This window comes from uncultured Psychrobacter sp. (assembly GCF_947488565.1).
GTDB classification, from domain to species: domain Bacteria; phylum Pseudomonadota; class Gammaproteobacteria; order Pseudomonadales; family Moraxellaceae; genus Psychrobacter; species Psychrobacter saeujeotis.
Genome location: NZ_CANKZC010000004.1, coordinates 173,015 through 288,357, shown reverse-complemented (window position 1 = coordinate 288,357; position 115,343 = coordinate 173,015). Strand labels below are relative to the sequence as shown.

General features: G+C 42.7%; 96 protein-coding genes and 1 other RNA gene (2 of these 97 running past the window's edge). 41 read left to right on the top strand and 56 right to left on the bottom strand.

Going from position 1 to position 115,343, the window contains the following annotated elements:
• The 4 genes from rarD to pheA form a co-directional block, all read right to left on the bottom strand.
• Positions 1-417, bottom strand: the start of a protein-coding gene (rarD, locus tag Q0890_RS10485) for an EamA family transporter RarD (RefSeq protein WP_299220505.1). The gene continues 546 nt to the left of window position 1, outside the view; 417 of the gene's 963 nt are visible here — the first part of the coding sequence; its start codon is at positions 415-417; its stop codon lies beyond the left edge, outside the window.
• Between the two features lie 254 nt (positions 418-671).
• On the bottom strand, positions 672-3,026 hold the full coding sequence (locus Q0890_RS10480) for a bifunctional prephenate dehydrogenase/3-phosphoshikimate 1-carboxyvinyltransferase (RefSeq protein WP_299220502.1): 2,355 nt from the start codon (positions 3,024-3,026) through the stop codon (positions 672-674).
• Positions 3,027-3,204: 178 nt separating this feature from the next.
• A complete protein-coding gene (gene hisC / locus Q0890_RS10475; protein WP_299220499.1) occupies positions 3,205-4,356 on the bottom strand; it encodes a histidinol-phosphate transaminase in 1,152 nt (383 codons plus the stop codon).
• 117 nt (positions 4,357-4,473) lie between these two features.
• A complete protein-coding gene (gene pheA, locus Q0890_RS10470) occupies positions 4,474-5,655 on the bottom strand; it encodes a prephenate dehydratase (RefSeq protein ID WP_299220496.1) in 1,182 nt (393 codons plus the stop codon).
• 431 nt (positions 5,656-6,086) lie between these two features.
• On the opposite strand from pheA, the gene Q0890_RS10465 reads away from it, so the two are divergent.
• Positions 6,087-7,025: a transaldolase gene (locus Q0890_RS10465; protein ID WP_299220493.1), complete on the top strand. Its 939-nt coding sequence runs from the start codon at positions 6,087-6,089 to the stop codon at positions 7,023-7,025.
• 94 nt (positions 7,026-7,119) lie between these two features.
• On the opposite strand, the gene Q0890_RS10460 is transcribed toward Q0890_RS10465, so the two are convergent.
• Complete coding sequence (locus tag Q0890_RS10460; RefSeq protein WP_299220490.1) at positions 7,120-7,689, bottom strand: adenine phosphoribosyltransferase; 570 nt, start codon at positions 7,687-7,689, stop codon at positions 7,120-7,122.
• Positions 7,690-7,970: 281 nt separating this feature from the next.
• On the opposite strand from Q0890_RS10460, the gene Q0890_RS10455 reads away from it, so the two are divergent.
• The gene (locus Q0890_RS10455; RefSeq protein WP_058368698.1) at positions 7,971-8,135 is read left to right on the top strand and encodes a rubredoxin; all 165 of its coding nucleotides are present in this window, start codon (positions 7,971-7,973) and stop codon (positions 8,133-8,135) included.
• Between the two features lie 151 nt (positions 8,136-8,286).
• Positions 8,287-9,279 (top strand): alpha/beta hydrolase, encoded by a 993-nt coding sequence (locus Q0890_RS10450; protein WP_299220877.1) that lies wholly within the window; start codon positions 8,287-8,289, stop codon positions 9,277-9,279.
• A gap of 117 nt (positions 9,280-9,396) precedes the next feature.
• Here the strand turns inward: Q0890_RS10450 and Q0890_RS10445 are convergent, their stop codons facing one another.
• Positions 9,397-10,536 carry a WG repeat-containing protein gene (locus tag Q0890_RS10445; RefSeq protein ID WP_299220486.1) on the bottom strand — a complete coding sequence of 380 codons (1,140 nt, stop codon included), beginning with the start codon at positions 10,534-10,536 and terminating at the stop codon, positions 9,397-9,399.
• A gap of 488 nt (positions 10,537-11,024) precedes the next feature.
• Between Q0890_RS10445 and Q0890_RS10440 the strand changes: the two genes are divergently transcribed.
• Positions 11,025-11,957: a DMT family transporter gene (locus Q0890_RS10440; RefSeq protein WP_299220485.1), complete on the top strand. Its 933-nt coding sequence runs from the start codon at positions 11,025-11,027 to the stop codon at positions 11,955-11,957.
• Positions 11,958-12,015: 58 nt separating this feature from the next.
• Here Q0890_RS10440 and Q0890_RS10435 read toward each other — a convergent pair whose 3' ends face one another.
• Complete coding sequence (locus tag Q0890_RS10435; protein WP_299220874.1) at positions 12,016-13,335, bottom strand: solute carrier family 23 protein; 1,320 nt, start codon at positions 13,333-13,335, stop codon at positions 12,016-12,018.
• Between the two features lie 659 nt (positions 13,336-13,994).
• Between Q0890_RS10435 and Q0890_RS10430 the strand changes: the two genes are divergently transcribed.
• Positions 13,995-15,428 carry an L-serine ammonia-lyase gene (locus tag Q0890_RS10430; RefSeq protein ID WP_299220480.1) on the top strand — a complete coding sequence of 478 codons (1,434 nt, stop codon included), beginning with the start codon at positions 13,995-13,997 and terminating at the stop codon, positions 15,426-15,428.
• A 111-nt stretch (positions 15,429-15,539) separates the two neighbouring features.
• On the opposite strand, the gene Q0890_RS10425 is transcribed toward Q0890_RS10430, so the two are convergent.
• From Q0890_RS10425 to xthA, 3 genes are all read right to left on the bottom strand, one after another.
• Positions 15,540-15,938: a DUF4377 domain-containing protein gene (locus Q0890_RS10425; protein ID WP_299220477.1), complete on the bottom strand. Its 399-nt coding sequence runs from the start codon at positions 15,936-15,938 to the stop codon at positions 15,540-15,542.
• Positions 15,939-16,297: 359 nt separating this feature from the next.
• On the bottom strand, positions 16,298-17,521 hold the full coding sequence (gene argJ, locus Q0890_RS10420; RefSeq protein WP_299220475.1) for a bifunctional glutamate N-acetyltransferase/amino-acid acetyltransferase ArgJ: 1,224 nt from the start codon (positions 17,519-17,521) through the stop codon (positions 16,298-16,300).
• Positions 17,522-17,611: 90 nt separating this feature from the next.
• Positions 17,612-18,436, bottom strand: a complete 825-nt coding sequence (xthA, locus tag Q0890_RS10415) for an exodeoxyribonuclease III (protein ID WP_299220472.1) — start codon at positions 18,434-18,436, stop codon at positions 17,612-17,614.
• 286 nt (positions 18,437-18,722) lie between these two features.
• Between xthA and Q0890_RS10410 the strand changes: the two genes are divergently transcribed.
• Together Q0890_RS10410 and Q0890_RS10405 are read left to right on the top strand one after the other, a co-directional pair.
• Positions 18,723-19,280, top strand: coding sequence for a thioesterase family protein (locus tag Q0890_RS10410; protein ID WP_299220469.1), 558 nt, complete (start codon positions 18,723-18,725; stop codon positions 19,278-19,280).
• A 522-nt stretch (positions 19,281-19,802) separates the two neighbouring features.
• Positions 19,803-21,497 (top strand): AMP-binding protein, encoded by a 1,695-nt coding sequence (locus Q0890_RS10405; RefSeq protein ID WP_299220466.1) that lies wholly within the window; start codon positions 19,803-19,805, stop codon positions 21,495-21,497.
• 297 nt (positions 21,498-21,794) lie between these two features.
• On the opposite strand, the gene Q0890_RS10400 is transcribed toward Q0890_RS10405, so the two are convergent.
• The 5 genes from Q0890_RS10400 to sohB form a co-directional block, all read right to left on the bottom strand.
• A complete protein-coding gene (locus Q0890_RS10400; RefSeq protein ID WP_299220463.1) occupies positions 21,795-22,664 on the bottom strand; it encodes an SDR family oxidoreductase in 870 nt (289 codons plus the stop codon).
• A gap of 127 nt (positions 22,665-22,791) precedes the next feature.
• The gene (locus tag Q0890_RS10395) at positions 22,792-23,544 is read right to left on the bottom strand and encodes a histidine phosphatase family protein (protein ID WP_299220460.1); all 753 of its coding nucleotides are present in this window, start codon (positions 23,542-23,544) and stop codon (positions 22,792-22,794) included.
• A 32-nt stretch (positions 23,545-23,576) separates the two neighbouring features.
• Positions 23,577-24,839, bottom strand: coding sequence for a phosphotransferase family protein (locus Q0890_RS10390; protein ID WP_299220457.1), 1,263 nt, complete (start codon positions 24,837-24,839; stop codon positions 23,577-23,579).
• Between the two features lie 190 nt (positions 24,840-25,029).
• Positions 25,030-26,265 (bottom strand): acyl-CoA dehydrogenase family protein, encoded by a 1,236-nt coding sequence (locus Q0890_RS10385; protein ID WP_299220871.1) that lies wholly within the window; start codon positions 26,263-26,265, stop codon positions 25,030-25,032.
• Positions 26,266-26,525: 260 nt separating this feature from the next.
• Positions 26,526-27,494 (bottom strand): protease SohB, encoded by a 969-nt coding sequence (gene sohB / locus Q0890_RS10380; protein WP_299220454.1) that lies wholly within the window; start codon positions 27,492-27,494, stop codon positions 26,526-26,528.
• A 507-nt stretch (positions 27,495-28,001) separates the two neighbouring features.
• Between sohB and aspS the strand changes: the two genes are divergently transcribed.
• The 6 genes from aspS (at position 28,002) to Q0890_RS10350 (ending at position 34,867) form a co-directional block, all read left to right on the top strand.
• Complete coding sequence (gene aspS / locus Q0890_RS10375; protein WP_299220451.1) at positions 28,002-29,861, top strand: aspartate--tRNA ligase; 1,860 nt, start codon at positions 28,002-28,004, stop codon at positions 29,859-29,861.
• Positions 29,862-29,928: 67 nt separating this feature from the next.
• Positions 29,929-30,867 carry a lysophospholipid acyltransferase family protein gene (locus Q0890_RS10370; protein ID WP_299220449.1) on the top strand — a complete coding sequence of 313 codons (939 nt, stop codon included), beginning with the start codon at positions 29,929-29,931 and terminating at the stop codon, positions 30,865-30,867.
• A gap of 179 nt (positions 30,868-31,046) precedes the next feature.
• Positions 31,047-31,763 (top strand): glycosyltransferase, encoded by a 717-nt coding sequence (locus Q0890_RS10365; RefSeq protein WP_299220868.1) that lies wholly within the window; start codon positions 31,047-31,049, stop codon positions 31,761-31,763.
• Between the two features lie 144 nt (positions 31,764-31,907).
• The gene (locus tag Q0890_RS10360; RefSeq protein ID WP_299220446.1) at positions 31,908-33,074 is read left to right on the top strand and encodes a nucleotide sugar dehydrogenase; all 1,167 of its coding nucleotides are present in this window, start codon (positions 31,908-31,910) and stop codon (positions 33,072-33,074) included.
• Positions 33,075-33,137: 63 nt separating this feature from the next.
• Entirely contained in the window at positions 33,138-34,016 is an 879-nt protein-coding gene (locus tag Q0890_RS10355) for a hypothetical protein (protein ID WP_299220444.1), read from the top strand.
• A 77-nt stretch (positions 34,017-34,093) separates the two neighbouring features.
• Positions 34,094-34,867, top strand: coding sequence for a hypothetical protein (locus Q0890_RS10350; protein ID WP_299220441.1), 774 nt, complete (start codon positions 34,094-34,096; stop codon positions 34,865-34,867).
• 115 nt (positions 34,868-34,982) lie between these two features.
• On the opposite strand, the gene Q0890_RS10345 is transcribed toward Q0890_RS10350, so the two are convergent.
• The 6 genes from Q0890_RS10345 to glnE all read right to left on the bottom strand — a co-directional run bounded on the left by Q0890_RS10345 (position 34,983) and on the right by glnE (position 43,595).
• Positions 34,983-36,074 (bottom strand): glycosyltransferase, encoded by a 1,092-nt coding sequence (locus tag Q0890_RS10345; protein WP_299220438.1) that lies wholly within the window; start codon positions 36,072-36,074, stop codon positions 34,983-34,985.
• A 200-nt stretch (positions 36,075-36,274) separates the two neighbouring features.
• A complete protein-coding gene (locus Q0890_RS10340; RefSeq protein ID WP_299220435.1) occupies positions 36,275-37,369 on the bottom strand; it encodes a glycosyltransferase in 1,095 nt (364 codons plus the stop codon).
• Between the two features lie 127 nt (positions 37,370-37,496).
• Entirely contained in the window at positions 37,497-38,363 is an 867-nt protein-coding gene (locus tag Q0890_RS10335) for a glycosyltransferase (RefSeq protein ID WP_299220433.1), read from the bottom strand.
• Between the two features lie 310 nt (positions 38,364-38,673).
• Entirely contained in the window at positions 38,674-39,510 is an 837-nt protein-coding gene (locus tag Q0890_RS10330; RefSeq protein ID WP_299220431.1) for a glycosyl transferase, read from the bottom strand.
• A 107-nt stretch (positions 39,511-39,617) separates the two neighbouring features.
• Positions 39,618-40,547 carry a branched-chain amino acid transaminase gene (locus Q0890_RS10325; RefSeq protein ID WP_299220428.1) on the bottom strand — a complete coding sequence of 310 codons (930 nt, stop codon included), beginning with the start codon at positions 40,545-40,547 and terminating at the stop codon, positions 39,618-39,620.
• A 192-nt stretch (positions 40,548-40,739) separates the two neighbouring features.
• Positions 40,740-43,595 carry a bifunctional [glutamate--ammonia ligase]-adenylyl-L-tyrosine phosphorylase/[glutamate--ammonia-ligase] adenylyltransferase gene (gene glnE, locus Q0890_RS10320; RefSeq protein WP_299220866.1) on the bottom strand — a complete coding sequence of 952 codons (2,856 nt, stop codon included), beginning with the start codon at positions 43,593-43,595 and terminating at the stop codon, positions 40,740-40,742.
• 295 nt (positions 43,596-43,890) lie between these two features.
• On the opposite strand from glnE, the gene Q0890_RS10315 reads away from it, so the two are divergent.
• The 6 genes from Q0890_RS10315 to Q0890_RS10290 are packed head-to-tail and all read left to right on the top strand — an operon-like array spanning position 43,891 to position 47,864.
• On the top strand, positions 43,891-45,171 hold the full coding sequence (locus tag Q0890_RS10315; protein ID WP_299220425.1) for an amidohydrolase: 1,281 nt from the start codon (positions 43,891-43,893) through the stop codon (positions 45,169-45,171).
• Positions 45,172-45,192: 21 nt separating this feature from the next.
• Positions 45,193-46,257: an NADP-dependent oxidoreductase gene (locus tag Q0890_RS10310; RefSeq protein ID WP_299220423.1), complete on the top strand. Its 1,065-nt coding sequence runs from the start codon at positions 45,193-45,195 to the stop codon at positions 46,255-46,257.
• 55 nt (positions 46,258-46,312) lie between these two features.
• On the top strand, positions 46,313-46,762 hold the full coding sequence (gene tusD, locus Q0890_RS10305; RefSeq protein WP_299220420.1) for a sulfurtransferase complex subunit TusD: 450 nt from the start codon (positions 46,313-46,315) through the stop codon (positions 46,760-46,762).
• 59 nt (positions 46,763-46,821) lie between these two features.
• Positions 46,822-47,145: a hypothetical protein gene (locus tag Q0890_RS10300; protein ID WP_299220417.1), complete on the top strand. Its 324-nt coding sequence runs from the start codon at positions 46,822-46,824 to the stop codon at positions 47,143-47,145.
• A 54-nt stretch (positions 47,146-47,199) separates the two neighbouring features.
• Positions 47,200-47,529: a hypothetical protein gene (locus Q0890_RS10295; RefSeq protein ID WP_299220415.1), complete on the top strand. Its 330-nt coding sequence runs from the start codon at positions 47,200-47,202 to the stop codon at positions 47,527-47,529.
• 17 nt (positions 47,530-47,546) lie between these two features.
• The gene (locus Q0890_RS10290) at positions 47,547-47,864 is read left to right on the top strand and encodes a TusE/DsrC/DsvC family sulfur relay protein (RefSeq protein ID WP_299220863.1); all 318 of its coding nucleotides are present in this window, start codon (positions 47,547-47,549) and stop codon (positions 47,862-47,864) included.
• A 21-nt stretch (positions 47,865-47,885) separates the two neighbouring features.
• Here Q0890_RS10290 and Q0890_RS10285 read toward each other — a convergent pair whose 3' ends face one another.
• Positions 47,886-48,449, bottom strand: a complete 564-nt coding sequence (locus Q0890_RS10285) for a tRNA (cytidine(34)-2'-O)-methyltransferase (RefSeq protein WP_299220412.1) — start codon at positions 48,447-48,449, stop codon at positions 47,886-47,888.
• Between the two features lie 351 nt (positions 48,450-48,800).
• On the opposite strand from Q0890_RS10285, the gene Q0890_RS10280 reads away from it, so the two are divergent.
• On the top strand, positions 48,801-48,941 hold the full coding sequence (locus Q0890_RS10280; RefSeq protein WP_075103144.1) for an entericidin A/B family lipoprotein: 141 nt from the start codon (positions 48,801-48,803) through the stop codon (positions 48,939-48,941).
• A gap of 128 nt (positions 48,942-49,069) precedes the next feature.
• Here Q0890_RS10280 and hemW read toward each other — a convergent pair whose 3' ends face one another.
• The gene (hemW, locus tag Q0890_RS10275; RefSeq protein ID WP_299220860.1) at positions 49,070-50,317 is read right to left on the bottom strand and encodes a radical SAM family heme chaperone HemW; all 1,248 of its coding nucleotides are present in this window, start codon (positions 50,315-50,317) and stop codon (positions 49,070-49,072) included.
• Positions 50,318-50,582: 265 nt separating this feature from the next.
• On the opposite strand from hemW, the gene Q0890_RS10270 reads away from it, so the two are divergent.
• The 5 genes from Q0890_RS10270 (at position 50,583) to accC (ending at position 56,023) form a co-directional block, all read left to right on the top strand.
• Complete coding sequence (locus Q0890_RS10270; protein WP_299220408.1) at positions 50,583-51,056, top strand: EVE domain-containing protein; 474 nt, start codon at positions 50,583-50,585, stop codon at positions 51,054-51,056.
• Positions 51,057-51,172: 116 nt separating this feature from the next.
• The gene (locus Q0890_RS10265; RefSeq protein WP_299220405.1) at positions 51,173-52,213 is read left to right on the top strand and encodes a hypothetical protein; all 1,041 of its coding nucleotides are present in this window, start codon (positions 51,173-51,175) and stop codon (positions 52,211-52,213) included.
• Positions 52,214-52,547: 334 nt separating this feature from the next.
• A complete protein-coding gene (locus tag Q0890_RS10260; protein ID WP_299220403.1) occupies positions 52,548-53,915 on the top strand; it encodes an MATE family efflux transporter in 1,368 nt (455 codons plus the stop codon).
• Between the two features lie 202 nt (positions 53,916-54,117).
• Positions 54,118-54,549 carry an acetyl-CoA carboxylase biotin carboxyl carrier protein gene (gene accB, locus Q0890_RS10255; protein WP_299220400.1) on the top strand — a complete coding sequence of 144 codons (432 nt, stop codon included), beginning with the start codon at positions 54,118-54,120 and terminating at the stop codon, positions 54,547-54,549.
• A 112-nt stretch (positions 54,550-54,661) separates the two neighbouring features.
• Complete coding sequence (gene accC / locus Q0890_RS10250) at positions 54,662-56,023, top strand: acetyl-CoA carboxylase biotin carboxylase subunit (RefSeq protein WP_299220398.1); 1,362 nt, start codon at positions 54,662-54,664, stop codon at positions 56,021-56,023.
• A gap of 88 nt (positions 56,024-56,111) precedes the next feature.
• Here the strand turns inward: accC and Q0890_RS10245 are convergent, their stop codons facing one another.
• Together Q0890_RS10245 and leuA are read right to left on the bottom strand one after the other, a co-directional pair.
• Positions 56,112-56,744 carry a hypothetical protein gene (locus Q0890_RS10245; protein ID WP_299220395.1) on the bottom strand — a complete coding sequence of 211 codons (633 nt, stop codon included), beginning with the start codon at positions 56,742-56,744 and terminating at the stop codon, positions 56,112-56,114.
• Between the two features lie 189 nt (positions 56,745-56,933).
• Complete coding sequence (gene leuA / locus Q0890_RS10240; RefSeq protein WP_299220393.1) at positions 56,934-58,718, bottom strand: 2-isopropylmalate synthase; 1,785 nt, start codon at positions 58,716-58,718, stop codon at positions 56,934-56,936.
• Positions 58,719-58,922: 204 nt separating this feature from the next.
• Between leuA and Q0890_RS10235 the strand changes: the two genes are divergently transcribed.
• The gene (locus tag Q0890_RS10235) at positions 58,923-59,411 is read left to right on the top strand and encodes an Lrp/AsnC family transcriptional regulator (protein WP_299220390.1); all 489 of its coding nucleotides are present in this window, start codon (positions 58,923-58,925) and stop codon (positions 59,409-59,411) included.
• Between the two features lie 15 nt (positions 59,412-59,426).
• Here the strand turns inward: Q0890_RS10235 and Q0890_RS10230 are convergent, their stop codons facing one another.
• The 5 genes from Q0890_RS10230 to Q0890_RS10210 form a co-directional block, all read right to left on the bottom strand.
• The gene (locus Q0890_RS10230; protein ID WP_299220385.1) at positions 59,427-60,713 is read right to left on the bottom strand and encodes a YbfB/YjiJ family MFS transporter; all 1,287 of its coding nucleotides are present in this window, start codon (positions 60,711-60,713) and stop codon (positions 59,427-59,429) included.
• Between the two features lie 87 nt (positions 60,714-60,800).
• Positions 60,801-62,153 carry an AarF/UbiB family protein gene (locus Q0890_RS10225; RefSeq protein ID WP_299220382.1) on the bottom strand — a complete coding sequence of 451 codons (1,353 nt, stop codon included), beginning with the start codon at positions 62,151-62,153 and terminating at the stop codon, positions 60,801-60,803.
• Positions 62,154-62,251: 98 nt separating this feature from the next.
• Positions 62,252-63,043, bottom strand: coding sequence for a HesA/MoeB/ThiF family protein (locus Q0890_RS10220; RefSeq protein ID WP_299220379.1), 792 nt, complete (start codon positions 63,041-63,043; stop codon positions 62,252-62,254).
• A gap of 49 nt (positions 63,044-63,092) precedes the next feature.
• A complete protein-coding gene (gene prmC / locus Q0890_RS10215; protein WP_299220377.1) occupies positions 63,093-63,986 on the bottom strand; it encodes a peptide chain release factor N(5)-glutamine methyltransferase in 894 nt (297 codons plus the stop codon).
• Between the two features lie 59 nt (positions 63,987-64,045).
• Positions 64,046-65,704, bottom strand: coding sequence for an MFS transporter (locus tag Q0890_RS10210; protein WP_299220374.1), 1,659 nt, complete (start codon positions 65,702-65,704; stop codon positions 64,046-64,048).
• A 587-nt stretch (positions 65,705-66,291) separates the two neighbouring features.
• On the opposite strand from Q0890_RS10210, the gene Q0890_RS10205 reads away from it, so the two are divergent.
• The 3 genes from Q0890_RS10205 to Q0890_RS10195 all read left to right on the top strand — a co-directional run bounded on the left by Q0890_RS10205 (position 66,292) and on the right by Q0890_RS10195 (position 71,308).
• Entirely contained in the window at positions 66,292-67,221 is a 930-nt protein-coding gene (locus Q0890_RS10205) for a LysR substrate-binding domain-containing protein (protein WP_299220373.1), read from the top strand.
• 193 nt (positions 67,222-67,414) lie between these two features.
• On the top strand, positions 67,415-69,934 hold the full coding sequence (locus Q0890_RS10200) for a membrane-bound PQQ-dependent dehydrogenase, glucose/quinate/shikimate family (protein WP_299220368.1): 2,520 nt from the start codon (positions 67,415-67,417) through the stop codon (positions 69,932-69,934).
• 354 nt (positions 69,935-70,288) lie between these two features.
• The gene (locus tag Q0890_RS10195; protein ID WP_299220367.1) at positions 70,289-71,308 is read left to right on the top strand and encodes an LLM class flavin-dependent oxidoreductase; all 1,020 of its coding nucleotides are present in this window, start codon (positions 70,289-70,291) and stop codon (positions 71,306-71,308) included.
• A 285-nt stretch (positions 71,309-71,593) separates the two neighbouring features.
• On the opposite strand, the gene Q0890_RS10190 is transcribed toward Q0890_RS10195, so the two are convergent.
• The 7 genes from Q0890_RS10190 to ispF all read right to left on the bottom strand — a co-directional run bounded on the left by Q0890_RS10190 (position 71,594) and on the right by ispF (position 78,213).
• Complete coding sequence (locus Q0890_RS10190; protein WP_299220364.1) at positions 71,594-72,622, bottom strand: ornithine cyclodeaminase family protein; 1,029 nt, start codon at positions 72,620-72,622, stop codon at positions 71,594-71,596.
• A gap of 166 nt (positions 72,623-72,788) precedes the next feature.
• Complete coding sequence (locus Q0890_RS10185; protein WP_299220361.1) at positions 72,789-73,748, bottom strand: AEC family transporter; 960 nt, start codon at positions 73,746-73,748, stop codon at positions 72,789-72,791.
• Between the two features lie 165 nt (positions 73,749-73,913).
• Positions 73,914-74,075 (bottom strand): ChaB family protein, encoded by a 162-nt coding sequence (locus Q0890_RS10180; protein WP_299220358.1) that lies wholly within the window; start codon positions 74,073-74,075, stop codon positions 73,914-73,916.
• A 198-nt stretch (positions 74,076-74,273) separates the two neighbouring features.
• The gene (mnmG, locus tag Q0890_RS10175; protein ID WP_299220355.1) at positions 74,274-76,169 is read right to left on the bottom strand and encodes a tRNA uridine-5-carboxymethylaminomethyl(34) synthesis enzyme MnmG; all 1,896 of its coding nucleotides are present in this window, start codon (positions 76,167-76,169) and stop codon (positions 74,274-74,276) included.
• A gap of 299 nt (positions 76,170-76,468) precedes the next feature.
• Positions 76,469-77,011 carry a hypothetical protein gene (locus Q0890_RS10170; RefSeq protein WP_299220352.1) on the bottom strand — a complete coding sequence of 181 codons (543 nt, stop codon included), beginning with the start codon at positions 77,009-77,011 and terminating at the stop codon, positions 76,469-76,471.
• Positions 77,012-77,213: 202 nt separating this feature from the next.
• Positions 77,214-77,564 (bottom strand): Grx4 family monothiol glutaredoxin, encoded by a 351-nt coding sequence (grxD, locus tag Q0890_RS10165; RefSeq protein ID WP_299220350.1) that lies wholly within the window; start codon positions 77,562-77,564, stop codon positions 77,214-77,216.
• A 145-nt stretch (positions 77,565-77,709) separates the two neighbouring features.
• Entirely contained in the window at positions 77,710-78,213 is a 504-nt protein-coding gene (gene ispF / locus Q0890_RS10160; RefSeq protein ID WP_299220348.1) for a 2-C-methyl-D-erythritol 2,4-cyclodiphosphate synthase, read from the bottom strand.
• Between the two features lie 218 nt (positions 78,214-78,431).
• Here ispF and mnmA point away from each other — a divergent pair, with 218 nt between their 5' ends.
• The 3 genes from mnmA (at position 78,432) to purB (ending at position 83,155) form a co-directional block, all read left to right on the top strand.
• Positions 78,432-79,658, top strand: a complete 1,227-nt coding sequence (gene mnmA / locus Q0890_RS10155) for a tRNA 2-thiouridine(34) synthase MnmA (protein ID WP_299220346.1) — start codon at positions 78,432-78,434, stop codon at positions 79,656-79,658.
• A gap of 67 nt (positions 79,659-79,725) precedes the next feature.
• Positions 79,726-81,600 (top strand): hypothetical protein, encoded by a 1,875-nt coding sequence (locus Q0890_RS10150; RefSeq protein ID WP_299220343.1) that lies wholly within the window; start codon positions 79,726-79,728, stop codon positions 81,598-81,600.
• Between the two features lie 163 nt (positions 81,601-81,763).
• Positions 81,764-83,155 carry an adenylosuccinate lyase gene (gene purB, locus Q0890_RS10145; protein ID WP_299220340.1) on the top strand — a complete coding sequence of 464 codons (1,392 nt, stop codon included), beginning with the start codon at positions 81,764-81,766 and terminating at the stop codon, positions 83,153-83,155.
• Between the two features lie 165 nt (positions 83,156-83,320).
• Here the strand turns inward: purB and Q0890_RS10140 are convergent, their stop codons facing one another.
• Positions 83,321-83,512, bottom strand: coding sequence for an NF038104 family lipoprotein (locus tag Q0890_RS10140; protein WP_299220338.1), 192 nt, complete (start codon positions 83,510-83,512; stop codon positions 83,321-83,323).
• A 182-nt stretch (positions 83,513-83,694) separates the two neighbouring features.
• On the opposite strand from Q0890_RS10140, the gene Q0890_RS10135 reads away from it, so the two are divergent.
• Positions 83,695-84,867, top strand: coding sequence for a cupin domain-containing protein (locus Q0890_RS10135; protein ID WP_299220335.1), 1,173 nt, complete (start codon positions 83,695-83,697; stop codon positions 84,865-84,867).
• Positions 84,868-84,973: 106 nt separating this feature from the next.
• Here Q0890_RS10135 and Q0890_RS10130 read toward each other — a convergent pair whose 3' ends face one another.
• Complete coding sequence (locus tag Q0890_RS10130; protein WP_299220332.1) at positions 84,974-86,395, bottom strand: DASS family sodium-coupled anion symporter; 1,422 nt, start codon at positions 86,393-86,395, stop codon at positions 84,974-84,976.
• A gap of 398 nt (positions 86,396-86,793) precedes the next feature.
• Here Q0890_RS10130 and Q0890_RS10125 point away from each other — a divergent pair, with 398 nt between their 5' ends.
• The gene (locus Q0890_RS10125) at positions 86,794-86,958 is read left to right on the top strand and encodes a hypothetical protein (protein WP_299220329.1); all 165 of its coding nucleotides are present in this window, start codon (positions 86,794-86,796) and stop codon (positions 86,956-86,958) included.
• Between the two features lie 81 nt (positions 86,959-87,039).
• On the opposite strand, the gene Q0890_RS10120 is transcribed toward Q0890_RS10125, so the two are convergent.
• Positions 87,040-87,720, bottom strand: a complete 681-nt coding sequence (locus tag Q0890_RS10120) for a YoaK family protein (RefSeq protein WP_299220326.1) — start codon at positions 87,718-87,720, stop codon at positions 87,040-87,042.
• A gap of 110 nt (positions 87,721-87,830) precedes the next feature.
• The gene (locus Q0890_RS10115) at positions 87,831-88,640 is read right to left on the bottom strand and encodes an enoyl-ACP reductase (RefSeq protein WP_299220323.1); all 810 of its coding nucleotides are present in this window, start codon (positions 88,638-88,640) and stop codon (positions 87,831-87,833) included.
• 343 nt (positions 88,641-88,983) lie between these two features.
• Here Q0890_RS10115 and folE point away from each other — a divergent pair, with 343 nt between their 5' ends.
• Positions 88,984-89,580, top strand: a complete 597-nt coding sequence (folE, locus tag Q0890_RS10110) for a GTP cyclohydrolase I FolE (RefSeq protein WP_299220321.1) — start codon at positions 88,984-88,986, stop codon at positions 89,578-89,580.
• 109 nt (positions 89,581-89,689) lie between these two features.
• Here the strand turns inward: folE and msrB are convergent, their stop codons facing one another.
• The 13 genes from msrB to ffs all read right to left on the bottom strand — a co-directional run bounded on the left by msrB (position 89,690) and on the right by ffs (position 107,091).
• On the bottom strand, positions 89,690-90,919 hold the full coding sequence (gene msrB, locus Q0890_RS10105) for a peptide-methionine (R)-S-oxide reductase MsrB (RefSeq protein WP_299220318.1): 1,230 nt from the start codon (positions 90,917-90,919) through the stop codon (positions 89,690-89,692).
• 176 nt (positions 90,920-91,095) lie between these two features.
• Positions 91,096-92,412: an iron-containing alcohol dehydrogenase gene (locus Q0890_RS10100; RefSeq protein ID WP_299220316.1), complete on the bottom strand. Its 1,317-nt coding sequence runs from the start codon at positions 92,410-92,412 to the stop codon at positions 91,096-91,098.
• Positions 92,413-92,570: 158 nt separating this feature from the next.
• Positions 92,571-93,785, bottom strand: coding sequence for a low temperature requirement protein A (locus Q0890_RS10095; RefSeq protein ID WP_299220310.1), 1,215 nt, complete (start codon positions 93,783-93,785; stop codon positions 92,571-92,573).
• A gap of 56 nt (positions 93,786-93,841) precedes the next feature.
• Entirely contained in the window at positions 93,842-95,512 is a 1,671-nt protein-coding gene (locus Q0890_RS10090; protein ID WP_299220307.1) for an ABC transporter ATP-binding protein, read from the bottom strand.
• A 31-nt stretch (positions 95,513-95,543) separates the two neighbouring features.
• Positions 95,544-96,626 (bottom strand): ABC transporter permease, encoded by a 1,083-nt coding sequence (locus Q0890_RS10085; protein ID WP_299220304.1) that lies wholly within the window; start codon positions 96,624-96,626, stop codon positions 95,544-95,546.
• A complete protein-coding gene (yejB, locus tag Q0890_RS10080) occupies positions 96,626-97,696 on the bottom strand; it encodes a microcin C ABC transporter permease YejB (RefSeq protein WP_299220301.1) in 1,071 nt (356 codons plus the stop codon). Before yejB ends, Q0890_RS10085 begins: the two co-directional genes overlap by 1 nt.
• 42 nt (positions 97,697-97,738) lie before the next feature.
• The gene (gene gloB / locus Q0890_RS10075) at positions 97,739-98,518 is read right to left on the bottom strand and encodes a hydroxyacylglutathione hydrolase (protein ID WP_299220298.1); all 780 of its coding nucleotides are present in this window, start codon (positions 98,516-98,518) and stop codon (positions 97,739-97,741) included.
• Positions 98,519-98,604: 86 nt separating this feature from the next.
• Positions 98,605-100,437, bottom strand: a complete 1,833-nt coding sequence (locus Q0890_RS10070; RefSeq protein WP_299220857.1) for an extracellular solute-binding protein — start codon at positions 100,435-100,437, stop codon at positions 98,605-98,607.
• Between the two features lie 458 nt (positions 100,438-100,895).
• A complete protein-coding gene (gene serC, locus Q0890_RS10065; RefSeq protein ID WP_299220296.1) occupies positions 100,896-102,005 on the bottom strand; it encodes a 3-phosphoserine/phosphohydroxythreonine transaminase in 1,110 nt (369 codons plus the stop codon).
• 138 nt (positions 102,006-102,143) lie between these two features.
• Positions 102,144-103,067, bottom strand: a complete 924-nt coding sequence (locus Q0890_RS10060) for a hypothetical protein (protein WP_299220293.1) — start codon at positions 103,065-103,067, stop codon at positions 102,144-102,146.
• Positions 103,068-103,190: 123 nt separating this feature from the next.
• Complete coding sequence (locus tag Q0890_RS10055) at positions 103,191-106,154, bottom strand: M48 family metalloprotease (protein WP_299220290.1); 2,964 nt, start codon at positions 106,152-106,154, stop codon at positions 103,191-103,193.
• Between the two features lie 35 nt (positions 106,155-106,189).
• A complete protein-coding gene (locus Q0890_RS10050) occupies positions 106,190-106,786 on the bottom strand; it encodes a LemA family protein (protein ID WP_299220288.1) in 597 nt (198 codons plus the stop codon).
• A gap of 208 nt (positions 106,787-106,994) precedes the next feature.
• Positions 106,995-107,091: signal recognition particle sRNA small type (gene ffs / locus Q0890_RS10045), an RNA gene on the bottom strand.
• A 266-nt stretch (positions 107,092-107,357) separates the two neighbouring features.
• On the opposite strand from ffs, the gene Q0890_RS10040 reads away from it, so the two are divergent.
• Positions 107,358-108,074, top strand: a complete 717-nt coding sequence (locus Q0890_RS10040; protein WP_299220285.1) for an SIMPL domain-containing protein — start codon at positions 107,358-107,360, stop codon at positions 108,072-108,074.
• Between the two features lie 97 nt (positions 108,075-108,171).
• Here Q0890_RS10040 and Q0890_RS10035 read toward each other — a convergent pair whose 3' ends face one another.
• Both Q0890_RS10035 and glnA read right to left on the bottom strand, forming a co-directional pair.
• The gene (locus Q0890_RS10035; RefSeq protein WP_299220282.1) at positions 108,172-108,978 is read right to left on the bottom strand and encodes a DUF4124 domain-containing protein; all 807 of its coding nucleotides are present in this window, start codon (positions 108,976-108,978) and stop codon (positions 108,172-108,174) included.
• Between the two features lie 217 nt (positions 108,979-109,195).
• The gene (gene glnA / locus Q0890_RS10030; protein WP_299220279.1) at positions 109,196-110,605 is read right to left on the bottom strand and encodes a type I glutamate--ammonia ligase; all 1,410 of its coding nucleotides are present in this window, start codon (positions 110,603-110,605) and stop codon (positions 109,196-109,198) included.
• Between the two features lie 737 nt (positions 110,606-111,342).
• On the opposite strand from glnA, the gene Q0890_RS10025 reads away from it, so the two are divergent.
• From Q0890_RS10025 to Q0890_RS10005, 5 genes are all read left to right on the top strand, one after another.
• Positions 111,343-111,966: an aminodeoxychorismate/anthranilate synthase component II gene (locus Q0890_RS10025; RefSeq protein ID WP_299220276.1), complete on the top strand. Its 624-nt coding sequence runs from the start codon at positions 111,343-111,345 to the stop codon at positions 111,964-111,966.
• A 101-nt stretch (positions 111,967-112,067) separates the two neighbouring features.
• Positions 112,068-113,204, top strand: coding sequence for an anthranilate phosphoribosyltransferase (gene trpD, locus Q0890_RS10020; protein WP_299220273.1), 1,137 nt, complete (start codon positions 112,068-112,070; stop codon positions 113,202-113,204).
• A gap of 78 nt (positions 113,205-113,282) precedes the next feature.
• Positions 113,283-114,149 (top strand): indole-3-glycerol phosphate synthase TrpC, encoded by an 867-nt coding sequence (gene trpC, locus Q0890_RS10015; RefSeq protein WP_299220270.1) that lies wholly within the window; start codon positions 113,283-113,285, stop codon positions 114,147-114,149.
• Between the two features lie 70 nt (positions 114,150-114,219).
• Positions 114,220-114,951 carry a Smr/MutS family protein gene (locus tag Q0890_RS10010; RefSeq protein WP_299220268.1) on the top strand — a complete coding sequence of 244 codons (732 nt, stop codon included), beginning with the start codon at positions 114,220-114,222 and terminating at the stop codon, positions 114,949-114,951.
• 118 nt (positions 114,952-115,069) lie between these two features.
• Positions 115,070-115,343: the beginning of a DNA-3-methyladenine glycosylase 2 family protein gene (locus Q0890_RS10005; RefSeq protein ID WP_299220266.1), read on the top strand. 359 nt of this gene lie beyond the right edge of the window; only the first 274 of its 633 coding nucleotides appear in the window; its start codon is at positions 115,070-115,072; its stop codon lies off the right edge, out of view.

Here is a 115,343-nt window from a genome sequence, read left to right as displayed (position 1 = left end):
TAAGGATCGCAGACGCTCTTTAAATAAAATCATCGACAAAGCAACGCCAACTAGCGGACCAATGAAATACCCTAAACTTGCTTCAAGGATACGATCATGATTGACTGCCCATACGTAGGTGAGCCAGTTGGTCGCAATAATAATACCTGATAAAAAAGTCAACGCTATCCATCTTGGATTTTGTTTTAAGGTATCTATCCACTGCCAACGCTTGGTCACAACTACGACGATTAACAAACAGGCAAACGTCCAAACGATGCGATGACCGATGATTTCTGTCGCATTATAAGCCGCTAGCTGTTTAAAATATAAAGGGAATGCGCCCCATATACAAAAAGCGATCAGTGCAGTGATGATGCCACTTCTCGTAGTTTTGATCGGGACTACTGGTTTTTTGACGACATTTTGGGTAGTCATAAGGCAAGACAACTTATCAGAGCAAAGCACGACCTTACCTATCTTTATAAACAATAAAAGTTTATTGGTAAGAGCGAAGGGTTACTACATATAGGATAAAAAGTAAAAAGCAATGCGTTATACCCATTTAGGTATCAACACATTGCTAACGATGACTGCATTTTCAAAATAAAATATAAGGGTTAGAAATCTCTCAAACTAACCCTTATTTTGGTTTACTCTTAACTCGTTTACTCTCTTGGTGTTTTTGATATCTATGCCTTGCTATGATCGACTTGGATAGACATACCGATTTGATTGGCAAGCTCTGCAAAACCTGGGAAACTGGTATTGACCGTTTCAACGCCTTCAATGATAATCTGTTCAGACGCACGTAAACTAGCAACAGAGAAACTCATAGCAATGCGATGATCATGATGCGAGGTGATATGTCCGCCACCAAATACAGGTTGGTTGTTATTCACTTCACCATTTTGACTTTGAATACCTTGCCCTTCAATGATTAAGCCATCGTCCGTAACTGTACAATCAACACCAAGGGTTTTTAGCCCATCGGCCATGACGGCGATACGATCGGACTCCTTAACACGCAACTCTTTCGCACCAGTTAATACCGTACGACCTTGCGCACAGCTAGCGGCAACGAATAATACAGGAAATTCGTCAATCGCTAATGGGACTAAATACTCTGGAATTTCAATACCGACTAGGCTTGAACTACGAATGGTGATATCAGCCACTGGTTCGCCACCAACGTGGGTCTCATTACTTAAGCTAATATCTGCCTGCATCAGCTTTAAAATATCGATGACACCAGTACGCGTAGGATTAATACCGACTTGTGTTAAGGTCAATTCACTATCTTGACTGATAGCAGCAGCTACCATAAAAAAGGCCGCAGAAGAGATGTCAGCAGGGACGGCGATATCACCACCTGTCAGCGTACCACCACCTTCAACGCTAATGCGATTGCCATCGACGGTCACAGGATAACCAAAGGCTGACAGCATACGCTCGGTATGGTCACGACTAACCTCGGGTTGAATAACGGTTGTTGTACCCTCGCTCCATAACCCCGCCAACAATAAGCAAGACTTGACCTGTGCTGATGCGACCGGCATATCATAATCAACACCTTGGAGCGGCTTACCGACGTTATCACGGCCAGTGATGCTGAGCGGCGCTGTGCCACTATGCCCAGTGCTTTGAATGACTGCGCCCATCTGGCGAAGTGGTGCTGCGACACGCTCCATTGGACGCTTATTTAAGCTAGTATCACCTGTCAATACGCTATCAAATGATTGTGCCGCCAAGATACCAGCTAGCAGACGCATACTGGTGCCAGAATTACCCATGTATAAAGGGGTTTTGCTAGGTTTTAGACCGTTCATTCCGACACCATGAATAGTCAGTTTACCATTGTCAGGGCCTTCTATCGTCACGCCCATATCACGGAATGCTTGCAGCGTCGCTAACGCATCCTCTCCTTCCAAAAAACCTGTGACGTTGGTCACTCCTGTTGCGAGGCTGCCAAGCATAATACTGCGATGGGAGATAGACTTATCACCAGGAATAGCAATAGTACCAGTGACAGTGTTACTAGGAGTAATGAGGTAAGAAGCTGACATAGCAGGGGTATCCGTATAAGGGGTGCTGGCTAACATATGACCAAAATGTCGCCGTGCGGCTTGCGCGCGGCCCAAAAGGCCCATCAGGGCGGTTGAATCTTTATCAATGATAAGTTGGCGTATGTCCTGTAGATAGACGCTGTACTCATCAAGAGCGCTCACAATCGCGCTTTGATTGGCAAAAAATATATCATGCCACATCTTGGGGTCGCTGGCAGCAATACGAGTAAAGTCCCGAAACCCGCCTGCTGCATAGCGAAACATATCTAAATTGTCATCATGGCTTGCCAGCTGCTCAACAAGGTTAAACGCAAGCAGATGCGGCAAATGACTGGTATGCGCCAATATGGCATCGTGATGCTCAGCCTCCATTGTCATGACCATGGCTCCTACTGCTTCCCATAGCTGACGTAGATTAGCAACTGCAGAAAGATTGGTCGTTGGTAGGTTGCAAATAATGACACTATGATTGACAAATAATGTGGCACGCCTAGCGTGATATCCTGAATTTTCAGCACCAGCAATCGGATGTGCTGGCACAAGCCCTATAGGTAGCGAGGTAAATACAGTTCTGGCAGCCTCAATGATATTGACTTTGGTACTGCAGACATCGGTAATGATGCAGTCTGTGGCCAGCTGTCCACTGTCCATTGCGTTTTTGATATCCACAAACACGGCTTGTACAGCTTGTACTGGTACCGCAAGGACTATCAAATCACTACCACTAACCACGTCATCAAATACAGAACTACCAGCATCAAGCAATCCATCTTGGATGGCTTCCTCTAAACTTGGCACATGCCTATCTACCGCTACCAAACGCTCGCTTACACCATTGTCTTTAATTGCTTGAGCAAGACTGGCGCCAATTAGCCCTAAGCCAATCACGCAAACCTGTTTAAATAGGGGTGGCTTAACGTTTAAAGGCGATCGTTTATTATTTTTCTGCTTGTTTTGCTGGCTACTCACGGCATTACTCATTGAACAAACCAATCCATACCGCTACGTAAGCTTAAGCATAGATTTAGATTGGCATTATAAAAATTAAATGACAAAAACAGTACTTTTTATTGATCGTCAAAGTATATTAAATATTTCATCCCGAAACTATAAACACTGCCTATTAAATTTCAAAACGTATTACGTAAACTGTATTTACCTAGTCATTGGTTAAGATGGAGCGCAGCGTATCAATGAGACGTAAATTGTCTTCTGCGATACCAACAGTAATACGCAACCAATTAGGTAAACCATAACCTACCAATGGACGCACTATAACACCCTGCTCTAGCAACGCCTGATAAATAGAAATAGCGGTTATATCTTCCATCTCAACTTGTATCTCAACTATAATGAAGTTGGCATGCGACTTGATAAATGCCAATCCCAACGCATCAAATTGCTTTTCCAACCAATGCATTTGCTCTTGGTTGGTATTGCGCGTCTTTTCAATAAAGTCTTGATCGCCAAGTGCCGCAACTGCTCCAGCGAGTCCGACGCGGCTGACATTAAACGGTTGGCGAATACGATTGAGCAGCTCTGCCACAGCAGTTGAGCTTAGTGCGTAACCAATGCGTAAACCTGCTAACCCATAAGCTTTAGAAAAAGTGCGGACAATAACCACATTATTAAACTCATCTAGCAGCGCACGATTATTACTTTCAGGGCTATATTCAATATAGGCTTCGTCTAATACCACCAATACCGAACTTGGAATACTGGCAACAAACTTGTGCAATTCTTTATGCTGAAGCTGAGTGCCTGTTGGATTGTTTGGGTTTGCTATAAAAACCATTTTGGTATTAGGATTATCGTCTACTGCTTGACGCATAGCATCCAAATTATGACCAAATCGATGCGCAGGCACTTCTACACCTGTCGCGCCTTGCATTCTAGTCACCATCGGGTAGACGATAAAACAATACTGACTGTATACTACCACATCATCAGCACTTACAAAGGCACGTGCTAGGATATCCAGCAGATCATTAGAGCCATTGCCTAAAGTAATACACTCTATATTGATGTCAGTAAAATCAGAAAGCGCTTGCTTTAAATAGTGTCCGTTCCCATCTGGATAACGTGCCAACCTTCCTAATTGCTCGGTAATCGCTAATGTTACTTGCGGCGAGCAGCCTATGGGGTTTTCGTTACTTGCAAGCTTCACTACATCGAAAACCCCATATTCTCGACTCAACTCTTCGACAGGCTTACCAGTCTGATACGGTGTTAGCTCCAAAATACTATCGTAGGCTGGTGTCAACGGTGACAACGCTAGCTTTGTCGATTCTGTCGATTTAGTAGGCTGCATAATTTATCCTAAGATGTTATAACCTATTTATTATGAATGACTTATTATTAGTGGTTACTGTTAAAACGCATACGATGACCGCTTTATTCATACAACATTCATTGCATAACAAGCGCTCTATAGCACAGCTTTCGGATATGAGCCTAGTACACGTACATCTTTCACCAACGGCCGAATATCATCGATAGCTGCACTCACATTTACATCTTGAATATGACCATTCATATCAATAAAGAAGACATAGGCCCATTTATTAGGACGTTCAGGTCGAGTCTCAATGCTGGTCATCGACACACCATGATATGACAATGGCTTGAGGATTTCGATTAGGGCACCTGCTTTGTCATGAGCTGAGACCACAATAGAAGTCTTGTCTTGTCCTGATGGCGCAATGGCCTCGTGACCAACAATTAAAAAACGCGTGGTATTACTAGGATTGTCTTCAATATTTGAATATAGCTTATGCAGATCATACTCTGCAGCGGCGACATCACCTGCGATAGCTGCTGAATGCCACTCGTTTTTAAGACGACGGGCCGCTTCACCATTACTTGATACTGCCACACGCTCAACATTAGGAAAATTAACATCGAGCCAATGACGACACTGGGCAAGCGACTGCTGGTGTGAATAAATACGGCTTAAGCTATCAACCTTGGTGTGTTCAGCAACAAGAAAGTTTTGATGAATGGGTAACTCAACTTCCCCAATAATCTTCAACGTTGAAGATAAGAATCCATCCAAAGTATGGTTGACCACCCCTTCTGAAGAATTTTCAACGGGCACCACACCATACATAGCAGTACCAGCTTCAACTTCACGGAATACATCAGTAATGGTCGTCATCGGTACGGTGTTAGCAGCTTTACCAAAATGCTTTAAAGCGGCAGCATGAGTAAAGGTACCAACTGGACCTAAAAATGCAATACGCTGCGGCGCTTCTAAATCCAAGCAAACCGACATGATCTCACGGAACAAACGTGCCATTTTTTCATCAGCGATTGGACCAGTATTACGCTCCATGACCGCTTTCAACACTTGTGCTTCGCGTTCTGGACGATAAAAGATAGGATTTTGCTCAGCAGCAACACCAATTTTTGCCACATGCTCCTTTTTGACAGTTGCCACTTGTTGAGCAAGCTTGGCCCGGTCGTTTATCAGCGTATGTATTTCAGTGTCGACCGCATCAATACTGTGGCGCAGTTGGTTCAAAAATTCTTGATCGGTCGCGGTATCGCTTGTACTTGCGGCAGTTGGATTTAGATGATTTGTGTTTTGTTTTGAAGACTGCTCACTCATTACCGCTTATCCTTTTTATTCCTGTTAGTGTCACTACAACCTTAAATACTAACGTATCTAGCATGTCATCAATATATTTAAGGTGTTTTATCTTTGTCTTATTTATGGCTCATTTTTTATAATTCGGTTCGTATCATTTAACCTTTACAACTTATTCTTTATAAGTTAACGGTTGGCAAATTTGACAGCCAATCAAACAACCGCCTCTACTATAGCAAAAACCTTGCACAGTGCCCATGCGTAAATAAACTAAATGACACAAAATCATGATAAAGGGCCATCTTTTTTATGATTGCCAAATATATACTTGAGAAAACAGTACCAGCCAAACTATCATGCAAATTTACATAGCAAATTGTGCTACAGTTTCATATGAGTCATACCGCTATTAGGCGAATGGCTACCGTTAACTGTTTTTATAAGGATATATGATGAGCGCATTACAACAACTTAGCACCATGACCACTATTGTTGCAGATACAGGCGACCTTGCCGCTATTGCGCGACTAAAACCTATCGATGCGACCACCAATCCAAGCTTAATCACCAAAGCACTTATGAACTCTGATAATCAAGCGCTGCTGCTAGAGACCATGAGCCAACATCAAGGCAATGTGGACGCAGTCATCGACGCGCTTACCATTCAAATTGGCTGCGATATTTTGGAGTTGATCGAAGGCCGCGTATCTACAGAGGTTGATGCTCGCTTATCTTATGACACACAAGCGACCATTGATAAAGCTTTAGAGTTTATGGACGCTTACCAAAAAGCAGGCGTCGACTCTGAGCGTATCTTGATTAAAATGGCGGCTACTTGGCAAGGGATTGAAGCGGCGCGCTACCTTGAGACTCAAGGTATCCATTGCAACTTAACGTTACTGTTTGGGCAACACCAAGCCGTCGCTTGTGCTGATGCAGGAGTCACCCTGATTTCACCTTTTGTCGGTCGTATTTTAGATTGGCAAAAACGCCAACAAAATCGTCAAAATGTCCCCGTCTCTGACGATATGGGCGTACAATCAGTAAAGCTTATTTATCAATACTATAAGCAGCATGGCTATGACACACAAGTGATGGGAGCAAGCTTTCGCTCAGTTGAGCAAATACTTGCATTGGCAGGTTGTGACCTGCTAACCATTGCGCCAAACCTTATTGATGAATTGGCTGCAATGGATACAAGCGTTACGCCTCAACTCTCATCTGCTATGGCTACAGATGCGGATGCTATGAAAAAGGTCAGCTTGACTCACGAGGCTTTTATTCATGAGTATCAACAAGATAAAATCACACAAGATTTGTTGCCTAAAGGCATTGATGGTTTTATTGGTGCACGCGACGAGCTGGCTCAGACGTTGGCAGCATTACGCTAATAATTCATACAAAACGATATAGCTACCCTTATTTAATAAAAAAGCGCCCTAACAATTAAGCTGGGGCGCTTTTTTCGTATTTTAACAGCGATATTTAAGCCTTCAAAACGGTGTAAACCGGTACTGCAAACTCACCATGTAAGTCGACTAGATCAAGCAATACTAAAGCCCCTACTACCGTATGTTCAGCTGATCTACATAGCTCATAAGCAGTCGTAAGCGTGCCACCGGTCGCCAAGATATCATCCACCAATAGGACACGCTCAGGCGGTAAGTTGTTTTGCATCTCAAGCGTATCTTTACCGTACTCTAGCGCATAAGCCTTGTTGGCAACTGGCGGAGGTAATTTGCCTGGTTTGCGTAGCAGTATCATCCCTTTACCCAATCGACCTGCCAGTAAGCTTGCAAATACAAAACCGCGTGCTTCAACCGCTCCCAAACAGTCCACTTCATCAATCAGTCCATCCGGTAGTGCTGCTAAAAGCGCATCGATAACCTCATCAATATGACTACGCAGTAACGGCGTAATATCATAAAAATCAATGCCGACTTTTGGAAAGTCAGGTACAGTACGTATAATTTGCCAAAATGGATGGTCAGTATTCAGCACATGAGATGGCTTGGATTTGTTATCAACTGGTATAGCGGCGGTAGTAACGCTCATAATCACCCTTTATTTAAAATCATGTACAGTAGTAAAAATGCATGTAATGCCTAAATTAGCGAGGCTCATCATAACACAGTGACTATTATTTTGATGGGCCAACACAAATAGATAAGGTCAATTACATCAAGTAAAATGTAATCTATAACTTGATAAATGCTTACTTATCTCAATATACAAGTGTAAACTTAACCACGTAAAGTGTCGTTATATGATAAACTACGGGCGCTTTTACAGGCTGCTAACAAAGATAGAACCAGTAACAATTGATAGGATTATTTATGAAACGTTATGAATGTATTGTGTGTGGTTGGATTTATGATGAGGAGCTTGGCTGCCCTGAAGAAGGTATCGCTCCTGGTACTAAATGGGATGATATCCCTGATGACTGGACGTGTCCTGAATGCGGTGTTGGTAAGTTAGATTTTGAGATGATGGAAGTCTAGATTTACAGAACGCTAACTAGGATATCCCATGACGAATTCGAATTATTCTGATGACACCACCCCTTATTTTGGCTCAAACAAGCCTATAGACACACAAATTAGGGACAAATCTGAGGTAACAGGCTTACCTGATGTTTCTGATAGTTTTCCAATGCCTGTTGATTTAGCATACAGCTACCCTACACCAGCTTGGGAAACGCTTGGTGAGCATAACTGGCGAGCGTCAGATCTGAGCGATCATCTTTATCAAGCCATGATTGATATCGGCGATGGTATCAATCTATGTGTCGAGGCTGGTGGGAATCCTACTCATCCGCCCCTACTTATGGTAATGGGTCTTGGCTCGCAAATGGTGTTTTGGCCAGATGACTTTATAAAACGTCTGATTGATGCTGGTTTTTTTGTGATTCGTTTTGACAATCGTGATATTGGTCTGTCTTCTAAAGTTCAGATTGAGGGTTTGCCACGTGTAAGCCAACTTAAGATGATGTTGCGTTTGCAAACGGGGCTATCCAACAAGAGCCAACAGGTTGCGTACAATCTAACCGATATGGCAGAAGATACTGTACGTCTGATCAAGGCGTTGAATCTTGGTAGTACACATCTGCTCGGCGCTTCTATGGGCGGTATGATTGCACAGATCGTTGCTGCGCGCTATCCAAGTTTAGTAGAGCGCCTAGCGCTGATGTTTACCACGACCAATCGCGCTTTTTTAAAGCCCCCCAAACCCAAGCAGTTATATACCTTGATCAATCGTCCTGAGAGTCATTCTGAGCGTGATATCGTACGCCATAGCGTTTGGTTTATGAAAACAGTAGGGACACCCGGTCATGTTAATGTACGAACGGTACGCGAAATTGCCAAACTTCGCTATCAACGTAACTTCCACCCGCTAGGTACGGTGCAGCAGTTAAATGCTATTTTGGCATCAGGCTCCATTAGTCGCTTTAGTAAACAAGTCAAAGCGCCGACCATCGTCATTCATGGTAGTGCAGATGGTTTACTGCCGGCTTCGCAAGGTCGCGTAGTGGCTAAGACCATTCCAAATGCGAAATTCCATTTGATTGAGGGCATGGCACATGATATTCCAGCGTACTATCAACCTTATCTTGTTGATTTAATACGCAATCATCTATTAAATTAAACAGCTTAGATTGAATGGTTTTTAACACGCTACTCTATCACTGCTAAAAAAAGGCTAGAAAGCATAAATAATATGTGTTTTCTAGCCTTTTTTTAACAGTGTTTCATCCATATTTGACTACTCACAGCTGACGTTATCACCTTTTTTATCAATACAAATCTTACTACCATCTTTTAGATTGCCTACCCACGCTTTGTTATCTTTAAATATAAACGTAGTCGGTTTTTTAGCACTTGTATCTTTGATGCTACTTTCATCTTCGAGATTGCTTTCATCCTTAACACTACCCTCATTCTCAACACTGCTTATATCTTTATTACTGTTATTATCAGTAACAGCAATCAAGCCACTATCTTCAAATCGAAATGGTATAACCAGCTCACCCCCTAGGTTTACAAACCCCCATTTATCATTCAGACGCACGGCAGCCAATCCTTCAGAAAATGGGCGTACTTCATCAAATGAGTAAGTAATCATAGTGACGTTTTTATCATCAACGAAACCCCAGCGACCATCTTGCTGATGAGGCTGCAAAGTCGTGAAAGGTGTGGATCTTGGTTGCTGCGTTTGAGCAGTAGCAGACATTGCTCCACTGTTACCCTCTTTAGCATTGGGGTCGCTAGTGGTTTTGCCATTTTTGTCTAGCCAGCTTGTAGACTGGTTTCTACGTATGCGAGCAACCCCGCCTCGGTAATCGTCAATATCAGTGATCGTTGATGAGAAAGGTACGATTGTCTGATTGCCTGTGCCGATAACGCCATAATCACCGTTTCTTTTGACAATGATACGGCCCTCAGATACTGGACGCGCCCAACCTCCATTGCCTTTGAACATCTCGTATATGGTAGGAACCACTTCACGACCTTGCATATTGATATAACCGACGCGGCCATGACGCAATACAGGCAATAATCCGCCTGCCATATTATTGGCATCCACCTTTTGGTAGCGCGACAGGTCAACGACTCTTTTGCCTTTACTATTAATCAATGCAACTGGTGCACCAAAATCTGTTATCGCTAAATAATAACCATTAGTGGACGTACAAGAGACGTTTTTATAGTAGCTTTTGGGTATCTTACAGCTGGCAGCGTTGGCTATCGGCATTGCAGATACGGTACTTAACAATATACCAGCCATCAAAGATAGTCGCACTCCTTGAAATAATGATAAAGTGGGCGCTGATAATGGTACAGATTGACGCTTTAATAATATTTGCGCAACTGTTGACCTTTTTAGTATGGAGCGTTGAGACATAGTCAAACCTAATTTAAAAATATCAATGCCTACCATACTCGCTGTCAAAGGCATTAATAACAATAAAAAGTATATAAGAGGTGCAAAAAAGGCGTGCAGAATTCACCAAAGTAGTAAGCGATTAAGACTTACAATTATAAGTGAATACAGTAGCAAATAGTAGTAATTTAACCAACACTAGTCTTGTAAGAATGTGACTCTGATATGGATAATGTGTCAAAAATTTGTCATATATCGATATAAACGATGCCGTTATAGATAAATATTGATGCTCCTTCTATCATAAAGTGAAGCGTTTATGACTATAAATTTTTAGCCATTTTTAGGCCATCAGAAACACGTAAGCAGCTTATAACATCACTATAAGCTCAATATTTTAACCTTGTTTTCTACCTTGTAGATTCAAAATTCTTTGCGACAGTCACTATAGTCTGAGCGTTATTTTTATTTGCCTATCTGATCACATGATTGTGGTATAAGGATAATTTATGGCGGTTGTCTCCTCATATTCTGCAACGGTTGGTTTAACCATTGGTTGTATTATTTTTGGCTTAGGAAGCCTAATTGTCGCCCATGTCGATATTGGTGGTTGGGCCATGGCATTTTGGCGCCTTGCTATTTCAGGCGTTATATTTGCAGTACTGGCAAAGTTGACTGGACAAAGGATGCCGCACTCGAGGCGTGCCATCATCTACGGTTTATTATCGGGCGTATTTCTAGGATTGGATTTAGCGCTTTGGCATGAGAGTATCTATGCCGTTGGCCCTGGCATCTCAACCTTGCTCAACAGTTTACAGATTTTCTTTTTGGCGGCTATTGGGTTTTTATATTTTAATGAGCGTCAGTCAGCTTTACAGCTACTCAGTCTGTGCCTAGCGATGTTGGGCGTGGCAATGATTGGTAGCCCTGAGTTTGCGCATAACACTAACGCGACTTGGGGGTTTATTGCTGGCATTGTGTCAGGAGGTATGTTGGCTGCATCTATGACTTTTATTCGTAAGACTCATGACACAGAACCGACCCCGATCTTTGTACTGATGCAACTGATTAGTATTGGTGGAGTACTCGCTATGATCGTGCCAATGCTCGTTTTAGATATGGGTAATATAATGCCTAATACGTTGTCTGAGGTTGGTTGGGTGCTGGTGTACGGTGCAGTGATGCAGTGCGTTGCATGGGGATTAATTGTCTACTCTATACCCAAATTATCATTGACACTAACAGGACTGCTTTTATTAACTGAGCCGGTTGCGGCATTGATCATCGATTATAGCTGGCTGGACAAACCTATCAATACTTTACAATGGAGCGGCGCGCTACTGACTATGTTTGCCATCTACTTAGGCTCAATCAAGCCTAAGCCAGGCGCGCTGCGTCGTTATCGATTTTTTTCAAGGTTTTATAGACGTAAATACAAGTAAAAACTGTTCATCATTACAATGACTACTGTTAGGTATAAGAATACCTAAATATAGTACTCTACTCTTTTTGACTATTAAACAAAGCATTTAGTATGATAGCGGTCAGAGTTGCTGTACCGATACCACCTAAGTCAAAACCTCCTAGATGTAAGCTAAAGTTCCCCGTACCCATAATTACCGTAACGGCAGCAATGATAAGATTGCTGTTTTTGCTAAAATCAATGTGACTGTCTATCCATATTTTCACCCCAGCAATAGCAATCAAGCCAAAAACGACAATAGAGGCACCGCCCAATAATGCTGGAGGAATCGTTTGAATAATAGCGCCAAACTTTGGCGATAATCCTAATAAAATAGCAACCAAACCTGCTATGACAAAGATAGTTGTGCTATAGACCTTAGTTACTGCCATCACACCGATGTTTTCAGCATAAGTCGTCACCCCAGTACCACCAAACCCCGCTGAAAACGTTGTGGCCACGCCATCAGCCAAAAATGCACGGCCCATATAAGGCGTAACGCGTGATTTGGTCATTCCTTCTACTGCTTTAAAGTGCCCAAGATTTTCGGCAACGAGAATAAAAGCCACCGGCGCTATTAAGATAATAGCACTCATCTCAAAACGCGGTGCATGTATACCCGGTAGGCCAAACCATGCGGCAGCAGCCACACTTGTAAAATCAATCGCCGTGCCAAAACCCAATATATTAGTCATAACATAGTAAGCAATGTAAGATAATATCAAACCCACTAACAACAGCAAACGTCTTAGCATACCGCGCGTAAATACTGCCACACTACTGATGAGTAGCACAGTTAATGCTGCCATCCATGCGTCAAACTGATTGGCCGACACCCCTTGAATAGTAACTGGTGCTAGATTAAGACCAATAATCATGACAATTGCGCCAGTTACGATAGGCGGCATTAAACGCTCAATCCAGCCTGTACCAGTCTTCATTACTAACAAGCCTATTAGCGCATAAATAATCCCGCAGGCCATAATGCCGCCTAAAGCAACATCTAAATTGGTATTAAAGCCTACGCCAGCATAAGCTGTCACAGCAATGACAGGGCCAATAAAGGCAAAGCTTGAGCCAAGATAGCTTGGCATACGACCGCCCGTAATCATAAAGAACATCACCGTGCAGATACCTGACATCAAAATAGCCAAGTTGGGATCAAAACCCATTAACAGCGGTGCAAGGACAGTTGCACCAAACATAGCAAAGGTATGTTGAATACCAAGTAAAATACTTTTAGAAGCGGGTAGATATTCATTGATACCGACAGGATTGTGATCAAGATCCCCACGATAAGGTCGCCATGTGGGGAACCAGCGTCCATTTTCAAAGTCTGGGTTATTGGCAAGTTGCATTGTAGCTGGACTGATACCTGCTGCTTCTAATGCCGTTGGAGGGGTTTGAGTTTTGGCGCTACTTTCTGAGTGAGATGAATGCTGTGTCTTGGCGGGGTCTTCTGGAGGAGTTACCATGCGCGTGTCCTATGTGGCCGAAAATAATAGCTAAAAAGGATAAATAAAGAGTTAATGACGCAAGCACCATCCTATTTAGTATATCTCACCGTATTGCTGACTTCATCTAACAATATTTATTTAGCTTAACCTGCAACACTGGTATACTTAACAAATGGTGGTTGTTTATACAAATTTGGTACATTTTACTAGATGTCTGATGCAATATATGTTCTACTAAATCCGTCGCTTTGGCGGATTTTGACCCAGTATGCCTCATAGCCGCAACAGCTTACAGGATGTTACATAGGTATTAACGCCAAGCATCATAACGGAAATCTATAATAAACAAAAGCTATTATTCTTCCATCATTCGTACTACCGAGTTTAAGCGCTTATATAAATGCTGCTTCAAATCCATTGTTTAGCAATGCCTGCTCTTTATTGTAATTAGGCACGCTTGTAATGCTTGTGATATTGATTAAGCGATAAAGTCGTTTTTATTAATAAGTTGGCTATGATAACAACCCTATTTACTCACTTTTATTTTTTGGTAATTTATTATGATTAGTGTATTTGATCTATTTAAAATTGGTATTGGTCCTTCAAGCTCACATACCGTAGGGCCTATGGTAGCCGCTAACTTATTTTTGACTTCTTTGAGTAAACAATTCAAGCTAACAGACATCACAAAATTAGAGATTGAACTATACGGCTCACTCGCTGCAACGGGTAAAGGGCATGCAACTGATACAGCTATTCTCTTAGGTTTACTTGGTCATACGCCAAGTACCATCGATACACGATTGACTAGCCAATACCTCACGCCTATCTTTTCAGATAAAAAAATGAATGTATCAGGTCATCATGTTATCGACTTTGATACAGAGCATGATATCTACTGGTATGATGATACTGTCCTCCCTTATCATCCTAATGCGCTGACCATTCGTGCCCTATTGGCAGACGACACTCAGTATCAGCAAACTTATTACTCAGTCGGTGGTGGCTTCGTTATTAATGACGATGATGCACATAATCCAGATGAAGATCATGGTACGCCAACGATCGATATAGTCCCTTATCCTTTCAATACTGCAGCTGAGCTACTTGAGCAGTGTCGTCAGCACAAATTAAGTGTGAGCGAGTTGGTATTGGCAAACGAATGCCACTATCGTGATAAAGAAGAGATTTTTGCCTATCTAGATTCTATTTGGGAGGTAATGCAAAGCTGTGTCGAACAAGGTTGTCAAAATAGTGGCATTTTACCAGGCGGTTTGGACGTCAAACGCCGCGCTCAAGCGTTGTATCTGCAGCTATGTGCTGAAAAAGACAAACCTATTGCAAAAACCGATAAGCTTGCTGCAATGGATTGGGTTGATTTATATGCCCTTGCCGTCAATGAAGAAAATGCAAATGGGGGTAATGTCGTCACTGCTCCAACCAATGGTGCTGCTGGTATCATTCCTGCAGTTATGTGCTATTATCGCGACTTTTTGTCAAACTACAGTCAAGTAGGTGCTCACAAATTCTTGTTAAATGCCACAGCAATCGGTAGCTTGATCAAACAAAATGCGTCAATCTCTGGTGCTGAAGTTGGCTGCCAAGGTGAAGTCGGCTCTGCTTGTGCGATGGCTGCATCTGCATTGGCAGAGATTATGGGCGGCGACCCTGCCAAATGTCTCAACGCCGCTGAGATTGGCATTGAGCATAATTTAGGTCTTACCTGTGATCCTGTTGGCGGTCTCGTACAAGTACCTTGTATTGAACGTAATGCCATGGGCGCAGTAAAAGCAATCAACGCCGCTCGTCTTGCCTGCCGAGGCAATGGTCAGCATTTTGTTTCATTAGATAAGGCAATTGAGACCATGAAACAAACTGGTGCCGATATGTCGGACAAATATAAAGAAACAGCACGAGGCGGTCTCGCTGTCTATGCAGATAACCGCATACCTACTGCTACCCATGGTGTTAGCGTCAACTATAGCCAGTGCTAAAACTATGATTTAAGAATTCAAAGTTAATAACTATCACAAAAAAAGCCTCTAAGTTATTAGAGGCTTTTTTGTGCGTTCTTACTAGCTACTTATTGATTGCAATAAAAAATATTATTCAGCAGTTTTTGAAATAACGTCGTTTAAGATCCAAACAGGCTTAACCACACCAGTTTCAGTATCAGCAATTGCTTCTTGACGCACATCTAACATGTAACGATAGTTTGGCTCATAGGTAAAACCCTGAATGTTGCCATTTAGTGTGTTGTAATTCTTTTGATAACCTTGACGGTACTGTAGGCACTGAGTTTCGACTGTATTACCACTAGTATCCATACGCTCACAAAGTGCTTTACGTGGTGCAATCTCTACTTCGAAACTTGGAATGTTCACTACTTTAACGTTTACTGCTTGACCCTCTACTACCATGGTACGCTCATCGTCTAGACCCATCGTAGAACAACCTGCTAGTGCAAAAGTGGCTGCAAATGTTGCAATTGCTAACTTTTTCATTCTTATATCCTCAATCAATGATTATTAAAATGTTCATATCTTGACTACTAAATATCGACATTTTATTTGGCACTTAAAGAACCTTATAAATAGCACGTCATCTCAAGATAGAAACGTTAATAGTGAGTACACTTCTATAAGAGCCAAATACAATGCCCAAATAAAAGCAGTACTACTTATTGTTGTACTGCGATTAGTATAGGTCCTGAATAAGCGTTGCCTCTATAACTGGTTTGTAACGTAACGTCAGTATTTGCAACTGGTGTTATTCAAACGTACTCATAGATTATCGACTTTTTATATTATAAACTTCAACTTATCGATACAAAGGGTTGAATAAAAATCAATACAACGTCTATCTAGCTACGATAATCTGCGTTAATTTTGACATAATCATAAGACAGATCACAGGTATAAACAGTGTCGCTGGCTTCACCTCGCGCCAAGTCAATATGAATAGTAATTTCAGAACGACTCATAACGGTCTTGCCAGCCTCTTCGGTATAATTTGGTGCCACACCGCCGTTTTGACAAATCATAACGTCATCTAGATATACATCAACTTGCTCGGTATCCAAATCCTCAATACCTGCATAACCAACGGCTGCTAAGATGCGGCCCCAATTAGCATCGCTTGCAAAAAACGCTGTCTTTACCAATGGTGAATGCGCAACTGCATAAGCAACATCGCAGCATTCTTGAGTAGTTTGACCACCAGTGACTTTCACAGTCATGAACTTTGTTGCACCCTCACCGTCGCGCACAATTAATTGGGCCAGACGCACGAACACGTCAGTTAGGGCAGTAAGTAGCAACTGATAATGTGGATGCTCAGGACTATCGATTACCTCGGTACTGGCAGCCCCTGTCGCTATCAATACGCAGCAGTCATTGGTTGAGGTGTCGCCATCGACGGTAATACGGTTAAAAGACTGCTCATTAATAGCAACCAGCATCTCTTGCAATAGGTCAGCTGCAATATTGGCATCAGTCGCTACATAACCCAGCATGGTCGCCATATTAGGGCGGATCATGCCTGAGCCTTTAGATATACCAGTGATATGATAGCTCTTATCGGCAATATTCACTTTTCGGCTCGCAAGCTTAGGAATAGTATCAGTCGTCCGAATCCCGTTAGCCGCTGCCAACCAGTTATCCGCTCCTAAGCTGTCTAACGCCTTATCTAGCCCTTTTATGACCGCTTCACTATTTAGCGGCTCACCTATCACACCAGTAGAGAACGGCAGCACCGCGCTAGTGTCTACGCCAGCCTTACCCGCCAAAGCTGCGCAAATCTCTTCTGCGCGGCGTTTGCCACCGGCACCTGTACCCGCATTGGCATTACCTGTATTGGTCACCAAGTAGCGCGGAGCCATTTTTGCAAAGTGCTCTCGCAGTACGCGTACCGGTGCAGCGCAAAACGTATTTTTGGTCGTCACAACTGCACTGGTTGCAGTCTCAGCTATTTCGATAACCACTAAATCGTCGCGATCTTTGTAGCGTACGCCTGCTGCGATAGCACTCAATCTGATACCGTCGATAGGATAAATAGTATTGGGTACTGCAACGTCTCCGACAGCCATAGCTCAATCCTTGTTAATTAATTTTTAGAGTTGTTTACTAAATATACATTTAGTTGAGATTCATTCATCAATATTACTTTTACGCACCCTCTAATCTTGACTCAAGTCAAACGCTGACCAAATAGGCGCATGGTCAGAGGGTTTTTCCATGGCACGTAGCTCATAGCTAATACCAGCACCCACACAATGATCAGTCAAATCAGCGGTACATAAAATATGATCGATACGTAGGCCGCGCTTGGGATCATCATTGAAGCCGCGACTGCGATAGTCAAACCAGCTATACAACTCAGTACTTTCTGGATAATGGAGACGATAGGTGTCAGTCAAATCCCGTGACATGAGTGCTGAATACCACTCACGCTCCTCTGGCAAAAACGAGGTCTTTCTATTTTTAAGCCAGCGTTTTGCATTAACCTCACCGATTCCGATGTCTATATCTTCTGGCGCAATGTTCATGTCACCCATGACAATAATCGAGCGCCCTTCTGCTTGTAAAGCATCAATATAAGCCATTAAATCAGCATAGTAAGCGCGCTTCATCGGAAACTTAGTTGGATGATCTTCACTCTCCCCTTGTGGAAAATAGCCATTAAGCACATCAATTTCACGGCCTTGCAGCTCATAACGTGCGTGAATAAAGCGTTTTTGCGCTTCCTCATCGTCACCCAGAAAGCCTTTTTGCACAAATATAGGCGCAACTTTAGACAATAATGCCACCCCGTAATGTCCCTTTTGTCCAAAATACTCAACATGATAGCCAAGACTTTCTACATTTTTTAGCGGAAATTGATCATCATGGACCTTGGTTTCTTGCAGCCCCATAACATCAGGATCTATGACTTCTCGTACAGCCTCAAGCTGATGCTGACGGGCGCGAATACCATTGATATTAAAACTCACAAAACGGGTCATGCTTTATCCTATATTGATTGATTCGAGTTTATTTATATTTTATAAATTATTATGCTAAATGTTGAAATGCAAAAGGGCGATGAACAGCTACAAACAGAGCTAAGTCGATCTGACTATTGCGTGTTTTTACATCTTAAGATACAGTAGAAAACTTGCTTTACTGACCGCTATGACACAACAAATAACGGCATACTTTCTTTCTAATCATGTTTATCTTATACGTATCTATAAACATTGCAGTATCTTCAATAAGCTACTTTTTTAGCCAAACGATGTGAGCCAAATTATGACGACAACGCCATCAAATCCTACAATATCACCTTTATTCTCTACCGATTACCGCGTATATATCAACCATACTGATGCTGGCGGTATAGTCTACCACGCCAACCATCTGGTGTTTTTTGAAAATTGTCGCCGCGACTGGTTTAGTCAGCTTGGTCTAAACGGCTATTTTATGCATGCTGATGATGGTCAAATCCAGCACTTTGTAGTGAGTCAAGCACAGCTACAGTACAAAAAGGCGATATTTTTGGATGAAGTTATTAAAGTACATATCGATCGAGTTGAACTAAAACCTGCTAGCATTGTATTCTATCAAAGTATTCATCGCCATGCGTCACAGGACGCAAATGAAAACCACTACCCTTCGGCAAAAACCTTATTAAGTAGCGCCAAGATTGTGATTGCTTGCGTGCAGAATCAGACAACACCAGAGCCAGCCGATAGTGCTGATACATCAGACATAGTGGCTAGTGCTGCACCAATACGGCCGATACGAGTGCCAAAAAATCTTCATGACAGTATTCAACAAGCCATAACACACCATACTACTGACCAATAACATTTGTACATGGTTATTGACAAAAACTCTTGCTGATTTTTAAGAATATTTAAGTATAGAGTAAGCGCTCTACAGTAGTAAATCCGAGCAGTGAAAAACTACCTAATAGAGTTAATAAGCCTGTAACGTCTCAAACATGACTTACGAAGGCCAAAACCAAACTCACAATAGACTCGGACCTTCCTTTATTCTGCACCATATATTAGTACATCTGTCTACAATTTTTGCATACTAACCAGTACTGTTACTTCAATACAAATAATAATTGCAGATATGTTACTCTATGGTTAAATTATACCTTATTATTATCTCATGATTGATTCTATTAATGATAAGAAATATGAGGTATATAAGGATCAAATTATCCTAAAAGTATCTTAGCAGCTGTTCAGTAAATAAGGATATTATCGTGGTCAATGCCTATTGGTCGCATCAGCGTTAGTCTTTATTGTTGGTAGATATACAACTGCTCTCCTCTACGCTTTTCTATATAGCAATCAATAATTTTTAAGGACGCTAACCATGACAGAGAACAAACCTTGGCTGGATCACTATCCTGGTACTGTACCCAAAACCATTGACCCTGATAAATATGACAGCTTGGTAGAGCTATATGAGGAGTGCTTTAATCGTTATCGTATGCACCCTATGAGTATCTGCATGGGTGTCACCCATACTTACGATGATGTCGATAAAGCATCATTGGCGGTCGCTGCATGGTTGCAAGCTCAAGGGTTACCAAAAGGTAGCCTTGTAGCGCTGATGATGCCAAACGTACCGCAGTATTTGCCAATCATGATTGGTATTTTGCGCGCAGGCTATGTTTGTACCCCTATCAATCCCTTATATACTGGACGCGAGTTACGTCATCAACTAAATGATTCAGGCGCTAAAATCATATTTATCGTTGATAACTTTGCTCAAGCGCTTGAACAAGTGGTTGATGAGACTTCTATCAATCGTATTGTCCTATCAAAAATGGGCGACATGATGGGTCTAAAAGGCATGTTGGTCAATACCATGATTCGACAAGTCAAACGCTTAGTCCCTAAATATAAGCTTAATGATCCTAAGCATGAAGTTACCAAATTCTCTGATGTCCTTAAAAAAGGTAAAGCGTTACCATTTCAAGCCCCAACAATGGCATCAGAGCAAAAAGCCATTTTACAATATACTGGTGGTACGACAGGGCTATCAAAAGGAGCAGTATTAACTCAACGCAACATCATAGCCGCTGCCCTGCAGTCAGAAGCTTGGTACCGACCTGTCACCTCAAATATGAATGAGGCATACATTAATATGGTTATGGCTCTACCGCTGTATCACATTTTTGCCTTTATGCTGAGCCTATTAGGTATGCGTTCGGGTTATACCTTTATATTGATACCCAATCCGCGCGATATGCCAGGGTTTATCAAAACCTTATCAAAGCAGCCTTTCCATATTTTCCCTGCGGTCAATACCTTATTTAAGGGACTGCTCGATCAGCCAAACTTTAAACAGTTAGATTTTAGCTCACTACGTATTACGCAAGCAGGCGGGATGGCAGCGACTGAGCAAACGGCAGCGCGCTGGCTGGAAACCACGGGCTGTGCGATGATAGAAGGTTGGGGCATGACAGAAGGCGTCGCTGTAGGTACAGCCAACGTCGTCACAGATCGTAAATTTAATGGGACGATTGGCGTTCCAGGCCCTGGTGTTGACATCATTGTGATCGACGACAAAGATGAGCGTGTTGGCGTGCATCAAGCAGGTGAGATGTGTATCAAAGGCCCTAATGTAACTTCTGGTTATTTTAACCATGATAATCATGAAACTTTTACTAAGGACGGCTACTTTCGTACTGGTGATATCGTCAGTATGGACGAAAAAGGTTATTTTACTTTGCTCGACCGCAAAAAAGATATGATTTTGGTCTCAGGCTTCAATGTATTCCCCAATGAGATTGAGTCAGTCATGCTTGATTGTGATGGTATTGTCGACTGTGCGGTAATTGGTATCGATGATGAACGCCAAGGCGAAGCTGTCAAGATTTATATCGTACCAGCAGACAGTAATGTCACCGCAGATGTGGTTAAAGATTTTGCGTTAGATAACTTGACTGGTTATAAATGCCCGCGCCATATTGAGTTTGTTAGTGAACTACCAAAAAGCAATGTTGGCAAAGTATTACGTCAGAAATTACGCGAAAAGCATTTATTAGACAATGCTCGCTAGCTCTAGCTATGCGTAAATGCTACATGTTTTTTTAGATTTAGGATAAGAGTTATAAAGCTTGATGAAGATTAAGAATTTCAAAAATTGCTAAAAAAACCCTCTATACGTTAATATAGAGGGTTTTTTGCTATATATAGTGAGTTCAGTATAAAAACGATACAGTGGGACTGAGATGAATTTTACGCAGCATCGAGCGGCGCAGGCACAGCACGCTCGAAAAATTTATACCAGTTCCGGGTTGACATATAATGTATCTGTTTTTTTAGAATCGACTATAGATAAGGGTTGGTTCATTGACTAGCTGATTTTATTGACTACATTAAGTGGCAAATGTTTCATCGCTTGTCCCACAATTGACCATGGCAGGCTTGGTACACACGCTTCTGCAACCCCTGATTCAATGGCAGCAACCATAGCTTTAGTACCAGTATCTGAATCGACTTCAAATGGTAAAGGCTTGGCATTGGTATTAATCTCAGTACGAATATAACCTGGATAAATAGTAGACACTTTAATTGGTAATTTCTCTAATAGCATATCGGCTCGAATACCTTCTGCTAAATAAGCTAAGCCGGCCTTACTCGCCCCATAAGTAGTCATATGCTTGGGTAAACCGCGCATCGCCGACATACTTGATATCACTACGAGGTGACCATTATTTTGCGCGCGAAAAACTTTCATCGCCGCTTCGCACTGGGCCAATGCAGAGACAAAGTTTATCTCAGCGGTACGGCGATTGGTCTCAAAACGACCTTTACCAATACGGCGACTCTCACCTACGCCAGCGTTGACCACAACCCGATCTATATGACCGAAATCTTCAGCGAAAGCATCAAACACTTTAAATATCGCATCATAGTCAGTGACATCTAAAACACGGTACGCCACGCTTATCTCAGGATATAACTCTGTTAACTCAGCTCTTAGTTGATCCAAACGATCGGTACGGCGCGCACAAATGGCTAAATTGTAGCCTAATTTTGCAAATAACCGTGCCATGCCTTCGCCAAGACCTGAGCTGGCCCCTGTAATCAAGACAGTTTTGCCTTTTCCAACTTGAGATTTGGTCAAACCTTTTAGGTAGCGTGCCGGTTGAATGGCACTTAATGCCTGATCCTTGCCTTGCTTAGCCGTTTGCGTTACTAGGCTCATTAATTTATTTTGCATAAGCAGTCCTTTCTCTATCAGTGCATTAATATAAATCTAAAAGCAGGTCTTCAAAAACCATTTATTATAGTAGATATGTCTGAGCAGATGGGTGTCGGTTGTGTATCAAAAACAATGATGAAGACTGCTAGCGCCAAGTGACGTAGCGCTTACTATCCGCAAATAAATGACTATATTCGTTTAAGGACAATAAACGCGGCACTTGCTCTTTTACAGTAATAGAGGTCACACCTGTATTGACAAGGCTTCTATTCAATTGATAGGCCGTCTGACTACCTTGCTGCAGTAAATGCGCAGTAATAGCAGCGATGACGCCACCTGAGGTAAACACTAATATCGTACTATCACGTCCTAAATGACTTAATTGTGCAGCTTGTGTGCGTACATGCTCAAGTGCTTGCTGCGCGCGTAAGTTAAACTGTGGCCAACTCTCTAGGTAGTCTGAATCATTATGACCAGCATGCCAACGCTGCATAGCAAGATTAAACAACTCGGCTAAACGAGCCTTTGGTGTGTCGGACTTGGCAAGCTCTGCGGCAATCGCTTCTTGAGTCGTAAAAGCGGGGTCAGACTTAATAAAAACGTCCTTATGGTTAAACTCGTTAAAGGCATCGATCACATAGCTATCAGGAGCAGACAGATCTAGTGCAGGTGTCACATCGCCAGCAGCTATAGAAGATTGGTAGGTCTCCCAAAAGTAGCGTGCAGAGTCTTGTTGTCTTGATAGGCTCCCTGTAAATATGGCATCGATACGGCGCTGTGTGGTCGCATAATGCTGACCAAGCAAGCGCGCCTGCTTACTACCTAATTCTGAAAGCTGGTCGTAATTTTCTTGTCCGAACGATGCTTGACCATGGCGTGCCAAGAGAATAGTTGTCATAACACTATTACCTTTTATTGTATTTTAAAGTTTTACTTGTCAGATGGCTTAGTATCTTGCTCAAAGTAGCCTTTTGGCAGTATGCTTTTAATGACTTTTTTTACTGGGCTTGGTAGCTGCTCAACCATCGTAGCATCGACGCCCATATCTTGCAGATGCGGCTGTACCCGAGTCGTGAATAACGCATCGCCTTCATACTTTGCAATCAGCTTTAGACACTTAGCATGCAATACATGAACGATAATCCAAAAGTTTTTGAAAGCAGGATTGGTGGTTTGTTTATTATAATAGCGATAATAGATTTGTTGTACGATACCCGCTAAGCGAAATAACCCAAATACCTCATAAAACGTCCAGTTATCTATCTGTAAACCCGTACGCTCGAGGTAATAATCCACCACTTCATCACGGGTCATCATGCCTTTTAGATGCGTCGGCTGACGGCGGGATTGCTGCATAATGATGTTGTCATCTGCCTCAATCCAATAGGCCAAGGCGCTGCCCAAATCCATCAATGGATCGCCTAAAGTAGCCATTTCCCAATCGAGCACGCCAATGACCTTGGTCGGATCTTGGGCATCTAAAATCACATTATCAAAGCGCCAATCATTATGAATGACACAAGTGGCGCTATCAGTCGGTGTATGCTTACCAAGCCATTGACGCACCAAGGCAAAGCTTGGCACGTTAGGTGTTTTAGCTTTTACATAACGCTTATCCCAACCACTGACTTGTCGCTCACAGTAGCCGTCACCGCGACCTAGTGCCACTAAGTCAGGATGGTCTTGATAATCAACTTGATGCAGCTCAATCAGTGCATCAATCACATTAGTACATAATTCGCGTGTCTGCGCCTCATCTAAATCAATCTCTTTGGGCAGATTGGCGCGCGGAATGATGCCTTCCATACGCTCCATGACATAAAAGTCGGCACCGATGACCGACTCATCGGTACATAGCGCCACCATCTTTGGTACATATGGATAAGCGTCCATTAGCGCATTTTGTACCGTATATTCACGCACCATGTCATGCGCTGACTTGGCTTTGGTGCCTTTTGGCGGACGACGCAAGATCAAATCTTGATCTGCACCCGTGCCTTCATATTGTAGCCGGTAAGTCCAGTTTGACGCACCGCCTGAGAACTGCGTGACGGTAGGCTCACCGTTTATATCAACATCCTGTTCACGTAGCCATGCGCTGACAGCTTGAGCATCCAGCTCTTCGCCTTTTCGAACATCGCCGCCTTTGTCTAAGACCTTATTATTAACTGCTGTATTATTATCTGTTGCCATGTGATATTCCTTATCCTGTAGGCGCTTGGTAGCCTCGTGTTAATACTGATATTTTCATATTTTTAAAAAGACCGACTTCTAAGCCTATTTTACGCTTGAGTGTTTTTAAAAAACTGCTTTCAAATCGATTATCTATTACTAAATTGAATCTCTTTTGCTTAGGCTATTTTAATGACTCATAGATTATCAATTAGCGTTTGAGTCGAAACCCTTGACGCTTTAATTCTAATTTGGCAATCATGGTTTTATGCACTTCATCAGGGCCATCGGCTAGACGTAGCGCGCGAGCTTGTGCAAAAAAGCTGGGCAACATTGTATCTTGGCACACACCCATACCACCATGAATCTGAATCGTCATATCGACCACTTCTTGCAATACCGTTGGCGCTACAACTTTGATGGCTGATATCTCTGTCAATGCCGCTTTGGTGCCTTGTGCGTCCATTTTTTGGGCAGCGTATAGAGTAAGCAGGCGCGCTTGATCGATTTTGATACGAGCATCACTGATACGTTCGAGGTTACCACCCAGTTGTAATAGCGGTTTGCCAAAAGCTACTCGCTCCATACCGCGAGCAACGGCTAACTCTAAAGACTTCTCTGCCGCACCAATACAGCGCATACAGTGATGAATACGACCTGGTCCTAAGCGGCCTTGAGCAATCTCAAAGCCCATACCGGGCCCACCAATAAAGTGACTGACTGGCACACGTACATTATCGAAGCTAACTTCTCCGTGACCATGCGGCGCGTCATAATCACCGAATACTTTTAGCATACGCTCAATATTGACGCCTGCTGTTTTTGCGGGTACTAATACCATCGAATGCTGATGGTGACGGTCTTTATTCTCGTCAAGGGTATAAGCCATCACGATTAATACATCAACCGCAGGATCACCTAAACCTGACGACCACCACTTGCTACCATTGATAACAATCTCATCACCTTCGACCACAGCCGTCGTCTGCATGTTGGTTGCATCACTTGACGCTACTTCAGGCTCAGTCATGCAAAATACCGAGCGGGTTTTACCTTCTAACAATGGCGTGAGCCACTTGTCTTGCTGCTCCTCAGAACCATAACGCCATAGCAGCTCCATATTGCCACTATCTGGCGCATTGCAGTTGAAAACATAAGGAGCCAATAAGCTGCGTCCTGTCAACTCTGCAATTGGAGCATAGTCAGTGACAGATAATCCAGCGCCTAAGGTATCATCCGGTAAAAACAGGTTCCACAACCCAGCTTCTCGAGCCTGCTTGCGTAGACTTTCGTACTTTTCGGGCCATTGCCAGTTTTTCCAATTACCATCAGGGTTTTGCTCGTGGCAGTCTTGCCAAAACTGCGCTTCTATCGGCTCAATTTGAGTAGTGATAAATTCTTTGACTTGCTCATACATAGCTTGACCTTGTGATGTAGCAGTGAACATAACGGTAGCGGTGTCTGTAGACATGATTATTATCCTCTTCCTTGTTGGGTTTCTTAATAAAGCTCGATTTCACTTATACAGTGTACGTACGTTTACTATTTTTTATCTGCTACATTTATAACATAGCCATTATCAATAAACAGTAAAAAAGGCGCGACCGACTAGGCCACACCTTTATATTTACTAAATGAATTTGTTAGATCAACACAAAATTTTAAAACTAATTTTATGCCTCATATTTATAGCTAATAATTAAATTTTTACTTTAAAATATTTAAACGACTATTAAGATCAAAGCGCATCAAGGCATCAGGAAGCTTGTCAGCAGCCATGCTCAAAGTCGCTTCTGCCGCCTGCGACAGTCCTAACTTTTCTGCCAAAGTTGGCTTTTGGCGTGAATGCAGTGCATAGACTTCATTATTAGCCATCAGCTCTAAAAGGTAGCTATCTGAGGTTTGCAGCTTGTCAACCAGATTGAGATGTAGCGCGTCTTCGCCATACCAATGCTCACCAGTCGCCACTTTATCTAAATCTAGTACTGAGCGGTAACGATTAACAAAATGCTTAAACAGCTCATGCGTTTGCTCAAGCTCTTCTTGGTATTTGGCACGGTCTTCAGCATCGTTTTCACCAAAGACTGTTACGGTACGTTTGTAATCACCAGCGGTAAACATCTCATAATCAACATCGTGGTTTTTGAGCCATTTATGAAAGTTTGGCAGTTGTGACACCACACCGATTGAGCCGATCACAGCGAACGGTGCTGCTACTATATTGTCAGCGACACAGGCCATCATATAACCACCACTGGCGGCAACTTTATCCACACATACAGTCAACTTAAGACCCGCATCTTTTAGCCGGGCTAGCTGCGCTGCTGCAAGTCCATACCCATGCACTAAGCCCCCAGGAGACTCAAGACGCACAACGACCTCATCGCCTTCATTAGCCGTACTTATCAGCGTACTGATCTCCTCACGCAAATGCCTGACAGCAGACGCTTTAATATCACCATCGAAGTCAAGTACGAAAACTTGATTGCTTTTATTTTTACCTTTAGCTTTATCTTTTAAAGCTTGCTTGGCTTTTTTGGCCATACGCTTTTTTAGCTGTTTTAATGCAGCTTTGCCTTGTGTCGCCTCCATCAAATCTTGGCGACGTTGTTCTTGGTTTTTATTTAGATGAATAACTCTGAGTTCTACTGGGTTTTTAGAAGGATGAAATAACATGAAGCGTTTTCCTTAAATAAGAGGCTAGAGTATGAAGATAATAGGGTTAGCGTTAGCTTGATATGCGCACTTTATAGACGGTTTTCAAGCAGGGCGACGATTTTAATGGTTACTTTATAAGCTGCGAGTATAACAGTGCTTTATACATTGGTACGCTATGTTATTAGTAAAGACTGATTGCACTAGGATTGCGCAAGGACAGTTGTATAACAAAAGCACTTTAGGCATAATATGCGCTTATATCTATTTTATGCAGCCAACGCGATGAGGATTTGTCTTGATCGCGTTTTATTTGCTATTTTTTGATGACATGAATCCAACATGTATTGAGATAGCAGCGCCTGAACCAATAATTTTAATCGATAAACCATGACAATCCTATTATATGGCTATATCGGTCATCATAGTTTGTGCTGGACTAAGTAAGAATAACCAATGGTTGAAATCATATAGCGATGGCTGCATTATTGTACTTTGAATTGGGCTGATAACTGGATAACTAATATTATGACGCAGAGCATTACAACAGAGAGCGAAATGGCGGTGCATAGCAAATACCGAGACGAATATTGTGGCGCTGTCACTGAGAGCCTGTTAGAACAAACTATCAGCATCGTAGGCTGGGTACATCGTCGTCGCGATCATGGCGGCGTGATTTTTTTAGACATGCGTGACCGTGCTGGTATCTTACAGGTGGTTGTCGATCCTGACACCCCAGAAGCGTTCGCTACTGCCGATGCGGTACGTCCTGAATACGTGCTAAAAATTACTGGCCGCGTACGCCGCCGTTATGAAGGCACAGAAAACAACAATATGACCAGTGGTCAGATTGAGCTATTGGGCAAAGAGATTGAAGTATTAGCAAAGTCTGAGACCCCGCCATTCCCATTAAATGACGAAAACACCACCGTATCAGAAGATTTACGTCTTAAGTATCGTTATCTTGATATGCGTCGCCCGCAAATGCAAGAGCGTATGGTATTTCGCGCTAAAGCCACCTCAGCGATTCGCCGCTACCTTGACGATCATGGTTTCTTAGATGTTGAAACGCCTATCTTGACTCGTGCAACCCCTGAAGGTGCACGTGACTATCTGGTGCCTTCACGTACTCGTCCTGGTAACTTCTTTGCCCTACCGCAGTCGCCGCAGTTATTTAAGCAGTTGCTCATGGTGTCAGGCTTTGACCGCTATTATCAAATCGCCAAATGCTTTCGTGATGAAGACTTACGTGCTGACCGTCAGCCTGAATTTACCCAAGTAGATATCGAGACTTCTTTCTTAAATGAAGAAGAGATCATGAACATCAACGAAGGTCTAATTAAGCATTTATTTAAGACCATGATGGACGTTGAGTTTGACCAGTTCCCACGTATGACTTATGCCGAGGCGATGCGTGACTACGCGTCAGACAAGCCTGACTTACGTATTCCATTAAAGCTGGTTGACGTTGCAGACCTAATGAAAGACGTTGATTTTAAAGTATTTGCCGGGCCTGCGAATGACCCTAAAGGTCGCGTCGCTGCCCTACGTATCCCTGGCGGCGCTTCATTAAGCCGTAAACAAATCGATGCTTATACTAAGTTCGTTGGCATTTATGGTGCGCGCGGTTTGGCATACATTAAAGTCAATGATGCTAGCACAATCAACAATGGCGTAGACCAAGAATCTGGCTTACAGTCACCCATTATTAAAAATATGACTGATGATGTATTGGTAAGCCTCATTGAACGTACTGATGCAGAAGATGGCGATATTATCTTCTTTGGTGCAGATAAAGCCAGTGTGGTAAACGATGCGATGGGCGCATTACGTCAAAAAATCGGTCTAGACTTAGAGATGACGACGTGTGAGTGGGCACCGCTTTGGGTGACTGACTTCCCAATGTTTGAAGAGACTGACGATGGCAAATGGACGTCAATGCACCATCCGTTTACTAAACCTAAAGGTTCTGTGCAGGAGCTAAAAGATAGTCCAGAAACTGCGTTATCTATCGCTTATGATATGGTACTAAACGGTACAGAAGTTGGTGGTGGTAGCTTACGTATCAATACCTATGATATGCAGCAAGCCGTACTCGAAGCGCTTGGTATCGGTGAGCAAGAGGCTGAAGACAAGTTTGGTTTCTTACTTGATGCCCTAAAATTTGGTGCACCGCCGCATGGTGGTTTGGCTTTCGGTTTAGATCGTCTGATTATGCTAATGGTAGGTGCAGACTCTATTCGTGATGTCATTGCCTTCCCAAAAACTAAAACTGCTGAATGTCCACTAACGCAAGCACCTGCTGAAGTCGATAGCAAGCAACTACGTGACCTTGGTATTCGTGTGCGAGAAAAAGCACAGGCTGACAGTAATAGACCTGCGCAGTAGGCCATTTGATTATGTTTAGCTATTTTTTAGCTGATAGATTACATGATTTATCACCTTGTGAGTGGTCATGAATCCATATCATATTTTTAAGTACGTGCCATTATCTGTATTGCAGATACTGGCACGTTTTGTTGCTTGGATAATCGTCAAAATACCCAGTATGAGCATCATGCGCACTGTCAATATCAATATAGCGCTGATTGCTAATGATTTATCAGAGCAGCAAAAAAAAGCCCTAACCAAAGACATTATCTATCATCAATGTTTGACTAGTATTGAGTCGATTAAAAGCTGGGCGATGTCGCCTGAGTGGAGCATCAATCAGATACGTGATGTGCACGATAAAGATATTTTACTAGAAGGATTGGCAAGCCCTAACGGTATGCTAGCCATCGTCCCACACCTTGGTACATGGGAGATGATGAACGCATGGCTCAATCAGTTTGGCGCCCCAACGATCATGTATAAGCCTGTCAAAGGCGACATCACTAACGACTTTGTCCTGCAAGGTCGTTCGCGGTTAAATGCAACGCTAGTACCTACCGATGGTAGCGGGGTCAAAGCCATCTTTAAAACCCTGAAACAAGGCGGATTTAGCATTGTACTGCCCGATCATGTCCCTGATCCGTCAGGCGGCGTGGTTGTGCCTTTTTTTGGTGTTGAGACTTTGACCAGTACTCTAGCTTCTAAACTTGCCAGTAAAACCAAATGTGCACTGGTCGGCCTATCTTGTATTCGCCGTGACGATGGGCGCGGATTTGATATTTATTGTTATAAGCTTGATGACCCAGCGCTGTATGATCGCGATGCAAAAAAAGCAGCTCTTGCGCTCAATCTGGCCATGCAGCATATGATTGAGGATAAATGCAGCCACTATATGTGGGGCTATCGGCGCTTCAAGCATATTCCTCAACTGGGCAATCCTTATAATGCTGACGAAAAAGCCTTGACTGACTTTATTCGTACTAACCAAGCTAAGTATCCTAGCGATAGTAGAGATAACTAGTGCGTACGCCTATAGTTGCTAAGCTACAGGTAATCATATTTATGCTAAGATTATCAGCATTCTTAGCCCTTCCTTGATATCCATACGAGTCTATTATGGCAACTGAAAAAACTGAAACCTCTTTTCCTAGTCAAGTTCATACAAACGATAGTCAGCCTGAGCAGCGTTATGTCATTTGTATGAAATGGGGTGATAAGTATGGCCCAGAATACGTCAATCGCCTATATAATATGGTTAGCCGCCACCTGACATTGGACTTTCAGATGGTATGTCTGACCGATGACAGCACAGGTATTGACCTTGCCGTAAACTGCTACCCAATACCTGAGCTGGATCTACCTGCAGGCCCTGAGCGTGGTTGGAAAAAGCTCACCACCTTCAAGACTGAGCTGTATGACCTCAAAGGGGTGGCATTATTTTTAGACATCGATATCGTCATCGTTGATAATATTGATGGATTTTTTACCTATCAAGCAGCGCACCCAGACAGCGTCGTTATCATTCGTGATTGGAAAAAACCATGGCGTATGATTGGTAATAGCTCAGTTTATCGCTTCAATATCGGCATGGGCACCTATCCTGACTTACTGGCAAACTTCGAGCGGAACTTTGGGACCATTCGCACGCAGGTTCGCCACGAGCAAGCCTATCTTTCTAACTATCTGCGCGAGCATCACCACTTAGAGTATTGGGATAAAGACTGGTGTGTCAGCTTCAAATATCAATGCATTGCCCCTATTCCATTCAATCTAGTACGTACCCCAACGCTGCCTGATGGCGCAAAAATCGTCATCTTTCACGGTGAGATTAATCCGCCCGATGCTATCAAAGGTGGCGGCGGCAAATGGTATCGTCATGTCAAACCAAGTCCATGGTTAAAAGAGTATTGGCAATAGTTTCTAAGATAATTAGCCATTCTTTATCAAAGCATGACAACCCCCTGTTCTAGATTATTACCTTACTCTATTTACCTATAGGTTCATCGCTTTATTTTGTATAACTCTATGCGATAAACCTTACTCTAACCACTTGGATTTATTATGAAAATTGCCGTTGTAGGTACCGGCTACGTAGGTCTATCAAACGCTATACTTCTTGCGCAGCATAATCAAGTTGTCGCTGTCGACGTGGTGGCTGAAAAAATAAATCTTTTAAATGCTAAGCAATCACCTATTGAAGATAAAGATATTGATAACTTTTTGCGTAATAAAACTCTCAACTTCACTGCTTCTCTTGATGCCAAGCATGCTTATGAAGATGCTGCTTTTGTTATCATAGCGACGCCAACGGATTATGATAGCAAGACCAATTATTTTAATACCTCAACCGTAGAAGCCGTCCTTTCAGAGGTTTTATCCGTCAATACCCAAGCGCTTATTATTATCAAATCAACCGTACCGGTTGGTTATACCCTAGGCGTAAAAGAGCGCTACAATACCGATAATATTATCTTCTCTCCTGAGTTTTTACGAGAAGGCCAAGCGCTACACGACAACCTCTACCCTTCTAGGATCATCGTCGGAGAGCAATCAGAGCGCGCTCAGCAGTTTGCCAAGTTATTGTTACAAGGCGCGATAAAAAAGGATGTACCACTGCTATTTACCGAATCGACAGAAGCTGAGGCCATTAAGCTATTTTCCAATACTTATCTAGCCATGCGTGTAGCCTACTTTAATGAGCTAGACACTTACGCGCAGACATTTGGGTTGTCCACTAAGCAAATTATTGAAGGCGTTGGTTTAGATCCTCGTATCGGTTCTCATTATAACAACCCCTCGTTTGGTTACGGGGGCTATTGTCTACCTAAAGACACTAAGCAGCTCTTAGCCAATTACGTTGAAGTTCCAAGTAACTTGATTAGGGCAATTGTTGATTCTAATAGAACACGAAAGGACTTTATTGCTGAAAAAATTATTGAAAAGAAGCCCAAAGTGGTTGGTGTATATAGGCTAGTCATGAAAAGTGGCTCGGATAATTTTAGAGCCTCTGCTATTTTAGGCATTATGGAACGTATCAAGACAAAAGGTATCGAAGTCGTCGTGTATGAGCCGGTACTAACAGAAGAAAAATTCTTTGATTTAGAAGTGATAGAAGATTTGGAAAAATTTAAGTCTATCAGTGACGTTATCTTAGCCAACAGACTATCAAAGGAGATAAAAGATGTGGCAGACAAAGTATTTACGCGGGATTTATTTGGTAGTGATTAAGTACTAAAAGTATAAGGATGAATAAACTATAATTGGACGATAGTAAAACATGGATGCTATAACATGAATGTTGTAAGTAAGATCGATATTGCTATAAATAAACGTATTATTACTATAAAAACTTTTGATAGTTATGAATATAAGCAAAACCTTGATGGTCAATCTGTGAATATTTTCGCCTCTGGGCCCTCAGTTTCTGATATTAGCTTTAAACCGCTTTTATTAAATGCCCCAAGCATTTTTGTCAATGGCAGTTTGAGTTTATTAAACAAACATGCATTTAGTCAGGTTGTCGGTTATGTTATTAGTGATAAAAGATTTATAAAACATCAGCTAAGCTTACTTAAAAGCACTTATGCCGGTCAGCCTTTATATATCACTATGAGTGTTTTAGAAGCGATTGCTCGCTATCATCCTAAACTTATAGAGCAGTATCACGACTCTATTAGAATGATATTTGCTGTCGATAGACCTTTAGCTAAGCCACAGTTATTAAAATCGAAATATAGTCTGCAAAAACTATTTACTCGTGTGACCAAACCAAAAAAAACAAAATTAGCGCTAACTCATTTTGCTAAGCACCCAAATTTTGTGATAGAAAACCAACAGACAGCTCAGCCTATCGGCGTTTCATTAGATATTACTGATGGGTTTGTCGAAGCCGGTACAGTGGCCTATGTGGCAGCGCAGTTGGCGTTCTCGCGACGAGCAGGCTCCGTTCATCTATATGGTATCGATCTAATTAACAGCAATCAGCCAAGGTTTTATGAGAGTAAGAACGATAACGCGCCCTCGAAGTTAGAAAAAGCGGTCAGCACTCGTATTATCCCTTCTTTTAATTTGTTAGGACGCGTCTATCAGGACCATGGTGTGACCGTATATAACCACTCGCCTGTTTCTAAAGACTTAATGACCTCTATTATTCATACTGAAAACAATTAATAAAATCAACTCTTAAAACACTATAAAATAGGGATTGATCTTCTATTCTTTCCTAACTTAAAATTTAGGTCAAAATCATGACAAAAATGAACGCTTTAAAGAGAAAAGCTATTTTAATTTTTAAAAGTGAGAAGAGGTTGGGTGCTGCTCGCCTTGTAAAAACTTATCATGATAGAAGTTTTGATGAGATGAAAGCTACGATTATTACAGAATCAATGTGTGATAGCGAAGCACTAACTCATAAACCTAGAACTAAGGATTTAAACGCTCATTTAGATAACTTAAAACATTACTTTATAGGTTACTCAGAGCTTAGCTTTTACCATGCAACTTTGGTAGTTCTGCTACGCCGTAAGTATAAAGTAGCTGAGACTTTTGCAGAGTTTGAGCAGTTATGGAATACAGAGACAGAGTATTTGTTACAGCAATTACCGCTGCGATGGCTTATCTCTGCATGTGATACTTTCATTGATCACACCTCAAATACAAGCCGAGCGGCTATCTTGATGAATGCCGCTACGCTTATAAATACCTTGCGAGTTTACGAAACTAAGCAGTTTTTACAATTAGGCGCTGCTAGTAGTCCTGAATTGAATCCAGTCGATACTGAAAACGTCGAGGCATTGTACCGTAGTGATATCTCTTTATATGATGGCCTCACTTATTTTCGAATTGGCTCTGATGATACATTGATAAACATGCGTAAGCGCTATGAGAGTTTTTATAAAAATGACGAACTCGCTGCTACTATACTACTAAGTATTTTTGATAGATTACAAACTAATCATAGTGCCTTTCATACTATGCGTACACTACATAAAAGTGATCGGCCTAAATGGTGGGTGGAATAAACAAACCCAACTAAAAAATTACAGAACACCTTAACTTAATATAAGAATCAGAACTCCAGTTATAACTGTAAAAATATCATATACTTTTATAAAAACAGTTTGCTAAATTAAAGAATTAATTTTTATATTTGACAACGTCTAAATATTTTTCTGCGGCAACTACAGGTAGTAATGATTCATCGAACTCAGCAAAGAACTGTTGCGGATCTTGCATAGCTAATTTTAATTTATTCGCTATAGCATTAACATCATTAACGGGCATTAAGTTTTTCTCCGGAAGCACCTCTCTAGGTCCTGACTCGCAGTCCGTGCTGATTATTGGGACACCAAGCGCTAAAGCTTCTGGAATCACCATAGGGCATCCTTCCCAATCAGAAGTTAAAATTTTGAACTTCGCATTCTTAATATAAGGATAAGGGTTTTCACAAAAGCCTAGAAGTTTTACATTATCAGCGAGACCAAGCTCTCTGATTAACCTTTCTATCTCAATTTGGTCTTTACCTTGACCTAGAAGTAATAAGGGTAGAGATTGGTCAGTCTGAGCGTATGCTTGTAAAAGAAGATCATGGCGTTTGGCTTCTTTAAAACTACCGACATGAATAATATAGTTTTGATACTCAGGAACAAAAGCACTAGCTTGCTTTTGAACTACTTCCCTGTCTGTAGGATTATGAATGGCTGTAACTTGAGTGATATTACCAAACTGTTTAATAAAATCTTCTTTAACGCCATTACTTACACATACACAAGGGTTTTTTGAATAGATACTCTTAAAACTATCTTTTCTACCTTTTGTTTTTTTTGTCTGCTCAAATTTATGTAATAGCGATAGAGTATTATGAATAACATAAACAATATTAGGCAGCTTACTATAGCTAAAAATATTATCTGAGCGTTCTAAATTAGATAGAATCAAGACAGGATTGGTAATGTTTTTCCTAATATAACGATCCACTGTCTTAGCAAGTACCATGTCACGAAATCTACCTTTAGGTAAGACTCTATAACGATCATATTCAATCAAATGATATGTTAAATTTCCATCCAAAGTAAATTCGACTTTAGAGTTAAAACGCAGTATGTGTACATCAAAACCCAACTTATGAAACGCTGCGCCTATTGTTAATACAAAACGCTCTGCGCCAGCGCCTTGCAAAGAGTTAATAGACAGTACAACTTTGTCTTTACTTATTTTATTGTTCAGCATTATTTCTCTTCAAATTTAGGTAAGTAGATACATGTTGAATTTTCTCCGAACATTATATAGTAATATCTAAAATAGTTATACAAAGCGTCTTTTTTGTACGTTAATACAAAATAATTATTAGCCCAAAGAAGCAAATGGTTTATTTAATTCTACTTGGGGACAATTTCTAATGGACAATAGTTCTTATAATAGAAACTATTTTAGTTAGACAGAACAACTGAACCTTCAGCAAATTCTATATACTTTTCAGCGATACCGACCGGTAACAACGCTTCATTAAATGGCGCAGCAAATTGCTGCGGATCTGACATAGCTTGCTTTAGTTTGTCAGCGATGGCATTAATATCATTCATAGGCATCAAATTATCTTCTGGCAAAAGCTCGTTCGGTCCAGACGGACAATCCGTACTAATAACAGGCGTCCCTAGCGCTAAAGACTCAGCAATGACTAAGGCAAAACCCTCCCAGTCAGAGGTCAATACTTTAAATTGAGCATGTTTGATAAAAGGGAAAGGATTATCTTGAAACCCTAAAAACACAATTTTGTCTTGTATATTGAGCTCTACAGCCAACTGCTCCATCTCTTTTTTGTATTTTCCTTGGCCGAGCAGCAGTAAAGGCATTGATTGATCGGTTTGCGCGTAAGCATTTAATAAGACATCATGACGCTTAGCACGCTTAAAGCTACCCACATGGATGATGTAATTTTGATACTCAGGCACGAATGCCTCTGCCATGCGTTGAATATAATCTCTATCGATTGGATTATGTATGGCGGTTATCGAGCTAACTTTACCGATATTGGCTATAAAATCTTCTTTGACCCCGTGACTGACACACACGCAAGGATGCTTGGTGTATATATCGATCAGTTTGGATTTCAATTTATCGCTGTTTTTGACTTGCTCAAACTGATTCGACAGCGATAAAGTGTTATGGATAACGTAAATGACATTGTCAAGCTTGCTATGGCTGAGCACGCTATCGGCGCGCTCGAGATTAGATAAAATGATATCGGGTTGACCGATGTTCTTTGCAATATAGCTATCAAGCACACCCGCAAAGATTTTATTACGACGTGTCTCGCCCAATATCAGCTTATATGGCTTATATTTGAGCAAATGATAGTTAAGGTTTGGATTCAGCTCATATTCCACTAAAGGTTTGAACCGTACAATATGCACCTCATAACCTAACTCATAAAACCCCTGCCCTAAGGTAAGTACAACGCGTTCTGCCCCGCCTCCTTGTAAACAACTGATAACTAGTACTACAATCTTGCTATTTTGACTCATAAAAACTGACCTATTGATGTGTCAAGACGCCTACATTTATAAAACAAAGACACATAATACCTTTCTTTTATTTTGAATCTTTCATATGCTAACACTGATTAAGCGCTTTATTAGTACCGCCTTTCTATTAGCGCTTGAATAACCGTGAAAATACCGTCTTTATCGCTTTTGGACGAGTGATTTTATTACCTTTATAGCGCTTATGGGTCTTTTTAGGAAAGCTTCCAAAAGGCTCTATTCGGTAATCATCAAGTTGATAACCAGCTTGCAAGGCTTCTTGATAATATTGATCAAATAAGTCACTAAGCTCCGGTCTTGGGTGCGGCATGATTTTGCCATCAAACCAATGCTGACTGCCTTCTTTTTCGATTCTAGGTATCGAGTATTTATGACTGAACTGGGTACCCATATCTGAATAGTGCAGTATTTTGATATCTTTTATAGCCAAACCTTCGCCATCGACACAGTTATAGCTGTCTTGATAAGATTCAATGAGTTCAGGTTGTTTTTTGATGAGCTCCATCATTTTTTTATGACTATCCTCATCTGTTCTGAGCTGTTTAATTGGTAATAGCGTGTCTTCAGCCTTGCTGCAGTCCCAAACACACGTACATAAACGTGTCATGTCCGCTTTGGTTTTTGCCGCTACAATCGACTGTCCTTCAATAGGGTGCTGCCATAACGCTTCTATATCATCTAAGATCACCATATCAGCATCCATATAAATGGCACGACCCTCAAAGTTGCAATACTCTGGAATCGCCCAACGAAACCCTGAAAAAGGCGTTGCCCATTTGGCTGTATTCCAGCCCTCGCCAGCCTTCGGGTTTGAGTACCAAAAACTTTCAGGGTCACGCGATAGTTGCATCCAGATGATCTCTACAGGAGTATCGGTATGTTTATGAACGCTATAATCCAGCACCATCATTTGTTCTAAATCAGAATTGTTGGGGTCACAGCCGACAAATATTTTGATAGCAGCATTATTTTCCATTTTTTCACCTACTGGTTATGAAAGATTTCTATATTTTTATAACTTCCACACTTGCTGAAAACTTCAAACAATAAGCTTTATTATTTAGCAAAATCGTTAATCCACTGCACAGACCATAAAGTGGGATTGGGTTGTTTTTTGCAGTTTCTGTGAGTATAGGTGTCGCACCTGAGTAAAACTTAATCTATAACCATCTAATAATATAGCTTATCTATTGCATTTGATAGCAGCTTTCATTTGGTAATGCCAGTTAGCTATTAAATGAAACTATCGCCAATGAAAACAAGCTAAACCTAACCAGACTTTATAACTACTCTTTCCAGTGCTTTTCAACCCAATCTACGGGCAAGATAAAATGACGTAGATGACGAAGAGGATGCTTTAAGTTTTTAGGGTGTTTTAAGTTTTTCAAATGGTCTTTAATATTATTAGCTGACTTTTTGTCATATCTACCCTCGATAGCATTGGTGGGATATAGGCCACCTGGGAAGATAACAATGCGTGCCCCTTTAGGGATTTTTGGTTCTTTGATATAATTTAGCGGGAACGGTTGACGACACTTACGTCTAAAATGGGCCACCCATTTCTTTGGGAACAACTTGACACCATTTGGCGCATTACGAGTTACAAAGCGTTGCTCAAAGCGGTATTTATCAGCGATACCTTGCGGATCAGCTTTAAATTTTTCTTGAAGAGATACCAACGAACCAACTTGAAAACGAAAGCAAGACGTTTGCCCTAACCGCTCTAAGGGATTACTTGGATTATAAGACAAGATAACATCATCAGGTTTACCATACTCAAAAAAAGGATCAAGGCTATCAACGATAATGACATCCAGATCTACAAATAGGACAGTTCCTGATAGATCACCTAACTTTTCACCCCAAAGTCGTGACTTTGGCCATTTACCTAAGGTATTGGTTGGCATAGTCACGTCTAAAGGAGGCAGTTCTTGACACTCAATCTCTGAACGAACGTCTGTAGTATCGTCAGTAAAGCAGACGAAGCGAAATGGTGGCGTAATATTGCGTGATACCATACCATAGAGCTTATTGGCATAATCAGCGCCATATTTAGTACCCCATTTAATACAGATAATTTGCTTAATATTGTTGTTATATGCTGCTTTTGTACCCATTGGCATCGAAACTACTCACTTTAAATAGTATGAATAAATAATATGCTCCGTATATTAACATAAAAAAAAGACCGAACAATTATGTTCAGCCTTTTTAATTTTGCTAGATAACGTTAATCAATAAAGCTTAACCAGTCCATATATTTCTCATTACGGCCGTGTACTACGTCAAAATATAACGTTTGTAGCTTTTCGGTCAATGGACCGCGACCACCATTACCGATAGTACGGTCATCATATTCACGAATCGGTGTGACCTCAGCAGCAGTACCAGTCATAAAAATCTCGTCTGCTAAGTAAAACTCATCACGCGTGATACGGCGTTCGATGACGTTGATACCTAAGTCAGCCGCAAACTGCAAGATAGTACGACGAGTAATACCATCTAGTGCGCCGCCAGATAAATCTGGGGTATGTAGTTCACCGTTCTTAACTAAGAATAAATTCTCACCTGCACCTTGACACACAAAGCCTTGTGGGTCCATTAAGATGGCTTCGTCATAGCCATTACGAGTCACTTCTTGGTTGGCCATGATAGAGACAGGATAGTTACTTGAGGCTTTAGCCTTACACATAGTGACGTTTGGCATGTGGTGTGTATAAGAGGATGTTTTAACCCGAATACCGTTTTGGATGCCCTCGTCACCAAGATACGCGCCCCAGTGCCAAGCTGCAACCATCGCGTTGATACTGTTACCATGTGAGGATAGACCTAACTTTTCTGCGCCAACCCAAATAAGTGGACGAATATAAGCTTCTGCCAACTTATTTTGTTTAACCACATCTTTATGTGCTTGCTCAAGCGTAGCTGCGTCGAAAGGCACGTCCATTTGGAAGATCTTTGCAGATCCTAGCAGACGCTCAGTATGCTCTTTTAAACGGAAGATTGCGGTACGATTGTCATCAGTTTGATAAGCACGTACACCCTCAAACACTGCCATACCATAATGCAAACTATGGGTAAGTACATGAACTTTGGCATCAGGTTGTTCAACCATTGTGCCGTTCATCCAAAGCTTTCCTTCCTGTGTTGCCATATTCATGTAAGAATCCTTATGTTAGTACTATTGACTAACTTTTTATTGAGTTTTAAGTAAGTGTTTTAATTAAAATTGTATGCTTACACCGAGTCCGTATTAGTGCGTAAACGATTATATCATCGGAAAGCCAAACAAATGAAACATTTTAGTTTATCCTAGCTTGGCTTTTATTTATACCCTTTGCCGTATAAACGCTTATTCTTCTTCTCTCGAGGACACACCCATAAGATGTTGCCACTGAGCTTGTACCAGTGCGCGTGTCTCTGTCCATAGCAGCTCATCTACCAGTAGTGATTGCTCAGCCAATGCTAACTGATGGGTGGCGGCGCGAATACGTAAGTAAGCATCAGTTAAATCTTGACAAACTTGCTCCTCCCAAATGCCAAGCAACGCCACCTCTTCAAAGATGCGTACGTTGTCGCTCCACTTAGTCAGGCTTGGGTACTTATGCGAATAGGCCAACACGACAAATTGCGCGAGAAACTCAATATCAATGATACCGCCAGCGTCTTGCTTAAGATGAAACTTGCCCGCTTGTTGTTGCCATTGACTGGTGCCCAGATGCTTTTGCATCTTGATGCGCATACTTGTCACTTCCGTACGTACTTCATCAAGCGTACGTGGCAATGCCAATATCGTACGGCGAATATCGCAAAATAGCGCTGTTACACGTTTGTCACCGCATATTGCTCGAGCCCGAACCAGTGCCTGATGCTCCCAAGCCCACGCTTTTTCGCGCTGATAAGTCTCAAAAGCATGACAAGAAACCACCATCATACCTGCATTTCCCGATGGGCGCAGACGCATATCGATTTCATACGCTCGTCCATCACGCGTTTGCGTATTGAGATAAGTCATAAGTTTTTGAGCCAAACGAGCCGCAAACTTCATGCCGCTTACTGACTTCTCGCCAGTCGTCATGCCCTGCTCTTTTATTTTGTGTAAAAACACCAAATCTAAATCGGAGGAATAAGACAGCTCAAGGCCACCAAGCTTACCATAACCGATAATAGCAAAACCACAATCCGCTTCAGTCACTGGATCACCATTTTGGGCGATAGGATAGCCATAGCGCTTGACCAATTCTGCAAAAGCCCGTTCCAGTGCAGCCTCTAACACCACAGCTGCAATATAGGTCAAGGAATCTGATACCTTCATAATGGGGCGTTCAGCCAAGACGTCGCTAGCAGCAACGGCCAGTACTTGGTTCTTTTTAAACAATCGCAGCACACTCAGTAGCTCTTCTTCGTCATCAGGCTCTACACGCAATAGACGCTGGCGCAAAATGTCGTGTAGCTCTAGTTTGTCTGGCAGATGACGATAACGCTGCTGTAAAAAGGTATCGAGTAGCACGGGATACCGTGCCAGTTCATTTGCAATCCAAGGACTGGCAGACAACATCGGAATCAGCTCAACCGTTGCATTTGGGTTTTCTGCGATCATGACTAAGTAGATTGAGCGCCGACAAATTGCCTCAAGTAAATTGATGAGACGCGGCAACGCGCTATTGGCTAGCTGCTGCTGTTCTTGATGCGCAAGCAACGCATGCACGATTACTGGGTAAGCATCATCTAAACGGGTTCTGGCTTCCTCGCTTAAGTTGGCGACCATTTTTGATTGCCAAAATGTCTGTAATTGAGCGCGGTTTTGCTCTGTTAATACGGTATCAAGCTGCGCAATTTGCTCATCAAGATTGGCATGGTCAAGCTCAGTATCTTCTTGATCGGGTACTTGTCGTTCAGTCACCATACGCTCAAATGGAACATTGACATTTTCACGATGCAAATTAAGCGTTGTTAGTAGCGCATCCCAAGTCTCAAAGCCTAAAGTGCAAGCCAAATTGTACTGCCAATGTTCATCATTAGGCAAACGCTGAGTCTGCTGATCGTTAATCGCTTGGATGCCGTGCTCAAGTCGACGCAAAAACCGGTAAGCGGCTTGTAATTGCTCATAGGTTGAGTATTCAAGATATTCAAGTTCACATAAAGCCATCATTGCTTGCAGACACGACTTGACTTGTAATTGCGGATGACGGCCACCGTAGATGAGCTGAAAGGCTTGTACAATAAACTCAATATCACGAATACCGCCAGCACCTAGCTTGATATTGTCTAAATCTTCTCGCTGCGCCACTTGGTTTTGAATGAGCGACTTCATCTCACGTAATGCTGAAAAAGCACTATAATCGACGTAATACCGAAAAACAAAAGGTCTAATAAGCGCTTGTAATTCATCGTAAAATGGCGGTGAAATCTGACCAACCACGCGTGCTTTTAGCCAGGCAAATCGCTCCCATGCTCGTCCATGATTGGCAAAATACTTCTGCAATGCTGATAGATGAATGGCCAAATCGCTACCATCTCCCCATGGTCGCAGACGCATATCTACCCGGAATACAAACCCATCCGCAGTACAATTATCCAATAACTTAATGATACCTTGACCAAGGCGCGTCATAAAACGCTTGTTATCAATGCATCGCGTGCCTTGTGCCTTATCGCCATCAGTCTCACCGCGCGCTTGATGGACAAATATCAGATCGATATCACTCGACAAATTCAGCTCATGCGCCCCAAGCTTACCCATGGCCATAATTGCCATGTCGTCAACACGCTTCACCCCTTTATCATCTATAAAAGTTGGCTTGCCATATTGAGTAACCAGTTGCCGATAAGTATAGTCTTTGGCAAAGTCTATACAGCCATCAGCAAATTCAGAGAGCTCATCTGTCAATTGTTCAAGCTCTATCATTCTTAAAGCATCTTGCCAAATCCAGCGCATCATCAATAGATTGCGCAAATTTCGCAACCCTCTCATGACTGTCGTCTCATCGCCCAACTGGTAGTTATCATCTAACGTATAATCTTGAATAAGATCATCTATTTGCTGGCGAGTTAACGTTTGATCGAGTGGATAGCTACGCAAAAACGTCTGACAAGAAGTCGTTCGGCTCTCCCAAATCTGATATGCAAAAGCACTAGCAATACTTAAAACTTGGATCTGTTCAGCTGTGGGCTGATGGCTTTGGTTATTGATTGTAGTAGATGGCATCGCCGATGACATAATAAGTGCTCCGTACAGCATGGATTAATAAGACTACCTGAACCTAGCTGTTTTGTTCATAGTTTTTTCTAACGAGAGAGTCATATTGAATAATGTGGTCTATGTGTTACCAGTCTGCTGCTTACAATATATACAGTATTTGACCAAGTTAACTTTATGGTAGCATGGTTAGCTGAAGTATCAATAATCACAAACTTATAGCAGCTGACGATGCATACATCCTGCTAGATAATATCGTCCATGAAGTTACAGATTATCTATCCAAATATAGTGGAGAAGCTCTATGAAGCTGACTGAGCAAAATATAGAGAATAACAGCCCTAAGAATAAGACCGACGATGAAGGATTTTTACTTAGCAATGTTCGATTAGAAACCGGTTTTATGCGCAATAAGTACAATGAAGTCGTTGCGACAGAGACGTCGCTTTTTGATCTTTTTATCTTCAATGGCAAAATCGAATCAATCACTAAAAAAAAACTGACAAATGAGAGTCAAACGAACCTTGATGTAAAAACAGTTGATGCTAATGAATTCTTAATGCTGCCAACTTTTCAAGATATGCATATTCATATCGATAAAACTTACTACGGTTCAGGTTGGCAAGCAGCACCTTGGACGGGCAGTATCAAAGATATGATTCGTCTGGAGGAAAAGTTAATTCCAAAACTCCTTCCTGACTCTCAGCGAAAAGCTGAAGAATGCATACAGCTCATGCAAAGCTATGGCTCTACTTTTGCTCGTTGCCACTGCAATATCGATCCCATTAGCGGGTTAAAAAGCTTAGAACATCTGCTGTTAGCGTTGGATAATTACCAAGACAGTTTTGATTGGGAAATAGCCGCCTTTCCTCAACATGGTATTCTTTATTCGCAGTCCGAGGGCTTGTTGAGAGAGGCGGCTCAAATGGATATTGATTTCATTGGCGGACTTGATCCCACAGTTGTCGATGGCGATATGAAAAGATCTTTAGATATTATGTTTGATATCGCGTTAGATTATGACAAAGGTGTCGATATTCATCTCCATGAAGACCTGCCTTCTGGTAAAGCCGTGATGGAGTATATGATAAAAAGGGTTAAAGAAAACGAGGTGCTACAAGGTAAAACCTTTATTACCCATGCTTACGCCTTAGCGATGATGCCACAAAAAGAGCTGGAATTTATCGCTGAGCAATTTGCAGAATATGGTATCGGTATTGTCTCCAGTGTGCCAATTGGCAAACAAGCAATGCCTATTCCTACCTTAAGAAAACACAACGTTAACGTCCTAACTGGTACTGATAACCTTATGGATAATTTTTCACCATTTGGAACGGGCGATATGCTACAAAAAGCAAACTTGTGCGCGCAACTCTATAATTGGACTGACGAATATCGTTTGAATCGTGCGTTAAAAATGATTACCAATCATACGTTACCTTTGGACGATCAAGGCGAGCAAGTCTGGCCGTTCGTAGGTGCTGACGCTGACTTTATACTGGTCAATGCTTCTTGTTCCGCGGAAGCAGTAGCCCGCCTACCAAGACGCGAAGCGGTTTACTATAAAGGTAAGGTGATTTTATAAAAACAATAAAGGACATCTACAATGGACAACACTCATATTACTACAGACAAAGAAGAACAAAATCAAGAAATTGTACTGGCTGGGCACCCCTCAGGAGTACCAACGGCAGATACTTTTCGGATCAATAACATTGATATGCCAACATCAGAAATGCTCAAAGACAATGAAGTCTTAATAAAAAGTCTTTATGTCTCAGTCGATCCTGGTATGCGCGGCTTTATGGACAAAGGCGACGATGATGCCGCTGGTAATAAGTACAAGCTAAACCAGCCTATTACCAGTAGAAGTGTCGCGCAAGTTATCAAAAGTACTGATAAGACCTTTGCCGTTGACGATATCGTACATGGACGTTTTGCGTGGCAAAAATACCAAACCGTTAGTGTAGATAATATTGAGAAAGTAGATCCCAATCTCGCGCCTATTTCTACCGCTGTTAGTATGCTTGGAGTACCTGGACTTGCTGCTTATTTTGGCATGTTAAAAATAGGTCAGATCAAAGCAACAGATACCGTTGTTGTCTCCGGTGCTGCGGGTTCAGTAGGCAGTATCGCTGCGCAAATAGCTAGAATAAAGGGCTGTAAGGTCGTTGGTATTGCAGGCTCTCCTGAAAAAATCAACTATCTAGAAAACGAGTTGGGTTTGGATAAAGGCATCAACTATAAGCAAACTAATAACATGCAAGTAGCGATAACAGAAGCTTGCCCTAATGGTGTTGATGTGTTCTTTGACAATGTAGGCGGAGAATTATTTGACGCAATACTTGCCAATATTAACGAGTATGGCCGTATCGCTATTTGTGGTCAAATTGCAGAATATAACGAAGACCGTCCACCACAAGGCCCACGTCCTATGCACACTTTAATCAAAAAAAGTGCACGTATGGAGGGGTATGTTGTTTTCAACTTTAGCGATGAATTTGATGATGCCAAAAAACAGATTGCAGAGTGGTACAATAGCGGTCAAATAAAGTATAGAGAAAACCTTATTAAAGGCTTTGACAACATTCCTTCTGCCTTTATCGGTCTGTTTACAGGTGAGAATATCGGTAAGCAAATGGTTAAAACTGGCGATAGTAACGATGACTAAAACCTAACTCAAATATCGTACTTTGAATTTTAAACTTTTATGATGGCTTATAACTATGAACGCTACCCCGCTACTCCTGATTACGACCGATCCAAGCCACCCGCTTGCGCATTTGGCACTGCGTTATGCTCGTACCTTTTTAAAGCAAGTAACATCGAAGCAGGTACAACATCAGGATGAGAATACTGGGCAGCAAGTTGCTAAAAACGATACGCAACCTCTAAATGTCTTTTTTTATGCTGATGCAGCTCACATAGCCAATCGCTTACGCTGGCAGTCAGCGGATCAGACTGACTTAACTCAAGAATGGCAAGCGCTTGCTAAGCAATATCAGCTTTCGCTACCTGTATGCGTCAGCACTGCGCTTAGTCGCGGTATTAGTGATCGTGATAACAGCACACGTCATCAATTGAATGGTGAGAATATTGCCGATGGTTTTCATTTGGTTGGACTTAGTGAGCTTGCAATAATGATGCAAGGCAACTGCCGTCTGCTACAGTTTTAAATACAGTTTTAAGTGCCAATTAAGTACGAATATTCATCATGGATAATAAGAAATAACCTATGAAATTACTCATTCAGCTACGCACTCCAACTGAGATGGCAAGTTATGAAGGTTGTGCCCTCGCCTTGACGCTTGCAACTTTCGGTCATGAGGTGCAGCTTTATTTAGACGCTCCTGTTTTTGGACTATTAATGCAGCCGAAGTCGCGTTTGCACGGTATGATTCAATCTCTTGAGCTGTATGATATGCCGCCCGCTTGGCTACCTGAGGATGTATTTAGCGGATGGCTTACAGGCATGGTACCAAGCGATTTAGCCGCACAGCTTACGCTAATACCAGAAGTCGTTAATTCACAAGATTTTGAGCAGATCTTAGCTTTTTAATGGTATATATTTTTAGATACTACCTTGCTATCGGTAAACATTCGGAAACTTAATATGGCAACTTTATATCAATTACACAGTACAATGGATAAGCTCAGACACAGCACAGAAGAGATGGCGCTAACGTGGCGGGCTGGTGACAGTATTATTTTATTAGGCGCAACTGTCACTTTCGTTGAATGGCTTAATGCTTATTTAGGTGATAGTGATATAGAAGGTATCACTGCAATCTATGCTTTAGCAGACGATGTCGCAAATCTCAGTGATAATACGACTGCCAAATTAAACTTAAACGCCAAGCTGGCTGATGTTTTAACTGATAATGAATGGGTTACTATGACCCAAGACCCACAGTTTGACAAAGTAGTGACCATATCCTTATGACTGTATCTAATATCACTATGTCTAACATCGCTCTAGACCAAGACGGTCATCTTTGTGACCATAATATATGGACACCTGCGATCGCCCAACAACTGGCAGATACATTAGATGTCAAGCTAGATGACGAGCGTCTAGCCATCCTGCATCAAGTCCGGGCTTTTTTTGCTAGGTTTAATCACGCGCCAGCTACTCGCCCATTAATCAAATGGCTACAGCAGACTTTGCCTGAACACGATATCAGCAACCAAAAGTTACAGCAACTGTTTAATACCGGCTTAGTTGCTCGTCATGTCAATCGTTTGTCAGGCCTCCCAAAGCCACCTAACTGCTTATAAAAACTGCTTTTTTATAGGCTGCTATTTTGGGTCATAAACAGTGAGAGTCTCATAACCGGTGCTGCGACCTGTATCACCACTAAAACCTTGCTGGCGCCATACTTCGTAGAGACATATCGCCACGCTATTGGATAAGTTAAGACTGCGCGAATCAGGCAACATCGGCAGTCTTAACCAATTATCAGCGCCAATGTCTTCACGTATATCATCCGCTAGACCTGCGGTTTCAGAACCAAAAACCAGTGCTACGCTAGGCGCTACCGCTGGTATGTTATCGGTACTAGTATCTAATTGCGCCATAAAATCATAATCATAAAACGGTTTACTAAGCTTGGTTGTCAGCGCTGTGATTGTCTGGCAATCTGCTTCAAGCAATGCTTGCTTCGCTGCTGACCAGTCATCATGCACTTGCAAGTGTGCGTATTCATGATAATCCAATCCAGCACGGCGCAACTTTTTATCATCCAGCTCAAAGCCTAGTGGCTGCACCAAATGTAGCTGTGCGCCACTATTGGCACATAAGCGAATAATATTGCCGGTATTGCTAGGCATTTTTGGGGCGACTAGCACGATATGAATGGTCATAAAATTTCCATAATAGGATTAAAAATATTGATGTTATTTGCGTCATACTGGTCTGACTTTGCTCTCATGCACTATTGCCAAATGACAGCTATGTAAACCAGCTAACTGCTAAGCGTAATTAAAAGTTACAGTTTATTGTCAATAATTACATTTTGATACTGGGCACGGTTTTTAACTTTGATTATCATGGCACCAATGGATATCAAGACAGTTTGATGATATCAGAATAGCCTATTTATTTATGCTGAACTGATATCATGATATTGCCATTTATCCTGCATATCGTTGGTAATACCTAAGCAACATGCTTATTATTACTCGAATAAACCTATCCATTTTGGGAACATTATTATGAAAAAAGTAATTATCGCATCTTTGACTGCTATGTTTGTATTGACTGGTTGCAACACTTTTAAAGGCCTAGGCCAAGACGTATCAAGCGCTGGTGAAGCAGTAACTGGTGGTGCACAAGACGTACAAAACAAAATCTAAGTTCTAACGTTTTAGATTCTATGTTTGAAGGGCTTACCATTTGGTAAGCCTTTTTTTGTTCTTAATAACAGTAATGTATAAATAATCTTCATCATATGCAGATACATAAAAATTTAAACATACAAGCACTATAAAAATGCGCGCAATATCTGATTTAAGTAACGACGACCTAATAAAGTTGGTTGTAACAGATTAGGGTCATCTATCAAGAGACCTTGCTCGACTAGCTTATTGACTTGCCGCGCTATGCTTTCATAGCTCAGTCCTGTTCGCGACTCAAACAATGTCCCTGCCACCCCTTCGTGCAAACGTAGCGCATTAAGCATAAATTCACTGACCAACTCGTCATCGGCGATTGGCTGCCAATTGACCATTTTTGGTGCCTCTTGATAAGTCATATAGTCTTTTGGAGAGCGTGACTTACTAAAACGGTAGATACCTGTCTTTGATAGTAGCTCTTCTAATAGTAGTTCATCGTTTTGCAAATCTTTACTTATTAAGTCATTACTGTTCAAGGTCACTTTACCGTGTGCGCCAGCCCCAATGGCCAAATAATCGCCAAACTGCCAGTAATTGATATTATGTCGACACGGTTTATCTGACGCGCCTGCCCATGCCGATACTTCATAGTTATTGTAGCCTAGACGCTGTAGCAGAGCTTGCCCTGCCTCCTCAATATCAGCCAAGCTGTCCTCATCAGGTAAGATAGGCTGATTGCGATAGAATACGGTGTTGGGCTCAATCGTCAGCTGATACCAAGAGATGTGCGTTGCGCCAGCGTCATGTGCCGTTTGAATATCGTATAACGCCTCACTAAGCGACTGCTGCGGTAACCCATGCATTAAGTCTACATTAACCCGCTCAAAGCCAGCAGCGCGAGCAGCCTGGATGGCGGCTGTTGCCTGATCAGGATCGTGAATACGCCCAAGTGTTTGCAACTTATCAGCAGCGAAACTCTGTACCCCAATAGATAAGCGATTAATACCCACTTTTAAATACTCAGCGAATGGTGCATGCTCTAACGTTCCAGGATTTGCTTCCATGGTAATTTCAATATCATTGGCAAATTCAAAGCAGTCTTGTAAACCTTTAAATAAACGCTGGTATTGAATAATCGGTAACAATGACGGCGTACCACCGCCTATAAATATTGAGCCAATCTGGCGTCCTTGAGTCAGAGACTGTTGCATCTGCGCATCTAGTAAGAGCGCATCTACGTATTCATCATACATTGATAGCTGCATATCAGCGCCCAGCTCGTGCGAGTTAAAATCGCAATAAGGGCATTTTTTTACGCACCATGGAATATGAATATATAGCGCCAACGGTATAATGGTCACGTCTATACAAGAAGCACCGTTAATATCAGCTCGCATGGTAATATTCTCACTTTTAGATATCGACATAACATAAACTTATTCAACAAAAAGCGGCGACAAACCGCAAAAAATACGGCTAGGATAACGGCTACGTCACTGAAAGAAAAGCATTGTATTCATCAATTGCATTTATTAAAGAGACGTTTAACGAACAGCTGTAAAACCATACTTAAACAAACACGACTATCATCGATGCCATCTAACAGGCAAGCTAGATAAAACGTATATCAAATATCATACGACAAATATGAGGATAACAGTTATGGCATATTGGCTAATGAAATCTAATCCAAAATTTTTTGGTATTGAAGACCTACAACGCTTGGGTACAGAATGCTGGGATGGCGTACGTAACTACCGCGCTCGTAACTTTATGCGCGACGATATGCAAGTAGGTGACAAAGTAGTCTTTTATCACTCAAGCGCAAAACCCTCTGGCGTCGCTGGCATTATGACGATAAGCCAAGCCGGTTACCCTGATCCAACCCAGTTTCATCCTGAACATCGGCATTACGACCCCATTGCAACTATTGAGGCACCGCGATGGTATATGGTCGATGTAACATTTGAGCGAGCTTTTAAAGAAACCCTACCCCTATCTGAGCTAAAATTTATCCCTGTACTTGAGGATTCATTACTACTTAGGAAGGGCTGCCAGCAACTGACCGTAATACCACTTGAGCCTAAGCATTGGCAGGCTATTATGGATATGGCAGAGATGCTGGAGCTAGTGTGAGCTCATAAGTAATGGGTCAAAGGTTTTTGTAGCACTACCTTACCAAAGTTTGCTATATTGACGCCTTGATTTTTTATCTACACTATTACACTATTTCCATATTCTAGGACTCATTTATGAGCGCACCCAAACTTGTACTATCTGTATTAACAGTCAGTGTATTAGGACTGACACTAAGCGCTTGCGGCAGCGATGGTGACAAAGTCAGAAAAGAATACGATCGCATCGAAGACCAAGTGAAAGACGAGTATGATCGTGTAGAAGATAAAGTCAAAGATAAGTATGAAGAAGTCGAAGATAAGCTGACTGATGACGAAAAAAGCATGGCTGAGATTTTGGAGTCTGTATTTTTACCAGAAGAGTCATTAGATAACTTCTTAGACAAATTGACGCCGGAGGGTGGACGCGGCGGTCTCTATGTCGGTCACTTCACCGAGCTTGATGATGGTGATGATAGCGACATTGATATCGGAGCGATATATTTTGATATCAGTAATGACGGCGCTGGCAGCGTTGATGGGCGTATCAGTTACCAACAGCAGACTTGCCAAGAAAACCGCACACTCGATGTCAATACGGGCTTTAAAGTAGACAATTATATTACGGGCAAGGTAACAGGTAGCCTTGATACAGCAGAATTTTTAGACATCAAATATATCAATGATCTAGATCTTGAAACGCCAAACTTAATGACTACCTTTGCAGGTAGCTTTGAGGAAAACCAAGTAGGCTCACCATGGAAAGGGAGTTTTGAATATCAAGACAGTCTAGGTGGCACCACCCTTTCAGCTGCCAAAGACAGTTGTAAGGTTACCTATACTCTGAGTGATCGTTCTAACTTTACCACTTATGCACTCGATTATACACTAGGTGCCATGATGCTTGACATCACTGGTAATGGTAGCCAAAAAACCGTCACTTGGAAGAATCCAACTAACACAAAACAAGTATTAGTCAGCCAAATCGATGTCAATAAAGCTGAGTCTGGCGCCAACGGTTATGTACAGAATGTAGTATTGGTTAACAACGAAACACAATTTACACCTGTAATTCCAAACACTTCGACTAACTACGCTATTGTCGTACAAGCATTTGATGCGAATAATAAGCTGATTGGCTATCAAGCAATCGTACAAGATTTGCCTGAATCATTGTGATCTTTGAATGTATGAGCTTTTATAAATATACATATGACGATTAACTCCAGACGGCTCTGAAAAGTTTTAAACGTATTTTAAGCATTAAAATTGCAGTCTGACTTCTTAGCCATTTAATACAGTGATACCTGTCAGTTCATCATTTGAATTGGCGGGTTGCTTTTGTTTTATTGACGTCATTTTTATTTTCAAACTTTGGCTATATGGACTTGCTCATATTATTTATCGGAGTATTATCGTCAGCACAGATTCTATGTTACTGCCTTACCAACGATTTGCTGATGGCAGTGTTTAAACATCAATAACCAACGTGAATAATGAAAAGTTGCTAACTATGGTTTTGCCATTATCCTTTACAGACTTTAAAAGCTACAGCTTACGTTTAGGCGTGCTCGCGCTACCTATTTTAATCACTCAATTTTGCCAAGCAGCGCTAGGAGTCGTTGACTCGATTATGGCGGGACGTGTCTCAGCACTTGACTTGGCTGCCGTGGCTGTTGGCTCTGGTATTTGGTTACCGCTGTTTTTATTGGCAACAGGTATTTTAATCGCTACCACGCCCCTCATTGGAGAAGCCATAGGGCAAAACAAACACAGCCAAGTTCCACATATCACTCAGCAGTCTATATGGACCGCCAGCGTGATCGGTATTTGCGGTTTTATTATTGTTAATTTGATGCCAAATGTGCTTGGCTTAATGGGTGTGCCAGAGAACATTCAGCCTATCGCTGCACAGTACCTACATGGTGTTTCTTTTGGTTTCCCGGCACTCGCCATTTATGCAGTATTACGTAGTTATTGTGAAGCACTGAGTCGACCTGAGCCAGTCACAGTCGTTAGTATTATTGGTCTATTAGCAGATATACCGCTCAACTATATTTTTATCCACGGATTATTTGGCATGCCCGAGATGGGCGGTGCTGGCTGCGGTGTGGCAACAGCACTAGTGCTATGGATTAACGTATTGATTTTGGGCGCTTATACTACCCTCTCTAAGCGTCAACAATTTGCCAGTACTCGTTTTTTCTACAGCTTTACTGCTCCCAACCGAGAGCAAATAACCAAGCTCCTTAAACTTGGTATTCCCATTGGCTTGTCTATTTTTTTTGAAGCCAGCTTATTTAGCTTAGGCGCATTGGTCATTAGCCCATTAGGTGAGATCGCAACGGCGTCACATCAAGTCGCCCTAGCAGTTACTTCTCAGTTGTTTATGATTCCGATATCAGTCGCGATGGCGCTGACTATCATGGTATCTAATCGTTTTGGCGAAAAGAATCTGCTCGCCTTACGACACGTACAAGCAACTGGACTTATTTGGACAGTGCTCATTGCGCTTGTCTGCATGCTGGGTATTTGGATGTTTAGACCACAGCTTGCCGCAGCATTTACCGACAATCCTGAGTTACGAGCACAGGCTATGCATCTGTTAATCTTCGCGCTGGCTTATCAGCTCTTTGATGGCTGGCAGGTCAATGTTGCTGGGATATTACGCGGGATGCAAGATACCACAATACCGATGTGGGTGACGCTTTTTTGCTATTGGATGGTCGCCTTGCCGCTTGGTGTCTATCTAGTACGTTTTACAGGCGTCGGTGCACAGGGGTTTTGGATGGCGCTCATTACCGGTTTGTTTTTATCCTCAATCCTTTTGACTTTACGATTACGTTACCAACAAAGGCGCCTAACAGCCATATGGACTTAATCAACGTTAAGAAAAACTCAACAAATATGGGACGCATGTTACTATTATTCGCCTTAGCGTCAAAAATATGTAAAAAATTCCAGTTAACAACTGTACATTGATTGCTCATTGCGTTGAATATAGGTATCATTAGCAGTCAATCAAACAATATTTTGTTACACTATTTCTTTCTTCAATTCAAAAAAAAGGCGTCATTAAAATTATGGATATTGAAAAAATACGCACACTAATCGCTCTCATGGAAGAAAACGAACTGGTCAATTTAGAAGTGAGTTCAGATGATGAGCATATCAGTTTAACTCGTCACTATGATGCACCAGCTCCAACCATGATGGCAGCGCCTGCTATGGGTGCAGCACCTATAGCTGCTACTGAAGCCAAAGCATCTGTCAAAGCTGGAAGCGTTGAAACCTCACCGATGGTTGGTGTGTTCTATGCTGCTCCTAGTCCTAATGACCCACCGTTTGTAAAAGTTGGTCAAACCGTACAGGCTGGCGACACACTTGGTATTATTGAAGCGATGAAAATCATGAATCCACTTGAAGCAACTCAAAGTGGTGTCATTGACGAAATCTTAGTGGACAACTCTGAGGTTGTACAGTTTGGCCAGCCTGTTATACGTTATAAAGCCTAATTGTACTTGCTACACCTTACTTTGTTACGTTCAATACCTCGTTCATACTCATATTATATGAGTGATGTGTAACGATTGGATTGATCAACGCCGCTTTGACGAGGATGACCCTATGATAAAAAAACTGCTCATCGCCAACCGAGGTGAGATTGCTCTACGTATCGTACGTGCGTGTAAAGCACTTGGTATAGAGACTGTCGGTATTTACTCCACTGCTGATGAAAACCTCATGCATCTACGCTTCGTTGATGAAGCTATTTGTATCGGTAAACCAAATGCCAGTGAAAGTTATTTGAATATCAGTACTATTTTAACAGCTGCTGAGATCTCTGGTGCTGATGCCATTCATCCTGGTTATGGTTTTTTGGCCGAAAACGCTGAATTCGCTGAACGTATCGAAGAAGCTGGTTTAACTTTTGTAGGCCCCAATGCTGATCATATTCGACTTATGGGTAATAAGGTATCTGCCATTAATGCCATGAAAAAAGCTGGCGTACCAACTGTTCCCGGCTCAGTCGGTGCAGTAACGATGCACAATGCGGAAGAACAAGCTCGTAATATTGGCTTCCCGTTGATCATTAAAGCCGCTTCTGGTGGTGGTGGTCGTGGTATGCGTGTCGTTGAACGCTTTGATGAGTTGGTCGGTCAAGTGCAAGCGGCAAGACAAGAAGCTGAGTTGTGGTTTGGCGATGATACTGTCTATATGGAGCGTTACTTACAAAACCCGCGCCACGTTGAGATCCAAGTACTGGGCGATGGTAATGGTAATGCCATTCATCTTTATGATCGTGACTGCTCACTACAACGTCGTCACCAAAAGGTGTTAGAAGAAGCACCTGCTCCTGATATTCCAGATGACGTTCGTGAACCGATACTACAAGCTTGTGTTAAAGCGTGTGAGCTGGTTGAATATCGCGGCGCTGGTACGTTTGAGTTTTTGTTTGAAAATAACGAATTTTTCTTTATTGAGATGAATACGCGGGTACAGGTCGAGCACCCTGTGACTGAAATGATCACTGGTATCGACGTGGTGGTTGAACAACTAAAAATCGCTGCAGGCTACGGTTTATCTTATCGTCAAGATGAGATTGAAATTCAAGGTCACGCAATCGAATGTCGTATCAATGCTGAAGACCCAGTAACTTTTATGCCTTCACCTGGCAAAATTACACAGCTATATGCACCTAGTGGGGCTGGCGTACGCTTTGATTCGCATTTATATCCTGGCTATGAAATCCCTAGCTATTATGACTCATTGATTGGTAAGCTCATTTGTCATGGCCAGACTCGCCAGCAAGCTATCGCAAAAACAGTACATGCGCTTGATGAGCTTATTATCGAAGGCATAAAAACCAATATTCCTATGCATCGTGATGTCATTTTGGCAGATGAAAACTTCGTTAATGAAGCGCAGAATATCCATTATCTTGAAGAAGAAATGCTTAAATCACAAAAGACTAAAACTGCGAAATAATGAGAATTTTGATGCTTTAAATAAAAACCGCTCTCTTATAAAGGAGCGGTTTTTTGATTGTTGTGACTAAGACACTAAAGCCTATTGCTTATGGTAGGACTCTATGAAAATTCATAAAGCACTGTTTGCCTTCAGGATCAGCACACCACTGCATCTCATTGCCATCATGATTTAAATAAGCAATCAGCGCCTCGTCAGTCTGGTCAATCTGATTGCCTGAACAGTCTACTTCATTGTTATCATAAACAGTTTTGATGGCGATAATAGGCAAACCTTCTTCACGGTGCGTGACCAAATAACGTCCATAAGTCCATTCTTTGCCGCTTACTGCCCACATCTCGTTATCTGCACCAAAATTATATAACTCTCGGCACTGCGTGGCACTTTTCGTCTTTATATTATCACCAGTTACCATGCTGGGCGCTACATTAGGTGTCACTTTAAAGATGCGACGCTCGCTTTGATCCAATACACCATCTGCCGCTTTAGCAGTTACCTCAGGCTCATTGGTCTCTATATTTTGAGCACTGTTGGATGCTGCTTGCTTCGCTATAGCGTCTTTGGTCATAGTGATACCACTATCCAAATCTATTTCCCATTGTCCAGCAATAGCAGGGCTAATATGCGTTGTAATCACTGACTGACTAACAGGTTCGCTATTACCAGGTAGTGAAGCTAAAACAGCGGCTAACGTAAATGACGCAAACGAGATTGGTTCCATAATTAACCTTATACTTATAATATAGATTGTCTGTCTTAGTGTAAGTCCTCGCTGTCGAACACACAAGTAACTTTATGCTATAGATGAACAGATGTGCATTTTGCAGCGCTTATATTCTATAAAAAGACCGCCATATCTTTTATAGAGTATGGCGGTTTTTAGTTTTATGCTGCTTAACTGTGACTAAAACTAAGCGGCTACCGTACTTGGCGCTTGAGCAAATGCAGAGAGTGCCCCTTTTAGCATCGCCGATACCGTACTGCTACAAGTACCAATACCAGAATAAACCTCGCCATCGACGTTGAGCTGAATGTAAGCGGCCGCATTGGCATTGGTCTTATTATCGCTGTTGTTGCCGTCATCGATACCATCACCACTATTATGCTGCGGATTGATAGCATGCTCAGCATAATTAATAACATGGATGGATTTACCAGTGTGCTGTGCAAGTCCATCAATAAATGATGATAATGGGCCATTACCCGTACCGTCAATCGTAATGGTATCGTCATTCATTTGTACTTGACCATTAAAATAAACGGCTCCACCCTTGTTATTAACACTATAATCTAATAGCTCTAAATTGCCTTTTTGCAAATACGTGTCTTCAAAGGTCTGTAATATCTCATCATTTTGTAGCTCGCGTGCCGCTGTCTCAGCCTGCTTTTGTACCACACCGCTAAAGTCAATCTGCATCCAGCGTGGCAAATTAAACCCATAGTTGCGCTGCAAGATGTAAGCAACGCCGCCTTTTCCAGATTGACTATTGATACGAACCACGTCTTGGTAGCTACGACCAATATGCGCAGGATCGATCGGCAAATAAGCCACGTCCCACACAGTGTCAGTCTCATCTTGATGTTTTTCATTATAATCAAGAGACTTTTTGATGGCGTCTTGGTGTGAGCCGCTAAAGGCAGTAAAGACGAGCTCGCCCACATATGGATGACGTGGATGCAGCGGTAGATTGTTACACTCGCTCACCACTTGCACGATTTCACTCATATTACTAAAATCAAGCTCAGGATCAATACCTTGGCTGAATAAGTTCATCGCCATCACCATGATATCCATATTACCAGTACGCTCTCCGTTCCCAAGCAACGTACCCTCGATACGATCGGCACCAGCAAGCACACCAAGCTCAGCCGCAGCAACTGCACAACCTCTATCATTATGAGTATGAAGACTGATAATCACATGCTCGCGCTGGGCAAGATTGCGGCAGAAATATTCGACCTGATCAGCAAAGATATTAGGCATAGAAGCTTCAACAGTCGCTGGTAAGTTAAGAATAACCTCTTGTCCTTGTTGCGGCTGCCATACGTCGCAGACGGCGTTGCAAACTTCCACAGCGTATTCAGTTTCAGTTTGGCTAAAGCTCTCAGGTGAATACTGGAATACCCAATCTGTCTCTGGATATTTGGCAGCATACTGCTGCAATAGCTTGGCACCAGTGATTGCAATTTCTTTAATCTCAGACTTATCTTTGCCATAAACCTTTTCACGCTGTACGCGGCAAGTTGAGTTGTAAACATGAACAATGGCTCGTTTGGCCCCTTTTAAAGATTCAAAGGTTCGAGCAATCAGATGCTCACGTGCTTGCACCAATACTTGCAAGGTCACATCATCTGGTACATGGTTTTCTTCGATAAGTTTACGCGCAAAATCAAACTCAACTTGCGCCGCCGATGGAAACCCAATCTCAATGTCTTTAAAACCCACATCCACCAAAGTTTTAAAAAAGCGCATTTTTTGTTCGATAGTCATTGGATCAATCAAAGCTTGATTACCGTCACGTAGATCGACACTCGCCCATATTGGCGATGCCTCAATAGTTTTACTTGGCCATGTGCGATCCGGTAGTGAAGGTGCAAACGCAAATGGACGATATTTACGAAAATCAAAAGCGGCATTTTTAGGGGTAATCTTTGCCGTATGTGTGGTCGCATTGCGTGGGTCTTGGTTAGACATAATGAATCCTTTTAGACGATATAATGAGCTAAATACGTATCTAACTAAATCGCTTTATCACAAGAGATGGTGGTTATAGCATTATAATAGCAAAGTTTTTAAAGTGAAAAACAGCTTTATTAAATAAATTATCTTATGTAAGTAGTGTTTATCACTAATATCATATATATTATCGGCACAAATCACTAACAATGAACAAAAGATATGACTGATAGCCAACCAGCCTCTCAAACCACACACCCTCTTGATGATACTGATAAGCGTATTTTACGTCTATTACAGATAGATGCCCGTATGAGTATTACCGAGTTGGCTGAAAACGTCAATTTGTCAGCGACACCTTGTGCGCGCCGTATCAAGCGTTTAGAAGACGCAGGTATTATCACAGGTTATCATACTCAAACAGATGCAGAAAAGCTTGGCTACCCACTTGCTATATTTATCGCCATTAGTATGGATCGCCACACAGCTGAACGTTTTGAGCAGTTTGAAAAAAGGGTGCAAAGCTTCGACGAAGTGATCAGTTGTAGCATCGTGACAGGCCGCTCTGAGGACTACTTGATTAAAGTACGGGTACGTGATATGGCGCACTATGAAGAGTTTTTATTACATCGGCTAAATCGTATCGAGGGCGTTGCACAGGTCCATACTAGCTTTGAGTTACGAGAGGTTTTTAGCCGCAGCATCGTTTAAGGCATTATGGCATCTTTACAATACTCGCTTGAGTGGGTTGTTATGCAGCCGATAAAATGACACGATTAAAGCCAGACCAATGAGTAAACCGATAGCTGCAACCAATAGACCTGCATTGAAATTATCGCTTTGTCCAGCCAAAGCAACCGTTACCAATGGTCCGATAAACTGCCCAAGCGCATAGGCTAAAGTTGCCAATCCTATGAGCAAGTTAGAGTAAGCAGGGTTGATATTTTTGATGATATTTAAGGTCATCGACACCATACCGACAAAGGTTAGTCCTAAAATAACGGCATTTGCATATAAGCCAAACGCCCCTTTAAACCATAAAGGTAAAAGCATCCCTAGCGCTTGTAATAGAGTTAAACCCATTAAGGTTTTGGTCTCACCAATACGCTTCGCAAGCGCGCCCCACAGAGGATTCGACAGCATCGCAAAAATACCAACCAGCAACCAGATAAGCAGCCCAGCATAGCTCTGGATAGTAAGCCGCTGTGCTGCCATAACTGGTAAAAAAGTCGCTGAAGTAATATAACCAAATCCTGCTAATACATAGCTTGCTGATAACAACACTATGGCTTTGGTATGACCGATAACAGCGTTATATAATGAGCGTTTAAAATTAATATAGGTTTGGCGTATAGATCGATGAGTAAGACTGGTCGTCGCATCTGCTATTGTTGACTCGCTAGATACGGCAGCATCGCTATTTGTCGGACGTAGACCGTAAAGTAGCCAAAGTAACGGCAAACTACTCACGCCCGCTACCAGCCAGATAATATCAAAATGATAGCCGAGCAATAATAACCACCAAGTCAATACGGCTGACAGGCTAATACCCACTCCTATCCCAGCATAGTGCAACGTAGAAAGTATAGAGCGACGCTCATCGCTAAAGCTTTGAATCACTAATGACGAGCTTAAAATCATCGCCACTCCGCTTGCGATACCTGCTAGTAAACGAATCAAGTACCATAGATTTAATGACATTTTTGGTACGACAAGCATCATCGTCGTAGTAACACTAACCATCGTCCATAGCATCAGCATTTGCCACGTGTGTCGCTGCGTCACAAATATGGCAATGAGCGCGCCAATAAAATAGCCAATATAATTAACTGAAGCGAGCCATCCAGCAGTAGCGGTCGACAGCGACATTTGAACCATAATATCAGGTAATGTCGCTGTAAATAAAAAGCGCCCATAACCCATCACTACCGCCAGACAGTAAAGTCCAATCCAAGCGATAGTGGTTTCATGAGTAATAATAGGGACAATACGGCTTTTGGAAGTAGTCATCATGACGCAGCCAATTTGTGGTTATCAGCACACAATCCTTTGTGTTAAAAACCTATAGATAGCGCTTAAAAGTAGCGATGAAGCTTAAAACTATGACATATTAAGTGCAGACGCTGAAGGCTGGCTAGTATCAGTCTGCCCCAATATCTGTACTCGTTGGTCGCTAAACATATCCATATCAGGGGCAAGCGTACGCATGAACCGATCAAAATACAACAGCTGCTTAGTCAATAAAGCAAAATCACGGGGGAAATGAATACCATGACGTTTGCCGACTTCGACAATTTCGAGCATCATCTGGTTAAGCTCATCGGCCTGCTCTTTACTATTAAAAGGCACCCCACTTGTAAACGTAATGTCTTCTGCCATGATGGTTTTCATCATGCGCTCTAGATCATTTGCTAAGTCCTGGGCATCGACATTACTGCGACCATGGGTCATCTCCATATCGATCATATGCTGCGCCATCGCTTGATAGTTATTATCTTGCAAAGCTTGCATCATCCCCATACAAGCACGCCAGCTTTCAGCCTTTAATTTACCTACGATACCAAAATCCAAAAACCCAATTCGACCGTCGGTTAACAGCATCAAGTTGCCAGCATGCAAGTCAGCGTGAAAGCTATTACAAAACATAAGGCTTGCAAACCACGTATTCAACGTATCTGCCATCACTTGCGCTGGATCGTCACAATACTGACGCATAGCCGTCTCATCAATCATAGAAACGCCATGTAATTGGCTCATAGTCAGGACGCGTTTGGTCGTCAAATCATCATAGACCTCTGGCGCTACTACTTTTGTGTTCCCCGATACGCTCAAAAACTGCTGAAAATCGCGAATGTTTTGTGCCTCGCTAATAAAGTCAGTTTCGGCCAACATGCGCAGACGAATCTCATCGATAATCGGTGCAATACTGGCAAACCTCATTGACGGCATCAATAGCTCAACGATTTTAGTCACGCCGTGCAATACGCCCAAATCCGTTTGCATAATGGTTTCGACTTCAGGCTTTTGTACCTTTAATACCACTTCATCGCCATTGTGCAAACGCGCGGCATGTACTTGAGCGATAGAGGCGGATGCTAATGGTTTTTCGTTGATGAATGCAAATTTGTCAGACAGCGTTTGCCCATCGACTGCCAACTCATCCGTCAATACCTGCTCGATATAGGTATAAGATAATGGTGTCGTTTGATCCAAACAGTCTTGGAAGGCTTCTACATATTCACGCGGGAATAATGAGGGCGTACTGGCTATAAACTGACCAATTTTAATATAAGTCGTGCCAAGCTGCTCAAAAGTATCTTTTAATAGCCTTGCATCAGGCTTCTCGCCTTTTGCAACTCTAAAGGCAGATAAGCCGGCGACACTGACTGTCTGACGCATACGATTGACCACATTGAAAGAATGCTTTAGTAAATGAGGACGATGAATTTTCATAGAAGACAACTATAATTAAGAAACAAAATTGGATAATAAAATATCTTGTGTCATTTACTATGTGACACTAAATAGATAGCAAAATAAATAAGCAGCAACTAAACAGCGCACACAGGACAATGCTTGTCTTGCCGATAGCCCATCAGTCGCTGCTGCATCCGGCTACCATCCCACAAAAGCAGCTTATTAATCAGTGGATTTTTGGTTAATCCTAAATACTGTAATGCAGCATTGGCTTGCAGGTTACCCATGATAGCCGTGGTGCTAGCAAGCACTCCAGAATTGGCGCAGGTACGTTCGTCAATTTCTGCATTATGCGTGACTGAGCCAAAGACGCAGTAATAACAACCGGTATTTAACTGCGGCTCAAACAATGCCAATTGTCCTTGCGTGCCAATCGCTGATGCAGTCAATAATGGTATTTGAAAGCGCACACTAATGCGATTAATGATGTCGCGCGTCGCAAAGTTGTCGGTACAATCTAGTAAAAGACTGGGCTTACCTGCTGCCATATCAAGCAAATCGTAAGCATTGTCTTCATTCAAGCGTGCAACCGTACCGCGAGCAGATATCAAGGGATTAATCTTCTCTAACATCTCAGCAGCGGTCAACGCTTTGGGCCGACCGATATCTTCAGGTAAAAATAGCGTTTGCCGCTGTAAATTGCTCGCCTCAATCTCATCGTCATCAATCAGATGAGTTTGCCCAAGTCCTGCACGCACCAAGGTCTCAGAAGCTGGGCAACCTAAACCGCCTGCGCCTATCATAACTACACGAGACGATTTTAGTCTTAGCTGAGCGTCGATATCCCAGCTTTCGAGCAATATCTGCCGCGCATAACGCATCAGCTCATCGTCTGATAGCGCCACTGTTTCTGCTAAATTAGTCATATTTACTACCAAAGTTATTACTTAGAAAACTGCACACTAAAGCCAATCTTCAAATCTCTCCAAGCGTCACCCGATCATTACCACCAAAGTCCTGCACCGTTTGTACGGCGGTAAAACCATTATCTGCCAATATTTGCCGGACAGTTGCGCCCTGATCAAAACCATGCTCAAGCGCTAACAGCCCACCTGTACGTAAATATAGCGGCGCTCGCTGCACAATACGCTCTATATCGGCAAGTCCATGATTAGGTGCACTTAACGCACTAATCGGTTCAGCTATTAAGTGTGTTAAATGCTCGTCAGACTCGTCAATATAAGGAGGGTTGGAGACAATCACATCGAATAAGTGCTCGTCTTGAGTAGACAGCTCGTCATACCAGCTGCTTTGTACAAACTCGATATCAGTAACATCATTAACAGCAGCATTGTGTCTAGCAATTTTCAATGCCTCTGCTGATAAATCAACCGCTACCGTTTGCCAACTATCATCTTTTAATTGATATTTTAACTCATGCGCCAAACTGATAGCGATACAGCCTGAGCCTGTTCCTAAGTCTAACAGCCGTTTTGGCTTATTAATATTATCCAAGCTCTTTGGCTGAGACTGTATCCACTTTAATACTTGTTCAACCAACACTTCAGTATCAGGTCGAGGGATTAAAGTGTGCTCATTGACAGTAAAATTAAGCGACCAAAATTCTTGCTGTCCCGTTAAATACGCGAGCGGTGTGCCAGCCTGTATTTTAGCAACGCCAGTATTAAATTGCTCAAGCTCACTATCAGATAGCTCGTAGTTCTCATCAGTGATTAAAAATGAGCTTGGCTTATCGATGATATATAGCAACCAATCAGTCAACCAGAATGATGGCAGCGTCCCTCCTGTATCACCATTTGTTAGTTGCCAGATTTGCTGCTTTATTTGATAAATGGTGAACGCTGTCATAGATTACTCACAAAAATACTGTCTAACAATTTGGGACAAAACACAGCTAATCGCTGTCGCTAGTCTGTAGCGCGTGGCGGCTCTTTAGTATCGGTTAGGTTTGGGTTGGTCTTAGTTAAACCAGTCGCAGTATTACCGCCGCTACTATTATCATCGTTGTCACTATAAATATCATCATTGTCACCGATAATAATATGTTTATCGACAAGATAAATCAGTGCCAAAATGGGTATACCGATCGCAAAGGTAAAAATGAAAAAGAACGGATAACTGGTGTTATCGACAATAGTACCTGAATAACCACCCAATACTTTGGGTAGCAACGTCATAAGCGATGAGAATATCGCATATTGTACTGCGGTAAAACGAATAGAAGTCAGAGCAGATAAAAAGGCAATAAATACCGCACTTGCAAGACCTGCAGCAAGGTTATCAAAGATAACGGCCAGGTACATATACGGCAAACTACCAGGATGATACGTCAACAATACAAACAGCAAGTTAGTCGCACAAGCCAATATTGCCCCAACCATCATGGCTTGCATCATACGCAGCTTTTGCGCCAATAACCCGCCCAAAAAGCCTCCAGCAATCACCATAATGACGCCGACTAATTTTACTGCATTGGCAATATCAGTCTTAGTAAAGCCCATATCTTGATAAAAAACATTGGATATTACCCCAGCCACAATATCTGAAATACGATATAAACCAATAAGTGCTAGAAGCAACAAGGCTTTTTTGCCATAACGACGGAAGAAATCAGCGATAGGCTCAACCCATGTTGTCTTGGCAACTTCTGCTTCTACAAGATTGGCTTTTACCAGCCCATAACCAATAGCCAAAGCCACTGCCAGACTCAATACCATACGTACTAATTCATACAGAAATCCTAAAAGCGCACTTTCGGTCGCAGGTAATAATGATCCTAAATTTGCAAATATGAACACAAAACCTATGACTGATAACGCAAATACCAAGACTAAACGTGAATAGTCTGATGTCTTACGTTCAACGCGCACCTGATTACTAACTGGCTCATGAATAATCAAAGTGGTCGCGACCCCAATTCCCATGACCCCTGCCATAACCCAGTAAGTATTGCGCCACGCTTCATAACTATAAAAAGCTTCAGTTGAGCCAAAATAATCCGCCAAATATAGCGCGCCTGCCCCAGCGACAATCATGCCCAAACGGTAGCCTGCAGTATACATGGCAGACAATACCGACTGTAAACTTGGGGGAGCAAGCTCAATGCGATAAGCATCAATGACAATATCTTGAGTAGCAGAAGAAAAACCAAGTAAAACCGCCCCAACTGCCATATAAATAAGGCTACCTTCATTGGTTGGATTGACACTTGCCATCAGACAAATCGCCACAATAATCATCAATTGAGCAATCAATATCCAGCTACGACGACGGCCCAATAGTTTGGTCAATATAGGAAGTGGCACGGCATCGACCAATGGCGCCCAAATAAACTTGAACGAATACCCAAGCGCCGCCCAACTAAACATTGTTACCACACTGCGATCAATACCAGCCTCACGCAGCCACAGTGACAGGCTTGAAAAAATAAGCAAGATGGGAATGCCAGCGACAAACCCCAAAAACAACATGATAATGGCGCGTCGATCGAGATAGGCTTTTGCCGCCTCTCCCCATGACTTTTTGGCAACTGGAGGGTTTGGAGGCACAGGTTGGACAGCAGACATAACTATTCACCAAAAATTAAAACAAAAAACACAACCACGTACAATTCTTATCAGTCGTTAGTATCAATTATTTGCATCAAAAATTGATAAAAGCTGATTAAATTTGTACAAAGAAAGCCATACTTATAGCAAAATTGAATTATGGTACTTCAGAACGTTTATATTGACTAGACATTCTATCGAAATTTCTGCATTAAAGTTTGATAACTTAGCTTAACTACCCTGAATACCTTGTTGCAGTAAACTTATGTATTATCAGCTCACAGAATTATTAACACACATGTGTTTTCTATATAATATCGTTTACACCATCATTGCTCACGTATTTACCGCCTACAATCATCTTTGCCACATTCAAGTGTGGTAATAGAAATAAGACGAAGGCTACTGAAAACTAAGAGTGACTATATTTACCGTGCTTTTCAGACTTAGCAGTTTTTCTATATTCCTAATTATCATAAACTGATAGCTATTTCTTATATACAAGAATAATAGATTTGATTTACACTGGTTACCTACTGCATATCTGTACACTTTTATCTTTATATACAGACAGCGTTTGTGTATTTATACAATAGGATTAACTAATGGCAATCGACGTAGTGGTCAATCAGCGGCATCTACAAATCCAGCTCAAACAGCTAGAGACGGTATGGCATACGGTAATCAATGGCTACAACCTAAGTCAAGCAGCGACAGTATTACATACCAGTCAATCAAGCTTATCAAAGCATATAGCAGCGCTTGAAAACCAACTCAAAACCGAAGTGTTCGTGCGCCAAGGCAAGCGCTTAACCGGTCTTACGACCATGGGTACAGCGCTTATGCCTCATATTGAGTCTATCTTTGCTGAAATCCGCACCATTGAAAATCTCAGTCTCGATTTTAATAATCCCAATATTGGCACATTGACGATCGCTACCACGCACACACAAGCGCGATATGTTTTGCCGCACGTGGTTAAAGAGTTCAAAGAGCGCTTCCCCAAAGTTAATCTAATTTTGCAGCAGGCTGACCCTGAGACCATTGCCCAGATGGTAATTCGCGGACAAGCTGATATCGGCATCGCCACCGAATCGTTACTCCATAACGATTATCTACGCTGCTTTCGTTATTATGACTGGACACATCGCGTCATCGTACCAAGCGACCATGAATTGGCTGGACAAGAATCCATTGACCTACCTACGCTCGCCAGCTATCCGGTTGTCACCTATCACGGTGGTTTTACTGGACGCGGTGCCATTGACAAAACCTTTAGCGAGGCAGGCCTAGAGCCGGATATTGTGCTGGCAGCGCTTGATGCTGATGTGATCAGCACCTATGTCGGCCTGGGGCTTGGCATCGGTATTATTGCTGAGATGGCGTTTGAGCCCAGTCACTATCAAAACCTAACGGCCATACCTGTCGATCATTTTGGCCGCTTTACCAGTTGGATGGCGGTACGCGATGACGCTGAGATTCGCCAATATGGTCGCGCCTTTATGGAACTGTGCCAACAGCAGTTTGCCAATTAATGAGCAGTTGTTAAATAAAGTATCTCAAACTTACTAGATTTGCTTATGGATGATAAAATAAGGGCTAAAACGTTACTCGACGTTTGATTCATTTTATCTCTGCATGCATTGCTGGATACCTAGACATTTAATAATGTCTAGGTATCCAGCAATGCATGTCCATTTGTTCTTCTATAATCAGGTGATACCGCTCATGGAAAAATTCGTAGCGATCATTATGGCACTTTTTGCCGCCCCTTTACTGATTGGCGGCGCTTATCTGCTATCTTTAGGCGGTAGTCCTTACTATCTCTTTGCGGGCGTTGTCATACTAACGACCGCTTTTTTATTGTTCAAAAAACATTGGAGTGCTTACGGGCTCTACGCCATCTTTATAGTAGCGACCATGGTATGGGCACTTTGGGAGTCTGGCTTTGATTGGTGGGCGCTGGCCCCGCGCGTTGGCTTTCCACTCATATTTGGTTTGCTGATGCTCCTGCCATGGGTCTCAAGCAAAATGCGAGGACCCATGGCTCAAGTCTCGCCCGCCGCGAACAGCACACCAGCCACAGACTCCACCAAAAAAAGCCCTTTGTACTATTGGGGTCTGCTTGCAAGCGTGGGCGTGGGTGCTCTGCTCTCTTTTGGTAGTCTGGCAAATAACGCCACTGATAAACTGGGCGAGCTTGATTTATCTGCTACAGATAACAGCGAGCAAAATGACAGCTCAGATGAGACGTCAGCCAATCTTGGCGACCCATTATCAAACGGCAAACACACGCCAGATGGCGAGTGGAGCGCTTATGGCCGTACCGACTACGGCCAGCGCTATTCACCTTTAGATAAAATCAATACCAGCAACGTCAAAGACCTTGAGCTGGTATGGCAAATCCAAACGGGTGACGTTAAAGGTCCTAACGATGTTGGTGAGACCACTTATCAAGCAACGCCCCTAAAAATTGGCAATGCACTATACCTATGTACGCCTCACAACTGGGTCATGGCATTAGATGCGGACTCTGGCGAAACGCTGTGGACGTTTGATCCAAAAGTAGGAAAAAACCTACAACGTCAGCACCAGACATGTCGCGGCGTGTCCTATTACGCGGGTCAAGCAAGCTCTGATCTGGCGCCTGCCCTTGCTAATGATGAGACTACCAGCACTGTGCAAGTGCAAAAAATTGCTGGCAACACCTTTAAAAACGCCTCTAAGCAGTGCGATGCCAAGGTATTTATCCCCACCTCTGATGCAAAATTATACGCCCTTGACCCAAATACTGGGCAGCGCTGCCAAGACTTCGGTGATGATGGCGCGCTAGATTTGATGCACAACATGCCGTTTAATCAAGCAGGGTATTATTATTCGACGTCGCCACCAGTGGTTGCGGGTGATACCATCATCGTAGCGGGCGCGGTCAACGACAACTATGATGTAAATTCGCCTTCTGGTGTGATACGTGCTTATGACGTCAATACCGGTGAGCTTCTTTGGAACTGGGACTCAGGTGACCCTGAAAACACCGCGCCTTTTGATGTCAATGATCCGGCCCAAACTTACAAAACCAGCTCGCCCAATTCATGGGCGATTGCTAGCGCTGATGAAGCGCTTGGATTGGCGTATTTTCCGATGGGCAATCGCACGCCCGACCAGCTTGGTAGCTATCGCAACGCTGCTGAAGAAAAATACGCAACATCTGTGGTCGCACTAGATATCAAGACGGGTAAAGCACGCTGGGTTCAGCAATTTGTCCATCATGATCTTTGGGATATGGATACCCCCGCGCAGCCAACTTTACTTGATTTAGATACCGCTGATGGCGTACAGCCTGCGCTAGTGGTGCCAACCAAACAAGGTGATGTGTATGTGCTAAACCGAGCGACGGGCAAGCCTATTGTACCGATCAAAGAGCGTCCTGCACCGCAAGGTTACCTTGTGGCAGGCGAGCACGCGGCACCGACTCAGCCTTATTCTGGCTTGAGCTTTGAGCCTGAACCACTCACTGAAAAAGACATGTGGGGTGCAAGCCTTGTGGATCAAATGATGTGCCGCATTGAGTTCAACAAGCTCAATTACGATGGTCGTTATACCCCACCATCAACCAAGGGCAGTCTGATCTATCCTGGTAACTTTGGCACCTTCAATTGGGGCGGTATTGCAGTCGATCCTGAAAACGGCGTGATGTTTGGTATGCCCACATACTTGGCATTTACATCCAAGCTCATCCCTAGAGACACCTTGGGTGATGCAGAGACCAATAAAGGCGAGCAAGGGGTCAATGAAAACAAAGGGGCGGATTATGCAGTAGAAATGGGGCCCTTTTTATCACCGCTAGGCGTACCCTGCCAGCAGCCACCTTGGGGCACAATCGCTGGTGCGGATTTGGCCACAGGTGATATCGCGTATCAACGTAAAAACGGTACGGTACAAGACCTGTCTCCTATTCCCATAAAGCTGGAATTGGGCGTGCCTGGTATTGGTGGTCCTATCATCACTAAGGGCGGCGTAGCGTTTTTGTCAGCTGCGACAGAAAACAACTTTCGAGCGTATGATCTAAAAAATGGCGACGTGCTGTGGAATGTTCGTATTCCAGCAGGGGGCCAAGCGACACCCATGACTTACTTAAACTCCAAAGGCGAGCAGATGGTACTCTTGGTCGCTGGTGGCCATGGTTCAGTGGGTACAACCATTGGCGACTATGTCTTAGCCTATAAGCTTGGTGGTCAAGATAAATAATACAAAATAAGTAATACAAGATAAGTAATATTGGCCCATTAGAGCACTGATAATTTGATTTATTGTCTTTTTATAATGAGCCAATTGAGAAGCAGGTGACCTAGGTTGCCTGCTTTTTTTAGTGCCCTCACACAATGCTAAGATAAGCCTTTACCACCCTACTTCTGACTTAGTTAAAGATCTGACGACCCTCATCACCGTGAACACCACCGTGTCTGGATAACGGTTAAGTAAGCTTAAAAACAGCCTTAACCGTCTTTGTTAGGGTTTATTAACAGTGACTGGGGGCACTTGAAACCAGCCCCGACTATAAGCATATTAATAGCAAATAACTGACAAACGACTGGATAATTTATGAGCACACAAATCCCTTTATCTTTTTTAGACCTAGCGCCCGTCCCTGAAGGTCGCACCATCGCTAAAGGCATTGCACAGACGGTTGAGACCGCTCAGCGCGCAGAAGAAGTCGGCCTCAATCGTTACTGGATGGCAGAGCACCATAACATGCCGGGTATTGCGAGCGCGGCCACCTCTGTGCTGCTGTCGCATATCGGCAGTCAAACCAAGCGCATTCGTATCGGTGCTGGCGGTGTCATGCTGCCAAACCACGCCCCTTTGGTCATCGCTGAGCAGTTTGGGACATTACAAGCACTGTATGGCGACCGTATCGATTTGGGCTTGGGACGCGCTCCTGGTACAGATGGCGCGACCTTTCAGGCACTACGCCGACAAATGAAAGATGCTGAGCGCTTTCCGCAAGATGTGCAGGAGCTGATGTATTTTTTGGGTAATGGTACAGACAACAGCCCTGTACAGGCGTTTCCTGGTGCCCAATCAAACGTGCCTATTTGGATCTTAGGTTCATCACTATTTGGGGCTACCCTAGCGGCGCATCTGGGCTTGCCGTATGTGTTTGCCTCTCACTTTGCCCCCGCGATGCTTGAGCAGGCCATCACAACCTATCGCGAGCAATTCAAGCCGTCCGCCTATCTTGACAAGCCTTACGTCATGATAGCGGCGAACCTGTTACTCGCTGATGATGACGCCACCGCGCATTATCACTTTACCTCAGCACAGCAAAGCTTCGTACGCTTGCGCCGCGGGGAAACAGTCCAGATGCCAAAACCCACTCACGATATGGACAGCATCTGGAGCTCAAGCGAGAAAATGATGGTAGACAACGCTTTATCGGTATCCTTTATTGGCTCTGTTGAGACGGTCAAACCAAAACTTACTGCGTTTTTAGCCACGTATCAGCCAGATGAATTAATCGTGACAGCGAACGTTTATGATCAGGCCACACGCCTGCGTTCACTTGAACTTACACCTGAGCTAAACTTGTTTACTTTACAACAAGAGGAGACGCTTGCATAATCAAAGATGAACTTTAATGAGATAACGGTCATGGAATCATCTGCTTTTATTGGTTCATCAATATTTCTATATATCGTTGCATTTCTTGCAGTAATGGCCGTTGGAGGTTATCTGACGTATCATACAAGTGCAAAAAGAAAGCAGCATCGTAAGGACAAGCGAGATAGAGACAACTTAAATTGATGTAGCCCAATTTTATACCAAAAAAGCCGTTTTCTCGTATAAGAGATAACGGCTTTTTTAATGGCTGTCATATAGTCGTTCCACTATAAAACAAACACAGTATTACCAATCAATTGACGTTCCGAGGCTATTTTGTTCTGCTTGCTTTGCAACATATAAAGCAACTGCTGCATCAAAACTGGCTGCACCCACAGACTTAAATAGTGTTACCCCAGCAGACTTAGTCACCTCTTTTTTTAGCGCTCCAGTTACTAACGCTTGTAGATCACCGCTGAGATCATCCCATGTCCAAGTACAATCAGAATTATCATGTGCTTGAATCAAATCACCTGCTTCATGACGGCTACCGGCCAAATCATCAACGACGACCATGCTACTATTTGCAACGACATCGTTACCGATCTCTTTCATTGTCGCTTGATAAGCCCCTACTGCATTGATATGTGCATCTGTTTTAATTTGATCAATACTAAATAAACCTTCCGTCGCACGGGTGGCAACATTGATAATATCGGCATCACGGATCGCATCACCTACCTCTTCACAGACGCTGATTTCAACATCCCATTGAGCATAATCACGGGCAAAACGGGTTTTAAATTGCGCTGCACCCTCATGGTTTCTGTTCCATAGATATACTGTTTTAATGTCAGGGCGTACTGTCAACACAGCATTTAGTTGTTCATAAGCCATGCCGCCACAACCGACGACAGCGACACTTTGACAATCAGGCTTTGTCATATACTTAGTAGCGATACCTGATAATGCAGCGGTGCGCACTTGAGTGATATAAATGCCATCCATAATGGCCAATATCTCACCAGTATCATTATTTGATACAGTAATAATGGCAGTGGTCGTTGGCATATCACGGCTAGGATTATCAGGGCAAATAGTGACAAGCTTTACGGCGGTATACTCTTTTTTACCATCATAGATAGTTGCTGGCATTGATAAGTGCGAGCCTGAGCTATGCTCTTTATCTTCGCCAAAAGTCTCAATGACTAGACGCTCGGGTGCTTTTACCCAATTAGGATGCGCCGCTTGCTGATGTAATAGCTCTTCGATGGCATCAATAGCTGCTTGCATATTGAGATGTTCGGTCACTACCGCTTGATTTAATAATTGCACTATGAGCACTCCTTGCTGGTTGAATTTATAATCGTATTTATTATGGCGTTGTTGCTACTTTCATTTATTGGATACTTAGTTACTCAGTTACTTAATTACTTGCTTGAATACTTAGTTACTTGCTTGAGTGAACGTATTTTCTCTATCTTGTCATAAAACATGACTGCTATATCAACCCTAACGCCCGTAACATCGCCGCGCCAATCGCCATCCCAAGCATTCCTACTACCGTGGTAAAAGCAAGAATATTGGCGGCGAGCACATCATTGCCTCCCATTGCCTTTGCCATTACATAACTGGCAGCGGCGGTCGGTGATGCAGCCATCAAAAACAACACACCCATATGTACACCCGTCAGTCCAAAGCCTAATCCTACCGCGATAGCGACTATTGGCGCAATAACAATACGACCGATACTGGCTTGCATGGATAATCCTGAAGGATGCAGCATCGACTTTAAATCAATACTGGCCCCAGCGCAAATTAAGGCCAATGGCAATGCCACCGCTGCTAATAAATCGCCAGTCGTATGGATAACACCAGTAAGTGGCGGCAGCATAAGAGCCTTATAAGCAAAAGCGGCCAATAAAGCGATGATTAATGGATTGGTAAATAGTTTTTTGACAATCATGGTGCTGCGGCTGATCCATGTATCATCGACGCTTTTGGACACACGGCTAAGGGTGATGACAGCTAAAATATTAAACAATATCGTCACCACGCCCATATAGACCGCACCAATACTTAAACCGCGCTCTCCGTAGGCGTTGGCAACTGTCGCCAGCCCGATAATCGCCATATTACTACGAAATATACCTTGTACAAACACCCCTTGATCCGCTGGACGACTCACAAAACGCTTGGCATAAACCTCTGCACCAATAAACAAGATAAAGGTCACCAAAATACCCGCGACTATCAGTGTGATTTGTTTGCCATAATCAACCTCACTATCGACCACGCTAAAAAACAGCAAACAGGGCAAACAATAATTAAAGACAAAGTTTGAGGATTGATCAATAAAAGCCTGACTCGCCTCGCCGCGTCTTTGCATAAAAAAACCCAACCACATTAAGGCAAGGTTGGGCAGTACAATAGTAATCGCAAAAACAATAGCTTCGATCATAGATAAGCTCAGATTAGTCATGTGCTCAAAGCGATGTCATTGAAGGCATGAGCACATACTTATTATAGGTCAGATTAAATAATAGTGGAGTAAAATATTATAGAGTGTACTACATCTTTATTTATGATCTGGTTTTTTTACCCACTTACCATCAGCATTTTTTTCTTAGACATTTTCGACGGCTGCCCATGCAGTCGCAAACCAGCGAGACTCATCATCGTACTGCTCACTTGCACTATTGAAGGCTGCACGAAAAATTTCTTGTGCATGTTTGGGTAAATTGTCTTTTACCGCATCTGGTAAGTCTGATAAATTATCATAAGGCATAACGTTACTCCTTATTTATGTTTGACTAGTATTATTTCTTACTAAACCAAAGTATAACAGTACCAAGCTGTTTTTAAATTGTTAAACATCTAAACGGAAAAAACCCACAATAAAAGATTATTGTGGGTTTTTCTACATACTGCAAATGTTGATGCGCTATTTAAGTGTCAACGCACTACTATCAGTCATGTACTGTTATTAAGAACCTAATGCCGCTTTTGCTTTTTTCTGCTTTTTAACAGTCATTGCCAACAGTTGAACGGCAGCGGGAGTCACACCGCTTACACGCCCAGCTTGGGCTAGGGTCGAAGGACGCACTTGTGTAAGCTTTTGCACGATCTCATTTGATAACCCTGACACAATACTATAGTCAAAATCCTCGGGCAATTTAGTATTCTCTAAGCGCTTCATTTGTTCAATCTCATCAGACTGACGATCAATGTAGCCTGCGTATTTGACAGAAATCTCAATCTGCTCACCTACTTGCGCATCGACTTGTGAATCAGTAATAGCAGCGATATCAGCAAAGTGGATTTGTGGACGTTTCATCAAGTCAAAAGCGGTCGCCTCTTTGCTAAGTACCTCGCCTGTTTGCTCAGTGACTTTTTGTCCTAAAGCATTAGCAGGGGTGGCCCACATATCCTTTAAGCGTGAGGATTCTGTCGCAATGGCTTCCATCTTTTGTTGATACGCCTGCCAGCGCTCATCATCAACCAAGCCAAGTTTACGACCAGTCTCCGTCAGACGCTGATCCGCATTGTCTTCACGCAGTAGCAAACGATACTCAGCACGGCTCGTAAACATGCGATACGGCTCGGTAGTACCGTGCGTAATCAAGTCATCGACCAGCACGCCAAGATAGGCCTCATCACGGCGCGGTGTCCATGTCTCAAACTCACTATTATTAGTAGTAACCAATGCCGCATTGGTACCTGCGAGCAAACCTTGCACGCCAGCTTCTTCATAACCCGTTGTACCATTGATTTGACCTGCAAAATATAAGCGATCAATAGATTTGGTCTCAAGGGTTGGTTTTAGATTTTGTGGATCAAAATAATCATACTCAATCGCATAACCTGGGCGAGTGATATGGGCATTCTCAAGTCCTTTCATACTATGAATAAACTCTAATTGCACATCAAATGGCAAGCTGGTTGAGATACCGTTTGGATACAGCTCATGCGTGGTCAAACCTTCTGGCTCAATAAAAATCTGATGACTGTCTTTGTCAGCAAAGCGGTGAATCTTATCTTCAATGGATGGACAATAGCGCGGGCCCACACCTTCGATTTTGCCAGAGAACATCGGTGAGCGCTCGAGGTTTTCACGGATGATGTCATGGGTGCGTGCATTGGTATGCGTAATATAACAATTGACTTGCTCAGGGTGCATAGAGACATCACCCATATAGCTCATCACTGGTAGTGGCGTATCACCCGGCTGCACCGTCATGACGCTAAAGTCTACGCTACGCGCATCGATACGTGCAGGTGTACCTGTCTTTAAGCGCCCAACTGGCAGTTTTAGCTCACGCAAACGATCTGCCAACTTAATAGAAGGCTGATCCCCTGCACGTCCGCCTTTAGAGTTCTCAAGACCAATATGAATGACCCCGCCTAAAAACGTTCCCGAGGTCAAAACAACGGTTTCAGTCTTAAAGACAATACCAGTGGAGGTGACAACCGCAGTCGCACGGCCGTTTTCTACCAAAATATCATCAGCACCTTGTTGAAATAAATCAAGATTGGGCTGATTTTCAAGCGTCGCGCGTATGGCAGCTTTATACAAAATACGATCTGCTTGGGCACGAGTGGCTCGTACTGCTGCGCCTTTGCGGCTATTTAACACGCGAAACTGGATACCTGCCTTGTCTGTCGCTAGTGCCATAGCACCGCCGAGCGCATCAATCTCACGCACCAAATGCGACTTCCCGATACCGCCAATCGCTGGATTACAGCTCATTTGACCCAACGTCTCAATATTATGCGTCAACAGCAGGGTCTGCGCGCCCATACGTGCAGATGCTAAAGCAGCTTCTGTACCAGCATGACCGCCACCGATCACTATCACGTCGTAATGTTTTGGGTATTGCATGTAAGCCTCGCTTGAATGACAAAGTTTTTGGCGATAAATAACTGATTTCAACAATCATTTATCGCACAATGAATGGGTGTCAATCGTATTTTAAGAACAGATGGGAGTATTGTTAAAAACTGATATCTTAAACAGTTATCTAAATAAAGATACTAAAAAACAGCTGCTAATTATAACAATTTTTGCACACTTAAAAAACGTTGCGTCAAAAACGATTAAAATTAACTTATCGTTGTAAAATTTAGGCTATAAGAGCCAGTTACTTATCAACCAGTTAACAATTAGTGACCCTCATCATTTTAGTTTGCATTGTTGCCAGGACTTAACGGTACAATACGATCTGCTTGATTACTAGCTAGCATATGATGGCTGCCATAGCCTTCTGGATTGATCTGCAAATAAGCATTCATCTGGCCAATAGCATCACCATCGTTGCTGGCTAAAATATACTCTTTTATCATATCGACAGGTGGTAATGGTAAGTTTTTGAGTAGGGCCAAACGCTGATCGTTGTCGCCTTTATTGACGACCAGCTCAATAAGCTGGCGCGCATCAATGGGTAAATCTGGCGTATTTTGCGCCAGCAATGCCAAATGATAAGCGCCTGCTGTGTCTTGATCAGCTACCACTCGCTGCTCAATGGCAACATAAGTCGCTTCTGTGGCACCGCCTGCCACACTGAGTTGATGAATACATCTAAGTGCAGAGTTTGGTTCATTGCCTGCCATCTCAATAAGGTGTAGAGACTCAGCTTTTAGATGTTCACGGCGCTTCTCAATGGCAGTTTGTTCAGTCGCTTCTTGCTGCTTAGCTGAGGCATCTTGTTTTGATTGGTCATTCATAAGTATCTCTTATTATCTAAATTGCATGTATCTTAACCACTATATGGGGCTAAAACCGATAAAAACAACAAAGTGCATAGACAGCAAAAAACCCGAGCAACCATAGGATTCACTCGGGTTTGCAATGCCAAAAAATACAAATCACTTATTTAAACCATAAAGTGGTTTTGGACAACAAAGTGGTCCAAAAAAATGTAGATCATTAAGCAGCAGGGCTGTTTGCTTCAACCAACGGCTTAAGCTCACCAGATTGATACATCTCAAGAATGATATCTGATCCGCCCATCAACTCACCATCAATCCATAACTGCGGGAACGTTGGCCAGTTACCAACTTTCGGTAACGTCGCACGGATTTCTGGATTTTCCAAAATGTTAACAAACGCGAATGGACGACCAATTTGGGTCAACACTTCGATAGAACGTGCTGAAAAACCACACTGCGGAAATTGCGGTGTGCCTTTCATATATAAGATAACTTTATTGTCTTTAATTTGATCACGAATCAATTGTTCAACATCGTTTGCAGCGGTATTCGGGGTTTGTTCACTCATAAAAGCTCCTATTGATTAAAGCGGTTCATTAAAATAGACATCAATACAAAATAATTGGATGAAGAGTTGCTTCATACATGGGGCAACCATTACAGTATTGCAAGTCGCGTACTTTTCAGTTTAGCCAATTTTTGTACGAATAAAATTAGCTGGGTTCGACAACAGTGGGAACCAATAATACCACGGCACTGGCCATAATCCCTTCTTGTCGACCGGTAAAACCGAGTTTTTCTGTGGTCGTGGCTTTGATGCTGACATTGCTAATGACCGTTTGCAAATCACTAGCGATATTTTCACGCATAGCCAAGTTATGAGGAGCAAGTTTTGGGCGCTCACACATCACCGTAATATCAGCATTACCTAACGTGTAACCTGCTTCTTGAACTTTGCTATAGACATAGCGTAGTAACACCCTTGAATCCAGACCTGCATGGGCTGCATCTGTATCTGGAAAGTGCTGACCTATATCGCCAAGCGCTAATGCACCTAATAGCGCGTCTGCAAGTGCATGTAGCACCACATCACCATCAGAGTGTGCCAGTAAGCTATGACTGTGCTCAATAGGCACGCCCGCTAGTATGACATATTGCTGCTGCTGACCATTATTATGAAACGCATGGACATCAATACCTTGACCAATTTTTATCATTGTTATCCCAAAATAAGCGTGATTAAAATAATTTAAAACTACTATCTGAATTTTACAAGCAGTAAGATGCCATAGGTCGCCATCAGTTTCAATTAGCTGGTATAATATAGCCCTTATTTTATCATCATATCTACTTTAAAGATAAACTGAATCCAAAAGATAAGATGACGTTGCGTCATCTTAGACGTTGAATAAAGTATAAATAGTTGAGCCGTTCTATGTCTGTTATGTCAAATACATCAACCCTATCAGATTCTGATTCTTTTAACGTCCAGCGCCCTCTGACGCTCGCTGATATCGACAATCCAAGCACCAAGCATGTGATCGTTGGCATGTCAGGTGGTGTCGATTCTTCTGTATCAGCCGTCCTACTCCAGCAAGCAGGCTTTAAGGTGGAAGGGCTATTTATGAAAAACTGGGAAGAGGATGATGGCACCGAATACTGTACGGCTATGGACGACTTAGCCGACGCGCAAGCAGTATGTGACAAAATCGGTATTAAATTGCATACAGCCAACTTTGCCATGGAATACTGGGATCGCGTATTTGAGCATTTTTTAGCGGAATACAAAGCTGGCCGCACGCCTAATCCTGACATTTTATGTAATAAAGAGATTAAATTTAAGGCATTCTTAGATTATGCCCTAACCCTTGGCGCTGACTATATTGCCACCGGCCACTATACACGCCGTAGTGTCAATTATACCAATGCCGATGGTACACTCGTTGCACAGCTACTGCGCGGCCTTGACAACAATAAAGACCAAAGCTACTTCTTACATGCCGTCGGCGGCGACAAAATTGCCAAGACCCTGTTTCCAGTGGGTGAGCTTGAAAAACCAGTCGTACGTCAGATCGCTGAAGAACATGATCTTGTCACCGCCAAAAAGAAAGACTCAACTGGCATTTGCTTTATTGGTGAGCGCCGTTTTAAGGACTTTTTACAGCAGTACCTGCCTGCGCAAAAAGGCGATATCGTAACTGACGACGGACACATCATTGGCACTCATGATGGGTTGATGTATTACACGTTAGGTCAGCGCGGCGGTATTGGTATCGGCGGTGTTAAAGATCGTCCAGAAGAACCATGGTTTGTACTAGCAAAAGACTTGGACAAAAACCGCCTTATCGTCGGTCAAGGCCATGCGCATCCGATGCTTATGAGTAATGAGCTACATGCTTACAAGCTTGACTGGATTGATGGTCTACCGCCTGCCGATATATTTAGCGCTGAAGGTTTGCGCTGTATGGCAAAATCGCGCTATCGTCAACCAGATCAGGCTTGTCATGTATTTGCCACAAACTCGGATGGCAGTGAAGTACGAGCCATATTTGATGAACCACAGCGCGCTGTGACGCCTGGTCAGTCAGCAGTGTTTTATATCGATGAGGTTTGTTTGGGCGGCGGGGTGATTGCCTCTATTGATTCACCTTGTGGATTTTAAGACTACTCATTATTTATCAGTGCTCGTTATCAATTAATATTTTTTAGATGTGTTTGTAGGATATTTCATGACTGGCCGTTTTATACCTGTTTTTAACATTGTAACACCTTATTCAACCTGGAAAAAACATGTCATTGCTTTTGTCGTTATTACTACACCTTTAATGGCCCAAGCTAACCCTACAGGTTTTGGCACATTTACTCGCGACACAAATACGATCGCAGGTAGTATTGCTTCAGGTACTTACCGAACAGCGGCAAATGCTACTGGTAAGTTTAAGGTTACCGCAGGACCGTCAAACGGTTATAACGGCTCTAGTGTTACAGTTGGAGACAACGGTGTTGAAATTAAAAATGAGTCCAACGCTGGTAGCGACAGAGATAAATTTACCTATACGATAACTATTACGCCTGATGACATCACCTCTTTACATACTATAAAAATTGGTCAAACCAGCTATACCACAGGTGGTAACTCTGAGATTGCCCGCCAAACACTAAGTTTTACTAAAAACCCTCAAATCAATCTGCCTGTACAAGCGACGGTTAGAGAAAATCCCGATGTTGGCTACTTTTTTGGTGCCATGGGTGATTACTTTATGGGCAAAAAACTGGCAGGAAATAACTTTAGCTCCAATAATACGATAAGTCGACCACAATTGCGTGTTGATAGCTCAAATGGTGGAGATAGTGGTTTGTATTATTATAGTCTCACAGCTTTAAATGGCACTGGTAATAGTAGCTCATTTACGCCTACTACCAATGCTAATGGACAAGTAACTTTTGCATCTGGTCAAAAAAGAGGTACCTTGCCCCCTACGCCCACCTTTACCAATATTCTAAAAGAAACCTCTACCAACCCTAATAACCAAAACACATACGCTTCTCTCAATACCAGCACCGTTATCCCTAATAATGGTAGCTACGTCAGCTATGGAATTGAAAACGCAAAAAGCAATTATGTAGTCGCAGTTAGGAATGCAGAATCGGTAACTTTAACGTACGAAGGTATTATGAAAGGCAATAGTGCTATCGAGGCCGATGTGGTTGGTGAAACTTATAATGAGTGGGTTAGCTTTGGGGTAGAGAGCGAGCCTTATTACTATGTCTTTTCTGGTATTGTATTTGGTGACAATGGTGGTATTACTGCTGCAGAGGCAGATGCTAGTAACGCAAACATAACAAGCGGTGCCTACAGCAATAAACCTGATTATTTCAATGGTCTATTTAACAGCGCTTCTGAATCTGGTATTGCTGGTAGCACAGTTAAAATAGTCAATAACTGTGATAATCCAACCATCACATATGCCACACAATCGGTAGAAGCCTCTGGTAGCGGTATTGGTACATACCAGCTTAAAGTCCCTATAACTGACCTTGGTAGTCGAACTAGTGTTTGTCTATTAGAAGAAAGAAGCGACACTATTTATCCTATTCGTACGACGACTAATAAAAAGATTGTGACGTTAGAAAATGCGAAATATGAGTATCAAAACAATAACTTTGGTAGAGTTATTGATCAAAACGTAGCTTTAGTGCTAGAAAAAGAACAGTCTGCTAATGACTGCAAAGTGACTGATATTACCAGTCTCACTTATAGCAAAGATCCCCTTTCTAGCTCAGAGACTGGCGCAGGCGCAGATATTAAGCCTGGGAATTGCATTGCTTATAAGATTACTGCGACCAACCGTGCCAATATCGATATTAACAACTTCGTCATGCGCGACATTCTGCAAAAAAAAGGCGACAACAACGCCGCAGTAACGTCGAAACTCGTTAATCCTAGTTATCAGGCAAGCGATTATGCAAGCGATAGTGTGCCAATCGGAGAAAACGGAACAGTAAAAACAGTACCTTTGAGTTTAGGTGCCAGAACTCATCGTAGTTTTTACTTTAATACTCAGTATGGGACAACGCAATCAGATACTGTCAATACACCCTAAATATAAAAATACACCTTAAATATAAAGTTATATGAATAGACGGGTTTTTTACATTCACATTTCTGCTATATTACGCGCAACTATTTTTACCCCATGTTTATATAGCAATTTTTAGTAGCTACACCTTTGCAATTTTTTATCTCATAACTATCGAGGCATCACTATGACTCCACTTACCGCACTCTCCCCAATCGACGGTCGTTACGCATCCAAAGCCGACAGTCTGCGTCCTTATTTATCTGAATTTGGCTTGATCAAAGCACGCGTCACCGTTGAGATTCGCTGGTTGCAGTCATTAGCAGACAACAGCGCGATTGGTGAATTAGCAACATTTGATGACCAGACCAATGCTTTTTTGAATGCAATCGTTGATGACTTTAGCGAAGCAGACGCTCAGGCTATCAAAGATATCGAAGCGACAACCAATCACGACGTCAAAGCGGTTGAGTACTTTATCAAAGACAAATTTCGCGGCAATCAGCAGCTAGAAGACAGCTTAGAGTTTATCCACTTCGCTTGTACCAGTGAAGACATTAACAACTTATCGTATGCACTCATGCTAAAAGACAGCCGTGAGCTTGTGGTTGCAAAAATGCAGCAAGTGACTGACAGCATCGCCGAGTTAGCCATTGCGCACGCCGATCAACCAATGCTCTCACGTACTCATGGTCAAACTGCCAGCCCAACAACGCTAGGCAAAGAGATGGCAAACGTCGCTTATCGCCTCGCCCGCCAAATCAAGCAAATTGGTCAGGTTGAGCTGTTAGGCAAAATAAATGGCGCGGTCGGTAACTATAACGCGCATTTATCAGCCTATCCTGATGTGGACTGGGCTATGCATGCAGAGCAATTTATTAATGAGCGCCTTGAGCTAACCTTCAACCCTTATACGACGCAAATCGAACCACACGACTATATTGCTGAATTATTTGATGCTGTAAAGCGTTTTAATACGGTATTGATCGATTTTAACCGTGATATTTGGCAATATATTAGCTTAGGCTATTTTAAGCAGCGTCTAAAAGACGGTGAAGTCGGCTCATCTACCATGCCGCATAAAGTTAATCCAATTGATTTTGAAAACTCAGAAGGCAACTTGGGCGTGGCCAATGCCATGCTCGCACATTTGGGCGAAAAACTGCCGATTTCACGTATGCAGCGCGATCTATCAGACTCGACCGTACTACGTAATATCGGTGTTGGTCTGGCGCAAAGCATGATTGCGTTTGATGCGTGTCTAAAAGGCGTAGGCAAACTTGAATTAAATGCGCAGCGCTTGAATGATGACCTTGACCAAGCACAAGAAGTACTAGCAGAGCCGATTCAAACGGTCATGCGTCGCTACCGCGTTGAGAACCCTTATGAGAAGCTCAAAGCCTTAACTCGTGGCAATGCTATGACTCGCGAAGCGATGCTAACGTTCGTTGACAGTGACGAGTTGGCAGCCGTTAGCGATGCTGATAAAGCACGTCTACGTGAGCTCACGCCAGCGACCTATACTGGTAATGCCGCTGAGCAAGCACGCGCTATTAAAGACTGGATTGCCAAGCTTTAGTAGCAGTTAAACTGATACTAAAAAATAGGAGCGTGCAAAATGATTTACACGCTCCTATTTTGATAATAGTACTGTCTTACTAAGTTTTTATCTTAATAAGTGATAACCTTACTTTGAAAACTATGATTGATTTTAATTCAAACCCCATAGTCGATAAGTAAGGTTTTACTTTTTATCCTTTTTATCATCGTCGTCACTGTCGCCTGGTATGATGGCTTTGCCGACCGCAACCGTACCTTTGACCACGCCTTTAGTGGTTTTATAGGCAACTTTAGCAGGTACCGTTACTATCTTATGTACACAAGCTTGAAGGAAGAATACGCTTGCGATAATGACGATAAAGTGTAATTTTTTCATAAATGTCCTACGATTAATGGGATGTTCTGATATGGGATGTTTTGTTAGTAGTCACTAGTACTGTCATACTAGCGACTGTCATACTCTGTATCAGATAGGCGATAATCATAAACTATTAAAACCGTCCTATAAAGCACTCCTTGCTATTAATCTTATACCCATTTTTAAATATGGATTTACCAATGACCACAATTCCTCTTTGTTTACCCGACTCTATTACTCCCGAGCAGTTCTTGAACGAGTATTGGCAAAAAAAACCGTTGCTTATTAAGCAAGGTTTACCGCAACTGATCGATATGTTTGAGCCAGAAGATATGCTCGGTCTTGCTTTGGAAGAAGATGCTTCAGCGCGCCTATTGACTCAAGCTATGACTAAGCAAGAAGGCGAAGCGCAGTGGCAACTCAAAAAGAGTCCGCTGTCTGAAGCTGATTTTACTAATTTGCCAAAACAGTGGACCGTGTTAGTACAGAATATGGAACAGTGGTCTCCTGAGCTTGGAAAGCTTTGGCAAGCGTTTGACTTTATTCCGCAGTGGCAACGCGACGATATTATGGTCTCTTACGCGCCTGCAGGTGGCTCGGTCGGCAAGCATTATGACGATTATGATGTGTTTTTAGCACAAGGGTTTGGGTCGCGCCGCTGGCAGCTTGGTAAGTTTTGTGATAAAGACACTGAGTTTGTAGTAGATGAGCCGATTCGACTTTTTGATGATATGGGCGAGATTGTCTTTGATGAGATATTAGAGGCGGGCGATGTACTCTATGTACCACCAAAACTCTCGCATTTTGGGGTAGCACAAGACGACTGCCTGACGTTTTCATTTGGCTGTCGTCGTCCAAACCTTATGCAAATCATCGACAGCATGGCCGATATCGCGACCAACGACAGCGATTTATTTGTCCCAATGTTGCTACCGCAAGGGCTACAAGCATCAGGTGAATTGCAAGCAGATAGCATTGATGCGATTAAAAAACAGCTATTACAAATGCTGCAGTCTGAGCGCGGTGATGATATGATCTATCAAGCTGTATCTGAAGTGGTGAGCAAACGTCAATATGATGCGCTGGTTCCAGAGGAGACATTGGAGACTGACGAGCTGATGCAAGCGTTATCTGATGGGGCAACACTGCAGGCAGATTATAGTAATCGCCTACTCTACAGTCAGAATAACGGGAACATCACGCTATATGCCAATGGTCAACGCCTTGATGGTATCGATAAGACAACAGCGGTCATACTAATACGATTGGCAAATGGCGAGCATCTGCGTTATCAAGATGTTGCAGATGTCGAACCAGACGAGTTAAGCGAATGGCTTGAGAATGGCTGGGTGTGGCTGGATTATGCTGAGTAGCCTTTAATGAGATTGTACAAACAACTGACTGATACAACTTCAGCATTATATAAAAAAACCGATACCTGAGCCTTCAGATATCGGTTTCTTGTTATCCAACATATGGTTAAATCAGAAAAAAGTACGCCCAAAGACCGATTATAAAGGTAGCAATAATATTCAATACCACACCTGTACGAATCATCTCTGACTGTTTTATCAGACCAGTACCGAAGACAATCGCGTTCGGCGGCGTCGCTACCGGTAGCATAAAGGCGCACGATGCACCAATACCGATGACCAACACTAGCACCTCATGTGGCAAGCCCATCTGCTCAGCGATAGCGGCAAATACTGGCACCAATAGCGCGGCAGATGCTGTATTAGATGCAAACTCTGTTAAAAAGATAATAAATGCTGAAATTGCAATCATCACCAAAATAATAGGCGCCGAGGATAAAGCGTTAGCGACTGTCTCACCAAGCACTAATGATGCACCAGAGACTTTTAACACTGTCGATAACGCAATACCGCCACCGAATAGCATGAGTACGCCCCAGTCCGTATTATCTGATACTTGTTTCCAAGATACCAAGCCCAAGCTAACCACCGCTGCCGCTGCGGACAAGGCAATAATAGCATCAGTGTCGGCAATATCGAGTGCTGCACCGATTTTTTTGGAAAATATCCAGCTAAGTGCCGTTACGATAAAGACAATGATAGTCAATATACGTGGTTTGTTCCACTCAATAGGCGTTTCTTGCGCAACCGTAACTTTACGGTTTAGATTAGGTTTGAGCACAAAGTACATGGCACCTAACAATAAGGGTAATAGCACCAACATCATCGGCACGCCAAACTTCATCCAATCAACAAAAGCAATGTCCAAGGCTTTTGCAGCGATAGCATTAGGCGGTGAACCGACGATAGTACCTAGGCCGCCCAAACTGGCAGAATAAGCGATACCTAATAATACAAACACAAAGGTACCACGATCTTTTTCACGATCGACCTGCGTTAAAATACCAAGGGCCAATGGCAACATCATGGCAGCAGTCGCTGTGTTCGATATCCACATTGATAAAAATGCAGTCACGCCGAATATTAAAAAGACCGCGGTGCCAAGATTACCACCAGACATTGATAGTATCTTGAGGGCAATTTTTTTGTCCAACTGCTGGACATGTAGAGCTGCCGCCAAGGCAAAACCACCAAAAAACAGATAGATAATCGGACTTGCAAAGCTTTGTAACCCTATTTTTGCATCGAATTCAGGTATACCGATTAGTGCGCCTACCACCACTACTAAAAGAGCAGTAATCGTTACATGTACCGCTTCAGTTAGCCATAATACGCCGATAAAAAACAGCATAGCGAGGCCTTTATTAGCATTTATATCAAACGATAATACGTTGTATATAACCACACTAATAATTGCAGCAACGGCGACCACTATCAGCCCTTTACCCGTACCTTTTGGAAAGGTATCGGTAAATAAATACTCATTGCCATCATCAGGAAGATGGCTATCTAGTTTTTGCTCTGACATAAAGTATCCTTATTGCGCCCAGAGACATTGTTAAAAATCATAAGAATAAAAACGTATTTTATAAACTTGCTATAAGTTTGTAGCAGCGCCAAAAATACGTTGCTATCATAACAGAGTTTGGTCTGGCAATATTTTTGTTATAATTACAAAAAGCTTTACTTGTAAAAGATATGGATTACTTTTCGGTTATCAGCATTCTTTATAATCGCATTTATCTAACGTTACACATCGTCACCAAATTGGTTCAGTTCAATGCTATACAAGCACTCAAAGTTTATCCATACTAATCGATGTAGATTGATATGGCTCATATGAATAATATTAATTAAGTGATATGAGTAACTTTTATAGAATGTTGTAGCTGTGCTATAAGACATTAAAGTAAAAAGGAGTATCCCATGGCTAATCGTGAAAAAGCCGACGCAACCACTAAAATGGCACCAAAAGACATTAATCAAGATGGTCTTGATAAAGAAGATCAACAGCGTACTGATGATTGCGTGCTTGATATGATGCAAGGTTTGCATGAGCATGAAGATCATGAAGAAGACAAGGAAAAGTAAAAGCTGTATCTATAGCTTACATACAGGTCTTGTTTGATTTATCAATACAAATAAGGGCGTTTATCGTTTCGGTAGACGCCCTTATCGTATCGGGTCTCTCGTTTCTGGCAAATGATCCGAAGCACGGTTATAAACAATTGCAGCTATCAAGACAATACTTACTGGTAATAAAAGTGCGCCATAGCCGACGCTAGCGTATAAGAATGCTCCTGCAACGCTGCCGCCACAAAAGCAATACCAAATAATGGCCTGAAAGCCAAGCGTGGGCTTACTGATTGGTCGTCCTGCCAGCCAATTACCAATCGCTGCCCCCATATCCGATGTCAAGCCTGTCAAATGTGTGGTACGAATGACCGCGCCGCTATAAGTCGCTACCATCGCATTCTGTAATCCGCAAGCCATCGCCGCAGTCAACTGTCCTAAATAATCGTGCTGTTGATAAAGCCAGTAACTAAGCAATAGTAAAGCGGCTTCAATATACAGCGCACGCCCATAACGTCTCCCTAATTTTAAAGAGGTTTGTCCAATGACAAAACCGCTCATTATCGCCCCTGCTAAAAAAGACAATAATAGGGCCCCGATATACAAGATACTACGTACGTCTAGATAGGCGATTGCTGCTGCAAACAAACTCACGTTACCTGTGACGTGTGACACAGATAATCTGGCAAAGCCCATAAGTGCTGCAGTATTGACACAACCGGCGCTAAACGCTAGTACTGCCCCGCCCCACAGTATCCACTTTGGTAGTTTGGTTATCATCTTTATCGCCTAAAGGCTTGTCATAAAAAAGGTAACAGTATAATCAAAAAAGACAACCAATTGGCTGCCTTTGATATATTAAAAAAGATAGAATCTATACATAAACACCATTATTTTGGCTCTTCATCAAGCATCATCAATTGCTCACTAATAGCGACCGTATTGAATCCTGCATCAACAAACATGATTTCACCAGTAATACCAGATGCCCACGGTGAAAGTAAAAATAACGCCGCATTACCGACTTCCATCTGATTGATATTGCGCTGTAGTGGTGCTATTTTTTCACTAATATCAAGCATTTTACGAAAAGATTTGATACCACTGGCTGCAAGAGTACGAATAGGTCCTGCTGATATGGCGTTAACACGAATACCCTCACCGCCCATAGAAGTAGCAAGGTAGCGTACACTGGCCTCTAAACTGGCCTTAGCCATGCCCATGACATTGTAATTTGGCAATACTGAAATACTACCTTCGTAAGTCAACGTCAGCATAGAACCATGACGCATAGCCAGTAATTCGCGAGCGGCTTTAGCCAATGCCACAAAGCTATAGCTTGAGATATCATGAGCGATATGACTGCCTTCACGAGTAGTGGCGCTAACAAAATCACCATCTAGCTGATCCATTGGTGCAAAACCGATCGCATGGACCACGCCATTTATACCATCACCCCAATGATTACTGACTTGTTCAAAACAAGCTGCAATAGAATCATCTGAAGCCACATCGCACTCTAGCACTAAATCAGCTTCAAACTTCTCAGCTGCCATGTCGACACGTTTTTTAATCTTATCGTTTGGATAAGTGAGGATCAATGATGCGCCCTCACGATGTAACGCTTCTGCAATAGCCCATGCGATAGATAACTTGCTTGCAATCCCAGTTACGACGAAACGTTGTCCTTGCAGTAGCATAATATTTCCTTGTGAATACATTAAAGTAATGAAAGTTGAGGTAAAGTGATTCAGCTGATCAATGACGCTACGATAAGAAAAGTAGCAAATGTCAGCATAAAAAGATAGCTTATTATACACGATTCAAATTAAGTAAACAGTCGTAAACTAATATCGATTTATATTTACTCTCATATATCAGGCGGTTTAGCATCGTCTATAGCGGTATGAAGTTGCACCGATTTCAAGTATAATCGTAGCCCTTCCCAGCTTGCACATTTTTATAAAAATCCTTTATAACGGTTGTTTATGACCAAGGATTTAGCGTTAAGCTACACCTACATTTTGGATGGCTGCCAAACCTATGAGTAACACCCCAACAATAACTTCAAAATATCAAGAAAGTATCGAGTCTTATCGTCAGTTGATTGGCTCAACAGGCGAGGATTTGTCTCGCCCTGGCCTTGAAGATACTCCCGAACGTGCGGCAAAAGCTTTTGCTCATTTAACCCAAGGCTATCATCAAAGCTTAGATGAAGTCGTCAATGATGCCGTATTTCCATCGACCAACCGTGAGCTAGTATTGGTACAAAATATTGAATTTTATTCACTATGTGAGCATCATATGTTGCCTTTTCACGGTATCGCTCATATTGGTTATTTGCCCAATGGACACGTATTAGGATTGTCAAAATTTGCCCGTATTGTCGATATGTTTGCACGTCGCTTGCAAATTCAAGAAAACTTAAGTGAGCAGGTGGCACAAACCATTATGGATGTAACTGGTTGTCGCGGTGTGGCAGTAGTGATGGATGCATCACACATGTGTATGATGATGCGCGGTGTTAATAAGCAACATTCCACCACCCGTAGCACAGCGATGCTTGGTGAATATGTACACGATAATCAAGCCCGTAATGAGTTCTTAGGGGCAGTGCCTAAGCGTCAACCTGCATTCTAGTCTTTTATAGACAATAAAAAAGGATACTCATGTATCCTTTTTTTGTGCCAGTTTCAATATTTCTACTGTATTGTTAGTTCACTTTAAAACTGATTCTAATAAAACGGCATTAGCTAATAGGTTTGACGTCATCAATCCATTGGCTATAGCCCTCTTTTTCCATTTGCGCTAATGGAATAAAACGCAACGCCGCTGAGTTCATGCAATAGCGTTTGCCAGTAGGTGCTGGACCATCATCGAAGACGTGACCCACATGTGAGTCAGCATAGCGACTACGAATTTCGGTACGAGTGCCAAATATACCTCGATCTGCTTTTTCTACGACAAGACTTGTATCAAGCGGTCGAGTGAAGCTTGGCCAGCCTGTGCCAGATTTATATTTATCACGTGAAGAGTACAATGGCTCGCCAGACACTACATCTACATACAATCCAGGCTCTTTATTGTCCCAATAAGCATTATCAAAGGCGCGCTCTGTATCGTCTTTTTGTGTGACTTTATATTGAATGCTACTCAGCGATTTTTTTAGCTCATCTTGTGCAGGTTTAACAAAATTATTCGGATTAAAACCCAAGCTTGTCGTCTCTGCTAAAGTGTTCGCTGTCGACTCTTGAGCTACTACTCCTGATTCTGCACCAGTAGAAGTGGGCTTAAACTGACTAAAGTCCAGTTCATAGTCTTTGCCATATACGCTCTCGATAAACTGATAGCGACCTGAGTTAAAGGTATAGGCCTTATAGCGTAACGGATTCTTTTTATAGTAATCTTGATGATACTCTTCTGCTGGATAAAATTCGCTGGCAGGAACGATTTCAATCACGACAGGTTTGTCATAAACACCTGAAGCTTGTAGCGACTGCTTAGCCGACTCGGCTATCTGTTTTTCTTGCTCATTTTGATAAAAAATAGCTGGACGATACTGAGTACCGCGATCGACGAATTGACCTTTATTATCAGTAGGATCAGCGATTCGCCAAAGGGCATTTACAATACCATTGTAAGTAATTTTCGTTGGATCATAGTACACTTGCGCCGCTTCGGTATGGCCTGTACCGCCTGCTGACACTGTACTGTAAGTTGGATTAGTGGACTGACCACCTGCATAACCAGACACTACCTCGACCACACCTGGTATCTTTTCATAGCCTGCTTCCACACACCAAAAACAGCCGCCAGCTACAGTAGCCACTGCCAAATTTGGATCAGTAGGTGCATAAGGGTTATCAACAGGCGTACTTTTTACGGTGGCAGGATTCTCGGTAGAAGCACAGCCAACATAAAGAGTACTGCTTGCTGCAATAGCCATAATCGCAGCGCTGGCCTTTAATTTACGATTCATAAGAATTCCTAGTAGTAAGGTGATAAAACAGTAAAACCTTTAAAAACACCCAAAATAGGCAGTACCAAAAGATTTTCTTATCGTTGTATATGGAGAACTTCTAATGATTTTTCAACCAATTAAACATATCTCATATACAAAACTGGCAATGCCTTGTCCTACTCAGAACGAATTAACTACGCAGCTTTATCATTACTTTTATCCTTGTTTGTACGATCCTCACCTGCCTGCTTAATCTTTGTCAACAGGTCTTTGATCTCAGACTTTGATAGATAGATAGGTACTGCATAGGTGTCCCTGACCTCTTTGGCTGCAGCTTTTGCAATACTCTCAAAGTCACTACTTTGCATGCCTTTAACTATTGGATTGATGTTTAAGGTAGCAATCAATTGTCGTACTTCTGCAATAAGATGTTCTGCAATTTTAGCGTCGCTATTGGCAGTTTTCCCGTCCTTCACCATGCCAGTTTTTTTGGCCAGCTCTGTCAGTCTTTTTTGGCACGCCTTACGATTGACGTCGAGTACATAAGGTAGGACGATGGCATTGGCACGACCATGAGGAATACCATAATATGCCCCTAACTGGTGAGCGATGGCATGAACATAGCCAAGTCCTGCTTTATTAAAGGCGATACCGCCATAATGCGCTGCTATGCCCATCTGTTCACGGGCTTTTAGATTGTCACCGTCTTCATACACCACCGGTAGATTGTGCATGACAGACTTAACGGCAGAGGCGGCATAATAGTCGGTTTCGACGCTCGCATTGGCACTCATCCAAGACTCTAGCGCATGTGTCAACACATCGATACCGGTATCGGCGGTAATATGTGCTGGCATACCTTGCATAATAGTTGGATCAATAGCTGCTGCTAATGGCACCATCTTTGGGTCGATAGACAAGGCTTTTTGATGGGTTTTATCATCGGATACGACTGCTCCCAACGTCGCTTCTGAACCCGTACCAGCTGTCGTCGGCACACAGTACAGCGGCATAGAAGGTTTTTTTGCTTTAAAAAGACCGATAAGCTGCTGCGGTTTGCAGTTATTGCCTTGTGACATGGCAATCATTTTAGCCGCATCAATGACTGAGCCTCCACCGATAGCAATGATTGCATCGCATTTAGTATCGATAGACTTTTGCAATCCTTCTTCAACGACTTCAAAAGTAGGATCTGGGGTAATCCCATCGTAAACATGATAGCTGATGTGCTTACTTTCTAAGTAGTCAGTGACTTTGGCAGGGATACTAAGCTGATTGAGCACTGCATCAGTAACGATAAATACGTTAATACTCCCTTCATTGATGAGCATGTCGCACAGCTCCTCACAAGAGGTCTCGCCAACGAATAACATTGGTCTTCTGATAGATACTACATAAGAAAAGGCTTTTAATGCCTTAGCGCGAGTCTTAGCAACTGTCAAATAGCCTGCATGCTGTAAACCATTGGTATGTAACAACTTAGCAATAAAGCTTTGTTTTTTCGTGGACATGAAAAAATCCTTTTTAATCATATTATAATTAACTACTGTCTAGACTCATTGTGACAGTGTATTTCTTTAAATGTAGTTATTATTGTGAACTGATATGTTCTTACTTATCTGACACATCTTTCAAGACAAACGATCGCTCTATTACAGCAAGTTAGCTATTAATCGCTCCCTTTGGCCAACCAATGCTTATTATCTTGACCAAAATACCAAATCATCATTACAGGCGCTAAAATACTCAGCCAAATACCATAAGTAATATTTAAACCTTGCGCCACAGCGGTATAACTTAGCCCAATAATGGTTAAAGCAATGATCATTGCAATGACATTATGGCTCGATTTACGGCACATTAACTCTCGCAAGATAGTGAGCGTTAATAAAAATACGCTCAACATACCCATTAACATTCCCATCGCGTACGTCTGCGAGATGACTTGATTTGCGCCATCACTTGTGTCACCCGCTACGGACTCAGTGACCAAATTAAGCATACTGCCTAGACCTGCGATTGAGGCAAAGATAAAAAAATGACCATAGCCAAATAAAAACAAGTCATGGCGACGGCGTTCTTTATTTAAAATCGTATCAAAAGGGACGATAAAATATAACCACCATAAAGAGAAAACCAATGCCACTAAGCTTGAACCTAGGAACATAATAGAGCTGGCAGCAGAAGAAGAGTTGGCTAAAAAATATTGAATCGTATTGCTAACTCCTACCACACCCTCGCCCAATACGATAATAGTCAATAGACCATAACGCTCGGCAATGTGTCCAGGATGCCAATTATTGAACTGCTCTGAGCGTGCCCATACAGGCATAAGTAATTCTGCTGCGATAAACAGAAATAAAGCAGGTGTCTGTAGAGACGTGGGTAAAAACAGCCAAGTTATCCAAAGTGCTTGGAGGGTTAACAAGCCCACCATACTGCGTGCAGCAACTTTTTTGTGACCTAGTACTTGTCGATAGACGCGCCACCACTGACTACAACTCGCCAGCCGCATAATGGCATAACCCATTACCCCAATCCATGTCAGCCCTTGCTCATAAAACTGATGGATGTTGGCGGCTATCATCAATGAGCCAAACATTTGAAACATGACTGATATACGATAAAACCAATCATCAGGATCATATCCTGAGGCAAACCACGTAAAGCTGGTCCATGCATTCCACAGGATAAAAAATGCCACGATAAAGGTTAAAAATCCTGAAAAGTCATGCTCGCCCAAACGATTATAAAAACCATTTGCAGCGGCAGCAACGGCAATGACATAGACTAAATCAAACAGCAGCTCAAGCGTGGTTGAAGGTCTATTTGGCTCATTAGTATCTCGCGCTTGGATAGGTTTTATTTTGAGCCTGTCAATCATGTAAGATGTTCCAATTGTTCTAAGATTAGTATATTTGTGTAGTGCTGACTGCTTAGCTATAGCATGCTTGCCTGCAATAACTGCTGTGCATACGGATGCTTTGGATTATTAAAAACATCTTCGGTAGATCCAGACTCAATGCACATGCCTGCTTTTAGCACCATAATGTGCTGACACAATGCACGTACGACTTTTAAGTCATGGCTGATAAATATATAACTAATTTGCAGTTTTTCTTGAATCTCTCGGAGCAAGCTGACTACCGTGACTTGCGTGGTGCTATCAAGCGCCGAAGTAGGCTCATCCAGTATCAATAGACTTGGCTGCATAATGAGTGCGCGTGCAAGTGCCACCCGCTGACGCTGCCCACCAGATAGCTCATGTGGATAACGCTGCGCAAACTCAGTTGGCAGATGTACCGTTGCTAAGCTCTCCATCACTGCCTGCTGACGGGATATTTTATCAATGCCTTGTACTAAAAGTCCTTCCTCCACTATCTGCATGACCGTCATACGCGGGTTAATACTGGCAAAAGGGTCTTGAAATACCATCTGAATCTGCGAGCGAAAGCGGCGTAGATCACGTTTTGATAATGCCGCTATCTCTTGTCCATTGACTATTATCTGGCCGCCGACTCGCGCTTGATTGCTGAGTAATTGACTCAACGCGAGTGCAATCGTTGTTTTCCCAGAGCCTGATTCACCAACGATACCGAGTGCCTGCCCTTTTTGCAGGGTCATATCGACATCTTTTACCGCATCAAACCAGCGTTTAGTGCCACCAAACAAGCTTTTTTCAATCGGAAACTGTACTTGTAAGTTGCTGACTTGCAATACTATTGGTTGCTGCCCATTGCTATCAGCGAATAAATCCAATGCTTGCCCAAAATCTTGCTTAATAAGCGAGCGAGTATAGTCGGCTTTAGGCTGACTAAATACCACTGCAGTTGGCCCTTGCTCAATCGTTTGACCTTGGCGCATGACGATGACGTCATCACTGTAACGCCTGACTAAATTGAGATCATGGCTGATTAATATCATTGCCATATTATGTTGACGCTTAAGATCATCTAACAGGGCGAGAATCTCATGTTGCAAGGTGACATCAAGCGCAGTGGTTGGCTCATCAGCGATTAAAATATCTGGCTGCTGCGCTAATGCCATAGCAATCATTACCCGCTGACGCTGACCACCAGACAACTCATGCGGATAGCGATTTAGCTTGTCAGCAGGCTCGCTAATATTGACATCGTTTAACAAAGCGGCACTTTTCTCTCGCCATTGTTTTTTGGCTACACCACTGAGACGTAGTGATTCAGCGATTTGCTTGGCAACCGTATGTAATGGATTGAGCGCCGTCATTGGCTCTTGAAATACCATGCCGATGCGTTGACCACGGATAGAGCGTAGCGCAGCATCACGTGTTTTGTGATTGCTTATCGGCAATGTAGCTATTCCTATCGCCTCTGCTAATTGTACCTCACCAGTAACGCTCAAACTGTCTGGTAACAAGCCTAATAGCGCCAAACTGGCAATTGATTTACCAGAACCTGATTCACCAACGATGGCTAGCGTTTGCCCTTGTCTAACCTCATACGATAGCTTATCGACTAGAGTCACACCAGAAGTGGTGGCAATACTAAGCTTTTCCACTGTCAGCATGAGCTTGTTTGCGGCATTGCTATAATCATCGTTTAGACGATTATTTTGCTTAGTAGCAGTTTTCATATTAGCGTTTATCGTCTTATCAGTTGTCATATTAGGAGCGTCTCGGATCAAAGGCATCACGTAGCGCTTCGCCAACGAAAATTAGCAATGATAAAATAAAGGTTAAGCTGAAAAATCCCGATAAGGCCAGCCAAGGGGCATCGAGGTTGTTTTTTCCTTGTACCATCAGCTCGCCGAGCGACGGTGACCCAGGTGGCAGCCCATATCCTAAGAAGTCTAATGCTGTTAACGCAATAATATTAGCCGTTAAGATAAATGGCAACTGCGACAAGCTAGAGGCCAAGGCATTAGGCAGGATATGTCTTAGCATGATTTGACTGTCCGAAACACCAAGGTTACGAGCGGCACGGACGTAATCAAAGTTACGTGCCCGTAAAAACTCCGCCCGCACCAAACCGACCAGCCCCATCCAACCAAATAGCAGCATCATTGCAAACAGCATAAAGATACTGGGGCTAAATAAGCTGACCAAAATAATAATCATAAACAGCTGAGGCATACCGCCCCACACCTCCATAAAGCGTTGCCCTGCCAAATCTACCCAGCCACCATAATAGCCTTGTATCGCACCGACGATAATGCCAATTAACGCACCCGCCAGCGTCAGAGCCAGACCAAACAATAGCGACACTCGCATACCATAAAGTATCCGCGCGAGCACATCGCGACCCATATCATCAGTACCAAGCCAGTTCTGGCTATTGGGTGCGGCTGGATACGGAATGCCCAGCTCAACGTTTGGCGTCTGGTCGGCAAAGGGAATAGGCGGCATCACATAATAACCCTGATCATTAATCAGCGTTTGCACCGCAGGATCTTTATAATTGGTTTCGGTCTCAAACACCCCGCCAAAAGTCGTCTCAGGATAGGCTTTTAGTACAGGAAAATAATAATCGCCTTGATACTGGACCAGTAGTGGCTTGTCATTGGCAATCACATTGGCGGCCATACAAATAACAAATATCAGCGCAAAAACAAACAGCGATATAACGCCAAGACGATTATGGCGAAAGCGGTTTAGACGTGCCTGCCAAATAGGATTTAGGCGGCGTTTTTTTTCTATAGGAATAGAAGATGCGGTTGAGGGTGTTGAAGGTAATGGATGACTTGACATTAACGCCCCTCAAAATCAATACGGGGATCGATTAAATGATAACTTAAATCACTGATGAGCTGTAACAACAGTCCCACCAAAGTAAAGATAAATAGCGTACCAAATATCACAGGGTAGTCACGCTGCTGAATGGCTTCAAAACCAAGCAACCCTAGACCATCAAGCTTAAAGATAATCTCAATAAGGAAATTACCAGCAAAGAAAATCCCAACGATAGCTGCCGGAATACCAGCGATAATAATCAGCATCGCATTACGAAAGACATGACCATACAGCACTTGACGTGCGCCCAAGCCTTTTGCTCGTGCGGTTAGCACATATTGCTTACCCAACTCCTCTAAAAAGCTAAACTTGGTCAAATAGGTTAAGCCTGCAAAACCGCCCACGGTACTTGCTAAGAGCGGTAATGCTAGATGCCAAAAATAATCTTTTACTTTACCAAGTACGCTCAATTGATCGAAATTCTCTGAGGTTAATCCTTGCAGTGGAAAGATATTCCAGTAACTGCCCCCAGCAAAGAAAACCAATAGTATGACGGCAAACACAAACACAGGAATTGCATGACCAATAGCAAGCAGCATAGCAGTGAATTTATCGATACCCGAACCATGATGCATGGCTTTGTAGACCCCTAATGGAATAGCGATCATATAAATCAGCAGCGTACTCCAAAGCCCAAGCGAGATTGATACTGGCAGTTTTTCTATAATGAGGTCGGTCACTGTCTGGCCTTTAAAAAACGACTCACCAAAATCTAACTGGGCGTAATTCTTTAGCATTAGCCAAAAGCGCTCGGGTGCCGATTTATCAAAGCCGTATTGCGCATTTATCGCCGCTACCATCTCCTCAGATAGGCCGCGCGTGCCTTGATAGGTACTACCGTTGCCGCCTGCACTGCCCGCTCCGATATTACCACCGAGCGCACTGTCTTTTGCACCTTGCTCTATCAGTGCCAGTTGCTGCTCAACAGGACCGCCAGGCGCTGCTTGTACAATTACAAAGTTCGCCAGCAATATCAAAAATAGCGTCGGTAATATCAACAGCAACCTTTTTAAGATATAACGACCCATAATGGCAGCTTCCTAGAATAAACAGGTATGACAATTTAGCGTTTAGAAGTTATTTTTAAGCTCACGTAACGCGGCAAATACAGTCAAAGACTTGTCATCTTCGATAGTTACTTTAGACTTTACACCCGTAATCACACTCGGCTCTTGCGTGCGTAAAAACACATTGATTGCGCGCTCGTGCTCCAAAGTGACTGGCAACGTCGGGATGCCTTGTGCGGTTTTCTCTTCTGCTTGTACTAACGCTTGCTGCATCGCTTCATTGTCAGGCTCGATAGAGAGACCAAAGCGTAAGTTGTTGGCGGTATATTCGTGTGCTGGATATAATAACGTCTCAGCTGGCAAGCCATTTAAACGCTTAAAGCTGTCATGCAACTGCTCAATCGTCCCAGTAAACACACGTCCGCAGCCTGCACTAAATAAGGTGTCACCGCAAAAGCAATGCTTGTTGCCATCGACATCTAGTATATAAGCCATGTGGCTGGCGGTATGACCTGAGATATCCCAAACTTGTGCAGAGCAGCCCCAGGCACTTACCGTACTGCCATCTTTGATAGTCTGATCTTCATCTACCGTATGTTCACTATGTGCGACCAGGTGCGTCATCGGATAAGACTCTTGTAGCTCTGCGACACCGCCAATATGATCATGGTGATGATGAGTGGTCCAAATTGACGTTAGCTCTAGCTGATTATCATCCAGATAGGCAATGACAGGCTCAGCTTGACCTGGATCAATGACAATTGCTTGTTTGTTATTTTCATTAATTAATGTCCAGATATAATTATCGTTAAACGCTTTAATTGGGTGAATACGAATACTCATATTGAATCCTTACCTGTAGGTATCTTTATTACTAATGTTTTTTATCAAAATTTTGATATGAAATAAAACTTAAAAATCACTATCATTTATTGTTTTAAATATTGATTCACACGCGTCTCTGCTTCTTTATCAACCCACCAATAATCAATACCGACAGCATTGGTTGGGAGTTTTTTAGTGTGGCGATACTGATCCCAATAGGCCACATTGGTGCCAGACTTGCCATATAACGGTACTAGATAATGACCTGCACGTAGCAGACGATCTAGCACCTGAGTATATAAAATAATCTCGTCACGATTCTCAGCGTTTGCAAGGGCGACAGTCATCTCATCTATGACTGTGTTTTTAATACCGACTGTATTTCTATTGCCAGGTTGATCAGCCGCTGCGCTCCCCCAAAACGCTGCTTGCTCAGCGCCAGGTGATAAGCTTTGAGCAAATACATCGACCACCATATCATAATCAAAGCGCCGCATTCGCTCGTAATACTGCGGACCATCTACTTGGCGAAGAGTCGCATCAAATCCTAAGCGTTTTAAATTACGAATATAAGGCAGTAATACACGGCCCATGGTTTCGCCTGTCATCAAAATCTCAATCTGAGCCTGCTTGCCATCGGGCTGATATAGTTGCATATCGTCATAATAAAACCCTGCATCTAGCAACAGCTGCCGCGCTTTTAATAGTCCTTTACGATTAAAGCCACTACCATCACTGGTGGGCAGTTGCCACTCTGCTAATACTGCTTGACGTTGAATTGGTTCAAGCTTAGACAATAGAGGCGTTAGTACCTGCATTTCAGTCGCAGATGGCGTACCAGTGGCGGCAAGCTCTGAGCCATGAAAAAAGCTTTGCAAACGTTCATACTGTCCATGAAATAAGGTCTTATTCATCCACTCAAAGTCATAAGCTGCGGTTAATGCTTGACGGACGCGAATGTCTTGAAAAAGTGGCCGGCGCATATTCATGACCAGTGCTTGCATTGGTACGGGGTTTTCGCTGCTTATGCTTTCTTTATTGATAAGGCCGGCTTTTACCGCTGGGAAGTTGTAACCGGTTGCCCAGTTCGACGCTTTATTTTCCGGACGGAAACGATATTGCCCTGATTTAAAACCCTCAAAAGCAATCTCATCACTTTGATAATAGACAAACTTAATCATATCAAAGTTATAACGACCGCGATTGACCATCAAATCACGACCCCAATAATTGGGATCACGTATATAGCTGACCGAACGCCCTGCATCGACGCGGCCAAGCTTGTAAGGTCCACTACCCATCAATGGCGTTAGGCTAATTTTTTCAAAGTCAGCATCGATAGAGGATTTGGCAAAAATTGGAAACTGCCCGACTGTTAATAAAATCTCTTTGTTATCATCGGAGGCAAAGACAAACTTTACTCGCCGCTTATCAATAATTTCAATGTCTTTGATATCTCCCAAATAGCTGCGGATATACATCGGCCCTTTATTCAATATCGCATCATAAGTGGCTTTGACATCATGACTGGTTACCGCTGAGCCATCCCAAAAGCGCGCGGCAGGATTTATATGATAAATAATCCAACTGGTATCATCAGGGTCATAAGTCACCTTGCTTGCCAGCTGCGGATACATGGTAAAGGCTTCATTTAATGAGCCAGTCATCAAAGTATCATATAAGTAGTCGGTGCCAATCATTGCTACACCCGTGGTCATCCATTTATTGGCGGCATTAAAGGTGCCACGCGCATCAAGCGACAATGTCCCCCCTGTTGGCGCATCTGGATTGGCATAAGGCATATATGGTGCGTCAATATACTCAGTCGGGCTATTATGACCAAGCGCGGTAGTGGTAATGGGCACCGCGATACTGACTGGTATCCAGCTGATAGTGATAGTGAGTAAGACGGCTTTTAGCATGGCATTTTTTATCATCATGACCTTGTAACTACCCTCTAAACTCAATCAATTTGACTAACAAGAACTTAAGACCTGACTACAAAACAAATATTCCACGAAATTTTATCATAACAAACTTCAGTTTTTTAACCTAATGGTTTGCAGTGTTAAGTATGATAACTGGCTTATTATTGAATCAATAAAGCCTATAGATAACATCTGACTCTCAACTTAGCATGAACTTTCGTAGGCTGGGTTTTTAACCCAGCATTTTGCTTTTGCAAAGCCTTAAAGCTGGGTTGAAAACCAAGCCTACGCCAACATATTTAAAGTGTTTAAAGTGTTTAAAGTGTTTAAAGTGTTTAAAGTGTTTAAAGTGTTTAAAGTGTTTAAAGTGGGGTATATAACAAAAAAACGCAACCGTTGTCAGTTGCGCTCTTCTTTTAGTATTAATCTAATATCAAAAACTTAAGACCTATAATTTGTTAGCTTGGTTAAGCGTGCTTTTTTTCAAAAGCAATCATAAAGTCAACCAATTGCTGTACCCAATCTAGCGACACTGCATTATAGATGCTGGCACGCATGCCGCCCACATCACGGTGACCTTTTAAGTTCATTAAGCCTGCGGCCTCTGATTCTTCTAAGAACACTTTGTCAAGGCTATCGTCTGCTAACGTAAACGGCACATTCATGATAGAGCGATATTCAGGCACAACTGGATTGTTATAAAAACTGCTGTCATCAATGGTTTTATAGAGTAAATCTGCTTTTTGCTGATTGATTTTACCGATAGCAGCAACGCCGCCCTGCTCTTCTAACCAATCAAACACCAATCCGGCCAAGTACCAAGAGTACGTCGCTGGCGTGTTTGACATGGATTCTTTTTCAGCCTGATGCGCGTAGTTCATGAGCAGTGGGCACCACTCACTTGCCAGCCCCAATAAGTCTTCGCGAATAATCACAATAATCAATCCTGCTGGACCGATGTTTTTTTGTGCACCGGCATAAATCATCCCAAACTTAGCTACATCGATTGGCTGTGACAAAATGCAAGATGACATATCAGCAATGAGTGGCGCATCAACTTGTGGCGGCTCAAATATTTGCACGCCATGAATGGTTTCATTAGCACAGTAATGAAAATACGCTGCATCTTCGCTTATATTCCAATCGCTTTGGGCTGGCACAGCAGTAAAGTTACTGTCTTTGCCAGTTGCGACCAAATTAACCTCACCGAGGCCTAGATTCGCATAACGCTGCGCTTCTTTGACCGCTTTACCTGACCATGCACCAGTCGTCAGGTAATCACCGCGCCCGCCACTTAACAAGTTTAATGGTATCGCTGAAAACTGTAAGCTGGCACCACCTTGCAAAAATAGCACCTTATAGTTGTCTGGTATATCCATCAATGCGCGCAATTTCGCCTCTGCTTTTTCGGTAATTGCGACATATTCTTTGCTACGGTGGCTCACCTCCATGACTGACATGCCGCGGCCTTGCCAATCAAGCAGCTCACTTTGCGCACGCTCTAGCACTGCGGTCGGTATAGTGGCGGGTCCAGCTGAAAAGTTAGGTACACGGTTAGAAGCGGCTTTACTGGTCATAATCCATATCCTTGATATGATGAAATCATCGTTGTTATATCATCGTTATTATATAGTTTTAACAGCTAATTTTTTAAACGTCAGCTTTAAAACCCCTTTAATCTTATCTCTATTTTTAATAGCTATTGCGGTAAACACTTAACTCTGACCGGATAACTGCTCCCAAAGCTGACGTTTAAGGTTACTATCAGCGAGCATCTCATCCAAGGTAGCTACAGCGGTAAGATTAGGATGCTCGAGGCCTTCAGGCAGTGTGGTTAATGAGATAATTTTTATCTCTTCACTACGACCAATCTTAAACACATATCCTGCAAAACTAGCATTGGCAAGCTCGGCAGTATCCATACCTTCACATATCGGAAACGACGTTGTCTCACAAGTGATTGATAGCGCTTGCGTGATATTTTGCCATAGCTTTTCGCTGTCGTTGTTGAGTGCTTGAATATCAACCAAAATTACCCAGTCGCCATAGCGACCACCTTGTAAGTCAAATGGTGCTACCTTTTTAAGGCTATTATCATTATGGGTTTCTACAATATTATTTTGATTGATAGATGGAGTGGCTATCGTTGTTACGGTGTCTATCAAAGGGGCAACCGCTTGCTCAACGTTTTGTGATATTTGTTGCAAGCTATCTTCAGAGTCGCTAGCGCTTGGAGAGTGCGTTGCATGGCTTGTCGTACTGTCAAAACTGTAGCTTACTGGGCTTTGCTTATTGGCTTGCAAGCTGATATCTTGAGTTTCTTCACTATCATGAATAACCTCATAATCGTTAGCAGACGTATTTTCTGTATCCAATATAGTGTCTGTTGATTCATTGTCTGATAAGTTATGATTTGAGTGGTCAATTACTTCTGCTTCAACGCTTGGTTGTGCAGCATCTTGGTTCGAAACGCTTTGACTAGGTAGGCTTGGTTGATTTTCAGGAGCCGCAGAAATATCTGCAATATTTAACGTCGCTGAATTCGACTGCGCCCATTGATCGATACCCATCATCGCTAGAATTTGGCGTTGCTGCACGCGGCGCTGCAATACAATTAGCGGTTCTTGGATATCACTCATGTCTCTTTATTGTCCTACTTATCTTGTTTAAATCATTTGTAGATGGGCCGATTAGTTTGATAGCTTAACCAAAGTATCCATCATAGCTGCTGAATGACTTCTGAGGTGTCAACTAAGCTGCAATCAAAAAAGCTTACGAACGTCTAGCCAGTGCTCTGCGAGTGCCATCAAGCAGTCGTACTCATCCTGACTGATTATCGTATCGTGTAACATGACGGTATGCAATGTACTTAGCCATTGTCGATACTCATTATAGTCTATTTGACGGCTTTCTTGTTGTGTCTCTGGATAATTCTCTTTCCCCTGAGTCTCTATTATAGAGTCCGTAGCAATAGACGCGAGGTAGACAGGCACAGTACTAATGACAGCCAATAGCTGAACGCTATTTAGACTTTGAGCAGTTAATAATAACCACTGCAAATTGGCATCACTAACCGCGGTTAAATCAATATCAATTAAGCGCGCATGGCGGCGTAGATCGACGATATAGTGCGCAACGCTGTCATTATTATAGCCAAGCCCTGACACATGTACTGATCTATCGGACGTCGATATCACTTGACCTTTGACATCTTTTGACAGCCGATATGCAAGCAATATTAATATGGCTCTCTTAGCAACATTAAGACTGTTAAACACTTGTCCTGAAGGATCAAGCTGAGCACATATCTCATTCATACCCCTTTGTAATAGCGGTTGCCATTCAGCCTTTATATCTCCATCATTATCATTTAAAACTTCGGAAAATATTGGCAGTAATTGCTGTAAATGCAGCGCTTGCCATAACGATAGAATTGGTGAGACTTGCTGCGCTGGAGTTGAAATTGATGCGCTTTTTAAATGAGTCGGTATTGATTGTTCATCAATCATTAAATCTTTTTCATCTGATAGGTTATCAGAAAAGCTGTTGGTCAGATCAGCTGATAGCTGCTTCCCAAACAACTTAATTAAGCCTTGTTGATAGCGCGACAGCATCGTACGACACCTTTTTTGTTGCACATAATGCTGATGGGCTTGGTTACTATGACTGGTTTCGCTTTTTAGACGTAGTTGATTAATGCTGCTTTCTGATAGATCATGCTGGCTAAGTTGCTTCATAGCGAATGCAATCAAAGCACTGTCTAAACGTCGGTCAAGATTTGCAATTATTTTTAATAATGTATGGTCTAGCGTATGTGCTAAAAGTTGAGGGTTATTGAAAGTATCAGTCTTAATCTTATTATTAGTATGAGCATCGGTGTCAGCAGCACATACTCTATCGTTTGGAAGCCCAATCCAAATATCTTTTAAATCATACATGCCAGTCGTAGATAGTGTCTGTCCTTGATGGCACAGCATGACGGCTTCTATTAATCCTTGCGCCCCTAATGAATGGTGACTGTGATTGAGCACATGCTGTGGTAACGTGACTTTGCTTATATCGTCAATGCTAATCAAAGCTGCTGATGGCAAATCGCTGTCAGGTTTTGCCATCCATGGTTTTAACAGCTGATAAGCACCAATATCTTCTGCTACCTGTAAACGCCCACCAACAATCACATCTTCCTCTACGACCAACTCAAGTCCCGCTTCTGTTTCACATTTGCTGCTAGGTTCATCAGTAGAAAAAGCTGAAGCCCCATTGTGAGTAATATCACTAGGATATTCGATGAAAATATCATCAACAGCATGATTAACAGATATTGATTGAGCTTTAGATGTATGAGATTGGTGCGCGTTTTTATTATTGCTTAGGCTATTTTCTTTTATTGCTCCCCAATCACCAAGGCGACGCTGCTCATATATCTCTTTTATTTTTTGCTGATTGATGCGCTTCTCTCTTGTGACCTGAACGGCAAAGTCATGATAGGCATTTGCATTGATGGCCCTCATGCGCTCGCTTAGGCTAGGATGGGTCGCAAACCACGAGACATCGCCAAGATCTGCCCCACTGCTGGCAAAAAAGAAATGACTCAGTCCATTGATGTCAGCGATATTTGATAAGCGCGAACCGAGCGAGTTTTGATGAATGGCTTTTAGAGTTTCGATAACTGCAGGCGAGCGTGTCAGCTGCACGCTGGTCGCATCGGCGAGCAATTCACGCTGACGGTTAAAGCTATGTTTAATCAGCTGCGCACTGGCCATGCTCGAAAAGCTCAATCCATGCAATAACAATGTCCAAACACTGCGCGGGGCTTGCCGATTGATGATAGGTGGCGTTTGTACCCACTTAGACTGACGCTTGGCTGAGGACTGCTGTTGTTGTGACTGCTGCTGCCAATAAGCAACCCATTCACTATGCGTGGTGAAATTGGCGGTTTGTGCTTCTGTGTTACGTCCCAGCGTATCAACCTGCCTCTGTGACAAAGACTTATGGGAGATACTATCGCTATTAAAATAACGATGACTGGATATTGGGTCACTCCAGTCATATAGTATTTGCAAGCCTGCCAATACCACCATCAGCTGTAGATTAAAATTGGCATCACCGTGCAGTATATGACCGTATTCATGACCAATAAGTCCGTATAGTGCTTCATCAGACAATTTATCTAGCGCGCCTTGGGTAACGACGAGCACCATATCTTGGCTATCGCGACCCACCACGAAACCATTGATGCCTTGCTCATCAGGCAGCACATAGAGAATTGGCATACGTAAGCCTGACGCAATAGCCAGCTGCTGAGCGATCTCATAGTAACGGCGATAAACTGGCGGAAAATCACGCTCATCACGTACCGCTATATGACGAGCGCTAAAACGAACTTTCGAGTCAGGCTCATATTGATGAGCGACTCCGCGGCTATGTTCCCAAGCGTCCTGACTATTATCAATAAACAAACGCACCGCACCCACACGCTGGGCAACAGCACGGCCACCAGCTTTTAAACGTCTGTATTCTAAAAAGCTACCAACAACAAAGCTGCCTATCGTCCACATAACCGTCAGTATCAATGCCCAATAATAAATACCATCGGTAAATAACGTGAACAGCAGTGCCATAACCCCAAGCGCCAGCATCACATGTGCAAGTACAATCAAAAAAAACAACCCGTAAAGTAACAGGCTGCGCCGCGTCCGTATCCGCTGTTCAGCAAAAAAATCCATCAGCTTATCTCAAATTAACCCAATCTGTTCAAGTTTTAACCCATATTGACGACAGGTGCTTGAGCAATGGCCTTTCTATCTTCAAACACTAACGGACTGAGCGGACGAAAACCAAAAGTGCTACTGACAAGGTTATTTGGGAACACTTCGCGGTCATTGTTATAAAACATCACGCTATCATTATAATGCTGACGGGCAAAGCCAATACGGTTCTCTGTATTGGTCAGCTCATCCATCAACTCTTTAATCATACTGTCCGCTTTTAATTCTGGATACGCTTCCACCACAGCTGAGAATTGTCCCAATGCTTTAGACAACATGCTTTCTGCTTTGGCAAATAGCGCCATATGCTCAAGCGAGTCTGGCTGATGTTTATTAGAGTCCTGCAAGCTTTGGGCATGGTTACGCGCACTAATCACGCGGGTCAGCGTTTCTTCTTCATGGGTCAAATAACGCTTGGCAGTCTCTACCAGGTTTGGAATCAAATCATGACGGCGCTTTAGCTGCACATCTATCTGTGCAAAGCCATTCTTCGCCTGGTTGCGCGCCCGCACCAACTTATTAAATATCGACACGCCAAAAACAACAATTAGCACAACAACAATGATAAATAGCCAAACAAACGTTTTCATAAATAAGCCTCAAATCTTTCAGTATTAACATCAGCGTAAATAAAACTTAATACATATTATTTTAACCTATCTTAATCAATGAAAAGACACAATCAGACGAAATGCATGCACAAAAAAAGCCCTTTGCAATGAAGGGCTTAGTACATCATATAAACTTTTTGAAAGGGTTTATCGAAGCAGTTATCAAATTTTAGACAAAAAAAAGCGACTCCAAAAGCACATCCTCGGCACACATTATAACTATTACCGTTGCTACCTTCCGGTCCTGGCGGGATTCATAGAACAATGTTGCGAGGCTACCAATGGAGCCACCAGTTGCAAATTATACAAGAATTTTTCATTATTACAACCCCTTTTTCAAAACCACCAATGACATAACACCGATAGCAGCGAGATTTGGTGACAAAACCTTTACAAGGACTCGTCTAGATTTTGCTATTTTAATGAATGAAGCTCAGTTTACTAGGTATTTCCCAATAAAATAAAATGAGAGCCTATCACCTCAAACCTAGAAAGAACTGTCTTTTTAAGGCTGATATATATCAATATTAATTATATTTAGGAGATTATCATGAAAAGCACTTTACTTAACAAAGCGATATTAACCACTGGTACCACATGCCTGTTGACTGCAATGATGAGCGGCGCACATGCAGAACCGACAGGCTATGATCAGCTTACTTTTCAAACAGAAGTTAAAGAAGAGATACAAAATGATGAAGTACGCGCTAGTATGTACAAAAAAGCGCAAGCAACCAACGCTAAAGCTCTGGCTACAACGCTCAATACCACTATCAATAACGCTATGAAAATCGCTAAACACTACCCTAGCGTGACAGTCAGTACGGGTCAGCAGCGCACCTACCCTCGCTACGACAAAGACAATAAAATTACGGGATGGACGGGACAAGCGACTATAGATCTAAAAAGTACTGACTTTTCAGCGACTAGCCAGCTTATTGCAGATTTGCAAGAAACGCTGGTAATGGAAAATTTAAACTTTGGAGTGTCAGATGATAAAAAAGACGCCCTAGAGCAAAAGCTGATGACCGATGCTTCTCGCGCTTTTCAACAGCAGGCTAAAAACCTAACACGTGCTTGGGATGCTAGTGGTTATCGCGTGGTGAACGTCAATCTAAATACTGGTAGCAACTATCCGCGCCCAATGTATAGCAGCATGAGTATGAGAGCAGAAGCAGCAGATGCCTCAGTACCTAATCAAAATTTTGAGTCAGGTAATAGCACTATATCTGTGACAGCCAACGGTACTATTGAGCTGATCAAGTAGCTAGGCCACCTAAATCGGTATAATCTGCCCACGTTATATTATGTTATAAGTCAAAATATGAGAAGCCGCTACCTACTGTGGTAGCTGCTTTTTATATTTACTTGATAAAAGCATCATCAGTGACAGGTCGACTGCTTTCTATTTTTTGCAGAAAACTGTCCTTTTGGCGCAACTTTAATAACACCTTTTGATGCCATGACAAACGGTTATAGGCCAGCATTTGCGCAGCAATCTTCTTTTTGTTTTGCAAAATCACCGTATTCTGAATGACATATACTGTGCGTTCGACTTGGCTGAGCGTCTGTCCTGTTTTATTTTTGATAATAGCTTGGATACTATGCGTCCCTGGTAAAATATCCACTGTTGCAATAGAAGCGCTAAGCCCTTGCGCCACTTCATTACCATCCAAATAAATACTGACGCTATCGCCATCTTGTAGTGCAGGTCTAAGCTCTAGTTTGACATTGATACTTTGTGCAGGGCGCCTATAGGCACGCGCCTCATTAGGCTCTAACATCGTTAGTTGATAATTAACTTGTGCAGATGTTGCATTATTAGAAGCCGCTTGTTGCAAAGTCATGAGTGCAGTTGTTTGAGAAGATGTTGTAGACGTATCGTTAGCGTTCGTATCTGAGCGATTATTAGTATTGTTATTAGTCATAACCGTGGTCATAACATCAGTTTGACTAACTTGTTTGTTGCTTTTTTGCTCATAGCTTTGAGGGCGGTCTGTAAAAGTCACATGACCTGTTTGCTCGTCGACTACTTTATAGATAGGTGCAGCATTTGCAATAGCTACAGGCAAACTGACCGCAAGCATAGCCATACCGTACAGCATTCTTAAGCCAAAACTGCTTTTAGAAAAACTAACGTTTGAGAAAACTTGTTTTGTTAATAACGTCATAATGAGGCAACCTACTATGTGTCTATTATTAGTATATCAATAAAACCATTATGCGGGATTTTTACTATTAAATCAGCAATGATTTAATAGTAGCGTCACAGTTCGCATTGCTGCTCTTACTGCTCTTTAATGGGAAACGCCGTTTAAACAAACCAAAAAAGCCGATCAAGATTGACTTGACCGACTCTTAAAACCAGCATAAAGTATTGACGATAAATTAGCAGCTATAATATAGGTCAAACTCTACTGGATGCACAGTGACATTGACGCGTTGCACTTCTTCTTCTTTGAGCGCGATGAATGCATCAAGCATGTCTTCAGTGAACACATCGCCTTTTAATAAGAACTCATGATCGTCACGTAAGGCCTGTAGCGCGATTTCTAAGTTTTCTGCAACCGTTGGAATTTGTGCTTCTTCTTCTGGTGGCAAATCATACAAGTTTTTATCAGCAGCATCACCTGGGTGCATTTTGTTTTGAATGCCATCAAGCCCAGCCATTAGTAGTGCAGCAAAAGTTAGATACGGGTTGGCCGCTGGATCAGGAAAGCGTGCTTCGACACGTACCGCCTTTGGACTGCTCACATGAGGAATACGGATAGATGCTGAGCGATTAGAAGCAGAGTATGCCAGTTTGATAGGTGCCTCGTAATGCGGTACTAGGCGTCTATAGCTGTTGGTCGATGGGTTGGTGATTGCATTTAGCGCGCGGGCATGATGGATGATACCACCGATGAAATAAAGCGCCGTTTCAGACAAACCAGCGTACTCATCCCCTGAAAAAGTGTTGACACCGTCTTTTGAGATGGACATATGGACGTGCATACCAGACCCATTGTCGCCAACCACTGGTTTTGGCATAAAGGTTGCCGTTTTGCCAAACTGATGCGCAACGTTGTGTACGACATACTTTAGTTGCTGTACTTCATCAGCTTTACGTACCAACGTATTAAACGCCACCCCAATCTCAGACTGACAAGGCGCTACTTCATGGTGATGGACTTCAACGCAGCCCTCCCCGATAATTTCTTCTAGGCGCTCACACATGACCGAACGCATGTCTTGAGAGCTATCGATTGGTGGTACAGGAAAATAAGCACCTTTCACGCGTGGACGGTGCCCCATGTTGCCCCATTCATAGTCGTTATTCGTCGACCATGCTGCTTCTTCAGCGGTAATCTTATGGCTCACACCTGACATCTCAATCGACCATTTTACATCGTCAAAGACAAAAAATTCAGGCTCAGGTCCAAAATAAGCGGTGTCACCAATACCCGTAGACTTCAAATACTCTTCTGCACGGCGAGCGATAGAGCGCGGATCGCGGTCATAGCCTTGTAGCGTTGATGGCTCAATGATGTCACAGGTAACTACCACAGTAACGGCATCAAAGAACGGGTCAACAAACGCAGTCTCTGGATCAGGGCGCAGTATCATATCTGAAGCTTCGATGCCTTTCCAGCCAGCGATAGACGAGCCATCAAACATTTTGCCATCTTCCATCACCTCTTCATCAACGCTATGCGCCGGAAAGCTGATGTGTTGCTCTTTACCGCGGGTATCGGTGAAACGAAAATCAACCCACTTTGCACTAGACGATTTGATAAGATCCAGTAATTTATTGGACATGAATAGTCTCCCTTATGATGGTCATGTTGTTACGTTTATTGTTCAATTCTAAGATACGGCATTTACTATTATATTTAAGTGTTAGCTTAGATTTATGATGGCAGTAATATTCAACCATTTTGCTCTATCACTCATAAGCTTATACGATGCTGGCGCTATTTTAGCAGTATCTATTCAATAATGCTGAACAGTTATAACATCTTAAGTAGCTTATCCGCTAGATTTTAACCTTAAATTTACAATAATGAATGATAGAATATAAATTTATCCCAGTACCAAGTTACAAATATAAGGGTGCAAAGCCTATGCCAAACTTATTTTGTGATGATAATCCAAAGTTATTTTTGGCTCCCAAACCGTGATATATGTAGAATATATCTACAAATACCATATAAATAGTAAAGGCCAGTTTTATAGAACACCCCTACCATCTGCACAACAATGAGAAGAGACAGCGTAAATTACGCACCAAATTAGTGCTTAAGCTCCCTAATTGACGCAAAATGGTGCGTGATAAATTTATTTTTCATGAAGTATGAATGATATAAAAGGCACTTTTATCATAGAACATAAGACTTGTAAAAACAGCCGACTGTTACATGTGTCATTTGATACCCACCAAAATAGTGGTAAGATATTCAGCCTCTATAAAACTTGCTTTGTGTCTGTATATATAATAATGAAAGGCATAATAATAGAGCTCTTATAAAACATCTTATCAATAGGTTAAAATCAGAATGATTCTAATGATCGATAACTACGACAGCTTTACATACAATATTGTACAGTACTTCGGTGAATTACAGCAGGACATCACCGTCTGGCGTAACGATCAGGCCACTATTGAACAAATCAAAGCCCTAGCTCCTGATGCTATCGTCATCGGCCCTGGTCCGTGCGATCCAGATCGTGCTGGTATCTCTTTAGACGTTATTGATACTTTTAAAGGTGTTATTCCTATTTTGGGTATATGCCTAGGGCATCAGGCCATTGGCCAAGCATTCGGCGGCCAAGTAGTCAAAGCTCGTGAAGTCATGCATGGACGTTTATCCGCTGTTCATCATACCCATAAAGGTATTTTTACTGATTTGCCTAACCCCTCGCAAGTTACGCGCTATCACTCTCTTGTCATTGATAAAGCAAGCTTACCGGATTGTTTAGCAGTAACTGCATGGACACAAAATGCAGATGGTAGCATTGAGGAGATCATGGGTATACGTCACAATATCTTTGCCATCGAAGGCGTTCAGTTTCATCCTGAATCTATCCTAAGTGAAGCAGGATATCAGCTGCTTAATAACTTTTTACAGGCGCATAATTTGGCCGTATTATCTGTAGATGAGTTGCCACAAGTGGGATAAATGTTGTGTGAGTCCATGTACAGGGTATATTTAGCAAGCATAAATCGACACACTCAAAAAACCAATTAAAACGAATATAAATATAAAAAAGTGAGACTTTAATGACCATCGATCAGTTACAGGAAGACTATAAACTAGCCGCCGATATGCCAGATGATATTATTCAATTATCTGACGAAGAGACGCATAAACTATTAACAACAGCGTTAGGTAGAATCTTTCAGCACATTGATCTCACGTTTGATGAGATGTACAAAGTCATGCTGATTATCATGCAAGGCAGATGTAGCGATGCCATGATGGGGGCTATATTGACTGGTCTGCGCATGAAAGGCGAATCCATTGATGAGATTACCGCCTCGGCCAGTGCCATGCGTGCTTTAGCTGCCAATATAGACCCAAAAAACTGCGACTATTTGGTCGATATCGTCGGTACTGGCGGTGATGGTGCCAACTTATTTAACGTCTCTACCGCCTCAGCCCTAGTGGCTGCGGCGGCTGGCGCACAAGTTGCCAAACATGGTAACCGCGGTGTGTCTACCAAATCTGGTAGCTCAGACTTATTAGAACAAGCAGGTATTAGCTTGGCGCTTAGACCTGAGCAAGCCAAACAATGTATAGAAAATGAAGGGATAGGCTTTTTGTTTGCGCCCAATCACCATAGTGCTATGCGCTATGCCAACCCGGTACGTCGTGAGCTAAAAGCACGGACGATATTTAATATCTTAGGGCCTTTGACCAATCCTGCCAGCGTACCCAATCTGGTGATTGGCGTCTTTACCGCTGAGCTGTGTGAACCTATCGCTAAAGTGATGAGAAACTTAGGCGCGCGTCATGTCATGGTGGTCGGTGCAAAAGACGGCTTGGATGAAATCAGCCTTGCGACCTCGACCACAGTTGCTGAGTTAAAAGACGGTGAGATATCAGTTTATGAGATGATGCCAGAAGATGCCGGTGTCGAGTCACAAACGCTCATTGGCCTTGATGTAGACTCGCCAAAGCAAAGTCTTGAGCTGATACGCGCGGCTCTATCAGGTACCGATACTCACGACCGTGCGGTACTCAAAGCGCGTGATATGATTGCACTAAACGCAGGGGCAGCGATATATACGGCGGGACTTGCCAGCAACTATCCAAATGGTGTCAGCCGCGCACAAAAGGTGATACAAAATGGTGATGCTTTAACCAAGCTTGAGTCTTTAGCGCAATATACTCAGCAGCTGATAGCCAATGCGTAACCAATGCAAGACTCTTTATCTAAAATAGTCAATCAGCCACTGCTGCTTATTTACCTTTAACGATAACTGGATACGAGCATGACCCATTCAGACATACCTTCAGTATTACAGCGAATTGTCGCAACCAAAGTAGAAGAAGTAAAAACAGCTCGTGAAGCGCTATCGCTTACAGAGCTGCAAGCACAAGTAGCGGCTGATACGCGTCCGCGTCGCGGCTTTGCTCAGGCATTGCGTGCGGCCAGCACTAGCGAGAGTGGTGTCGGCATCATCGCTGAAATCAAAAAAGCCTCTCCTTCTAAAGGCATCATCAATCACAACTTTGCCCCAGCTTTATTTGCTCAGCAATACGAGCAAGCTGGAGCCAGTTGTCTGTCTATTCTCACCGATCGTGATTACTTTCAAGGCCATGATAGCTACCTTATCGCCGCTGCTAATGCTGCAAGCTTGCCGATACTACGCAAAGACTTTATGATCGATGTGTACCAAATTTATCAATCCTACTTGATGGGTGCTGACTGCATACTACTCATCATGGCTTGCCTTGACGATGCGCAAGCATATGAGCTGCATGCGCTTGGTATTGAGCTGGGTATGGATGTATTGATTGAGGTACATACCAAAGTCGAGCTTGAGCGCGCACTTAAGCTACCACGCTCAGCACACAACATCTACGGCATTAACAATCGAGATCTCAACACTTTCGATGTTGACCTGCAAACCACACTCGATCTAAAAAACATTTTAATCGACGCGTTAGCAGCTGATATTGATAGCACGTATAAACCGCTTATCGTCACTGAAAGCGGCATTCATAGCAGCACTGATATTCGCTTGATGTTAGATAACAATATCCAGCACTTTTTAATCGGTGAGCAGTTTATGAAAACCGATCATCCTGGACAAGCGTTACAATCCTTACTTGCAGGCGTCGCTACAGACGAGTAAAGTAACTAAAAATGACCCTTATATAGATTATCTAATCATTTCTCCATCAACCAACGATACACTAACTTTTATGTCAAACTCTCTATTTTCAAAAGAAATGCAGGATCAACTCAAAGAGCTAAAAGGTCAATTGAGTAAAGGTCGCGATACCAACTCGCCTGAAGGTGAAAACCAAAAGCCGACAGAACCTGTGTCACTGCCAACGCAAAAGCAGGTCAAAAAGACGGTCAAACAATTAGACAGTGAACATATCGACGATGATAAAGTACTGTTTATGCAAGCGATGCATGGTGTAAATCAGCTTGAAGACAAAAACGTACGCTCTCCTGCCAGTACAGCAAAAGCACGCAAACCTGATGCCACTACTTTATCAAAGCGCGCTGCTGCTCAAGGCGGTGAAGCAAGCGATCTAGGCGCAGGCTTGTCAGATATGCAAGCACTGCTCAATCCGGTCGCTAGCGAAGCCTATTTGTCTTATAAACAACCAACCCTGCAAAACAAGATTTTTGATCAGCTTAAAAAAGGCAAACTGCGCTGGTATGACGCGGTAGACATTCATGGTTGCACCATCGAAGAAGCACGCGAAGCAATGACTCAGCTACTTAGCCAAGCCAAGCAAAAAAATGAAACCATGGTAAAAATTGTCCATGGCAAAGGTTCTGAGGCTATTCTAAAAACTTGTGTAAACGGCTGGCTACGTCAGCTACCAGAAGTATTGGCGTTTTGCTCTGCGCCGCCCAAAGATGGCGGTAATGGCGCAGTGCTAGTATTGCTCAAAAAACCCAAAGTCGATGGCGAATAAACCTTAGAGTCAAGCAAGAAAGGACTGCCGATAAGCAGTCTTTTTTTATGCAGATATATTGCGTATTTCTGTGGTGCGTGTTGCACTTTTTGTTGAACCCAAATAAAGTGAATCAATTATGAATATACAAACCATTGAAAATTCTGAGGAGCTAAAAAACCACATTAGCGCTTTGATAGCTATCGAACCAAGGTTCGCGGCCGCCTATGAGCAAGTTGGCGTGCCAAACCTTAGGCACAATGCAGGTGGGTTTAAGCAATTAATGAGAGCGATGGTTGGGCAACAGTTGTCAGTCACTGCCGCAGCCAGCATTTGGCAACGATTGGTTGATGCCAATTTGACAAACCCACAAAAGATTACTGAAGCAACAGACGAGGCGTTACGAGAGCAAG

Excerpts from the sequence above, each read along its gene's own strand:
- Q0890_RS10480 (WP_299220502.1), bottom strand. The coding sequence starts at position 3,026 with ATGAGTAATGCCGTGAGTAGCCAGCAAAACAAGCAGAAAAATAATAAA.
- hisC (WP_299220499.1), bottom strand. The coding sequence starts at position 4,356 with ATGCAGCCTACTAAATCGACAGAATCGACAAAGCTAGCGTTGTCACCG.
- pheA (WP_299220496.1), bottom strand. The coding sequence starts at position 5,655 with ATGAGTGAGCAGTCTTCAAAACAAAACACAAATCATCTAAATCCAACT.
- Q0890_RS10465 (WP_299220493.1), top strand. The coding sequence starts at position 6,087 with ATGAGCGCATTACAACAACTTAGCACCATGACCACTATTGTTGCAGAT.
- Q0890_RS10460 (WP_299220490.1), bottom strand. The coding sequence starts at position 7,689 with ATGAGCGTTACTACCGCCGCTATACCAGTTGATAACAAATCCAAGCCA.
- Q0890_RS10455 (WP_058368698.1), top strand. The coding sequence starts at position 7,971 with ATGAAACGTTATGAATGTATTGTGTGTGGTTGGATTTATGATGAGGAG.
- Q0890_RS10450 (WP_299220877.1), top strand. The coding sequence starts at position 8,287 with ATGCCTGTTGATTTAGCATACAGCTACCCTACACCAGCTTGGGAAACG.
- Q0890_RS10445 (WP_299220486.1), bottom strand. The coding sequence starts at position 10,536 with ATGTCTCAACGCTCCATACTAAAAAGGTCAACAGTTGCGCAAATATTA.
- Q0890_RS10440 (WP_299220485.1), top strand. The coding sequence starts at position 11,025 with ATGGCGGTTGTCTCCTCATATTCTGCAACGGTTGGTTTAACCATTGGT.
- Q0890_RS10435 (WP_299220874.1), bottom strand. The coding sequence starts at position 13,335 with ATGCAACTTGCCAATAACCCAGACTTTGAAAATGGACGCTGGTTCCCC.
- Q0890_RS10430 (WP_299220480.1), top strand. The coding sequence starts at position 13,995 with ATGATTAGTGTATTTGATCTATTTAAAATTGGTATTGGTCCTTCAAGC.
- Q0890_RS10425 (WP_299220477.1), bottom strand. The coding sequence starts at position 15,938 with ATGAAAAAGTTAGCAATTGCAACATTTGCAGCCACTTTTGCACTAGCA.
- argJ (WP_299220475.1), bottom strand. The coding sequence starts at position 17,521 with ATGGCTGTCGGAGACGTTGCAGTACCCAATACTATTTATCCTATCGAC.
- xthA (WP_299220472.1), bottom strand. The coding sequence starts at position 18,436 with ATGACCCGTTTTGTGAGTTTTAATATCAATGGTATTCGCGCCCGTCAG.
- Q0890_RS10410 (WP_299220469.1), top strand. The coding sequence starts at position 18,723 with ATGACGACAACGCCATCAAATCCTACAATATCACCTTTATTCTCTACC.
- Q0890_RS10405 (WP_299220466.1), top strand. The coding sequence starts at position 19,803 with ATGACAGAGAACAAACCTTGGCTGGATCACTATCCTGGTACTGTACCC.
- Q0890_RS10400 (WP_299220463.1), bottom strand. The coding sequence starts at position 22,664 with ATGCAAAATAAATTAATGAGCCTAGTAACGCAAACGGCTAAGCAAGGC.
- Q0890_RS10395 (WP_299220460.1), bottom strand. The coding sequence starts at position 23,544 with ATGACAACTATTCTCTTGGCACGCCATGGTCAAGCATCGTTCGGACAA.
- Q0890_RS10390 (WP_299220457.1), bottom strand. The coding sequence starts at position 24,839 with ATGGCAACAGATAATAATACAGCAGTTAATAATAAGGTCTTAGACAAA.
- Q0890_RS10385 (WP_299220871.1), bottom strand. The coding sequence starts at position 26,265 with ATGTTCACTGCTACATCACAAGGTCAAGCTATGTATGAGCAAGTCAAA.
- sohB (WP_299220454.1), bottom strand. The coding sequence starts at position 27,494 with ATGTTATTTCATCCTTCTAAAAACCCAGTAGAACTCAGAGTTATTCAT.
- aspS (WP_299220451.1), top strand. The coding sequence starts at position 28,002 with ATGACGCAGAGCATTACAACAGAGAGCGAAATGGCGGTGCATAGCAAA.
- Q0890_RS10370 (WP_299220449.1), top strand. The coding sequence starts at position 29,929 with ATGAATCCATATCATATTTTTAAGTACGTGCCATTATCTGTATTGCAG.
- Q0890_RS10365 (WP_299220868.1), top strand. The coding sequence starts at position 31,047 with ATGAAATGGGGTGATAAGTATGGCCCAGAATACGTCAATCGCCTATAT.
- Q0890_RS10360 (WP_299220446.1), top strand. The coding sequence starts at position 31,908 with ATGAAAATTGCCGTTGTAGGTACCGGCTACGTAGGTCTATCAAACGCT.
- Q0890_RS10355 (WP_299220444.1), top strand. The coding sequence starts at position 33,138 with ATGAATGTTGTAAGTAAGATCGATATTGCTATAAATAAACGTATTATT.
- Q0890_RS10350 (WP_299220441.1), top strand. The coding sequence starts at position 34,094 with ATGACAAAAATGAACGCTTTAAAGAGAAAAGCTATTTTAATTTTTAAA.
- Q0890_RS10345 (WP_299220438.1), bottom strand. The coding sequence starts at position 36,074 with ATGCTGAACAATAAAATAAGTAAAGACAAAGTTGTACTGTCTATTAAC.
- Q0890_RS10340 (WP_299220435.1), bottom strand. The coding sequence starts at position 37,369 with ATGAGTCAAAATAGCAAGATTGTAGTACTAGTTATCAGTTGTTTACAA.
- Q0890_RS10335 (WP_299220433.1), bottom strand. The coding sequence starts at position 38,363 with ATGGAAAATAATGCTGCTATCAAAATATTTGTCGGCTGTGACCCCAAC.
- Q0890_RS10330 (WP_299220431.1), bottom strand. The coding sequence starts at position 39,510 with ATGCCAATGGGTACAAAAGCAGCATATAACAACAATATTAAGCAAATT.
- Q0890_RS10325 (WP_299220428.1), bottom strand. The coding sequence starts at position 40,547 with ATGAATATGGCAACACAGGAAGGAAAGCTTTGGATGAACGGCACAATG.
- glnE (WP_299220866.1), bottom strand. The coding sequence starts at position 43,595 with ATGCCATCTACTACAATCAATAACCAAAGCCATCAGCCCACAGCTGAA.
- Q0890_RS10315 (WP_299220425.1), top strand. The coding sequence starts at position 43,891 with ATGAAGCTGACTGAGCAAAATATAGAGAATAACAGCCCTAAGAATAAG.
- Q0890_RS10310 (WP_299220423.1), top strand. The coding sequence starts at position 45,193 with ATGGACAACACTCATATTACTACAGACAAAGAAGAACAAAATCAAGAA.
- tusD (WP_299220420.1), top strand. The coding sequence starts at position 46,313 with ATGAACGCTACCCCGCTACTCCTGATTACGACCGATCCAAGCCACCCG.
- Q0890_RS10300 (WP_299220417.1), top strand. The coding sequence starts at position 46,822 with ATGAAATTACTCATTCAGCTACGCACTCCAACTGAGATGGCAAGTTAT.
- Q0890_RS10295 (WP_299220415.1), top strand. The coding sequence starts at position 47,200 with ATGGCAACTTTATATCAATTACACAGTACAATGGATAAGCTCAGACAC.
- Q0890_RS10290 (WP_299220863.1), top strand. The coding sequence starts at position 47,547 with ATGTCTAACATCGCTCTAGACCAAGACGGTCATCTTTGTGACCATAAT.
- Q0890_RS10285 (WP_299220412.1), bottom strand. The coding sequence starts at position 48,449 with ATGACCATTCATATCGTGCTAGTCGCCCCAAAAATGCCTAGCAATACC.
- Q0890_RS10280 (WP_075103144.1), top strand. The coding sequence starts at position 48,801 with ATGAAAAAAGTAATTATCGCATCTTTGACTGCTATGTTTGTATTGACT.
- hemW (WP_299220860.1), bottom strand. The coding sequence starts at position 50,317 with ATGCGAGCTGATATTAACGGTGCTTCTTGTATAGACGTGACCATTATA.
- Q0890_RS10270 (WP_299220408.1), top strand. The coding sequence starts at position 50,583 with ATGGCATATTGGCTAATGAAATCTAATCCAAAATTTTTTGGTATTGAA.
- Q0890_RS10265 (WP_299220405.1), top strand. The coding sequence starts at position 51,173 with ATGAGCGCACCCAAACTTGTACTATCTGTATTAACAGTCAGTGTATTA.
- Q0890_RS10260 (WP_299220403.1), top strand. The coding sequence starts at position 52,548 with ATGGTTTTGCCATTATCCTTTACAGACTTTAAAAGCTACAGCTTACGT.
- accB (WP_299220400.1), top strand. The coding sequence starts at position 54,118 with ATGGATATTGAAAAAATACGCACACTAATCGCTCTCATGGAAGAAAAC.
- accC (WP_299220398.1), top strand. The coding sequence starts at position 54,662 with ATGATAAAAAAACTGCTCATCGCCAACCGAGGTGAGATTGCTCTACGT.
- Q0890_RS10245 (WP_299220395.1), bottom strand. The coding sequence starts at position 56,744 with ATGGAACCAATCTCGTTTGCGTCATTTACGTTAGCCGCTGTTTTAGCT.
- leuA (WP_299220393.1), bottom strand. The coding sequence starts at position 58,718 with ATGTCTAACCAAGACCCACGCAATGCGACCACACATACGGCAAAGATT.
- Q0890_RS10235 (WP_299220390.1), top strand. The coding sequence starts at position 58,923 with ATGACTGATAGCCAACCAGCCTCTCAAACCACACACCCTCTTGATGAT.
- Q0890_RS10230 (WP_299220385.1), bottom strand. The coding sequence starts at position 60,713 with ATGATGACTACTTCCAAAAGCCGTATTGTCCCTATTATTACTCATGAA.
- Q0890_RS10225 (WP_299220382.1), bottom strand. The coding sequence starts at position 62,153 with ATGAAAATTCATCGTCCTCATTTACTAAAGCATTCTTTCAATGTGGTC.
- Q0890_RS10220 (WP_299220379.1), bottom strand. The coding sequence starts at position 63,043 with ATGACTAATTTAGCAGAAACAGTGGCGCTATCAGACGATGAGCTGATG.
- prmC (WP_299220377.1), bottom strand. The coding sequence starts at position 63,986 with ATGACAGCGTTCACCATTTATCAAATAAAGCAGCAAATCTGGCAACTA.
- Q0890_RS10210 (WP_299220374.1), bottom strand. The coding sequence starts at position 65,704 with ATGTCTGCTGTCCAACCTGTGCCTCCAAACCCTCCAGTTGCCAAAAAG.
- Q0890_RS10205 (WP_299220373.1), top strand. The coding sequence starts at position 66,292 with ATGGCAATCGACGTAGTGGTCAATCAGCGGCATCTACAAATCCAGCTC.
- Q0890_RS10200 (WP_299220368.1), top strand. The coding sequence starts at position 67,415 with ATGGAAAAATTCGTAGCGATCATTATGGCACTTTTTGCCGCCCCTTTA.
- Q0890_RS10195 (WP_299220367.1), top strand. The coding sequence starts at position 70,289 with ATGAGCACACAAATCCCTTTATCTTTTTTAGACCTAGCGCCCGTCCCT.
- Q0890_RS10185 (WP_299220361.1), bottom strand. The coding sequence starts at position 73,748 with ATGATCGAAGCTATTGTTTTTGCGATTACTATTGTACTGCCCAACCTT.
- Q0890_RS10180 (WP_299220358.1), bottom strand. The coding sequence starts at position 74,075 with ATGCCTTATGATAATTTATCAGACTTACCAGATGCGGTAAAAGACAAT.
- mnmG (WP_299220355.1), bottom strand. The coding sequence starts at position 76,169 with ATGCAATACCCAAAACATTACGACGTGATAGTGATCGGTGGCGGTCAT.
- Q0890_RS10170 (WP_299220352.1), bottom strand. The coding sequence starts at position 77,011 with ATGAATGACCAATCAAAACAAGATGCCTCAGCTAAGCAGCAAGAAGCG.
- grxD (WP_299220350.1), bottom strand. The coding sequence starts at position 77,564 with ATGAGTGAACAAACCCCGAATACCGCTGCAAACGATGTTGAACAATTG.
- ispF (WP_299220348.1), bottom strand. The coding sequence starts at position 78,213 with ATGATAAAAATTGGTCAAGGTATTGATGTCCATGCGTTTCATAATAAT.
- mnmA (WP_299220346.1), top strand. The coding sequence starts at position 78,432 with ATGTCTGTTATGTCAAATACATCAACCCTATCAGATTCTGATTCTTTT.
- Q0890_RS10150 (WP_299220343.1), top strand. The coding sequence starts at position 79,726 with ATGACTGGCCGTTTTATACCTGTTTTTAACATTGTAACACCTTATTCA.
- purB (WP_299220340.1), top strand. The coding sequence starts at position 81,764 with ATGACTCCACTTACCGCACTCTCCCCAATCGACGGTCGTTACGCATCC.
- Q0890_RS10140 (WP_299220338.1), bottom strand. The coding sequence starts at position 83,512 with ATGAAAAAATTACACTTTATCGTCATTATCGCAAGCGTATTCTTCCTT.
- Q0890_RS10135 (WP_299220335.1), top strand. The coding sequence starts at position 83,695 with ATGACCACAATTCCTCTTTGTTTACCCGACTCTATTACTCCCGAGCAG.
- Q0890_RS10130 (WP_299220332.1), bottom strand. The coding sequence starts at position 86,395 with ATGTCAGAGCAAAAACTAGATAGCCATCTTCCTGATGATGGCAATGAG.
- Q0890_RS10125 (WP_299220329.1), top strand. The coding sequence starts at position 86,794 with ATGGCTAATCGTGAAAAAGCCGACGCAACCACTAAAATGGCACCAAAA.
- Q0890_RS10120 (WP_299220326.1), bottom strand. The coding sequence starts at position 87,720 with ATGATAACCAAACTACCAAAGTGGATACTGTGGGGCGGGGCAGTACTA.
- Q0890_RS10115 (WP_299220323.1), bottom strand. The coding sequence starts at position 88,640 with ATGCTACTGCAAGGACAACGTTTCGTCGTAACTGGGATTGCAAGCAAG.
- folE (WP_299220321.1), top strand. The coding sequence starts at position 88,984 with ATGAGTAACACCCCAACAATAACTTCAAAATATCAAGAAAGTATCGAG.
- msrB (WP_299220318.1), bottom strand. The coding sequence starts at position 90,919 with ATGAATCGTAAATTAAAGGCCAGCGCTGCGATTATGGCTATTGCAGCA.
- Q0890_RS10100 (WP_299220316.1), bottom strand. The coding sequence starts at position 92,412 with ATGTCCACGAAAAAACAAAGCTTTATTGCTAAGTTGTTACATACCAAT.
- Q0890_RS10095 (WP_299220310.1), bottom strand. The coding sequence starts at position 93,785 with ATGATTGACAGGCTCAAAATAAAACCTATCCAAGCGCGAGATACTAAT.
- Q0890_RS10090 (WP_299220307.1), bottom strand. The coding sequence starts at position 95,512 with ATGAAAACTGCTACTAAGCAAAATAATCGTCTAAACGATGATTATAGC.
- Q0890_RS10085 (WP_299220304.1), bottom strand. The coding sequence starts at position 96,626 with ATGTCAAGTCATCCATTACCTTCAACACCCTCAACCGCATCTTCTATT.
- yejB (WP_299220301.1), bottom strand. The coding sequence starts at position 97,696 with ATGGGTCGTTATATCTTAAAAAGGTTGCTGTTGATATTACCGACGCTA.
- gloB (WP_299220298.1), bottom strand. The coding sequence starts at position 98,518 with ATGAGTATTCGTATTCACCCAATTAAAGCGTTTAACGATAATTATATC.
- Q0890_RS10070 (WP_299220857.1), bottom strand. The coding sequence starts at position 100,437 with ATGATAAAAAATGCCATGCTAAAAGCCGTCTTACTCACTATCACTATC.
- serC (WP_299220296.1), bottom strand. The coding sequence starts at position 102,005 with ATGACCAGTAAAGCCGCTTCTAACCGTGTACCTAACTTTTCAGCTGGA.
- Q0890_RS10060 (WP_299220293.1), bottom strand. The coding sequence starts at position 103,067 with ATGAGTGATATCCAAGAACCGCTAATTGTATTGCAGCGCCGCGTGCAG.
- Q0890_RS10055 (WP_299220290.1), bottom strand. The coding sequence starts at position 106,154 with ATGGATTTTTTTGCTGAACAGCGGATACGGACGCGGCGCAGCCTGTTA.
- Q0890_RS10050 (WP_299220288.1), bottom strand. The coding sequence starts at position 106,786 with ATGAAAACGTTTGTTTGGCTATTTATCATTGTTGTTGTGCTAATTGTT.
- Q0890_RS10040 (WP_299220285.1), top strand. The coding sequence starts at position 107,358 with ATGAAAAGCACTTTACTTAACAAAGCGATATTAACCACTGGTACCACA.
- Q0890_RS10035 (WP_299220282.1), bottom strand. The coding sequence starts at position 108,978 with ATGACGTTATTAACAAAACAAGTTTTCTCAAACGTTAGTTTTTCTAAA.
- glnA (WP_299220279.1), bottom strand. The coding sequence starts at position 110,605 with ATGTCCAATAAATTACTGGATCTTATCAAATCGTCTAGTGCAAAGTGG.
- Q0890_RS10025 (WP_299220276.1), top strand. The coding sequence starts at position 111,343 with ATGATTCTAATGATCGATAACTACGACAGCTTTACATACAATATTGTA.
- trpD (WP_299220273.1), top strand. The coding sequence starts at position 112,068 with ATGACCATCGATCAGTTACAGGAAGACTATAAACTAGCCGCCGATATG.
- trpC (WP_299220270.1), top strand. The coding sequence starts at position 113,283 with ATGACCCATTCAGACATACCTTCAGTATTACAGCGAATTGTCGCAACC.
- Q0890_RS10010 (WP_299220268.1), top strand. The coding sequence starts at position 114,220 with ATGTCAAACTCTCTATTTTCAAAAGAAATGCAGGATCAACTCAAAGAG.